A 115,343-nucleotide genomic window follows, 5' to 3' on the forward strand; every position below is an offset into this window, starting at 1 on the left:
TTCCGAGCCACACAAGCAGCAGAACCTCATCAGCTACACCCCACTGTCCTGGGCGTCCAGGGCATCAACCCCAGACACCTACAAACTTAGGGAACCTCGTGAACGTGCTCGGCCTGATGCTCATGAACAACGTCCTGCCCACCATCCTCAACCTGTCGATGCTCGGCATGATCGGTACTCACCGCTACTAGTCGCGACGCCGGGCTACCGAATATGACCAGCTACTGATGCGGTCCCCAGCAGCTCGCAGGTATTCTCACGCCGTTCACAAGCCGTGAACTGTTCGGTGAGAAAGGTTTTCGCTAGTGAAGCTCGCAGGAACGAGGCATATTGTGCGCCTCGTACTCGCCCTCGTGGCGGTGGCCGTGGCCGTATTGGCCGTATCCGGCTGTTCGATGCTGAAGGACGCCAGTAAGTCCGATACCGCCAAGGCCAAGGTCGGGGATTGCATCAACGTCATCGACGGCTCGTCGACGGACTCCAAGACCGCGCCCATCGACTGCGGTGACCAGAAGGCGGTCTACAAGGTCGCGGCGGTCTACGACAAGAAGACCGACTGCAAGGAAGAGCAGACCTCCTACGAGGAAACCCTCAATGGCGGCACCACGGCATTCCTGTGCCTGACACCGAACTTCAAGGAAGGCGCCTGCTACAACGAGAGCCAGAACACCGGCTACAAGTTCGTGGACTGCGCCGCCCCTGAAGCGTCCTTCAAAGTCACCAAGCGCATCGACGGGGTGGCCGACGAATTCCAGTGCGATGCGGGAACCGCCGTCGGATTCCGCGTCGTGCCGGACCCGAAGACCACCTTCTGCCTCGGCAGCCCGAAAAGCTAGACCGCGCTATTCGACCAACGCGACCGACGCGATCCGGTGCAGAGTGAAGTGCCGGACCGCGCCGGTCACGGGGTCGAGCGCATCCAATTGGCCGCCGCCCACCTTCAACGGCTCCACCACCCGCTGCGACGCCACACCCGAGGCATCCACGTAGCCGATGTGCACCGGACGCCGGGTCCGCGCGGCCAGTTGCAGCAGATTCAAGGTCGCGGCCGTACTGGTCCGGGAACCGTCCGAGCGGACGGCCTGCCCCGGACGGGCATGCGCCGCACGCTCACTCGCCCGCAGTTCCGCCACCAGCGACTGGAGTTGTTCCGTACTGGGCGGATTCGGCCGCCAGTTCGGCCGCTGCTGCTGCCGGGCCGTGATCCGCGCGCCCCGCGGCCGCAGATCCACGATCACACCCGAGGAATCCTCGCCCGCCGGACTGAAACCCGCCGCCCGCAGGTGCGCCAGCACCTCACCGAGCGGAGCCTGCGAGATCGCCACCGTCGGCGCCACCGCCCGCAACGCCAGTTCCCCGGCCACCGGCGCGGCCAGCACCTCGGCCAGCAGGGCCGGATCCTCGCTGCGCACGAAGGATTGCGCCATGCCCGCCCGCAACCGGCCGTGCCGGCGCGCCACATCATCGATCAGATAGGTCAGCGACTGCGGTACCGGCGTGCGCGAGTGCGTGGTGAACAGATGGTGCAGCTCCGCCGCCGTCGCACCCGCGTCCAGCGCACGCCGCACCGAGGTGTCGCTGATGCGGTACACCGTTGCGGCGCCCGCGGATTCGACATCCGCGACCAGTGACACCCGATCCTGCAGCTCCGGCGTCAGCGGGCCGGGCGCGATGACCGTCAGATCCGCCTGCACCAGTACGTGATCCACCGGATCCGGCAGCGCGCTGCTCATCTCCGATTCGGCGTCCTCCGGACTGCCGTGCAGCAGTGCGCGTCCCGCCGAGGTGACCGCGCCGCGCGCCACCAGGCCCAGCGCCTGCGCCTCGGCCAGCATGCGTTCCACCGCCTCCAGCCGATAGTGCCGGCGCCAGCGCGGCTGCCGCCACGCCAGCACCCGGCCCAGATCCGCGGCGGAAACCTCGGTGCCGGAAGGATATTCGGCGAGCGCGCGCAGGATGGTGTGGCGGTCACGGACCGCGTGCACATTCCGCAATTCGGCCGAGAGCGCCGCCAGCGGTTTGTCATTGGCGTCGCGCAGGCCGATCATCCACGGGAAGCGATCCAGCTCCAGCCACGCCTGCGCCAGCACCACCCAGCGGCGCGGCGGCACCACGGACAGCCAGGCGTCGGTGGACGTGGTGGGCGCCCAGTAGTCGTCGGTGCTGTCCGGATCCGGCGGCGGTTCCGGGGTGCCCTTGTCGAGTAATCGTGCGGCGGCGAGGATTTCGGCGAGCAGGCCGAGGCGGGCCTCGTCGATGCCGGTCTGCTTGACGACCCGGCGCAGCTCGCGCACGCCCAGGCCACCGGATCGCAGTGCGGGCGCGGGATTCTGGCCCAGCGCGTCCAGGATGGACGCACCGTGCCGCAGCAGTTCGCCGACCTCGCCCGCGGCGGCCGCGTTCACATCGGTGGGCGAATGCTTGATCGGTTCCGGGCGCGGGGGCGTCAATGTCTGTGGATCGGTGACGGGTTCGCCGCGCAGCACCTGACCGACCGAGACCGGCAGCTCCACCGTCTCCTCGTCGATCCAGTTGAGCAGCCGGCGCGCCAGCAGGCGCTGCACGGGCCGGTCCTCGGGCGTGCCCGGGGCGGCATCGCGGGTGCGGCCGCGCGGGCCGGTGCTCGCGAGCTTCTCCAGCAGGCCGCGCTCCTGCGGCGTCGAATCGGCCAGGGCCGAGACGATTTCGGGTTCGGCGAGCGCGTCCGGCAGTTCCGTGGTGCTGCCCAGCGGCCACGGCAGCGCCTCCTGCGCGGCCGTGGTGAGCCGCAGCGCGGTATTCGGCCCCCAGACGATGGCGCGGGCGCGCAGCTTCGCCAGGGACGCGTCGACGGTGGCGGCCGGCACCCGGTCCCGGAGCAGTTTGCGCAATCGGGTCACCGGCACCGGTTCGGCGCGGCGGCCGTCCGCGGCGCCTTGCACCACAAGGGTTTCCACCACCGCGAAATCGAGGGTGTCGAGTTCGTCCGTGGCGCGCAGCACGGAGGCGCGCTGCTCGATGCGGGCGGCCAGGATCGCCATGGAGGCGGGCAGCGGGACGGCCAGATCGGGCCGCAGCTCCAGCAGCGTCACCAGATCCGGGTCGCTGCGCGCGGCCAGCCATTCGGCCAGCGCGGGACCGGCCGGGCCGGTGGCGGCGTCGCCGGTTCCGGCGGAGGTGGCGGTATCGGTCACTTCACCCGATCCAGGCAGGAAACACAGAGAGCCGGGCCGAAGGCCCGGCGGGAACGGTATTCGAGACGCGGTTCAGCGGCCGCCGCGATGACATTCGTCCATTGTGCGGCGGCCGCTCGGAAACGAGCCGCGCCGTTGACCGCATTGTTGTCGGTTGGTGGCGTCTCAGCGGTTGATGACCGTGTGCGGGTGCACGTAGGGCAGCTGATCGACCGGCAGCGGGAACTCGGTGTCCTCACCGTACGGGGACAGGCCACCGGAGCGCGTCGAGGAGAGCTCGGTGACGGCGTGATCGCCGTTCTCCGTGGTCGGCCAGCCGTTGTCGACGTAGGGTTTCTTCGATTTGTTCACCACGCCGCCCATTCTGGCATGCGGCACCGGTGCTTGCCTTCTCCGGCACCCGGAAGTTTGCCCGGCGCAAAGCAAACGCCCCGCATCTCCATTGATGCGGGGCGTTCGAGTGAGGCGATTGCCGTCCTGCCTAGTGCGGCAGGAGGTTCTTGTTCGCTTCGAAGAAGTTGGTGATCGCGGGGTCCAGCTTGACGCCACTGGCCTTCTGCGCGTTGAGGAAATCGAGTGCGGGCTGCGGGATGTTGATGCCCTGCTGCTGCGCGACCTGCACGGCGCGGTCGACGGCCTGGAAGACATCCTTGGTGCTGTCGTTCGCGGGGTTGCCGGCATTCGGGCCCGCCGACTCCTGCGCCCCGGGGGCCCAGTGGGTGTCCGCGGTGGCGGGGAGGTCTCGCTGGGTCGGACCGCTGGAGAGGCCGAGATGCGAGGAGCAGGAGGGCCAAGCGCCCCAGCCCTGCGTCGCGAGCACCTTCTCGGCGACGGCGATCTGCTGTTCGCGGGTTGCCTGGTTGGCGGTGGGGGCGTATTCGCCGCCGCCGGCCGCGGTCCAGGTGCTGGGCGAGAACTGCAGTCCGCCCTGGAATCCGTTACCGGTGTTGATGCCCCAGTTGCCGCCGGCTTCGCACTGTGCGAGGCGATCCCAGTCGGAGTCGGGTGCCGCGCTGGCATTGCCTGCCATGGCCACTCCTGCGCCGCCCAGGGCGATACCCGTCAGGGCAACCTTGGCGACGGTGCGGCCGGTGTTACTCGGCTTGCGATGGCGTCCACTCATTTTCGGGTCGTTTCCTCTCGTACGCGCCTGCGAGGCCGACTACCGGGGTCGAACTGAGAGGTGTCGTCCGGCCCGGCGCACTGGATGTGCGCTGTTCCTCGCCTTCGCCCCTCGATCCAGTTGGGGGTCCGTACCCGCGGGGCGAAGTGTGGTGCGGCGGGCCGGTGGCGCCGGGCTGACCCGGCTGGTGACAGACATTACGACGACTCCCGCGAAAAATCACCATTTGGTAACCGCCGTGTCTGTCCGGGTCACGAACCGGCGCAAGGGGTTCCGCTTCTTGTCTTTGCAGGTGGTCACGGCGTGTCCCGGCCGATAGGGGTCTGTCACCGCTCCGTGACCATCCCGTTATGTGACTAAGATCACATGCATAGCCGGGTAACGGAGTGGGCAACGCGCGTGTTGAGGCACAGCACGATCACTCCGCGCAAGCCCCCACGGCGGTCAGCGTGCGCGGCGGCCCTGCCACAGCGCGAGGAAGACCGACAGCAGGAAGCCGAGCGGCGTCGCGGTCATCGAGACCACGTACAACCACAAACCCGGCTTCGAATCCGTCAAGAGCCCTATGCCGAAGATGGCCACGATCGCCAGCAATCCGATCGCGAACAGTCCCATGGCGAAGTACAGCAGCGGACTCCCGGAGCTGCGGGGAGCCTGCTTGGAAGAAGTGTCCGACACCTCTGAACCGTAAAACTGATGTGCTTCGCCTATTCACACCGGGGTAGACTCGATGTTCTATCGCGTCCTGCATAGCTGTGTGGGGCGCGTTCTTTTCGCAAAAGGAAAGGTTGCGGACGATTGGTCCGTCAACCACGACTGTGCCCGGCACGCCCGGGCATCGAATGACGAACGGGTGAGCGCAGTGCCGACCGGCAGGGTTAAGTGGTACGACGTCGAAAAGGGCTTCGGCTTCCTGTCTCAGGATGAGGGCGAGGACGTCTATGTTCGATCGTCGGCGCTGCCCGAAGGTATCGAGGCCCTCAAGCCGGGCCAGCGCGTCGAATTCGGCATGGCGGCCGGGCGCCGCGGCCCGCAGGCCCTGAGCCTCAAACTGCTCGAAACCCCTTCTCTGCGTAACGAACGCAGCGATCGGGGCGAGCGCGGCGGCCGCGGGCCCCGCACCGACGCGCCCGTCCAGCGCAAGGAGCCCGACGAGCTGCACGGCCTCATCGAGGACATGATCACGCTGCTCGAGACCAAGGTGCAGCCGGATCTGCGGCGCGGCAAATACCCGGATCGCAAGATGGCCCAGCGCATTGCCGAAGTCGTGCGCGGCGTCGCGCGGGAGCTCGACCACTAGATCGCGAAAACCGAAGCAACCGAAAGGGCCCCGGCGCGCAATCGCGCACCGGGGCCCTTTCACGTGTGAAAGCGGTTGGCGTCAGCCCAGACTCGGGGCCAGCTCCTGGAACGCCGGAGTGCGGATGGCCCAGATGGCGCTGGAGATGAAGCCCTCGTTGCCTTGCGCGTCCCGCGCCGGGATCGGCAGATGGATCTCCACCGTGGCGAGCTTCAGGCGCGGATCCTTCGGCGTGGGAATGGTGATGGCGCGGGCGCCGTCGGCATAGTCACGATGCGTCGCGATGCGCTGCGCGGGCTTGCCGTCCAGCGAGTAGAGCAGCAACATCTCCCACGGCGCGTCCACCACCTGGCTCGGCAGCGAGAGCTGCAGCGGAGAACCCGGCGGCACATCGAGATCCGAGACCGACTGGCTCTTGTCGCAGTCGTTCAGCTGCAGCTGCTTGCCCTCGATCGCCACCGTGCAATACAGGTACGGGTTCACCGTCACCGACTTACCGTGCGAGTACGCGGTCAGCTCCGGCTCCGGCTTCGTCGCGTTGTGCGCGAGGACCGCGATCCCGGCGAAGTACGCGACGGCCACCACGAGCAGTGCCACTAACAGTGCGATGATCGTGCGGGCTTTGGGTGTGCTCACCGGTCCTGGTTCCTGTCCGTCACTGGGTCGGTTCTCCCGCGCCGTGCGCGTGGATCTCCTGTTTCGCATGCTGAGGTCGGTTGCCGCCCAAACCGGGCAGCAGCGAATGACCACGGTAGCTGACCACGGTTTGGGTCAGACCGAGCGCCATGACCGCCGAGACCACAGCGAAACCTTTCCACCACTCCGTCGGTAGCAGTACGCCCATGGCGCCGCCCAGCACCCACGCCAGCTGCAGCACGGTCTCCGAACGGCCGAAGCCCGAGGCGACGGATTCCGGTGGCAGGTCGTCCTGAATGGAGGCATCCAGGGACACCTTGGCCAGCGCGCTGGTGCAGGACGCGACCAGGGCGGCCACCACCACGCCGATCATATTGCCGAGCACCGCCGCGAAAACCGCCGCGGCCACACAGGAAATGGTGCAGGTCAACACGATCAGCTGCGGGCGGCCGAGCTTCATGCGGGCGCCCGTGGCATTGCCCGCGAAGTTGCCGATGGCCGCGGCCGCGCCCGCCAGGCCCGCCATGGCGACCTGCTGGGTCGCGTGATGCGGGCTGCTCTTGATGACGAACGGGATGTAGAAGAACAGGAAACCGGTCAGGATGCGGACCGTGCCGTTGCCCCACAGGCCCGTCACCACCGAACGACCCAGCGGCTGACGGCGTTTGCTCGGCTTCACCTTCTCGGCCTGACTCGGCTCCAGCACCTCGGTGCGGGAATCCTCGCCGTGATAGCCGATCGTGGCCGGCACCTCGCCCTCGGTGTCCTCCACCCAGGACGGAATGTTCAGGCTCAGATACGCACCCGTCGCGGCCAATACGGCCGCGAACAATAGGGCGCCCGTGGAATGCGCCACGAACGCGATGGCCGCCGCGATCGCGCCCGCGCCGAGCGTCCCGCCCACCAAGCCGAACACCGTGAGCCGGGAATTGGTGCGCACCAGGTCGATTCCCGGTGGCAGCACACGCGGCGTGACCGCGGATTTCAGCACCGAGAACGACTTGCTGAGGATCAGCATGCACAACGCCAGCGGATACAACGCCCAATTGTCGATATTGAAGATCAGCAATCCGGCGATCAGCACGCGCAAGGCGAACGAACCCGCCAAGGCCAGCCGGCGACCACGCTGCAAACGATCCAGCATCGGCCCGATGACCGGGGCGATCACCCCGAACGGGGCGATCGTGATCAGCAGGTACAGCGCCACCTTGGTCTTGGATTCGGCTGTGGCGCTGGCGAAGAACAAGGTGTTGGCCAGGGCGACCGCCACCGCGGCATCGGTCGCGAAATTGGCCATGGTCGCGTAGACCAGGGCCGTCAATCCGGACTCCTCCGCGCCGTCGGCCTTGGCCGCCCGCTGGAAGGTGGCGAACCCGCGCTCGGTGAGCTCGATACTGCGCCGCGCCGCGACCCTGGTGACGGTCAGCTTGCGCGGGGGTTTGTGCAGGCCGGCGGTGGTCGCGTCGTCCCCGGGATCGTTCGGATGTGATTGCAGGCGCGTGTCTTCCGGATGGTGCGGTCCGGGCTGCGGACCACGGGTGGCATCGGGTCGTGCGGGGGGCGGATGCCCGGATTCGTGGCCACGCAAACGCGCGTCCCGGGACGGCGCCGGCGGTCCAGCGGGCGGCTGCGCTCCCGGACGCCGCCGAGACCCCGAGCCCGCCTGCGGTTCAGGCGGATACGGCGGCCGCTCCTCGAATCGGCCGGTCCGCGGCTCGGATTCGAATCGGCCGGTTCGCGGTTCGGCGCCGGAGCCGGGGGCCGCCGGGTCGGTCTCGTAGGGGCGGGTCGGGCGCTCGGTCGCGAATCGGCGCGTGGGCGGGGCGGATTCGCGCGGGGCCGGGGGCTGCGGCTGCTGCCCGGGCGGGTTCGGCTCGGGCGGTGCCGATTCCGCGCGGCGGCGGCGCGACCACCGGGACGTGCGCGACGCGCGGGTCTCCGCGCCACTCCCGGCGCGTGACTCGGCCGAGCGGTCCCCGGGATGCGACTCAATGGAGCGGTCACCGGTGTACGCCTGCGTGGGGCGGTCCCCGGGGTACGACTCGGCGGGGTGATCGGGGGCGCGGCGGGCCAGGAAGTCGGGGAGGTCCGGCTCGTCGCAGCGGCGGCCCGGCCGGCGCGCGGCCTGGTTGGCCGGGGGATACCGGTCGAATCCGGGATGCCGTTCGATCAGTGGAGAGTCCTCGTCGCCCCACCGACCGCGATCGGCATCAGGGTCACGGGGAGCAGTCACCCCCCAATTCTTGCAGTGCCGACCGGAACCGGCTCCACTACCGCACGTAAGCGGTGACACACAAGCCGGAAATCCCTGGGAATTCGCTTCGGGAATGGGTTCGGACGGCTCGTGTGTCCCGTTTCACGCCGGAACGAAACGGACTTCGTATGACGTGGGCCACTTCTTGCCGGTGAGGAGGAAGTGGTCGGTGCCCGGCAGGCTCGCGATCCCGTTCAGCACATCCGTGTCGGGGGTGCGGGCGGATTTCGGGAGCAGGCCGGAGGCGTCGATGACCGCTCGGACGTCCCCGGTCCGGGGATCGATCTTCAGGATGTCGTCCGTGGGCCAGGCATTCGCGTAGACGGAACCGTCCGGCGCGCAATCCAATCCATTGAGCTGCGTGTTCTTGTGTGAGGTGAGCGCGACCGTGCCCGTTACCGCGAAGGTTCCGGGATCACGGAAGGTGAGGGTGCTGCTGCCGTTGCTCATCACGACCCGGTTGTCACGCGTGCACAATCCCCAGCCCTCACCCTGATAGGTGGTGCGGCGGATCTCGGCGAGAGTCCGCGGATCGCGGGCGAAGGCGATGCCGTCCTTGTACGTGAGCTGCCACAACACGTTCCCGGCCCGGGTGATGCCCTCGCCGAACAGGGGCGCCGGTAGGTCGACGCGCGCGAGCTCGGTCCCGGTATCCAGGGCGGTCGCGCGGACGAACGACTGCCCGGAGAGACCGGTGCTCTCGTAGAGGGTGTTGCCGTCGATTTCGAGGCCCTCGGTGAAGGCGTTGGTGTCGTGCGGGCGTGTCGCGATCACCTCGGCGCGCAGGCGCGGGGTGCTGTCGGTGCCGCCGCAACCGGCGGCGGTCGAGGCCAGGGCCAGCGCGGCGGTCAGGATCAGCGGGACGGTCGCTACCGGTGCACGGTGTTTGCGCTCCATACGGCAAAATGTAGGGCGTGAGCGCGGTTGGAGTTTCGGAGTCCGGTGTGCGACCCATCCTGGCGGAGGCGGTCCAGCTGGCCCGTCGTGCGCTCCTGGACCTGGAGCCGGTGGGTGTCGGCGCACATCTGGGCGTGACCTCCGAGGACGAATCCTCGGCCACCCATCATTTCGAGGCGACGCTGCCCGGCTATCACGGCTGGCAGTGGGCGGTCGTGGTGGCGGCGCCACCGGAGGCGACCCGCGCCACGGTGAGCGAATCCGCCCTGCTGCCCGGCCCGGACGCGCTCGTCGCGCCCGACTTCATCCCGTGGGAGGAGCGCGTCCGCCCCGGCGACCTCGCCCCCGGCGACCTGCTCGCCCCGCGTGCCGACGACCCGCGCCTCGTGCCCGGCTATATCGCCACCGGCGACCCCGTGGTCGACGAGGTGGCCCTGGAGATCGGCCTCGGCCGCACCCAGGTCCTCAGCCGCGAAGGCCGCGAGGAAGCCGCCGAACGCTGGTTCTCCGAATACGGCCCCGACACCGACATGGCCCGCGCCGCACCCTCCACCTGCGGCCTCTGCGGCTTCTACGTCCCCCTCGCCGGCTCCCTCCGCGCCGCCTTCGGCGTCTGCGGCAACGCCATGGGCGCCGACGGCCACGTCGTCCACTTCGCCTACGGCTGCGGCGCCCACTCCGACGTCGAAATCCCCACCGGCGGCGGTTCCCCCGCCTACGAGGCCTACGACGACGCCGCCGTGGACCTCATCCCCGACTCCGAATTCCGCACCCCGCCCGCCGACGAGAGTTCGGCTGCCGCCGAGGCAGACTCGCCGCTCTCCGGCGTCGAGGACACTGCGCCCGCGGCCGTAGCGACCGAAATGACCTCGGCCGCCGTGGAAGCCGCCCCCGCCGCGGACACCGAAGCATCCGAGCCCGCGTCGGACGATTCGCCGACCAGTGCGGTGGACCAACCGATTGCCGGCACGGAATCCGTTGCAGCGGCTGCGGAGTCGGGTGACGCGGACGCGATTCAGGCCGATGACGCGGTCCTGCCGCAGGCTGAGCCGGAGGCGGAAGCCACCCTGGCGGAATCCGGTACGGCCGAAACCGCCGCGCCGCGGCAGGCCACCGACAACCATGTGGTCACGCTGTTCGATTTCGACCCCGACGCCGGATACGACGATGCGTGGGCCGTCACCGCGGTGCGCGTCGAACCCGATACCGGCCGACCGGGCGAATCCGGGGCCGCAGAGGCGAACTGAGCGGCGGGTCCGTGGGGCTCGCCGCACCACTGCGGCGCGCTGTCGCGTCGTGGTGCGGATCGATAGGGCTCATCGCTCAATAGGGGGCTATGACTGCGATGCCGCGCCTCTGAAGTAGGGCGCGGCATGCCGTCTTCGGGCGTGTCTGCAGCGGCGGATCGCGTTTCGCTCGGCCGAGTTCGCGAGTGCGGGCGCTGTCCCGGTGGGTTCGGCTCCTCGTGCGGTGGGGCCGATCTCGTTCCGGGTGGGTGAGTCGGGGGGTTGGGCGGTAGGTTCTGGCGGTGCCGAGGTGGTCGGTGCGTGGGTCGAGAGGGGAAGGCTACGTGGTGGGTGCTGAGGCGGGGGATCCGTTCGGGACGGCTGCGCTGCGCGAAGGGGTGATCGCCGCCTGGCGGGGATCGCCTACGCGGCTACGGGAGGATGCCACCACCGAGGCGGATCTGGTGCGGTCCGGGTATCGGGATCGGCTGCTGACGGAACTCGCGCAGAATGCCGCCGACGCCGCCGCCAAGGCCGCGGTGGCGGGGCGGGTCGCGGTCTGGTTGGACGGGCGGCGGCTGCATGTCGCGAATACGGGCGTGGGGCTGGATGTTTCGGGGGTGCACTCGCTGACCGCGCTGCGTGCCTCCGCCAAGACGACGGCGGAAGCCTCGGTGGGACGGTTCGGCGTGGGGTTCACCGCCGTACTGACCGTGGCCGAGGAGATCGAATTCCGTTCCGGCACCGGATCACTGCGCTTCTCCCGAGCCGAGACCTGGGCGCTGCTCGGCGCGCAGGGCATCGACATTCCGGCGGGCGAAGGCGAATTCGTGCCGCCCGCGCTGCGGCTGGCCTGGCCGATCGAGGAACACCCCGTGACCGGCTTCGACAGCGAAATCGTGCTGCTGCTGCGCGAGGACGTCGACATCGTCGCCCTGCTCGCCGCCATGCACGCCGAAGCCGTGGACCTGCTCCTGGAACTGCCCGCCCTGCAGTCCATCCGCATCGGCGACGACGAGATCACCAGCACCGTCACCGCTCTCGAATTCCCGGACACCCCCGAGCCCGGCAAGGACCCACACCCCGCCGGCGGTACATCCGCCGACCTGCTGGCATCCGACCTGTGGGCGGTGGAACCCGCCGAAACAGCGGACGAGGTAGATCCGTTCGTGGCGTGGAGCGACTCCCTGACGGGAGCCGGGCGTCTCACCTCGGCGGACACCGCATCGATCGCTGATCGGCGCAACGGCGTCCCGGCGGCGGATGCTGATCGGCGCGATGGCGTCGAGGCCACCGATTCCGATCGGCGCGGCAGCGCACAGGACATGGACGCCGATTCGCGTGCCGCCGTGCCGGTCTCCACTGCCGATCCGCTCGACGTCGTACGAGTCTCCGATGCCGACATGCCGCTGTCCGCTGCCGATCGGTTGGATGGTGGCCCGGAGTCGGATGCGGATCTTCGTGATGGCATGCCGGTTTCGGATGCTGATCGTCGTGCTGATGGGTCCGCGGCGGGCGGCGCCGGTCTGCAGGAGATCCGGATTTCCGGGCCGGCCGGTGAGGAGCGGGTGTGGTGGCAGTTCCGGACGGAACGGGCGCGCTGGCTGGTGCCGGTGCGGGATGGCCGGGCGGTTGCGGCGCATCCGGATGTGTTGCGGGCGCCTACGCGTTCCGATGAGGAATTGTCGCTGCCCGCATTGCTGATCGCCGATATTCCGATGCAGCCGGATCGCCGCCGGTTGCTGCCGGGCGTGCAGGTCGGCGAATTGGTGGCCGGTTATGCGGATTTCGCGCGGGCGCTGCCGGCGCGGGATCGCCTGGTGCTGGTGCCGCCGCCGGGCTTCGCGCGCAGTGAGGCGGATGCGCAGTTGCGTGAGGCCATGGTCGCCGAATTGCAGGCGGGTGAATGGCTGCCGGTGCTGGGCGGTCCGGATGCCGCGCCACGCCGGGCAAGCGTATTCACCGGTGTCACAGTCGAATTGGCGGGCCTGCTGGCGGATATCGTCGGGCCGCTGGTGATTCCGGAACTGTCGGAGCGCGGCCGCGCGGACGCGCTGGCGGTGCTGGACGTGCATCGGATCGGGCTGGCGCGCATCGCGGACCTGTCGAGCAGCCTGGAACGCGAACCGCAGTGGTGGTATTCGTTCTACGACGCCCTGGAGCCGTTCGTCAATGATCCGCTCGCGGTGGAGGAACTGGGCGCGCTGGCGGTCCCGCTGGCCGACGGCCGCCTGGTGACCGGTCCGCGCACGGTGGTGCTGGACGACCACCTGGAGTCGGCGATTCCGGTGCACTGGGCGCGGCTGGCGCATCCCGAGGCCGTGCACGAACTGCTGGGCCGGCTGGGCGGCCGCCCGGCCACGCCGGAGGATCTGCTGAACGATCCCGGCCTGCGCGCTCTCCTCGACGACGACCCGGGCGACCCGGACACGGTGGACGCCGTGCTCACCCTGGCCGCGAACGTCATCGCGTCTCCGGGCGTGCTGCCGTCCTGGCTGGGCCTGCTCGAGTTGCCCGATGCCGCAGGCGAATCGGCCCCCGCCGACGAACTGCTGCTGCCGGACGCCCCGCTGGCCCGCGTGCTGGCCGAGGACGCCCCGTTCACCACCGTGGACCCGGACCTGGTGGAACGCTTCGGCGCGGACGCCTTGCGCGCCATCGGCGTCGGCTGGGGTTTCACCGTGGTCGCGGAATCGGATCCGACCGGCCCCGATCACGATCTGGACGATGAGGAAACCTGGTGGGAGGGCCTGGCGGAGGATCCGCCGGAACTGCTCGCCGTCCGCGACCTGGATCTGGTCGACGACGGCGAATGGCCGGAAGCCTTGCGCCTGTTGCTGTCCGACCCGGTGATCCGCCCGCTGCTGTCCGACCGCAATGGCTATACGGCCTGGTGGCTGCGGCATCACGCGCATATCGACGGCATCTCGCTGGGCCTCATGCGGCATCCCGCCGACGAATTGTTCGCGGGCCTGCTGCCGCAACTCCCGGGCTTCTCGACCGAGGACCTCGCGGTCCTGCGCGCGATCCTCGCCGACCCGGAGGTGGTGAACGCGCACCTGGCGGAGGAGTTGCTGGACGCGCTCGCGGATCCCGCGAAAACCCCCATCCCGGAAGCGATTTCGCAGACCTACCAGCTGCTGTCCGAGGCGCTGGCCGACGGCCGCCTGGACGTGGAGGAACTGGTCCTGCCGGATCTGGTCCGCGCGCTGTCCGGCGCGGTGATCCCGGCCGCCGACGCCATCGTGCTGGATAAGCCCTGGTACGGCCCGGCACTGCCGGCGGACCGCCTGGTGGTCGGCGACATCGCGAGCGCAGGTTCGCTGGCGACACTGCTCGACCTGCCGCTGGCCTCGGAAGCCGTGACGGCGGAAGTGCTGGGTGCGGGCCACCACACCACCTGGATCGCGGACCCCCTCGGCGTCCTGCTGCGCCTGCAGTTCGACCTGTCCACGCGCACAGGCGAACTGGTCATCCACGACGAACTGCTGATCCGCCTGTCCGGCGCGGTCGAGGACACGGTCGCCGTCGCCTGGTGGCAGGAAGACGACGTGACGCACGTGCGCGCCCCCAAGCGCTGACCCGCGCAGGACTTGTGCCCGCGCCGGAATCTCCGGCGCGGGCTTTGTTTTCGACGGGTCGGGCGGTTGCGTTCGGGTCAGGCGGTTGCGTGCGAGGCGACCATGCTGGCGAGGACGTCCAATTGTTCACGCACGGAGCCACTGTCGTTGTCCACGAGCCAGCGCAGCACGATGCCGTCGATGGTTGCGAGGATGAAACGGCTCAGGGTGCCGACGGGAACGGTCCACTGGCAGCCGGTGGCTTCGCGCGCATGCTCGATGATGTCGGCGACGGTCGAGTCGTTGAACGTGTACTGTTCGCGCGCAATTGCGAGTTTCGCCGGAGTTTGTTCGCCTTCACGCAGTGCGTAGGTGGTGGTTTCGTAGGTGAGCAGCTGGCGTTCCGGAGTGGCTTCGATGTTGAGCCACATGAGTTCCAGCCCCGCACGCACCAAATTTTGAAGGGCTTCTTTTCCTGAACCGACGTCCTGCCATACTGCTTCGTTGGCATCCACGGAATCTCGCAATTCCATGGAGAGTGCCTTGACCAGCTCGGTCATCAGCTGATCTTTGTTTTCGAAACAGTAATGCACCACACCGAGCGAAACACCGGCTGCCTGTGCAACATCGCGCGTGGTAACTCCTGCCACGCCCTTTTTTTCGGCAAGGCCGATGGCTGCCTCGATAAGGTGGGCCCGTCGTTCTTCGACGCTCAATCGGGAGGACACTCCAGGGAGTTAAGCGCTCGCGGCGCGCGCAGTCAATTCGCACACTCCGAAAGTCCGCTTCCCGCCGCTTGTCTGGACGCGCGTCCTGGATGTGCCCCTCATTCCAGACCGAGTTGCGCGCCCTTGTCGCCGCGCCGGGCGCCGCGACGTTGAATCGCGAAAATGGTGTACCCCAAGGCGCCGACGGCCAGACCCATCAGACATACCGGGCGCGCGGTGGCCCAGCTGTCGTTCAGGAATACCGCGATGGTGGCGATCAGAAATCCGATGGTGCCGACCGCCAGCACCGGCCGCGGGTCGGTGAGGCGCGGCGGGATCTCGGGCACGGGGGGCGTCACCCCTTCAGCCTAGAAGGTCCGCGTGCCCGATGCGCCGCGCCGGTCCGTTCCTTCTGCGTACCGGTAGGTTCGCTGTGCGATGGCCGGAACCGAATGCTGCATGTCGAGACCGGTGGGTGTGGACCACCCGAACACCCGACTCCTGCGCGAACGGTCACGTATCGTGTGCCTCTGTGACAACGCCTTCCGACATACGCGCGCTTGCTGGTGAACTCTCACTGGCGGTGGTGCGCTTGACGCGACATCTGCGAGGTAGGCGCGCCGATGCCCAGATTTCGCTGACTCAGCTCTCCGCCCTCGCGACGCTCAACCGCGAGGGCGCCATGACGCCCGGGGCCCTGGCCGCCAAGGAGCGTGTGCAACCGCCGTCCATGACGCGGGTGATCGCCTCGCTGTCGGAACTCGAACTGGTGGAACGCAACCCGCACCCGACCGATGGGCGGCAGATCATCGTCTCGCTGTCGGAGGCAGGGCGGGCCTTGGTCCTCGACGAGAACCAAGCCCGCGAAGCCTGGATGACCGACCAACTCTCGAACCTCTCGCCCGATCAGCTCAAGGTGCTCGACGAGGCCGTCTCGATCATGAAACAGATCGTCGACGAGTCGGAGTAACCGATCAGTAGGCGAAACGCCGATCGCTGTCGACGATTTCGCGGCCCAGCGGGAACAGCGAGATCGGGATGAGCTTCAAGTTGGCCCAGGCGAACGGGATTCCGATGATCGTCACGGCCAGCGCGATGCTGGTGAACAGGTGTCCCAGCGCCAGCCACCAGCCGGCCACGATGATCCAGATGACATTGCCGATCATCGACGGGATACCCGCCCCCGGCTTCTCCACGGCTTCCCGGCCGAACGGCCACAGCACGTAGTTGGCGATGCGGAACGAGGCGATCCCCCACGGGATGGTCACGATGAGCACGCAGCAGATCAGGCCCGCGATGATGTAGCCGATGGCCATCCAGATCCCGACCAGCACCAGCCACAGGACGTTCAGAATCAACTGGATCGGTTTCATGCCATCCACCCTGCCAGCCGGGCCCGGGCCCGGCCACCGGGAAAACCAAGGCGCAGGGTGATGGAGCCGATTTTCCGGCGGCCGGAACCCTGATCCCCAGGTCAGAAGAACCATCCGAGCTGTGCCTCACGGTCGGTGGCGAAGGCCTGATCGAAGGCCCGCAGCACGGCCGGATCCTTGGCCTGGATCCGATTGGCGGCGGCGAACGTCCGGGCCCGGTGCCCGCCGAAGTAGAGCCCGCCGAGCACGTCGAGGCCGAGTTCCAGCTCCGGCGTGCGATCGGTGAGCGCGCATTCGGCGACCCCGTCACGGATGCGCAGCGCGAAGGCGCCGCCCGCGTTCCGGAACGGATCGTCGACCGAGATGACGGTGTCCAGGTCGCCCTGGTAGTTGCGCGCGGTGAGGGCCGCGGGCACGTCCATGATGCGGGTCCACAGCGTGTCGAAGCGTTCGGTCACCTTCACCAGCCGCGGGTCGGTCACCAGGTAGGGGAGTGGATCCCCGTCGGTGAGCGGTGCTTCCACGGTGGTGAGCAGGTCCAGGCTCAGCAGCACCCGCCACAGCGCGAGATGCGCCTCGGGAGTGACGGCCCGGAATTCCGCGACGATCGCGGTGGACTTGTGCTCCTCGTACTTGCGGCGATACAGCACGTACCCGTCCGGGTGGGTGAGCACGAACAGTGTGGACGCGCCCTCGCGGTAGCGTTCGGGATCGCCGAACCACATCTCCCAGTTGGCTTCCGGGCGTTCCTGCCCGCCGGGTACCAGCCGCCGCCAGCGGTCGTACACCTCGCGCAGATGATCCTTCGAGTCGGCGAGCGCGGCGATCCGGACGCCGCCGGGATCCGGTGTGCCGGGCCGGAATTCGGCGCGGCGCCGATCGATCTCCACCCAGTTCTCGGCAATGCTCGGCGCGTAGCCGAAGCGGCCGTAGATGGTGCCTTCGCTGGCGGTGAAGACGGTGAGCGGCAGGCCGTCGTCCTCGACGCGGCGGTGCAGTTCGGTGTAGAGGCTGCGCAGGATGCCGCGGCGGCGGTGGGTGGGTGCGACCGAGACGGCGGAGACGCCGCAGGCCTGCACGGTGTGCTCGCCGGGGACGGTGAGGGTCATGGTGCGGTCCACGGTGTGACCGACGATCTGATCCCCGTCGATGGCGACGAACGCCCGCTCGACGGGGAAGAGATCGGGGATGTGCTCGAGCTCGACCTGGTCGTAGCGCATCCCGAAGCAGGTTTCCAGGAGCTGGACGATTGCGGGGAAGTCGTCCTTGGTGGCCGAGCGCACGGTGATGCCATTCGTCGTTGCCATGTCCGAATCGTCCCATGAGCCCGATTACTTGCGCATCCGAATTTCCGCGGGCGGAACCTGCCGTCCCCTCCAGGGCAGGTGCCGCCCGCGGAATCCGATTGCCCCCCAATAGCCCTCGGATCGGGCGTCGTGAGATCGGTTCCCTCCCCAGGGAATCACCCCCGTCTCACAAGAAGAAGCATGCCGGTCCCCGCCAGCAAGATGCTTAACAAGACCTTGTAGTCGGGCCCGGACATGAAAACAGCCCGCCCGCACCGGGATCGGTGCGGGCGGGCTGTGGTCCGGAGGAGACTAGCGGCCGGTGATGCCGTTGTAGTCGCGCTCGCCGTAGCCGGTGTAGATCTGGCGCGGACGGCCGATCTTCAGGGGCTCGGTGTGCATTTCCCGCCAGTGCGCGATCCAGCCCGGCAGCCGGCCCATGGCGAAGAGCACGGTGAACATGCGGGTCGGGAAGCCCATGGCCCGGTAGATGACGCCGGTGTAGAAGTCGACGTTCGGGTACAGGCGACGCTCGATGAAGTACTCATCGGTGAGCGCGGCCTCTTCGAGGGCCTTCGCGATGGCGAAGAGCTGGTCGTCGCCGCCCAGCTTGCTCAGGATGGAGTCGGCGTGCTGCTTGGCGATCGTCGCGCGCGGGTCGTAGTTGCGGTAGACGCGGTGCCCGAAGCCCATGAGCTTCACGCCGTCTTCCTTGTTCTTGACCTTGCGGATGAACTCCTTGACGTCACCGCCGTTGGCCTTGATGTCGTCCAGCATCTCCAGCACGGCCTGGTTGGCGCCGCCGTGCAGCGGGCCCCACAGCGCGTTGATGCCACCGGACACCGAGGTGAACAGGTTGGCGTCGGAGGAACCGACCAGGCGCACGGTCGAGGTCGAGCAGTTCTGCTCGTGATCGGCGTGCAGGATCAGCAGCATGTCCAGCGCGGCGGCCACATCCGGGTCCACCTCGTAGGGCTCGGCCGGGAAGCCGAAGGTCATCCGCAGGAAGTTCTCCACCAGCGACAGCGAGTTGTCCGGGTAGAGGAACGGCTGGCCGACCGACTTCTTGTAGGCGTAGGCCGCGATGGTCGGCAGCTTCGCCAGCAGGCGGATGGTGGACAGCTCGACCTGCTCGGGGTCGCGCGGGTCCAGCGAGTCCTGGTAGTACGCCGAGAGCGCGTTCACCGCGGAGGACAGCACCGGCATCGGGTGCGCGTTGCGCGGGAAGCCGTCGAAGAACCGCTTCAGATCCTCGTGCAGCAGGGTGTGCCGGCGGATCCGGTCGGTGAAGTCGTCGAGCTGGGCCTGCGTCGGCAGCTCACCGTAGATGAGCAGGTAGGAGACCTCTATGAAGGTCGACTTCCCGGCCAGCTGCTCGATCGGGTAACCGCGGTAGCGCAGGATGCCCGCTTCACCGTCGATGTAGGTGATGGCCGACTTGGTCGACGCGGTGTTCATGAAGCCGGGGTCGTAGGTGACGTACCCGGTGCTGGCGAGCAGCTTTCCCAGGTCGATCCCGTCATTGCCCTCGACTGCCTTGGCCACGGTCATCGGGTATTCGCCGCCGGGGTAGGTGAGTACCGGCTTGGCGTCGTCGTCGACGTTGATGATGTTCTCAGCGGGCACGGAAGGATCCCTCTCAGGCTTGAAACCGTAGGCACCGGACGCGGTCGGCGCGCAGTGCGCTTACCTCAACGCTAGCCGCTGTCCGGTACGACCGACTAACGAGGGTCACTCTCACTACCTCACAGTCACCCGCGCAGCAGGTGAGGATCTGTGAGGTTATGTGGTATGTGCATCGATCGCACTCAGGCCGTCTGCAGCTGAGAGTGCGCACGTACCACCGCATACCGCGCAAAAGCCGGGAACACGACGGCAGCGACCACCATGCCGACCACCACCAGCGCGCCACCGCCCGCCGCTGCTGCAGCGGTACCCACGGCAGCGGCCGCGAAACCGTGCGCAACATCACCGATGCGCGGTCCACCCGCCACGACGACGATGAACACCCCCTGCAAGCGTCCGCGCATGTCATCGGTGGCGACCGACTGCAGCATGGTGGTGCGCAATGCCGCCGAGAACATGTCGACCGCGCCGCCGAAGGCCAAGCAGCCCAGGGCTATCCAGAGGGCGACCGCGGTGCTCAGCGCGTGTCCCGCCATGCCGACCGCCAATCCGAAGCCGACCATGCTCACACCCCACAGCACGATGCACAGCATCACGGCCAGACCCTGCCGGCTGATGCGGGTGAGCCAGCCGGAGAACACGCCACCCGCCACCGCGCCCACCGACATGGCCGCGAACAACAGGCCCAAAGCCGTTCCGCCGCCACCGGAATCACCGAAGGAATCGTGCGCGATCTCCGGGAACAGGGCACGCGACATACCGAACACCATGGCCACCACGTCGACGGCGAAGGAGGCCAGCAGGATTCGCTGCGTCGCCAGATAGACGAAACCGTCGGCGACCTCGCGCAATCCGGCCCGCCGGGTCTCGCCCAGCGGCGGGATGGGCGGCAGCTTCCAGACGGCCCACAGCGTGGCCAGCAGCGCGATGGAGTCCAGGAGATACAGCGTGGACAGGCCGGTCACCGGGATCAGCATGCCCGCCGACACCGGTCCGGCGATGGCGCCGAACTGCATCACGGTCATGGTCAGCGAATTCGCCGCGGGCAGTTGCTCGGCGGGCAGCAGGCGCGGGTAGATGGCGCTGCGCGCGGGCTGATTCATGGCGAAGAACGCCTGCTGCACCGAGAACAGCACCAGCACCAGCCAGGCATTGTTCAAGTGCGCCGCGGCCTGCGCCCAGAAGAGCAGGGAGGTGACGCCGGTGCCAGTGGAGGTGATCAGCAGCAGTTTGCGGCGGTCCATGGCGTCGGCGAGCGCGCCGCCCCACAGGCCGAAGACGATGAGCGGGATCAGTCCGAACAGTCCGGCCAGGCCCACGTAAGAGGAACTGTGGGTGATGTCGAACAGCTGCTTGGGTACGGAGACGACGGTGAGTTGTGCGCCGATGACCGTGACAACGCCGGTGGTCCAGAGTCTCCGGTAATCAGGATTCCGTAAGGGCGTTATATCGGCGAGCAACTTCACCGACAGAACATTAGCTCCGCAAAAGGTGAGCTGGCCAGCCGATTTGGGACGATCATCCCACCATTTGAACGTGATTCATCCCACGACCACAACCCTTGCGGTCATGGTTGCAGCCGTTCGACTTTCATCGCCGCGACATCGGTGTTTCCCGGCTCCAGCGTCACCCGGATGCGATTGTGCATGCGGCTGCGGCGGCCCTGCCAGAACTCCACGTAATCCGGCCGGATCATGAAACCGCCCCAGAACGGCGGCACCGGAATCTCGGCGACCTCTTCGAAACGGGCCGTGACCTCGGCAAGCTGATTGTCGAGGGCTTCCCGCGAGGCGATCGGGCGGGACTGCTTCGAGGCCCAGGCGCCCAATCGTGAACCGCGCGGCCGGGACTGCCAGTACAGGGCGGTGGTCTCCGGCGAGACCTGATGCACCGGACCGCGCACCGTCACCTGCCGGCCCAGCGCCGGCCAGACGAAGGTGGCCGAGGCGTACGGCGTTTCGGTCAGCTGCCGGCCCTTGAAGGATTCGTAATTCGTGTAAAAAGTCACACCCTCCGGAGAGAGGCCTTTGCACAGCACGGTTCGGGTGGTGGGTCGCGGGCCGTCCTCGGCCACTTCGATGGTCGCGAGCACCATCGCGTTCGGGTCGGTGACCCCCGCGCTGGTGGCGTGCTCGATCCAATTGCGCAGCAAGGCTTCCCAGCCGTCGGTCAGCCAGCTCTCGTCCAGATCGGTCTCGATGCCGGGGTGATTGTCACCCTGATCCACGCCGTACTCCACGCGCATGGCCGCGATGTCGAGGTCGGGAGTGGCGAATTTCTCCTGGTCGGGCATGGGCCAGACGTTACTCCGCAGTAATCGGGGAGTTAAGGTCTAGGAGATCGGCGTGGCTGCCCTCGGATCGGGTAGCCCGATGTGCAAGGAGAGTCACAACATGACTGCCGCTGCGGTTCCCAGCTCTGCCATCCCCGATGGCTTCGTCGCCGGCCTCGAGGGCGTTGTCGCCTTCACCACCGACATCGCCGAACCGGACAAGGACGGTGGTTCGCTGCGGTACCGCGGCGTCGACATCGAAGACCTGGTATCGAACCACATCACCTTCGGTGACGTGTGGGCCCTGCTGGTCGACGGCGAATTCGGCCGTGGCCTACCGCCCGCCGAACCCTTCCCGCTGCCGGTGCACACCGGCGACGTGCGCGTGGACGTGCAGGCAGGCCTGGCCATGCTGGCGCCCATCTGGGGTTACCAGCCGCTGCTCGACATCGACGACGACACCGCCCGCGAGAACCTCGCGCGCGCCTCGGTGATGGCGCTCTCCTATGTCGCCCAGTCGGCGCGCGGCATCTACCAGCCCGCCGTGCCGCAGAAGAAGATCGACGAGTGCACCACCATTACCGAGCGGTTCATGACCCGATGGAAGGGTGACCCGGACCCGCGGCACATCGAGGCCATCGACGCCTACTGGGTGTCCGCCGCCGAGCACGGCATGAACGCCTCCACCTTCACCGCCCGCGTCATCGCCTCCACCGGCGCGGACGTGGCGGCCTCGCTGTCCGGCGCGATCGGCGCCATGTCCGGCCCGCTGCACGGCGGCGCCCCGGCCCGGGTACTGCCCATGATCGAGGCGGTCGAGCGGTCCGGTGACGCCCGGGCGCTGGTCAAGGGCATCCTGGACCGCAAGGAAAAGCTGATGGGCTTCGGCCACCGCGTGTACCGCGCGGAGGATCCGCGTGCCCGCGTGCTGCGCGCCACCGCCAAGCGTCTCGACGCCCCGCGCTACGAGGTTGCCGCCGCGCTGGAGCAGGCCGCGCTGGCCGAACTGCGGGAGCGTCGCCCGGATCGCGCCATCGAAACCAATGTCGAGTTCTGGGCCGCGGTCATCCTCGACTTCGCCGAGGTGCCGGCGCACATGATGCCCGCCATGTTCACCTGTGGCCGCACCGCCGGCTGGTGTGCGCACATCCTCGAGCAGAAGAAGCTGGGCAAGCTGGTCCGCCCGGCCGCGATCTACACCGGCCCGGCCCCGCGCAAGGCCGATACGGTCGCCGGCTGGGACCTGATCACCAAGTAATACCGGCTCGGAGCGGTAGCGAGTCGAAGCAGTCCGGCCCGCAGCGTGATTCGCTGCGGGCCGTCCGGCGTCCTATGGGCGGACCGGAGATTGAGAAAACGGCCAGTTTGATCCTGGCCCGCGCGATCGATTTCGCATAACCTGCACCGGTGTTCGATGCAGGAGTATCCCGCCGTCGTCTGCTGGCCACCGGCGCGGCGCTCGCCGCCGGTTTCGTGACCGCCGGATGCGCTACGGCGAAGGGCAACTCGGCCGACAAGGTCCTGATCCCCCCGGTCGGCCCGGCCGCGCCGGCCAGTACCGCCGTCACCAGCGCCGCGCCGCAGGCCATCGCGGCGCCCGCGGTCGACCCGGCCGCGGTGGCCGCCAAGTTCGCCGGGCGGCAGCCGCAGGGCTGGGGCATGGACCTGGACGGCATCCGCACCGGATTCGACCCCAGCGGAAAGCAGTTCGCGATCACCTTCGACGCGTGCGGCGGCCCGAACAACAATGACATCGACGAGAATCTGATCGCCTTCCTGCAGGCCCAGCAGATTCCGGCCACCCTGTTCCTGAACAAGCGCTGGATCGACGCCAACAACAACCGGGCCGGGCAGCTCGCCGCGAATCCGCTGTTCGAGATCGGCAATCACGGGACCAAGCACTGCCCGCTGTCGGTCACCGGGAAGGCGGCCTACGACATCGACGGCACCGGCTCCGCGCAGGAGGCCGTGGACGAGGTCTGGGGCAATCATCAGCGCATCATCACGCTCACCGGCAAGGCCCCGCGCTTCTTCCGCACGGGCACCGCGCATTACGACGATGTGGCGGTCGCGATCGTGCAGGCCCTGGGGGAGACGCCGGTCGGATTCTCGGTGAACGCCGATTACGGCGCGACCGCTTCCGCCGCCACCGTGCAGCAGAACATGGCCGCCGCGCAATCCGGCGGCATCTCCCTGGCGCACATGCACCGCCCGAAATCGGGCACCGGTCCAGGCATGCTCAATGCGCTCCCGGCCCTGCGGTCCGCCGGCTTCGAATTCGTGCATCTGCCATAGGGATTCCCGGGGCCGGAGCGCGCGGATTCACAGTTCGCGGGAGGTCAGCCAGTCGACTGCCACGGATTCGCCGTGGTCGACGGTGAAGAACGCGACCTCCAGATGCCGGCCCAGATCCACCAGTTCGAGCGCGGACAAGGGAACCGGCTGCACCAGCCGGACCCGCCACGGTCGCGGCTCGTCCCAGGCATGCAATTCCAGATCCAGCCGCAGTACCGGATCGTCGCGCCCGCTGTAATCGGCCGCCACCGGGGTCGCGGCCAGCACGGTGGCCCGGGCCCGCCGGCCGTCGCTGAGGATCTTCCCGATATTGGTGCGGCTGGTCTCCTCCGGCGCGGGCAGATACAGCACCATGCGATCGTGATCGCCCGGATCCACCCGGCAGGCGATGATGTCGCCGGGCTGCATCCACTCGCGATCCACTGCGGAAACGCGCTGCCGGACGCGCGTTTCGTACGGATGTCGTCCTTCCAGCTGGATTCGGACCCAGAATTCGTCGCCGCGATCGAGTTGATCCGCGGCCCGCTCCTCGGCCTTGCGGTCCGCCGCGAGGCGCGCGTCGACGCGGCGCTCCGCCCGGGTTCGAATATCCGCTGTCGAGGGGACCGTCGAATCAGGCGGCGCGGGCGCTCTTTTCACCGGGGACCGCACACTGAGGATCGTCGCGGTGCCCTCCACGCCGTGGAGCAGCAGCTCACGGCGGGCGGCATCGTCCAGGGCGGGACCGCGCCGGGTGAGGCCGCGCGACCCGAACTGCGACGACAGCCGCGTGAACAGGCTCGGCCGCGGCCGGCCCGCGGGTTCGGGCAGCCGTTGCGGGCGGCCAGGATTCAGCTGGGTTTCCGATTCGGGGGTGGTGGTGCCGGGACGGTCGGGCGGCGCCATGTCCATGGCGGTAAACCGTAGTGGTTGTGTGGTATGTGCCACAGGAATACGCGCATGCCGGCTTGTCGACCTGGCGTTTTCGTTACGGGCTTTCAACAGTTTCAATCACATGTTCTGCAGGCGGAACCCACTCGCGTACGCGTGCGATACCACCTCTACCCTTGTCGCCATGACCTCTGCGTTCCCGACCATCCCCGCCGATCTGAAGCCCGCCGACGGACGGTTCGGCTGCGGACCCTCCAAGGTGCGTCCCGAACAGCTGCAGTCCCTCGTGGATACCGGCGCCTCCGTGTTCGGCACCTCCCACCGGCAGAAGCCGGTCAAGGATGTGGTGGCCAAGGTGCGCTCCGGTCTGCGCGAATTGTTCTCGCTGCCCGAGGGTTACGAGGTCGTGCTCGGCAACGGCGGCACCACCGCGTTCTGGGACGCGGCCGCCTTCGGCCTGATCCGCGAGAAGTCGCTACACCTGAGCAACGGTGAGTTCTCCTCCAAGTTCGCCGCGGTCGCCAAGGGCAACCCGTTCATCGGCGACCCGATCGTGGTGAAGTCGGAGCCGGGCGACGCCCCCGAGCCGACCTCCGATCCGTCGGTGGACCTCATCGGCTGGGCGCACAACGAGACCTCCACCGGTGTGGCCATTCCGGTTTCGCGTCCCGCGGGCTCGGACCACGCGCTGATCGCCATCGACGCCACCTCGGGCGCGGGCGGCCTGCCGGTCAACATCACCGACGCCGACGTGTACTACTTCGCGCCGCAGAAGTGCTTCGCCGCCGACGGTGGCCTGTGGATCGCGCTCATGAGCCCGAAGGCCCTGGAGCGCGTGGAGGAGATCAAGAACTCGGGTCGCTGGACTCCGGAGTTCCTGTCGCTGCCCGTCGCGGTCGACAACTCCACCAAGGACCAGACCTACAACACCCCGGCGCTGGCCACCCTGCTGCTGTTCCAGAACCAGATCGAATGGCTCAATGGCAACGGCGGTCTCGATTGGGCCGTGAAGCGCACCGCGGATTCCTCGTCGCGCCTGTACAACTGGGCCGAGACCAGCGAATACGCGACCCCGTATGTGAAGAACGCGGCGCTGCGCTCGCAGGTGGTCGGCACCATCGACTTCGCGGATTCGGTGGATGCGGCGCAGGTCGCGAAGGTGCTGCGCGCCAACGGAATCGTCGACACCGAGCCTTACCGTAAGCTGGGCCGTAACCAGCTGCGCATCGGCATGTTCCCGGCCATCGATCCGGAGGATGTGTCGCAGCTGACCCGCTGCATCGACTGGGTTGTGGGCCAGATCGGGTAATCCCGAAACGAGCAGGTTATTGCGGCGCGGTAGTCCAGCAATGGATTTCCGCGCCGCGTGTCTTGCCCCATGATCCTCAGAAGTGCACTACTGTTCCAGATCGTGGGCAGTATCGTACGGTGCTACCCCGATAGCGGTGTCGCGAGCGCGAGCCTGGCTGTGACGGACGCAGCGATAAGGAGGTAACGGTGCGTGAACTTCGAGTAATCGGATTGACGCCCGATTCCGCGCACATCGTGTGCATCGATACCGAGACCGGCCAGAAGTACCGGCTGCCCGCCGACGACAAATTGCGCGCCGCCGCCCGTGGAGACCTTGCCCGATTCGGCCAGATCGAGATCGAAATGGAAGCCACGATGCGTCCACGCGATATCCAGGCCCGTATCCGCGCCGGTGCCTCGGTCGAGCAGGTGACCGAAGAGTCCGGCATGCCGCTCTCCCGGGTCGAGCGTTTCGCCTACCCCGTGCTGCTGGAGCGCGCGCGGGCCGCCGAACTGGCGCAGAAGGCGCATCCGGTCCGCAATGACGGCCCGGCCATCGAGACCCTCATCGAAATCGTGTCCGCGGCGTTCGCGGAGCGCGGCCACACCATCGAGGTCGCCGAATGGGACGCCTGGAAGGACGAGAAGGGCTACTGGGTGGCCCAATTGCAGTGGCAGGCGGGCCGTTCCGTGATCGCCGCGCACTGGCGCTACCAGCCCGACGCGCACGGCGGCTCCGTGGTGCCGCTCGACGATCCGGCCTCCGATCTCATCGATCCCGACTTCGGCCGCGCCCTGCGGGGGCTGGCGACCATCCTGCCCGCGCAGAACGAACCGGCCGCCCCGGAACCGGTGGTGGCGACGAGCAGTCCCATTCACGCGCCCGCCGCGCGCGAGGAGCGCGTGGCGGACTACGAACCCGCGCCCACGCGCGTCCCGTCGCAGCAGACCGCGCGGGTGGCGAATCAGCAGGCCCCGGCCGCGTATTTCGAGCAGCGCGCCGCGGTAGGGGATGGCACCGTGCCCGCGGTGACGGCCGCGGCTCCGGCCCCGGTCGCGCCGAAGGAACCCGCTGCCGCGCCCGCCGCTCCGAAAGAGCCTGCGGCTCCGGCGCATTCGGCCCCGGCTCCGGCCGCGGCACAGTCGAGCCCGGCCGTGACCGCTTCGGCTGCGGCGCCTGCGGTTCCGGCGCCCGCGCCTGTGACTCCGCCGGCTGCTGCTCCTGCGGCAGCGCAGGCGCCCGCAACCCCCGCGTCCGAATCGGCGCCCGCCGAGGCCGAGGCTCCGGCGCAGCCGGCGCCCAAGCCGAACGCGCAGAAGGCCAATCGCGCCAAGCGCGGTGGCAAGGCGCCCATGCCGTCCTGGGAGGACGTGCTCCTAGGCGTGCGCAGCTCCGGTCACTGAGAGTTTGCTAGCGATTTGATCCCGGCGGTCCGGGGATTGTCGCGCCGCGCCGGGAACCCGCTTGCGCAACAGCGACATTTCGGCTGTCGTCGGGGGTAGATTCAGTTCTGGTGGCGGTGCATGCAGGGCCGACCTCCTGCCGACGCCGTGCCATGGCCGCCCCATGTTGCTCAAGAGTTGCCAGCTCGTATGCAATGACTTCGGGAGGTGACGTAGGTGCCGTCCACAGTGTCATCGATCTGGTACGTCGACGCCTCCGATCCGGTTTCCGTCCTGCGCGAACACCCGGGCCCCGATCCGGAGGCCGCGTGGGCCCTGGCGCGCCAGCTCAATCCGGATCGCGATGTGGTGCCCGCCGCGTCCGGCACCATGAAGGTCTGGGCGGGACCCGATCCCGAATCCGTCTACATCGGTTGCTATCCCGGGGTGACCGTCGTGTGCTCCACCCAGGCGGCGCTGCCGCGGCCCACCAAACTGCCGGAGCTGCTGGTTCGCCCGCTCGCTTCGGAGCACACGTTCCTCATCTCCTATGACCTGTCGCTGGGCTGGGGTGCGTTCGCGCATTGGGAGCGTGGTGAATTCCGGCGGTCGTTCAGCGCCACCCGGGTCAATATCCTGGAGGACGAAGGGTTGCCGCGGGTCTGGGAGCGGCCCTACTGGGCGGGCGACTATCCCATCGAGCTGCAGCCGGGTGAATTGCCCGATCCGCAACTGCTGCCGTTCGATCCGCCGGACTTCGCGGACGCCGCCAACGAGGTGTGGCTCGGCTTCCGCTATCGCGGCAGGACGCCCGCCGAGGCCCTGGTCTCGGAAGAGATTCAGGTGTGCGGATTCTCGCTGTTCCCCAAGGGTGAAGCCCCGGAACCCGAGGCCGCACCCGAACCGGAACTGGAACACAATGGCAAACGCGGCCTGTTCGGCTGGCTGCGCGGCCACGACCGCGTCTCCTGATCCAATACCGCGGAGCCGGAGCCGGATCGGGTCTTGCCGCCGCGGCGCTGGACCGGCATGCGGCCGGGTCGTCAGTTGAACAATGCCGGCAGGATGAGCGCCAGCCACGCCAGCAGTACGCCCGCCGCCAGGCCGGCGATCACCCAGCGGGTCACCGGCGCGAAGCGCCAGCGCCACGCCGTGGGCGCGGCGCCGCCCACCGCGATCAGGTTCACCGCGATCGACAGCAGCGGATGCACATGCGCCAGTGCGGAGCCGAAGGCGTAGACGCCGCAGGCGGCGAGCGCGGCCACGAGGACGGCGACGGTGATCCCGGTCGCCCACGGGGTGGGCTCGGAGTATCCGTAGCCGTAGGGTCCGTCCGGCGGATGACTCACTGTGCTCGCACTCTCTCGTAGAAGGCCATGGCGGCAGCGGTCGCCACATTAAGCGAATCGGTGCCCGGTGTCATCGGTATGCGCGCACGAATATCGCTGGCGGCCATGGTCTCCTCGGTGAGGCCGGGGCCTTCCGCGCCCAGCAGCAGGGCCACCTTGTCTCCGGTCATGGCCGTGGCGAGGGTGTCCGCCTTCGGGTTCGGGGTGAGGGCGATGGTCTGGAATCCGTTGTGGCGCAAGACATCCAGGCCGTCCGGCAGGGGTGGCAGTTGCGCGAACGGCACCCGCAATACATGGCCCATGGATACCCGCACCGAGCGCCGGTACAGCGGATCGGAGCAGCGGTCGCCGAACAGCACCGTGTCCGCGCCGAGGCCCGCCGCATTGCGGAAGATCGAGCCGATGTTCTCGTGATCGTTCACGCCCTCCAGCACGGCCACCGTGCGCGCGGTCTCGAGTACTTCTTCGGCCTCGAGCTCGCGCGGCCGGTGTGCCGCGGCCAGGACGCCGCGGTTCAGGTGGAAGCCGACGATCTCCGCCATGACCTCCGCGGTGGCGCGGTAGCAGGGCACGTCCACCCCGGCCAGCTCCTCGCCGAGCTGCTCGAACCGCCGCTCGACGCCGAGCAGCGCGAACGGGGTGAACCGGGAGGCCAGCATGCGCTGCACCACCACGACGCCTTCGGCGATGACCAGGCCCTTGCCGCCGGGCAGGTCGGGACGCCGGTCGGCATTGTTGAGGTCGCGGAAGTCGGCGACCCGCGGATCGGCGGGGTCGTCGATGTCGATCAAGTGGGCCACGGCTGTGAATTGTGCCGCTCGAGGGTTGCTCGGGCGTGCGGCGGGGTAATAGGGACCTTGGCCACCGGCGTGTCCGGTTCGGCGTGGGGCCGGTCCGGCACGGGCCGAGCCCCTGAGTTATGCCGTGGGTCACGCGGCATAAGGTGATACCAATCGTTCCCTAACGAAGAGGACTACCCATGACCAAGCCCGAAGTCGAGTTCCAGGATGGCCCGGCGCCCGCCGAGCTCGTGATCAAGGATCTCGTCGTCGGCGACGGCGCTGAGGCCAAGCCGGGCGACACCGTCGATGTCCACTACGTGGGCGTCGAGTTCGACAATGGCGCGGAGTTCGACTCGTCGTGGAGCCGTGGCGAGTCCATCACCTTCCCGCTGCGCGGCCTGATCCAGGGCTGGCAGGACGGCATCCCCGGCATGAAGGTCGGCGGCCGCCGCCAGCTCACCATCCCGCCCCAGCTGGCCTACGGCCCGGCCGGCGCCGGCCACCACCTCTCCGGCAAGACCCTGGTCTTCATCATCGACCTGCTGGACGTCGTGAACTGACCCATTGCGCCACCGGCGCAACAAGATTCGGGCCCGCCGCGCAAGTATGCGCGGCGGGCCCGATCGTTGCTGGGGGAGTTTACGTCCGCGCGCGAACCGCGTAGCGAGCCTCGAGCGGCGGGGGCGCCTGCCTGCTGCGGTCACGCACGCTGACGCCTGGCTCCCCGGCAGGCAAGACGCGGCCCGCGCGGCCGCGAGCTGGGGGTGCGGATCCGAATCGCTCAGCGCACATCAAGTCGGCTCCGAATAGGTGTGTGCCGGGCGCGAATTGCGCAGTGAGCGCTGGTCCTCGGGCTGTGAGTGCAGAGCGTGAATCGCGCGGCGAGCTTCGCGCTGGATGCCGGGCGCGGGTTGCGGGTGGGGCCGGGGGCCGCGCCCGCCGCTGGGGGCGGGGGCGCGTGGGGCCGGGTTAAGAGCCGACTACGGCGTTCATGATGGTGCCGGCGCTGGTGGCGGTGGCGCCGCCGACCATGGCGTTGGCGATCATCTTGGGGGAGGCGGAGCCGCCGCCCCACTTTTCCCAGGCGAAGCGGCCGCCGCCGTAGGTGATGGCGGCGATGCCGGACATCTGGGTGAACCAGGTGAAGTAGCGGAACATCTTCATCATCTTGTCCGCCATGGGCGGGGTTTCGGCGGTGGGGTTGCCCATCTGGGCCAGGACCGAGCCGTACATGTCGTGCGCGGCCAGCAACATGCTCACGATCGTTTCCTCTCCGGTACCGAGGCGCGGGGTGGTGGAGCCGTGACGCGGGTAGAGAATCTGGTGAAACGGGTCGATTAGAGCAATCCGGACGCAATCTTATCCGGACGAACCGCCGATTGTTGCCAACTATTTGCGAACGTTATTTGCGAACGATCTCCACCGGATCGGTCAGCACCGACGAAATCGCCGCCTGCTGTTGCACTCCGCGCTGCGGCAGCGCCTGCAATGCCTGATTTGCCTGCTTGCCCAAGTTGTTCGACACCGTCTGCAACTGCCCGACCCCGCCGGTCATCGCCTGCAGCGCGGCCGTCAGCTCGGTGCTCGCGGTATCGGCGATCTGCGGAATGCTCTGCGCCAGCTGCGCACCCTGATTCAATTGGACGCTTGCCTCGCTCAATTTGCCTGCGGCATCACGCAGCAACTGCCCGACCTGGGTATCCGAGGTGAGCTGCGTCCCGGTGAGGCTCGCGAAACCCGCCAACTGGGCGTTCGCCTGATTCGCGATGGTCTGCAAACCCTGCAGCTGCGTGATGATCGGCGCCAATTGCGGATCGTTCGCGAAGGGCAGCGCCTGCAGCAGCGGCAGCACCAGATTCAGCCCGCTGCTCAGCCCGCTCGCCGCATTGCCGACCTGCCCGATGGTGACCCCGGTCGAATCCAGCGCCGTGGCCAGCTGATTCGCCTGCGTGGTGGCCGCTCCGAGGGTGCCGTTCAGGGCATCGATGCCCGAGGTCAGCTGTCCCGCACCGGCTTTCGCCTGCTGCAGGAAGTCCAGCATCTGCCCGGCCCCGCCCTGGAACTGGCCGGCGCTGTCGGCCGCGGCCTGTACGCCCGCATTGAGCAGCTGCGAGGTGAACTGGACCTGCGAAACCTGGCCGCGCGCGGCATTCGTGGCGGCGAACAGGCTGTCCAGCCCGGCCGCGCTGATGCGCTTGGTGACGTCGTTGACCGCGTCGTTCACCGTGTCCTTGTCGGCGCGGCGCGCGGATTCCACCGTGACCTGCGCCTTCTGCGGTTTATCGGTGGCCAGCGAGGTGATGTCGGCAGACAGGTCGGCGGGCAGCGTGATGACGGCGGCGTAGTCGGCGGTGCTCGCCGACCCGACCACATGCCATGGGGACCCGCTGTCCTGCAGGGCTTTCGCGATCTTCGCGCCCTGCGGTCCGGTGTCGTGGTTGATGAGTGCGATGCCTGTGGGTGATTTCGCGAGGCGCAGATATCCGACGGCACCCGCGGCAACCACGGCTGCGGCGAGCAGGACGATCAGGGCCCAGCGGGTACGTTTTCCGAACACCGTTCAGACCGTACGGGTATGGATTGTCCGTACCTCTGATGATTGTCTGAGAGTTCGCTAAGGTCTGAATCCCGCTAGGGCCGGGGCCGATCGGGCAGCTCCAGCACCAGCCGCGCCCCGCCGAGCCGGCTGTCCTCGAAATAGGCCCGGCCACCGTGCAATTGTGCCTGCTGCGCGACCAGCGCCAGCCCCAACCCGGACCCGCCCTTGGCGGACTGACTACCGCGGAAGAACCGCTCGAACACCGCCACCCGTTCCGCCGCCGGAATACCCCGGCCATTGTCGTCGACGGCGATCACGATGAACCCGAACGGATTCCGATGCGCCGACACGACGGCCAGGGTGGCCCCGCCGTGCCGCGCGGAATTGGTGAGCGCATTGTCGACGGCCAGCCGCAGCCCGGTGGGCAGGCCGCGGGTGATCAGCTCCGCATCGGTGTCGATGCTCACCTTGAGGGCCGGGAAGTGCCGCATGGCGTCGTGGGCGGCGGCATCGCAGAGTTCGGCGACATCGGTGGCGACGTGGTCGCGCTGATTGCTGAGATCCCCGGCGGCGAGTCGTTCCAGCGCGCCGAGCGTGTTCTCCACGCGTTTCTGCCCGCGCTGCAGGTCGTTCAGGATTTCCCGGCGTTGCGCCTCGTCCAGGTCGAGGGTGCTGAGCACTTCCAGATCGGTACGCATGGCGGTGAGCGGGGTGCGCAGTTCGTGCGCCGAGACGGCGGCGAAGTCGCGGGCGGTCTCCAGTGCTGCGGCGGTTTCGGTCTGCGCCACGTCCACGCGTTCCAGCATGGTGTTGACCGCCTCCGACAGCTTGTCGGCCTCCTTCACGCCCGAACCGTCCACGGGCAGTGGGGCGCCCGGCTCGCCATTGGGCCCGTGCTGGTCCACGGCCTGCGTGAGCAGCACGATGGGCCGCACCGCCCGGCCGCCGAACAGCCAGCCCAGCCCGGCCGCGGCCGCGACGGCCGCCACCGCCGCGAACAGCACGAAGCGCCGCTGCTGCGCGGTGGCCCGATCGGTTTCGGTGGTCGGAATACCCAGCGAGACAATGCGTCCCGTCGGCTGGTTCTCGGTGGTGGTGAGTATCCGGAAGGTATTGCCGCCCACGGTGGCAGTGTGATTCCCGACCGGTTCCGCGGGTAGCTGCGTCGAGGTACTGACCACGGAACCGTCGGCATTGCGCACCGTCAATGCCATTTTGTTATTGGTGCCGAGGATGTTCAGCACCGTCACCGATAAAACGGGTTCGAGCAACACCACCCGCGAGGACACCGCCAGCTGCTGATCCGCCTGCGTGAGATTGTTGCGTTCGATAGCGGAGATGGTGACCCAACTGAGAACGGCCACAATGATTGTCGCGCCCAGTGCCGCGGCACCGGCGACCCTGGTGCGCAGCGAATAGGAGTGGCGGCGCCGCTTCATAGGTCTCGCGTCATTTCGGTGCGCGCAGCACGAATCCGACACCGCGAATGGTGTGCAAAAGCCGCGGGGTGTCGTCGATCTCGAGCTTGCGGCGCAGATATCCGACGAAGACGTCGACCACATTGGTATCGGCCGCGAAATCGTAGCCCCACACCAGTTCCAGCAGTCGTTCGCGGCTCAGCACCACGCCCGCACTGCGCGCCAGGGTGGACAGCAACTCGAATTCCCTTTTGGTGAGCTCGATTTCGCGACCGTGCAGCAATGCCCGGTATCCGGCCACATCGACCTCGAGCGGGCCGACCGAGAGCGCGCCCGGAATCGTGGAGGCGGGCACGTCGGTGCGGCGGCGCAGCAGCGCCTTGATGCGCGCCACCAGTTCGGCGAGCACGAACGGCTTCACCAGATAGTCGTCGGCCCCGGATTCGAGTCCGGCGATCCGGTCGTCGACCGAGCTGCGCGCGGACAGCACGCAGATGGGGACCTCGTTGCCCATGGCCCGCAGAGCCGTGACCACGCCCGCGCCGTCCAGCACGGGCATGTTCATATCGAGCACGATGGCGTCGGGGGATTGCTCGGTGACCGAGCGCAGCGCCTCCGCGCCGTCCCTGGCGATCACCACCTTGAAGCCGGACAGCCGGAGTCCGCGTTCGACGGATGCCAGGACATCCTCGTCGTCGTCGACGACAAGGACCGTAGGTAACTCACCGCGTTCGACCACGGACTCCATTCTGGCAGCCGCTAGCTCAGTAGTTGTGGCACGAGTCGGCGACCTGCTGAACGGTGGCGGCGAGGCCGCCGGCCCGCGGGTCGCTCTGGGCCTTGTTCGCGGCGTCCGGGTTGGCGTCGATGTAGGCCTGCACGTCGGCCTTGCGCTGCTCGGGCGATTCGTCGAACTTGGCCTTGATCTGGGCCTTGGTGTCGGGGTTCTGGTCCAGGTACGAGGCGATGGCCGGGGCCTTGTCGTGCAGCGCGGCGTCGACCTGGGCGAAGCTGCAGGTGGTGTCGAGCAGCGGCGACAGCAGATCCGCGGGGCTCGCCGACGCCGTGGCGGGCACCAGTGCGATGGCGAGCGAGGCGAGCGCGCCCGCGCCGAGTACCGCTGCCGTCCGCCGATTACGCATGAAACTCATTCATCAGGCCTTTCCAGATCGGTCTGGCACGCGGATGATCCGCGCCTGCCCGACGGTAAAGCATCCCGTTGGGGCGCTGATGAACGCCGTCTGAGAAATCTGTGAGGCTGGATTTTCTGCCTCCGCTTCGCTGCGGCGGTTCGCGGCCCTTGTGACCCCGGTTCTTCCCTCCTTCCGCTCCTCCGCTGCGCTCCCCCGCTCCACTCAGTCCAGAACCGGGGCGGGCCGCGAACTTCAGGGTCGCGGCATCAGCTGGTGACGGCTGAATCTCCTGTTGGCATAGGAGGATTCCCGTCGGGGTGCGGGAGGTCGATGCGGCGGATGGGCATGGTCTGGGCGGCGGAGGATTCGGCGGCGGCGATGCGTTCGCGGTCTTCCATCACTGTGACGGCATCGCGGATCTGCTTTTCCAAGGTGGGGAGCATGGCCGAGTCCTCGATGGTGGGCGGCACCTCGTACTCGTCGCCCGCCGCGATCTGACGCATGGTGCGCCGCAGGATCTTTCCGGAGCGGGTCTTGGGCAGGGCGGTCACGGCGACCACGTCGTAGAGGGTGGCGATGGATCCGACGCGCTGGCGCACCCGTTCGATGATCTCGGCGCGCAGCACGCCGGCGTCGATGTCGATACCGGTCTTGAGCACCACGTAACCGATGGGCCGCTGGCCCTTGAGCTCGTCGGGGATGCCGACGACCGCGGTCTCGGCCACGGCCGGATGTCCGGCGATGGCGGCCTCGATACCGCCGGCCGAGAGCCGGTGCCCGGCCATATTGATGACGTCGTCGCTGCGGCCGAGGACGAAGAGGTAGCCGTCCTCGTCGAAGAAGCCGGAGTCGCCGGTCAGGTAGTGGCCGGGATAGGCGGAGAGATAGGAGCGTTCGTAGCGGGCGTCGTCGCGCCAGAGGGTGGTCAGCGTGCCGGGCGGCAGCGGCAGCCCGATGACGATGTTTCCTTCTGTATTAGGGGCGACGGCATTGCCCTCGGAATCCAGTACGCGCAGCCGATATCCGGGCACCGGCACCGAGGCCGAGCCGGGCTTGATCGGAAGTGGTTGCAGCCCGAGCGGATTGGCGCAGATGGGCCAGCCGGTCTCGGTCTGCCACCAGTGGTCGACCACCGGGCAGTCGGGCCGGTCGGCGAGGAGGGTGTCGCGGGCCCATTCATAGGTGGTGGGGTCGAGGCGTTCACCGGCGCAGAAGAGGGCGCGCAGGGTGGACAGGTCACGCCGGTGGGCGAATTCGGCGTCGGGGTCGGCGCGGCGGATGGCGCGCAGCGCGGTCGGTGCGGTGAACATCACGTCGACCTTGTAGTCGTCGACGAGCCGCCAGAAGGTGCCGGGATCGGGGGTACCGATCGGTTTGCCTTCGTAGAGCACGGTTGTCGCGCCGACCAGCAGTGGCGCGTAGACGATATAGGAATGCCCGACGACCCAGCCGATATCGGAGGTCGTCAGCATGACCTGCCCGGCGTGCACGTCATAGATATTGCGCATGGACCAGGCGAGCGCGACCGCGTGGCCGCCGTTGTCGCGCACCACGCCCTTGGGCTTACCGGTGGTCCCGGAGGTGTAGAGGATGTAGAGCGGGTCGGTCGCGGCGAGGGAGACGGGCGCGGCGGGTTCGGCGTCGCGGACCGCGTCCTCCCAGTCGAGCCAGCGGGCGGCCACCGTCTCCGAGGAGGCGGGGAGGTGTTCGGTGGCGGCCTGTTCGGCGGAAAAACGAATGGTGGGGAAGCCTTCGCGCTGTTTCACGAGCACGGTGCGGGGTGCGGTGGTGGCGGCGAGGTCGAGGGCCTGCAGCACGATCGGCGGGTACTCGATGCGGCGGCCGGGTTCCAGCCCCCCTGACGCTGTGATGATGAGCACAGGCTCGGCGTCGTCGATGCGGGCGGCGAGTTCGGGGGCGGCAAACCCGCCGAAGACCACCGAGTGCACGGCCCCGATGCGGGCGCAGGCGAGCATGGCGACCACGGCTTCGGGAATCATCGGCATATATATGACGACACGATCGCCGGTCCGAACACCAAGGCGCAGCATGGATCCGGCAAATCGGGCAACTTCGTCCAGCAACTCGGCATATGTATAGACGCGCCTGGCGCCGGTCATAGCAGAGTCGTATATTAGGGCGGGCTGATCAGCGCGACCACCTTCGCGACCACCGGTTGATTCCCCAGCCGGGTCTTCCTGGGGTGTGATCTCGCGCACATGCCGATCCAGCGCGTTGTAGGAGGTGTTGAGGCGAGCATCGGGAAACCACCGAGCCGTCGGGCGGGCCGTGGTGTCGAGAATCTGCGTGGGAGGCACATCCCAGCTGATGAACTCGGCCGCGGTGCGCCAGAACTCCGAGGGATCGACCAGGCTGACCTGATAGGCCGGCCGATACTCCTGCTTCGCGTTCAACCCCGTGACTCCCTAGCTCCGCCTCGATGCCCGCCTCGATAGATCTGCCTGATTGTGGCAGACTTCACGCGACGTCCGGGCGGACGCCGCGACCTTTGATTTTGCCTGGAATCGGCAGGTCAGAGCCCGGTGGTTGCCAAGAAGTCACACAAGAAGTTATTGATCCGTTAGAATCGCATGTCACATATTTCGGCCGTCTTGGACGCAATTTCTCGGCCAGCCGCAGTTCTCGGCCAGCTCTGTCTGTCGAGCCCAGCGTGCGATCGCGGAGGCTCGCTGATGGCGCGTGGCTTGGGCCAGTTTGGAAAGTGAGTGGGAGATGCGTGACGCCGCTAGGTCCGGCAGCAATAGGCGCTGGGCGCTGAGCAACTGGGACCTGCGCTGGAAGGTTACGGCGGTGCTCGCCGTGCCGCTGCTGGTCGCGGTGGTGCTGGGTGCGTCCAGGATCTCGGCGGAATTCGCCGACTCCAGCCGGCTCTCGACGGCAGTCGATCACGTCGGGGTCATCCCGGCGATCACGGGTTTGAGTGCGACCGCGGGCCAGGTGGCCTCCGGTCAGATGGTCATGCTGGGCGCCAATCAGTCGATGACGTCCGATCCCGAACTCGCGCAGTTGGACACCTCGATCCAGTTCGCCGAGAAAGCCGCGTCCCGCCTGAGCGATGTACCGAGCGCGCGGGCCGCGCTCGACGAGATGATCGTGGGCGCCAAGGCGATCCGGGCCCAGGGCCTGGCCCCCTCCGCATCGATTCCGGACACGGTCGCGCAGGAAGAGAAGATCCGCGGCGACAGCGTCAAGACGGTGGAGAACATCGTCTCCAGCATCGCCGACAAGAGCGTGGACCAGTCCAAACTGCAGCTGGTCGACTCGCTGAACGCCCGCTGGATGCTGTTCAACGAGGTCGCCGGCATGGCCGAGGCGCTACGCAACAACCCCAAGGACGGGTTGAAGGACATCCAGATCGCGGTGAACACCGAGCGCCAGATGCTGGCCGTGCTCGCGCACCGCTTCAAGGATGGCGACCCGATCATCTCGGATCTGCAGAAGGCGGCCGACAACCGCGTGCAGTTGGTCAACGGCCCGCAGGCGCAGGCCGGGCAGCTGCCGGTGTCGGATCTGAAGGACTCGCTGGTCGCGAGCATCGACAACTATCAGAGCATTGCGACCAACTCCACCAAGGACATCGTGTCCCGCGTGGATGATCTGGCCGCGCAGGCGCGTTCGGGCGCCATCCGCTACTCCATCATCGTCATCGCCACCATTCTGGGCGCGCTGGCGCTGGCCGTGCTGATCGCGCGCGCGATGATCGTGCCGCTGCGCCGTCTGCGCCTGGCCGCCCTGCGCGTCGCCGAATACGACCTCGGCCAGGAGGTCGCCGCCCTGCGTGAGGGCGCCGACCCGGAAGACGTTCCGCTGGAACCCATGCCGGTGCACACCGACGAGGAGATCGGCCAGCTGGCCCGCGCCGTCGACGACATCCACGGCCAGGCGCTGCGCCTGGCCGCCGACCAGGCCGCCATGCGTACCCAGGTCAACGACATGTTCGAGACCCTGGCCCGCCGATCCAAATCGCTCGTCGATCACCAGCTCTCGCTCATCGAGGCGATGGAGTACGACGAGAAGGACCCGCGCCTGCTCGAAAACCTCTTCCGCCTGGACCATCTCGCCGCGCGTATGCGCCGTAACGGCGACAACCTGCTGATTCTGGCCGGCACCAAGCAGCGCCGCACCAAGTCGGCGCCGGTCGAGATCGCCGACGTGCTGCGGGCCGCCATCTCCGAGGTCGAGGACTACGAGCGGGTCAAACTGGGTGCGACGCCGCGTGGTTCGCTGGTCGAACCGGCCGCCTCCGATATGGCGCACCTGTTCGCCGAGCTGCTGGACAACGCGCTGCGCGCCTCGCCGCCGGAGACGGACGTCAAGTTCACCTTCGCGCAGGCGCACGATCAGGGCCTGCTCATCGAGGTCGCGGACCGCGGCATCGGTATGCCGCCGTCCGAAATGGCCGAGATCAACCGGCGTCTGGAAGCAGTCGCCGAGGTCGGTCCGGATACCGCCCGCCACATGGGCCTGTTCGTGGTCGGCCGGCTGGCCGAGCGGCACGGCCTGACCGTGCGGCTGCGCCCGACCTTCGACACCGCGCGCGATCCCGGTGTGACCGTGACCGTGCACGTGCCGAAGCCGTTGATCGTGGCGCAGGGTGGCACCATCTCGGTGCCGCCGCAGCCGAATCCGATGACGCCGAACCCGGATCCGGCCGCCGCCCCGCAGGGTGCGGGCAATCAGGCGGGTGCGCCGTCCTCCATGCAGATGCGTGCGGTCACCCGCACGGCGACCGGCAATGTGATGGTCACCGTGGATCCGGGTGTGAGCGGGCCGATTCCGGCGAACGCGGCGCCGTCCGTGTCCGCGCCGCCGGCTCCCGCGGCCCCGGCACCGGCCGCCGCCAGTGCGGCGACCGGTCTGCCGCAGCGCAATCCGGGTGCCGCGGCGCCGGGTATCTCCGGGCCGGGTGGCGGACTGCCGCAGCGGCAGCCGGGCGTGAACGGCCCGACCGTGAAGCACACCGTGGCCGCTCCGGTGGCCCCGGGCGGTGGAAGACCCGGCGGCCTACCTCAGCGCGAGCCGGGTGCGCACGGTCCGGCCGCGCCGCAGTCGCAGCCGGCAACGAACCTTCAGCCGCGGCAGCCGGGCGAGGCCCCGGCCGCACCGCGGGGTGGTCTCGCCGCGAACATGCTCAAGCGCCAGGGCGGCGGCACACTGCCGCAGCGACCGGGCGCACCGGGGGAGCCGGGCCAGGGTGGCGGATTGCCGCCGCGCGGTCCGGGGGGACCGGGTTCGATGCCCGGGCAGAACCAGTCGGGCGGATTGCCGCCGCGTGGCCCCAACCCCTCGGTCGGACTCCCGCAGCGCGGGGACTCGGCCGGTGGGCTGCCTCAGCGCAATCCGGGCGCCAATGGCGCGCCGGGGGCGAACGGTGCGCCGCGGGATCCGAATTCGGGCCTCCCGCAGCGTCCTGCCGCCGGTGGGCAAGCGCTGGGTGGTGGAGCGGCGCAGCGTGAGCCGGGCGCCAATGGCGCGCCGTCCCGCGACTCCCGCGACTCCTCCGCCACCAAGCGTGAGGGTGGCCCGGGTAACGGCCTGCCGCAGCGGGATTCCGCCGTGGGCGGCCTGCCGCAGCGTGACGGTGGCAATGGGCTGCCCCAGCGCGACGGTGGTTTGCCGCAGCGTGATTCCGGTCCGATCCGTCGTGACCCGTCCGCGGGTGGCTTGCCGCAGCGTGACGTGAGTGGCGGCTTGCCGCAGCGTGATGGTGGTCTGCCGCAGCGTGATGGTGGTCTGCCCCAGCGCGATGGCGGGTTGCCTCAGCGTGATAGCGGCTTGCCGCAGCGTGATTCGGGTCCGACTCGTCGTGATCCGGCCGCGGGTGGCTTGCCGCAGCGGGATGCCAGTGGTGGTCTGCCCCAGCGCGATGGTGGTCTGCCCCAGCGTGACGGTGGCTTGCCGCAGCGTGATGGCGGCAGCGGGCTTCCGCAGCGCGACGGCGGTGCGCCGCAGCGCGATAGCGGGTTGCCGCAGCGTGACGTGAGTGGTGGTCTGCCGCAGCGTGATGGTGGGTTGCCGCAGCGCGATGGCGGGTTGCCGCAGCGTGATTCCGGTCCGACTCGTCGTGATCCGGCTGCGGGTGGCTTGCCGCAGCGCGACGCGAGTGGTGGCTTGCCGCAGCGGGATGCCAGCGGTGGTCTGCCGCAGCGTGATCCGGGCGTCAATGGTCTGACCGATTCGGGCCGGCACGGGCTTCCGCCGCGTGATGGTCTGAGCAGCTTGCCGCAGCGTGATTCCGGCGCGTCCGGGTTGCCGCAGCGGGACCCCGCTGGTGGGGGTTTGCCGCGTCGCAGTCCGGGTGGCAATGGTGCGCCGCAGGCGGAGTCGCCGTTCGGTGGCAGCCTGCCGCAGCGTGATGGTCTGCCGCAGCGTGATCCGGCGGCCGGTGGGCTGCCCAAGCGTGATGGTGGTCTCCCGCAGCGTGATCCGGCCGCGGCCGGTCAAGGCGGCTTGCCGCAGCGGGACACTGGTTTGCCCCAGCAAGCGCGGGGAGGCGGAGCGGATCCGGCTTCCGGCGGTCTGCCGCAGCGGGATCCCGCTGCGGGTGGGCTGCCGCAGCGGCAGCCGGGTGCGGGCGCGCCGGGTCAAGCGCTGGGAGGTGGAGCGGCGCAGCGTGGAACCGGTGGTCTGCCGCAGCGTGATCCGGGTGCGGGTCTGCCGCAGCGTCCCGCGCCGATTCCGGGAGTGGGGTTGTCGCCGAACGGTTCCGATGGCGTGAAGGAGCCGGGCCGGCACAGTTTCCGCTCGAATCCGCAGAAGGCCGCCTCGTTCTTCCAGACGCGGCTGCAGCCGGCGGACGCCGGTGACCCCATCATGGGCGGCACGCCGATCTTCGCTGAGATGATGTCGGCATGGTTGTCCGATCCGAATGCCGACCGGTCCCAGGTGGCCTCCTCCTTCGAATCACCGGGTGATGAGGGTTGGCAGGCCGCGCGGCGCGCGGTGGAGTCCTCGGCCGAGAAGCGGACGGCCGCCGGTCTGCCGCAACGCGATCCGGGTAACCGACTTGTTCCCGGCGGTGTGAACGGAAACGCTGACAAGGCACCCCATCGGGACCCAGAATCCATCAGGTCAAGTCTGAGTCGTCACCAGCAGGGCGTCCGGGATGGCCGCGCGATGAAAGCTATGAACCTAACCGGAGATAAAGGAGACCGATGAACCCCGATCTAGGTGGAACGAAGCGTCAGCTGGATTGGCTGGTTTCGAACTTCGCCAATGAGGTTCCCGGCGTTGCGCATGCTGTGCTCGTTTCGGCGGACGGCCTGCTCATGGCCGCGAGCGCGCAGCTTCCAGTGGACCGTGCCGAACAGCTGTCCGCGGTGACCGCGGGGCTCGCGAGCCTCTCGGTGGGTGTGTCGAACCTTTTCGAAGGCGGCACCGTGTTGCAGTCGGTCGTCGAGATGGAGCACGGCTACCTGCTGCTCATGGCGGTCGGTGACGGCTCCTACCTCGCGGTGCTGACGAATACCTCGTGTGACATCGGACAGGTGGGATACGAGATGGCGTTGTTGGTCGAGCGGGTGGGCCAGACAGTCCAGGCCACACCTCGCGTCACGATGGGTTCCTGATGGCGGGATGGACATAGACAACGAACGAGTAGGGAGCGCCGAACCGAGCTTGGTTCGCCCCTATTCACTGACGGCCGGTCGGACACGGCCGAAGGTGGAGCTCGCCTTGGAGGCGCTCGTCGCATCGCATCCGGTCGCCTTGGAGCGGCAGTTCGAACTCACCAACATCGAGACGTCAATCGTGGAGTTGTGCAGAGAATCGCCGTCGGTTGCCGAAGTAGCCGCACGCCTGGGTATCCCGATCGGGGTCGCCAGGGTGCTGGTCGCCGACCTCATCGAAGCCGGCCATGTGCGGGTATCGGCGACATTGAAAGACGATTCCAGCGACGATGAACGTCGCGAGCTGATCGAAAGGGTTCTCAGTGGACTCCGGCGTATTTGATTCGACGACACACGTCGACACCCGCACCAGCAAGCCTACGTCGGCCAAGATCGTGGTGGCCGGTGGCTTCGGTGTGGGTAAGACGACCTTGGTCGGTGCCGTGTCGGAGATCGTTCCGCTGCGCACCGAGGCGTTGGTGACCAATGCCAGTGTGGGCGTGGACTCCCTGACGGGAGTCCCGTCGAAGGCCACCACTACGGTGGCCATGGATTTCGGCCGTATCAGCCTGGCCGACGACCTGGTGCTGTACCTGTTCGGTACGCCGGGTCAGTATCGCTTCTGGTTCATGTGGGACGACCTGATCCGTGGCGCCATCGGCGCGGTGGTGCTGGTCGACACCCGCCGGCTGGAGGACAGTTTCGCCGCCGTCGACTACTTCGAGGCGCGGCACCTACCCTTCCTGGTGGCCATCAACGAGTTCGACGATGCGCCACGGTATCCGGTCGAGGACATCCGGGCGGCACTCGCGGTGCCGGCCGATGTCCCGATCCTCTCCATCGACGCGCGCCGCCGGGAGCCTGTGAAGCAGGCCCTGGTCGCCGTCACCGAGTACGCGCTGCGCAAGGTCGTGCAGGGCTACTAGTTTCACCTGTGCGGGGCTACTGGTCATAGCTGTCGCACGCAGACTTCTGGTAGAGCTGTGCAGGGCTACCGGCAAGCTAAGCTCGCGCCGTGAAGATCTCGGCGCGAGAACTGTTCGGCGAATTGCTCGATCCCGGTTCGTTCGTGAGCTGGGATCGACCGCCGGTATCGGTACCTGTGTCCGCCAGGTACGAGGAGGAACTGCAGGCTGCCGCGGCAACGGCGGGCGTCGACGAGTCGGTGCTCACCGGGGAGGGGTTGCTGCGCGGACGGCGGGTCGCGGTGATCGCCTGCGAGTTCGGTTTTCTCGCGGGTTCGATCGGCATCGCCGCCGGGGAACGCATCGTGTCCGCGGTCGAGCGCGCCACCGCGCAGGGGCTGCCGCTGCTTGCCTCGCCGACCTCGGGTGGTACCCGGATGCAAGAGGGCACAATCGCTTTCGTGCAGATGGTGAAGGTGGCCGGCGCCCTCGCGACGCACAAGGCGGCGGGTCATCCGTATCTGGTGTACTTGCGTAATCCGACCATGGGCGGGGTGTTCGCGTCCTGGGGTTCGCTGGGGCACATGACATTTGCGGAGCCGGGGGCCTTGATCGGGTTCCTGGGGCCGCGGGTCTACAAGGCGCTGTACGGCCGCAGTTTTCCTGAGGGCGTGCAGACGGCCGAGAATCTGTACCGCAATGGCGTGATCGACGGTGTGGTGCCTGTCCCGGTCTTCCGCCGCATCGTGCACCGCGCGCTCACGGTCTTCCTGGACGGTCCGCTGCCGCTGCCCGAAAAGGAAAGCGACCCAAACCGATCCAGTAATGGGGTGGGCGACTTCCTGGCCGGTCACGAGGAGGGGCCTGCGCTGCTGGACGTCCTGGATGTGCACGCCTGGCAGTCGGTCCTCATCTCCCGGCGTGCGGATCGCCCGGGTACTCGTGAACTGCTGCGGCACGCCACCGAGCGAGTTCCCTTGTCCGGCACCGGACAAGGCGAACTGGATCGCACGATCGTGCACGCGCTGGCCCGTTTCCGGGGTCAGCCCTGCATCGTCTTCGGTCACGACCGCGCGGGTCAGTCGCCGGACAACACCATGGGCCCGGCCGCTCTCCGAGAAGCCCGCCGCAGCATGCACCTGGCCGCCGAACTCCGGGTTCCCCTGGTGCTGGTCATCGATACCGCGGGCGCTTCCCTGTCGCGGGAGGCGGAGGAGCGTGGCCTGGCGCCCGAAATCGCCCGCTGCATAGCCGATCTCGTGACTCTGGATACTCCGACGGTGTCGGTCCTGCTGGGTCAGGGCAGTGGCGGCGGCGCGCTCGCCCTGCTGCCGTGCGATCGGGTGCTGTCCGCGGCGAACGGCTGGCTCGCCCCGCTGCCGCCGGAGGGCGCGAGCGCCATCGTCTACCGCGATACCTTCCACGCCCCGCAACTGGCAGCCGCACAGCGCATTCGCGCCTCGGATCTGAAGGCCGACGGCATCGTCGATCGCATCGTGCACGAGTACCCGGATGCGGCGGATGAACCGGTTGATTTCGCGTTGCGCATGGTGGAGGCCATTGCCGAGGAGCTGGCCGGCCTCACCGCGACTCCGGTGGAGAAGCTGGTGGCCGATCGGCACCGCCGCTATCGCCGCTTGGGCCTGTCTGCTGAGAGTTAACTGACCCTCATCTGGTGCTACGGTCGGAATGGTGACTTACCGCAGTGAGACCAGCGATATCCCCGCGATCGTCCTCAATGACGGCCAGGTCATGCCGAAGCTCGGGTTCGGTGTGTACAAGGTCGTCGGTGACGAGGCCGTGGGCACCATTCACACCGCTCTGGAACTCGGCTACCGCAGCATCGACACCGCCTCGTTCTATGGGAACGAGGAAGAAGTCGGCCGGGCGATCGCGGAATCGGGTCTGCCGCGCGATGAGGTGTTCGTCACAACCAAGCTATGGAACGCCGATCAGGGTTATGACGCGGCCATGCGCGCGTTCGACACCAGCCTGAAGCGGCTGGGCCTCGATTACCTGGATCTGTTCCTCATCCACTGGCCGGTCCCGTCGGCGGATCTGTACGTCGATACTTTCCGTGCGCTGCAAGCGCTGAAGCGGCAGGGCCGTGTGGTCTCGATCGGAGTCTCGAACTTCAAGAAAGCGCACTTGGAGCGGGTCATGGCCGAGACCGGTGAGACGCCCGCCGTCAATCAGGTTGAGCTGCACCCCTACTACGCGCAGGCCGAGCTGCGCGCCTTCCATGCCCAGCACGGCATCGTCACCGAGGCGTGGAGTCCGCTGGGCCGTGGCACCGAGTTCAACGATTCCGTGATCATCGGTCTCGCCGCCAAATACGAGCGCACGCCGGCGCAGATCATCCTGCGCTGGCACATGCAGCTGGGCAATGTGGCGATTCCGAAATCCATGACCCCGTCCCGCATGGCGGAGAACCTGGCGGTCTTCGATTTCGAGCTGACCGGCCGCGAGATGACCCAGATCGCCGCCATCGACAAGGACGGCCGTCAGGGCGGCGACCCGGACACGTTCGCCATGGACGCGCCCGTTTAGTGCGTCGCGGTCCGAATCCCCAGGTATTCGGTCAATTCCACGGCGGCCGCTCGTCCCGCCCGATTTGCCCCGATTGTGCTGGCGGACGGTCCGTAGCCGATGAGATGGATCCGCGGATCCGCGGCCACCTGCGTCGCGAGCCGCCCGGTCATGGTGATTCCGCCACCCGGCCCGCGCAGTCGCAGCGGCGCGAGATGGTCCAGCGCACTGCGGAATCCGGTGGCCCACAGGATCACGTCGGCCCGCTGGAAACTCCCGTCGGCCCAGCGCACACCCTCCGGCTCGATCTCCGCGAACATCGGATGCCGTTGCAGCACACCGCGTTCCCGGGCCGCGCGGATCCGATCGTTCTCCGGCAGCCCGGTCACCGACACCACCGATCCCGGCGGTAGCCCGCGCCGCACCCGGTCCTCGACCATGGCGACCGCGCGCCGCCCGTCCTCGGCCGCGAATTCGCCGGTGCGGAAGACGGGTTCGCGCCGGGTCACCCAGGTGGTGGTGGCGACCTCCGAAATCTCGTCCAGCAGTTGGATGGCCGTGATCCCGCCGCCGACCACGACCACGTGCTGCCCCGTGAATTCCGTTGCGCTGTGGTAGTCGTGGGCGTGCAGTTGCCGTCCGGCGAAGGTCTCGGCGCCCCGGTAGTAGGGGATGAAGGGTTTGTCCCAGGTGCCGGTGGCGTTCACCAGTCCGCGGGTGCGGATCGGGTCGCCGGGTTTCACCTCGGCGTGCAGCAGTCCGTCGACTTCGGCATTGGGGCAGGTGGCGGTGGTGGCGCGGTCGCAGACGACGGTCACCGAGACGGGCCGGTGCACCCGCAGGTCGAAGGTCTTCTCGTAGAGCGCGAAATAGTGCGGTACGGCCGTCGCGGCCTGCGCGTTCGCGGATCCGTCGGGCAGGGTTTCGGCGAACGACATTCCCGGCAGATCATGCACCCGGTTCACTGTGCTCAATGTCAAAGACGGCCACCGGAACTGCCAGGCCCCGCCGGGCGCGGGAGCGTGGTCGACAATGAGAAAGTCCTGTTCGGGCCGTAATCCGAGCCGTTTCAGGTGGTAGCCGACGGAGAGTCCGGCCTGCCCCGCACCGATCACGAGGATGTCGACATCGGGTGTTGCTGTCACGGGCCCGACGTTACGCGCGCTTAGAGTGGGGTTGACCATGGGTAGGCAGCACAGTGGGGAAGGGCAAATGCTCGGTATCAGCCGCGATGGTGAGGTCGTCACCATCGAACTGCAGCGTCCGGAACGCCGGAACGCACTCAATGAAGCGCTGGTCGGGGAGCTGCGTGCGGCGATCGAGGACGCGGCCGCGACCGCGCGGGTGATCGTGCTGACCGGCCAGGGCCCGCTGTTCAGTGCGGGCGCGGATCTGGACGGGGTGTATTCGGACAGTTTCCTGTCCGGATTGCTCGGCATGCTGCGCGCCATCGAGACGGCGCCGGTACCGGTGATCTCGGCGATCAACGGCGGGGCGTTCGGTGCGGGTGTGCAACTAGCCTTGGCGTCGGACCTACGGGTCATGACGCCCGACTCGTTCATTGCCATTCCGGCCGCGAAACTCGGTATCTCCGTTGACCGTTGGACGGTGCGGCGACTGGCCGCGCTGCTCGGGCCGGGTCCGGCGCGCACGGTGCTGCTGGGCGCCGAGCGGGTCCAGGCCGCGGACGCCTACGCGTTCGGGTTCGCCAACAAGATCGGAACCCTGGCGGACGCGCAGACCTGGGCTAAGCAGATCGCCGAGCTGGCGCCGCTCTCGCTGCGGCATATGAAGCTCGTGTTCAACGATGACGACACCCGCGGCCTGGACACGCCGGAGCAGACGGCGGCCCTGGCCGCGGCCTGGTCCAGCGCGGACGCCCAGGAGGCGCGCGTGGCCCGGCTGGAGAAGCGCCCGGCGAAGTTCGCCGGCCGATGAACAGGAAGCGCATGGGGATGAATCCGCGGAGACTGGTGGGTATGGCTGCGGGTACTTTCGGTATTTCCTGGTTGGTCCGGGCGGCGTGGGGGATTCCCTCCGCCATGGGCGCGTCGGTGTCGGCGATCGCGCCGACCGCGCGGGGCGCCACCACCTATCGCAATCGGCAGTTCCACAACACCGAACCGAGCACGCAGATCTCGGGTTCGATGGTGGAGGTGCTGTATCAGCTGGCGACACAGCGCAATCACGGCCGCCCGCCGGGCGTGATCCCGCTGGAGCAGCCGGCCCTGCCGGAGCAGGCCGGCGATCTGGCGGTCACCTGGTACGGGCACGCCACCTGCCTGGTGGAGGTGGACGGCTACCGCGTGCTCACCGATCCGGTGTGGAGCGAACGGGTTTCGCCGTCCGCGCTGGTGGGCCCGGCCCGGTTGCATCCGGTGCCGTCGCCGCTCGAGGACCTGCCGCCGCTGGACGCCGTGCTCATCTCGCACGACCACTACGACCACCTGGACCGCGACACCGTGGACGGGCTGGTCAGTACCCAGCAGGCCGTGTTCATCGTGCCGATCGGTATCGGCGCGCATCTGCGGCACTGGCAGGTGCCCGAGGATCGCATCGTCGAATTGGATTGGGCCGCTTCGGTTTCGCTGTCCGAACTGGGCCGGGATCGTGGTGACGGCACCGATCTGGTGATCACCTGCTCGGAGGCGCGGCACTTCTCGGGCCGCGGCCTGGTGCGCAATACGACGCTGTGGGCGTCCTGGTCCATCACCGGCCCGACCCGGCGCGTCTACTTCGGCGGCGACACCGGTTACACCAAGGCCTTCGCGGAGGCGGGGGCCCGGCTGGGCCCGTTCGATCTCACCCTGCTGCCCATCGGCGCCTACGACAAGCACTGGCCCGACATCCACATGAACCCCGAGGAGGCCGTGCGGGCGCACTCGGATCTGTGTGTCGGCGACCCCGGGTACGGGGTGCTGGTGCCGATTCACTGGGCGACCTTCAATCTGGCCTTCCACGGCTGGTCCGAACCGGTCCAGAGGTTGGTGGCCGCGGCCCAGGAGGCGGGGACACGCATCGCCGTGCCGAAGCCGGGGCAGCGGATCGACCCGATTGGCCTCCCACCACGGGATTCGTGGTGGGAAGATGTTCGCCAGTGACCGAAGACCGAGAGTGAGAGGAGCAGGGCTGTGGGTTTTGTTGATTCCCTCAAGGGACTGGTCGGCAAGGGCAAGGAAGTGGCGGCCCAGAACGCCGATAAAATCGAGCAGGCGGTGGACAAGGCCGGTGCGGCCATCAAGGAGAAGACCGGCGGCAAGTACGACGCGCAGATCGACAAGGGTGCGGAAGCGGTGAAGCACGCCATCCCGACCGACGAGTCGGCTCCGGCGGCAGCTCCCGCCGAGGCGGCAGCGGCTCCGGCCGAGCCCGCGCCCGCGGAAGCGCCGGCCGAACCGGCCCCGGAACCCGCGCCGGAAGCGCCGTCGGGCGAGCAGCCTCCGGCCTAGTCCCGGGGGCGGTTGTACGGGTCGTTCGGGTGCGGCTGGGGTGCCGCAGGTGATCTGAACGGCCCGTTGACTTTTCGCGGGTGTGCCGGGTTACGGCGAGTACCGCAGTTTTGTCGGTGCGCGCCCGTAAACTGCTGTTATGTCCTCCCGCAGGGATTTCGGGGGTATCGAGGTTGCGCTGACCAACCTCGGCAAGGTGCTGTACCCGGCCACGGGTACCACCAAGGGAGAGGTCATCGACTACTTCACGGCCATAGCGCCGGCATTGCTGCCGCATATCGCGGGGCGGCCGGTGACGCGGAAGCGGTGGCCGAACGGGGTGGACGAGCAGTCGTTCTTCGAGAAGAACCTGCCGGAGCATGCCCCGAAGTGGATCGAGCGCTACACCGTTCAGCATTCCGACCGGCCGGTGGTGTACCCGGTCTTCGATTCGGTGGCCGGCCTGGCCTGGCTCGGCCAGCAGGCGGCGCTGGAACTGCATGTGCCGCAATGGCGCTTCGACGGCGCGGAAGTCGGTGACATCACCCGCCTGGTCTTCGACCTCGATCCCGGGCCCGGCGCGGGCCTGGCGCAATGCGCCGAGGTCGCGCTCATCCTGCGCGATGTGGTGCACGAGGTGGGCCTGACGGCGTATCCGGTCACCAGCGGCTCCAAGGGAATTCACGTCTACGTGCCCCTCGACCGCAAGCTCGGCCCGAACGGGGCCTCCGCGGTCGCCAAGCAGGTGGCCACCAATCTGCAGCAGCTGCGGCCGCAACTGGTCACGGCGACCATGGCCAAATCCGCCCGGGAGGGCAAGGTTTTCCTGGATTGGAGCCAGAACAATCCGGCCAAGACCACCATCGCCCCGTATTCCTTGCGCGGCCGCACCGAACCGTGGGTGGCCGCACCGCGCAGCTGGGACGAGATCGAGGACCGGAAACGCCTGCGGCACCTGCACTTCGACGAGGTGCTGAAACGCTTCCAGGCCCAGGGCGACCTGCTCGCCGAGCTCGACGAGGACCTGCCGGCGCGGGCGCCGGACCGCCTCGACACCTACCGTTCCATGCGTGACCCGGACCGCACGCCGGAACCCGTGCCCGCCACCGCGCCCGCACCGAGCGCCGGGAATCGCTATGTGGTCCAGGAACATCGGGCCCGGCGGCTGCACTACGACCTGCGCCTGGAGCGGGACGGCGTCCTGGTGTCCTGGGCCGTGCCCAAGGGCCCGCCGACCGATACCCACGAGAACCGGCTGGCCGTGCACACCGAGGATCACCCCCTGGAGTATCTCGAATTCCACGGCTCGATTCCCAAGGGGGAGTACGGGGCCGGGCAGATGACGATCTGGGATACCGGTACCTACGAGACCGAGAAATGGCGCGACGACGAGGTCATCGTGCGCCTGCACGGAGAACGGCTGGACGGGCGGTACGCGCTCATCCAGACCAACGGCAATCAGTGGCTCATGCACCTGATGAAGGATCAGCGCGCTGATTTCCGGGAAGGCAGTGGATCTCCGGAAGGTAATGGCGCGCAGCCGAAGCCGGTGACACGGTCGGAGACCGCCATGCCGCACGGGATCACGCCCATGCTGGCGACCCCCGGCGACGTCTCGACCCTGGACGCGGAGCACTGGGCCTTCGAGACCAAATGGGACGGCTTCCGCCTGATCGCCGAGATCGAGGACGGCGCGGTGACCCTGCGCAGCCGCGCGGGCCTGGTGGTGACCGGCAAATACCCCGGTGTGGCCGTGCTCGGCCAGGAGCTCTCCGGCCACCGCGCGGTGCTGGACGGTGAGGCGGTGGTCTTCGACGATCACGGTGCGGCGAATATCGGCCTGCTCCGCGAGGATTCGGGCCGCGCCGTCTTCCTGGCCTTCGATCTGCTGTATCTCGACGGCACCTCGCTGGTGCGCAAACGCTACGAGGATCGCCGCCGGGTGCTGGAAGCGCTGGCGGCGCAGGCGCCCTCGCTCATCGTCCCGCCGCAGTTGAAAGGCTCGGGCGCGGAGGCCTTGCGGTACAGCCAGGAGTACGGGATGGAAGGCGTGGTGGCGAAGCGCCGTGACTCCATCTACCTACCGGGCAAGCGCGGCCAGTCCTGGGTCAAGACCCGCAATTGGCGCACCCTCTCGGTGGTGGTCGGCGGCTATCGCCGTTCGACGGCAAGGCAATTCGCGTCCCTGCTGGTCGGTGTGCCGCACGATGGCGACCTGTTCTACCTGGGCCGGGTCGGCACCGGATTCACCGAGCAGGAGCTCAACGAGTTGTCGGGCAGGCTGCATCGGCTGGAACGCAAGACCAGCCCGTTCGGCAATCGGCTCACCGCGGACGAGACCAAGGACGCGGTCTGGGTGAGCCCGAAGCTCACCGGCACGGTGCGTTTCATGAACTGGACCGAGACCGGACGCCTGTGGCATCCGGCCTGGATTCCGTCGTCGGATTAGCCGGTCTTCTCCAGCAGCGGCACCAGGGTGTCGGTGTCGGTGACCATGGCATTGCCCTGGAAGGCGAATTCGTCCCAGGCGCGGGCCAATCCGGCCTGGTCGCGGCCGCCGACGCCGTCCCGCACCACGACCGGGATGAAGCCCAGATCGGTGGAATGCGCGACCGTGGGCGCGATGCCGATCTCCAGGGCGACGCCCACGATGGCGTAGGCGCCGATCCCCAGGTCGCGCAGGGTCGAGGCGAGCGGGGTGCCCTCGAAGGCCGACATGGTGGTCTTGTCGAGCACGATCTCGTCGGCGCGGGGTTGCAGTTCCGGTACCAGCTGGGCGCCGTGACTGTCGCGCTGCAGGATGGGCGTGACCGCGTCGACCGTGTCGACGCCCTGCCAGTTCATGGCCATGCGCAGGGCGAAGGCGCCCATGAACCGCTTGGGCAGGAACATGTGCCGCAGGAAGACGATCGGATAGCCGCCGCGGCGGGCGGCCTCGACCACCCGGACCACGCGGTCGATGATCTGCTGCCCGTCGTCCAGCTGGGACAGCACGCCGACCTGCATGTCGTACACGACGAGCGCCAGGCGCTCGGGCGCGCACACGTCCTCGAGCGTCTCCGGAATGTCCAGCCCGTTACCGTGTCGCATCGCTCTCCGTTATCGGTAGCTCCCACAAGGCGTTTCGATCTTCCACCCTACCCGGCTCCGATTCGGCGGCCCGCTGAACGGTGTGGAATCCGGGCAGGTGGTCGTGGACGAGCGGGATGAGCAGGTGGATGAGCGGCCCGATGCCGAGCGCGTACAGCACGGTACCGACGCCCACGCTGCCGCCCAGCAGGAAGCCGATGGTCAGCACGGTCACTTCGATGCTCGTGCGGATGAGCCAGACCGGGCGGCCGGTGCGCCGGACCAGTCCAGTCATCAGGCCATCGCGCGGGCCCGGCCCGAAGCCCGCGCCGATGTAGAGCACCGAGGCGATCGCATTGAGGACCACCGCGCCGAGCATGGCGCCGATGCGCAGCGGCAGGCCCTCGAGCTGCGGCAGCCAGTTCAGGCCCGCGTCCACCGATACCGCGATGACGAAGACATTGCTGATGGTGCCCAGGCCGGGCCACTGCCGCAGCGGAATCCAGGCCAGCAATACCGCGGCGCCGGTGAGGGCGGTGATGGTGCCGAAGCTCAGCGGGACGTGGTTCGCCACGCCTTGGTGGAACACATCCCACGGGTCCAGGCCCATGGCCGCGCGAATCATCACGGCCATGGAGAACCCGTACAACCACAATCCGGCATAGAGGGCGAGGAGTCGGCGAACCAGCATCGCTCCATCATCGAGGCCAACTGGACCCCGGAAACAGAGCCGGTCAGGGATTGCTGGCCTGGATTCAGGCGGCGCTGCCGCGGGCCGGACCGGCGATGCGGACCGGATTCGCGAGCCCGAAGCGGATCAGGCTCTCCGCGGTGTCGAAGAGCGTCTCCTCGACGGGCCGCTGCGTCCAGCCGAGTTCCCGCCCGGCTTTGGCGGCGGAGACATGCTCCGCGCGGCCGAGGTATTGCGTGGCGGTGCGGGCGGTGGCATCGAAGCGCGCGGCCAGGCGCACCAGCCAGTCCGGCAGCACGCGGGTGGGCACCCGGTACCGGATGGCGAGGATGCGGGCGATCTCCGGGAACGAGATCTGTTCTCCCGCAGCGATGTACCGGTTGCCGGCGGCCTCGGGCGTCTCCATGGCGAGCCGATGCGCGAGTGCGACGTCCCGCACGTCCACGGTGGCGAAGTCGCGGCGGTCAGCCTGCGCCGGGTCGCCCGCGAGGCCGGCGTCAGCCCCGGCGCCCCCTATCACCACTTCGCCGACCGCGCCGCCCTGCTCTCCGCCCTGCGCGCCCGCGGTTTCGAGCTCATGCGCGACGAGATCCAGGCGGCCCGCGCCGCGGCCGCCGGCCCGGCCGACGCGCTGGCCTGCATGGGTGCGGCCTATGTGCGGTTCGCCGTGGGCAATCCGTCGTACTTCCGGCTCATGTTCCGCCCCGAACTGGTCGAGTCCGGTAAACACGTCGCCGCGGACGGCGACGAACCCGACGCCGGCGACGACGCTTTCGCCGCACTGGAGGAGACGGTCCAGGAGGCGGTGCGCGCCGGCGTCCTCCCGTCCGGTGACGCGGATGCCCTCGCGCTCATGTACTGGAGTCTCGGCCACGGCCTGGCCTCGCTCATCCTCGACGGCAAGCTCGGTAAGCGCGTCGCTCAAATGGGCCTGGCCACAGACGAACTCACCGACCGCGTCACCCGTATGTTCGCGGCCGCCCTCATTCGGCCGTGAATTCGCCTATCCCCGCGCGCCAGGCCGCATCCAGATCGGCGGTGTCCGGAAATCGGCCGTCGATCTCGAGACTCACCATGCCGTGCGCGAACGCCCACAGCGCCCGCGCCCGATCCGCGTCGTAGCCGACCGCCGCCGCCAGCGGCCGGGCGGTGCGCTCCTCCAGACCGGCGGGCAGCAGATCCCGTTGCAGCGGGCGGTAGTTCATCAGCCGATACAGGTGCGGGTGGGCCAGCGCCCAGTCGCGATAGGCCCGCGCGATACCGGGGAGGCCGTGCGGCGCGGCCGCTTCCAGGGCCACCGCGATCTCGGTGAATCCATCGATGACGACGAGGTTTTCGAGCGCCGTCTTGTCCGGCACATGCTTGTAGAGCGACGGCGCCTTGATCCCCAGCGCCTCCGCGACAGTGCGCATGGTCAGCGCGGCCGGTCCCTGCCGGTCCAGCAATGCCCGAGCGGCAGTGGCGATCTGCCGCTGCCGCTCGGTGAGTGTTTCCGTGGACTCAGTCACGGAGGAAGCCCTCCTTCGTGCGCAGGCCGGCCGGGAGGCGGTGCGAGGTGGTGGCCGAGGGGGTGGCGGTGAACGTGGTCATCGGTGTCTCCGAGGCTTCGAGCTGCGGCTAACGTTGTTAGCTCAACTGTATGGCTAATGCCGTTAGCCTGTCAACACTCAGGTTGCCGCGACGCGCGGGCGAACGTTGACCTTGCGCGACGGCCGAGTTAATTTGAGAGCTCCGATGCGCTGGAGATCGAGTCGGCGCGGCAGCGAATCCGTTTCATACCTGGAGCGTCGGTCGATACGACGCTGGAGGCGGGTATGCGGCGGGTGGGTGCCTGGACTCGATCTTGTTGGCGCGCAGCAATGATCGGGGCGGTGCTGCTGCTCGCGGCCCTCGTGGTGGCGCCGGGCGCCCGGGCCGATATGCCGTACCCGGACGACGACCCGTTCTACGCCGCCCCCGCGGGACTGGACGGCGACCCCGCCGGCGCGGTACTGGACTCCCGCCCGATCTCGGTGCTGGGCTTGCCATTACCGGTCCTGGGCTGGCAACTGCAGTACCGCACCACTGATTCCGCGGGCGCGGCCATCGCCGATATGGCCACCGTCATGGTCCCGGCGACCCCGTGGCTCGCGCCGGGCGGGCGGCCGCTGCTCTCGTATCAGATCGCCGAGGACAGTCTCGGCACCCGCTGCGCACCGTCTTTCGCGCTGCGTGGTGGCCGCGATTTCTCCATCGTGAACACCGTGCTGGACGTGCCCTTCCTGGCCGAGGCCATGCGCCGCGGCTGGGCGGTGGTGGTCTCCGACTACGAGGGCCCGCAATCCCGGTTCTTCGACGGCGTGAACTCCGGCCGCGCGGTGCTCGACGGCGTGCGCGCCGCCAAATCCTTTGTGCCACTGGCTATCACCGCGGACAGTCCGCTCGGAGCCTTCGGCTATTCCGGTGGGGCCTTCGCCACCCTGTGGGCCATGCAGCTGCGCGCGAGCTACGCGCCCGATCTCATGTTCGCCGGGGTCACCTCGGGTGGTGTGCCCGCGAACATTCCGGCCATCGCGCGCGGGGTGGACGGCGGCTATCAGGCCGGGCTGGCGGTGCTCATCCTGATCGCCCTGGCGCGTGACGATCCCGGCTCCGGCCTGGCGGCGACGCTCAACGATCAGGGCCGCGCGCTGATGACGCAGGAGGCCACCGCGTGCGGCGGCGATCTGGTGGTGCATCACCTGTTCCGGCACGTGGACCAGTATTCGGATACCCCGGATCTGCTGGGGCAGCCCGCATTCGAGCGCGCCGCCGGGCGGCAGGAGCTGGGCGGCCGGGCCCCCGATGTGCCGCTGTACCTGTACCACAGCAATGCCGACGATGTGGTCCCCGTGGCGGGCTTCAGCGCCCTGGTGGACCGCTACTGCGCCCTGGGCGCGAATCTGACCGCCATCCATTCGACGGTGGCGGGCCATAATCCCGCCGCCATCGTGGAGTCCTGGGGCGCAATGAATTTCCTGGCCGACCGGTTCGCCGGGCGGCCCGTGGTTCCCGGGTGCACCGTGCGCTGAGACAGCACGGTGCACCCGGGGTTCAGGACCCGGAGACCGGGATCACTTGCCGCCGTTGGCCCACTGGGTGGTGCCCGGTGCGGCGTTCAGCGTGTTGATGAGGTTGATACCGGCGATCAGCAGGGCGGGGCCGCCCGCCACGATGGTGCCGATGATGGCGCCGACACCGGCGGCGACCGGTACCGTCGCGAAACCGAAGGCGCCGCCCGCGAAGCCGAGCAGGCCGATGCCGAAGCCGATGGCCAGGCCGACGAAACTGCCGACGGCGGTGGCGATTCCGAACTGGGTGCCGAAGGCGTCCAGCGCGTGCTCGTTCTCCATGGGCGAGGCCACATCGCGCAGGGCGACCGGGCGGGCCGCGGCCGCGTCCTTGACGGCGGTCAGGCTCAGCGTCCGGCCGTCGTTGGAGATGTTCGCGGGGAGCGGGTATTCCAGGCCACCCTCCTGGAAGGACGCCGGCAGGCTCACGACCGTGTTACCGGCCGTGTCCTTGATGTTCACCGTGGTACCGGCCAGCTCGAACGAGCCGTTGGTCAGAGTCGTCACCACGCTGTTGCCGACCAGATTGGTCTGGTAACCGATGTTCGGTGCGTTGGTATCAGCGTGCGCCACACCGGCTCCGGCAATGGCGACGGCCGTGACGACGGGTGCGGCGACAGCGGTGAATTTGCGCAGCATCATGAGGTGTTCCAATCTTCATCAGGTTCTCGGGGCAACGCCCGGCCCGCGCGTAAATTCCCTCCCTGTGCACCTCGGGCCGAGCCGATGATGCGATAACGCGTTACAGCTAGTTACGGTAGCGCGATCCACCGACACCGCGAATAATTTTCGGCTCGAGTCTCGATCAAAACAGCAGGTCGATTCCGGCGCCCGCCACGCATACCAGCGCTACCAGCAGCAATGCGATCACATCCCGCCGCCCCGGCGCGCTCGGCCGGGCCGTCAATTCACCGGTTCCGCCACGCGTGGTGATCGCCTCGCCGAGTTCACCCGCGCGCCGGCTGGATACCGCCATACTCGCCGTGAGGATGTCGACGAGGGGGTTCTCGGATGCGCGATGCAGCAGCGAATCCTTCGGCCGCAGTTTGCGTGCCGCCCGCAGCACCCGCATCTCCTCCAGCAGCAGCGGCAGGCCGCGCAGCATGAGCGCCACCACCACGGCCCACTCGTCCACCGGAACCGAATGCCGCACCCCGCGCCGCGTCCAGCCGATCTTCTTCAGCGGCGCACCCAATTTGGCCAGCGCGGGCGCCACCTCGCCGAGCGGCGTCGTCCAGGCGATCAGGAAAGAGGCGCCCAGCAGCACGAACCCGAACAGCACCACCTGCACGTACCGCAGCACGGCGGCACCGCCCACCGGCACATTGATGGCCCCGCCGATGGCGATGCCGACCCACAGCCACCACGGGAAGCGCGGCAGCGTGCCCAGCGGCAACCTGGCCACGATCCACACCGCCACCAGGAAGGCGACGCTGAATCCCAGGAGCCACCAGGACGGCTGGAACATGAGCAGCACGCTGATCGCGAAGGCGCTGATCATCTTGGTGCCGGCCCACAGCCGGTGCACGGGGCTCTCGACGGGAACCTCGCGCAGCACGATGCCGCTCATCGGGCGCCTCCGGTGACATCGTGGCCCTGCGTCGCGAAAGCCGGTGCCGTGGAATCTTTTTCGACTATGTGGCCGTCTCGTAGATGGACGGTCCGATCGCAGACGGCGGCCATATCGGCGACATCGTGCGAGATGACGATCAGGGTGAGCCCGGAATCCCGCAGCCGCGCCAGCAGTTCCACCACGCCCGCGCGGCCCTCCGGATCCAGCCCGGCGAGCGGCTCGTCCAGCACCACCACCTGCGGCCGGCTGGCCACGATGGCCGCCAGCACCACGCGTTTGGCTTGCCCGCCACTGAGTTCCTCGACGGAGTGCGAGGCCAGGGCCCGGTCCAGGCCCACGGCGTCCAGCGCCCGCGCGACCGCGGCGGAGCCCCGCCCGCCCCAGTCCTCGATCTCGGTGCCTACGTCCTGGCGCTGCAACTGCAGCCGCGAATGCTGGAAGGCCAGCTGCACCTTGCCGATTCGCTTGTAGACCGGATGCGCGCCGTTCGATTCGACCAGTTCGCAGCTGCCTTCGCTGGGCACCGTGAGGCCGGCCATGATCCAGGCCAGCGTGGACTTGCCGGAACCGTTGCCGCCCACGATGAGCAGCGCCTCGCCGCGGCGCACGCTCAGGTCGATGCCGTGCAGCGCGGGCGCCTCCCACGGCGTGCCGCGATTGTAGGTGTGCCGGACGCCGCGCAATTCGAGCACGGGTTCGCCCATGGGCCGGCGCCGGGTATCGCGCACCGGGCGCGGCCAGGCGGGCAGATGGTCGACGGATCGGCCGTCGCGCAGGTGCACCACCCGGTCGGCGGCGGCCGCGTCGGCCTCGTGGTGGGTCACCAGGATCACGGCCATGGGGTGCCGGCGCGGCAGATCCGCCAGCAGCGCAACGAGATCCCGGCGGCCCGCCGGATCGATCATGGAGGTGGCCTCGTCGGCGATGAGCAGGGTGGGCCGCCGGGCCAGCGCCGCCGCGACCGCGAGCCGCTGCTGCTGCCCGCCGGACAGGGTGGCGGTCTCGCGCCGGCCCATGCCCGCCAGCCCGACCTCGCCCAGCAGTCCCTCGATATCCACCTCGGCGGCGATCTCGGTGGGCAGGCCCCACACCACGTCGTCGGCCACCAGCACGCCCAGGGTCTGACTTTCGGGGCGCTGCAACACCATCGCGGTGCCGCCGAGCACGCCCAGCCCCGCGGAGCCGGGCCGGGTGACCGTGCCCGTGCTCGGCGATCGGCCCGCGAGAATCCTGGTGAGCGTGGACTTCCCGGATCCGTTGTGCCCGACCACGGCCACGAATTCGCCGACCCGCACAGTCATGTCGATGCCGTGTAGCGCGTCGGTGCGGGCGCCCGGATAACGGAAGGTGACCCCGCGCAAGGTGACCGGCAGCGGCGCCACCGCGCGGTCGTCGGCGGGCCCGTCGAGCAGATCGTCGCGGCCGGGCAGCCAGGCCAGCCGGTCCAGCACCGAGCCCAGCACGAACCAGGAGAACACGCCGCTGACCATCATGGCGGCGACGATGCCGCCGCCCATGAACGCCCACCACCAATGCAGTACGTCCCCGGTCAGATTCGCGACGGCCCGGCCCAGCGGTTCCAGCTGCCGCTGGCGCGCCGCCAGATTTTCCACGCCCTGCGCGGAGTTGCGGATACTGTCGAACAGCAGTTGGCGTGACCCGGAGAAGAGCAGCAGCAGCCCGACGGAGAACGAAGCCATCGTCAGCCCGGCCAGCGTGGACAGCCCCAGCACCGCGAGCAGACCGCCGTGCCGGCGCTTGACCGTGCCGATGATGCCGCCGACCACCGCCACCCCGATCAGGTTGGTGGCGGGCACCAGCCCGGCGGCCACGAAGGTGACCAGCGTCGCGGCGATGGTGGTGCCGAGCAGCACCCGGAACCGATGCCGATGCGACAGCAGGCCCATGGGCACCGCCGCCACCAGTTGCAGCGCCGCGGCGAACGGCACCAGCGACCCGACCGTCACCAGCCCGACCGTCGCACCGCCGAGCACCGCCGCGGTCGCGAATTCGATGGGACGCAGTGGGCCGTGCGGAAGGCCGGGCGCCGGAGCACCGGCGGCGAGCACGCCGAGCCGGGTGGGCGCGGCCCCGTGGGCCTGGGACGAATCGGTCACGCATTCCAGTCTGCCGTGTCCGAGGGGGTCCCCAGGGTGACCTCTCAACATCTCCACAGGATCTTGCCTTCGGCATCTCATACTCGCGAGCGGAAGCAGGCCGGACTTTGGGACACGAACACACGCACGCCGTCGCGCCGGAGAGCGCGTCGGGCAAGTATCTGAGCAGGCTGACCCTGGCGCTGGGCATCGCCCTGGTGTTCATGGTGGTCGAGTTCGCGGTGGCGGCGATCACCGATTCACTGGCCCTGCTGTCGGATGCGGCGCACATGCTCACCGATGTGGTCGGAATCGCCATGGCGCTGTCCGCGATTCTGCTGGCCAAGCGCAGCAAACCCACCTATACGCGCACCTTCGGCTACTACCGGGCCGAGGTGCTGGCGGCGCTCGCGAACGCGGTACTGCTGTTCGCCGTCGCGATCTACGTGCTCTACGAGGCCATCCGCCGCATCGGTGAACCGCCGGAGGTGCCCGGGGTGCCGGTGCTGGTGGTGGGTGCGCTCGGGCTGGCCGCGAATATCGTGTCGTTCCTGCTGCTGCGGACGGGCGCACAGGAGAGCCTCAATGTGCGCGGCGCGTATCTGGAGGTGTTCGCCGATCTCATCGGCTCGATCGGCGTGTTGCTGTCCGCGGCCATCACGCTCACCACCGGCTGGCGGTACGCGGACATGATCATCGGTGTGGCCATCGGGTTCTGGGTGCTGCCGCGCACCTGGCTGCTGGCCCGGCGGTCCCTGCGAATCCTGTTCCAGCACAGCCCGGAAGGGCTCGATGTGGAGCGGGTGGCGAAGGCGCTGCAGGCGGTGCCGGGCGTGGCCGATGTGCACGATCTGCATGTGTGGACGCTGACCTCGGGCATGGAGGTGGCCTCGGCGCACATCGCGGTGAATCCCGGGCGCGTCGGCGACGAGGTGTTGCGCGCGACCCAGCGGGTGCTGGCCGAGGACTTCCGGATCGAGCATGCGACCTTGCAAGTGGAGGATGTCGAATCGGCTCGGCACTGTGCCGAACTATCGTGGTAGAGCGCCGAACTATCCTGGTAGCCAGGCGATTACGGGGAGGTCAACCGGTAGTCCGCGGTCTGCACATGCCGGGTGCGACGGCGGTAGCTGCGGGTAGTCCCGGGCCAATTGTTGGTGATGCGGCCCGAGGCGGTCCGATACCAACTCGTGCAGAAGTTCCACGGCGTACGCGCGAGTCGTGATTGGAGCGCGGTATTGAATTCGCGCTCCACTTCCGGCTTCACCTCCAGGCACTGCCCGGGATGCTCGGCCAGCAGTTGCACCGCGCGGCGGATGTAGCGGGCCTGCGATTCGATCATGTAAATGATCGACCCCACACCGAGATTCGTGTTCGGGCCGTACACCAGGAACAGGTTCGGGAACTCCGGCACCGTGATGCCGAGGTACGCGTGCGCGCCGTCGTCCCACACATCGGAGAGGTTCGCGCCGCCGCGCCCGCGAATCTTCATGGGCCACAGGAACTCCGTGCCCTTGAACCCGGTGCCGTAGATGATCACGTCCGCCTCGTGCAGGACGCCGTCGGCGGTGCGCACGCCCTCGGGCACGATCTCGCTGATGGGCGTGGTCTCCACGGTCACGTTCGGCTGGGTGAGCGCCGGATAGTAATCGCTGGAGAACAGCCCGCGCTTGCACCCGATCGGATAGTCGGGCGTCAGTTTCGCGCGCAGTTCCGGATCGGTGACCTGCTCCTCGAGATGCTTCTCCGCGATCCGCGAGACCATGCGCACGATGCCGGGGAACTCCACCAGGCCCAGTGCCACGAACTCCGCGATCGACCACCACGAGAGCCGTTCCGCCAGCGGCATTCCCGGGATCTCGATGAGAATGCGCTGATGCACCGGCTTGTAGTCGGTATCGAATTTGGGCAGCACCCAGGCGGCCGTGCGCTGGAACAGGGTCAGCCGCGCGACCTCCGGCTGGATCTCCGGCACGTATTGGATGGCGCTGGCCCCGGTGCCGATGCAGGCCACCCGCTTCCCGGCCAATGGCACGCCGTGGTCCCAGCGCGCGGAGTGGAAGGACGGCCCGGCGAAGGTCTCCACCCCGGGGATCGCGGGCATGGCGGGCCGCGACAGCTGCCCCACCGCGGAGATCAGGATGTCGGCGGTGCGGGTTCCGTCGTCCGCGGTGCGCACCACCCAGCGCCCGCCGTCCGGTCCGGGGCCGGCGACGAATTCGGCCTCGGTGACCTCGGCCCCGAACACGATGCGGTCGTAGAGGCCGTTGCGCTCGGTCACCTCGCGCATGTACTCGCGGATGTCCGGGCCCGTCGAATACCGCTGCCGCCACTTGGGTTTGGGCTCGTGCGAGAACGAGTACAGCGGGGACGGCACATCGCAGGCGGCGCCCGGATAGGTGTTCTCCCGCCACACTCCGCCCAGGTCGGCGGCCTTTTCCAGAATGGTGAACTCGCGGAAACCATTGCGCTGCAGCTCGATCGCCATGCCGAGTCCGCCGAAGCCCGCGCCGATGATGATGATCGACGGCATGTGGTGCTCCTCTACGTCGAAGACTCATCTCAGCCTAGAAGTGAGCGCCCGATTTGGTGGGCGACCTGATCGAGAATTTCGGCCATAATCCGTGTATGAGCACGGTGCAGGAGGCGGGGATCCGGGACTGGGATTTCCCGCGCGGGGTCGCGAGTGTCGCGCTCATGGTCGGATTCGCCCGCGAACACGGCGTACCGGCGGCCCGCATACTGCAGGGCAGCGGGCTGAGCGAGCAGGCCCTCGCCGATCCGGACGCGCAGATCGACGCCCACACCGAACTGGCCGTCATCCGCAATCTGGTGCGGGAACTGGGCCATCGGCCGGAACTGGGACTCGAGGTGGGGCGGCGCTACCGCATCACCACCTTCGGCATCTTCGGGTTCGCCTGCGTCAGCAGCCCAACGCTCGGGGAGGCCATCACCTTCGCGCTGCGCTACCTGGAACTCAGCTTCACCTTCTGCATCCCGGTGGCGCGCTGGCAGCCGGGCGAGTTCGTGGCCCGCATCCACGACGAGCGCATCCCCGCCGATGTGCGGCGCTTCCTGGTGGAACGCGATGTCACCGCCATGTACCAGATGCTCTGCGATCTGGTCGGGCACCGGGTGGACCTGGTGCGCGCCGAATTCGATTTCCGCACCCCGGAGCGCCTCGACCTCTACACCGAGATCTACGGGCTGCGACCGGATTTCGAGCAGCCGCACAATCTGTTCGTGCTCGACCCGGAGGTGCTGGACAAACCGCTGCCGCAGGCCAACGAGCACACCTGGGCCATGTGCCTGGCGCAGTGCCGGGAACTGGTGTCACGCCGCCGCGCCCGCACCGGCATCGCCGCCGAGGTGCGGGAACGCCTGGTGCCCCGCGGCGGCGTGGACGGTTTCGCCGCCCCGCCCGGAATCGACGCGGTGGCAAAGGATCTCAATATGAGCACCCGCACGCTGCGCCGGCACCTGGACGCCGCCGGCACCAGCTACCGGCAACTGCTCGACGAGGTGCGGCGGGCGCTGGCGGAGGAAATGCTCACGGCCACACCGCTGTCGGTCAGCGATGTCGCGATCCGGCTCGGGTACGCGGAGGCGTCCACGTTCATCCACGCCTTCAAACGCTGGACCGGCACCACCCCGTCGGCCTACCGCCGCGGCGCGGTCACCGCCGTCATCCGCTGAGCTATTCGCGGGGTTCGCCGAGCCAGCCGCCCATGGCGATGGGCCGGAACGCGGACAGCAGCCGGCCGTCGGTGATCGAATGGAACACCAGCGACGGATCCGGCGCGAAGTCGATCGGCACGTGACCCGGTGCGGCCGTTTCCCATTCGCAGCCGATGGTGGAGGACACGCTCGGCGCGACGATCAGCGGCTTGCCCGCGAACTGCGTCATCAGCCCGGAGTGCACATGCCCGGTGAGCACCGCGGCGATCCGATCGTCGCCCGCCACGATCTGCGCCAGCCGTTCCGGATTGGTGAGCCGGATGGGGTCGACCACGGTCGACTGCACCGGTAGCGGCGGATGGTGCATGGCCACCAGCACCACATCGTCATCCGGGGTGGCGGCCAGCAGGTCGGTGAGGAACGCGTAGGTCTCGTCGTCCAGCAGGCCTTCCGGCTTGCCGGGAATGCTGGAGTCCAGCAGGGCCAGGGTGACGCCGTCCAGGCGCAGTGACTGATTGATGGGTCCGTAGCCGGCCTCTTGGCCGAACAGCACGGCGCGCATATTGGCGCGGTCGTCGTGGTTGCCGGGCAGGATCACCACGGGCAGGTCGGCGATCAGGGCGGCGCGCGCCTGCTGGTACTCCTCGATATCGCCCTCATCGGCGATATCGCCGGTGACGAGGATGGCGTCCGGTCGCTGCGGAAGGTCGGCCAGAAAGGCCATCACCCGCTCGGTGCGTTCGCTGTTGCGCGCGCTCATGTTGAAGTGAGTGTCACTGAGCTGGGCCACCAGAACCATCGGCGTTCGCTTTCTGTGAAGGGCCGCATCATTGCGCCCGAACGTGCCCGCAGCAGCGAAGGCACTCTTCACAGGCTAAATGACCTGCCCTGATGCGACCTCAGTGAGACTCGCCACCGAATATAGCTGTGTTCTATCAGCCCTGCGCTTCGCTCCGGGCGTGTTCGCGGCCAAGGCGCAGGTTTATGGAGCCGGATGCTCGGTCTTCCCTCCTCCGCTCCGTCAGTCCAGACCGAGCCGGGCCGCGAACTCGACGGGATTGTCCACCACCGATATCCCGCCGACCTGCCAGAAGTCCGGGTCAGGGTCCGCCTCGAGCTCGAGCACGCCCGAATCCCGCCACGACGCGTCCAGGCGCAGCCGCCACGAATGCAGGTGGGTGCGCTGGTGTGTGCCGGTCCGGTCGAAGAGCGGATCGCCGACGATGGGGTGGCCGATCCAGGCCAGGTGCACGCGAATCTGGTGGCGGCGGCCGGTGATCGGGCGCAGGGCGAGGACGGTGTGCGAATCGGTGCGGGCGAGGGTCGCGAATTCGGTGACGGACGGATAGTTCTTGCCCGCCAACAGATCTTGTTCGGCCACTCGCCAGGTGTCGCCGTCGCGGCGGATGCTCTCGCGCGGGGCGGCAATGCGCACGCGGTTCTTGCGGCCGACGCTCAACGGGAGATCGATGACGCCACGGTCGGGCAGCCCGGTGGATTCGGTGACGGCCAGGTACGCCTTGCCGACCGTGCGCTTGTTGAACTGCCGGGTGAGTTCACCGTGCGCGGGCAGCTGCTTGGCGAGCAGCACCAGACCCGAGGTCACCTTGTCGATGCGATGCACCGGGTAGAGCGTTTCCCCTTGGGCCGCGGCCATTTCCACGATGTCGGTGTCGTGGCGTTCACCCGTCACCGAGATGCCGGCCGGCTTGTTCAGCGCCAGCACGGCATCGTCTTCGGTGATCAAGCACTGTTTCCGCAGCTCCGGCCAATCCATCTCCACCGGGTCAAGCGTAGAGGGACCAACTCTCGTAGCTCGCGGCTCCACCTCCCTGCGCCGGGGCAAGCCCCTGAAACCCCGCACGCCGGACGCCTCTCTCAGAGGACGGCTTTCTCCAGCTCTGCCAGACCGTTCTCCAAGTGGTCGATCATGCGGTCGAGATCCGGGACTGTGCGGCGGCAGCCGACCAGGCCGAAATCGAGGTTGTCCCCGTTGGTGGTGAGGGTGATGTTCATGGCCTGGGATTCGAAGGGAATCGAGAGCGGGTAGTTGGCGTCCAGCCGCGCACCCTGCATGTACACCGGCTTGCGCGGCCCGGGCACATTCGAGATCACCAGATTGAACGGCATGCGCGGCAAGGCTTCGAAGCCCGGCAGCAGTGATACGCCCAGCGGGGTCATCAGCAGCGCCGACAACGCCATGGCCTCCAGCTTCGGCAGCTGGGTGAAGACCTGCTTGGCCTCCCGCATGGAGGTGCTGATGGCGGCCAGCCGGGCGGCCGGATCATCCAGGTGGGTGGCCAGATTCGCGAGGCAGGCCGCGACCATGTTGCCCTCGGAGGTATCGGCCTCGGCGACCGTGCGCACGTTCACCGGCACCATGGCGATGAGCGGCTCGTCCGGCAGCGCATCGTGTTCGATCAGGTAGGACCGCAGTGCCGCGCCACTCATGGCGAGCACCACGTCATTGACGGTCGCGCCGGTGGCCTGCCGGATATTGCCGATGCGTTCCAGCGGCCAGGACCGCACCGCGATCCGGCGGGCGCCGCCGATGGACACGTTGAACATGGTGCGCGGCGCGGTCATCGGCATGGTCAGCCGACCGTCGAGCACCCCGCGCAGCGGCGCGGCGATGGATCCGGTGCTGCGGATCATCCGCGGCAGCGTCCGGCGCAGTTGCTGCAGCGGGTTCTCGGGTTCGCCCGGATCCTTGACGACCGGCGCGGCGCCCCACGGCACCCGGACGCGCGAGTCGAAGGGATCGTCGGTGAGGGTGCGCTGCAGCAGCCGCATGGCCGACACCCCGTCGATGAGAGCGTGATGCATCTTCACGTAGACGGCGAAGCGCCCGTCGTCGAGGCCCTCGATGACCCGGGCCTCCCACAGTGGCCGGTGCCGGTCCAGCAGGATGCCGTGCAGCCGCTCGGTCAGATCCAGCAGATCGGGCAGTCCGCCCGGCGCGGGCAGCGCGGAACGCCGCAGGTGGTAGTGCAGATCGACCTTGTCGGCATGGGACCACGCGATGCTGGAGAAGCCGCCCAGCAGCCGGCGGGGCTGGCGCCGGAACCGGGTGCGCACCTCGGTGGCGTCGGCCATGGTCTCGTAGAGGTCGTGCACGAAGTCCGGCCCGGCGTCGGCGGGCGGTTCGAACAGCTGCAGACCGCCCACGTGCATGGGATGTTCACGGGATTCGAGGGCCAGAAAAAGAGCGTCGAGCGGATTGAGAAGATCCATTGGGAGCCGCCTGGTACCGATGGGCATGCGAGCCCGGAGAGACACGGTGCGGCGACGCTGCCCCCCGCCTGCCTTAACTGATGAATCAGGTTAGCACCGCACTTGATTCGTCATAACTTGAGCGATCGTCCAAATCTAGGCGGCGGTGCTGCCCGAGGGTTGCCGGCGCTCGACATCGGTCCGCGAGGCGAAGGTCATGCTGACGCTGGTGCGCCGCCCGTGCACGAACGGATGCACGCGGTGCAGCGTGGTGTCGGTGCGCATCAGATAGAGATCACCCGCGTTCAGCTCCCAGGACTGAATAGGGTTGCGGGTCAAGGTCCGATAGATGTCGGCGTGGTCCCAGTCCCGGCGGGTGTGCGCCACCGTCTGCACGAAGCCGCCGTCCGCCAGCGGCGGGCACTCCACCACCAGCACGAGCGTGAAAGCGTAATCGTCCCAATGCCATTGACTCGGCGTGCCGTCGTGGTGCAGCCGGTTGACCGTGTACCGCCCGGTCCCCGGGCTGGGCAGCACGGGTTCGGCGGCCACCAGGGAGAGCCTGTCCCGCAAGGGTTCACAGTCGTAGAGCTGCGGGATGCAGCCCGCGTGCGCGTCGACCTCCTGCTGCGACAGGTCCACCGGCTGCTGCCGGGCGGTGTGCTCGGCGTCGGGCAGCAGCTCGCCCCACTGCCGATGGTGATCGAGCAGGGTCAGCGCCTCCGCCGCCAGGGCCCGTTTCACGCGGTAGGGGAGCAGGAAGCCGAGCCGGGCTATCCCGGTCTCCGCCAATCGATTCCGAGCATGGTGCAGGGCGTCGCCGTCCACTCTCGGGAGGTGTCGCCGGGCCAGTTCGAGCATGTTGTTGTCGTGCACCGTTACGTCCTTCCCCGGACCGTCTCGCGCGCGGTCCGGCTGCCGGAAGACCGGGCCGCACCCCCGGGCGGCCCTGTTTCTGATTGTAATCCGTTGCCGGGCAACGACTATTGATTCAGGTCGCCGGTTGATCACGATCGGATGGCGGTCCGTGATCTTCCGGCGGCGCCGAGCACGGCCGGATGGACTCGCCGAGCGGACGCGGGGCTCGGGGGAGCCGCAGGTCAGCGTGGGTAGCCTGATATTCGCTATGGGCGATTACGGGCATGAACTGAGGTTCGGGATCTTCGTTCCGCCCGAGGCGGCGCGCGGCCCGGCGCTGCTGCGGCTCATCCGCCAGGCCGACGAGGCCCGCCTGGAAGTGCTGGCGGTGCAAGATCATCCGTATCAGCCGGCCTTCCTCGACACCTGGACCCTGCTGTCCTACGCGGGCGCCATGACCCGCAATCTCACCCTCATGCCCGCCGTCGCCAATCTGCCGCTGCGCCCGCCCGCCGTGCTGGCGCGCAGCGTGGCCAGCCTGGATCTGCTCACCGGCGGCCGGGTGGAACTAGGGCTGGGCGCGGGCGCCTTCTGGGATGCCATCGAGGCCATGGGCGGGCCGCGGCGCACACCGGGGCAGGCGCTGACCGCCCTGCGGGAGGCCATCACGGTCATCCGGGCGCTGTGGAGTACGGACGAACGCCCGCGCGCCGAGGGGCAGTTCTACTCCCTGCGCGGCACGAAAGCCGGTCCGGCCCCGGCACATCCGGTCGGCGTCTGGCTCGGCGTGTACGGCCCGCGCGCCCTGCGTCTGACGGGTGAACTGGCCGACGGCTGGCTCGGCAGCTTCGCCTACGCGCCGCCGGATCGGCTGGCCGCGCTCATGTCGGCGATCGATACCGGGGCCCGGGATGCGGGCCGGGTGCCCGCACTCATCCGGCGCGCCTACGTGATCGACCCGACCATGACGCCCGCGCAGCTCACGGATGTGGCGCTGGCCCATGGCATCAGCGAATTCCTGCTGCCGGTGGATCCGGAGGGCGAATGGGCGACCCAGCAGTTCGCGGCCGAGACCGTGCCCGCGGTGCGGGCGGCGGTCGCGGCGGCACGGGTGAACTAGCCGGCGGCACGGCCGGACCGGCCGCCCGGCTACCCGAAGAGGCGGCTGTTCACGATCTTCCGGATGGGCGACAGGAAGCCTTCGTGGGTGATCCGGTCCGTGCGCACGGTATGCATGCTGACATCGCCGCGTGCCGGGTCCTCACAGATGACCCGCAGATCCCGGCTATTCGAATGGGCTGTCCCCAGCGTGAGGGTGACGGTGCCGTCGGAATGGACGGTGCCCCACGGACCGCTCACGTCCTTACCGGCGATCTGACAGCGATTGTTCGCCTTCTCGCCGGTGATCCGGGCGGTGAGATCGGAGTGGCCCTGGATGGTGGCCTTGGGCTCGCTGTTGGCGGTCGCGACGCCCGCGGCCAGCAGGGTGCCGAGAGCGCCGACCACAACGGCGGTGGTGATGCGGGTGCGCAGCGATCGACTCATGGTTCCGATAGTGAATCGTGGCTTGTGAGGATTTCGTGATGTAGCAGGGTGAATTGGGGATGAATTACGCGTCAAAACTATTTCCGGCCGGTCGGTTTGATACGTTTCCGGCGTCATGGACAGCGCCCTGGACCGTGCCTTCGATCGACGTGCCATGCTCGGACTGGCCATCGCCGCCGGGTTGTCTCTCCCCGCGTGCGGCCGGTCCGCCCCTCCCGGAACTTCCACGCCGACGACCTTAGCGGACCGCGACGCAATCGCAATCGCCACCGACGCATACATTTTCGGCCTGCCACTGCTGTTGGTGCACGCCACCAGGGATGCCGCCGGACCGGTCAATATTTTTCAACACGCGGATTACTTGCCGAGCGCCGACGACCGCCTGGTGGTCCGCCTCAATCTCGACACGCTCTATTCGATGGCGTGGCTGGACCTGGCCGCCGAACCCATGATCCTGCAAGTGCCGTCCGTCCCGGGCGGCCGCTACTGGCTCATGCAACTGCTGGACGCCTGGACCAATACCGTCCACGACCCCAGCGCGCCCCGGCCGGGCACCGCGAATCCGCAAGGGCCCTATACCTATCTGATCACCGGCCCCGGCTGGACCGGCGAGGTGCCGGCCGGCGTCACGCGATTGCCCATGCCCACCCACACCGCCTGGCTGACGGGCCGGATCCAGATCAACGGCCGGGCGGATCTGCCTGCCGTGCACGCCGTCCAGCAGGAACTGCGCCTCGCGCCGCTGCCCGCCTGGCTCGCCGATCCGCACGCGCCCACTCCCGGCCTGCCGCTCCCGGCGCGGTCGCTGGGCGCGGGCCCCGGGAAGGACGTCGCGGCCATGGACGGCCGCACCTTCTACGACCGCCTGTGCGCCCTCATGGCCGTCGACGCGCCCGCCCCGGCGGATGCGCCCGCGCTGAAACGCTTCGCCGCCATAGGAATCGAACCGGGTGGCGCCGTGGCCCACTACCCGGGCGCGACCCTGGCCACCGCGGCCGCGGCGGGCCGCCGGCGCATCGCCGATTATGTGAACCCGGACGCGCGGACCGTGAACGGCTGGCGCATCGCCACCGACCTCGGCAGCTACGGCACCGACTACCTCTTCCGCGCCGGCACCGCCGCCACCGCCCTCGGCGTGAATCTGCCGCGGGACGCGCTGTATCCGACCACCCAGGCGGTGGCCGACGACAATGGCGCGCCGCGCCGCTTCCGGTTGCGTTTCGCGCCCGGGCAACTGCCGCCGGTGGACGCCTTCTGGTCCGTCACCGCATACGATGCCGATAGTTATCTGGTGGCCAATCCGGCACACATTTACGCCGTCGGACACGAGATTCCGGTAGTGCCCGGACCCGATGGCTCGGTCGAAATCGCGGTGCAGAATGCCGACCCCGGACCGGCCGTGCCGCGCGGCAATTGGCTGCCGATTCCGGGCTCCGGCAAATTCTCCCTGACCATGCGCCTGTACGCTCCCAGATCAGATGCCATCGAGGGTCTCTGGCAACCACCCGAGCTGAAACCGGTGTCCTGACTACCGGTCGGAGTGTTCTCTGCCAGAATCGAATTGCTGTGAGTACGCTGATCGCCGTTCATTGCGGGTTCCGGAGCAGGTAATCCAGCTACGGACCAGACCTCGAGGAGGATGTGGTGACTGCCGTAGCTCCTAAACCGGAATCGGGTCTGGAGGCCGTTCGGCCTTATCCGGCCCGGCTCGGTCCCAAGGGCTCATTCGTCTACAAACTGGTGACGACGACCGACCCGAAAGTGCTCGGGATCATGTACATCACCACCGCGACTTCGTTCTTTCTCATCGGCGGTCTGCTCGCCCTGTTGATGCGTGCCGAACTGGCGCGCCCGGGCATGCAGTTCCTGTCCACCGAACAGTTCAATCAGCTGTTCACCATGCACGGCACGATCATGCTGTTGTTCTACGCGACCGCGATCGTCTTCGGCTTCGCCAATATCGTGCTGCCCTTGCAGATCGGCGCGCCCGATGTCGCGTTCCCGCGCCTGAACGCCTTCAGCTACTGGCTGTACCTGTTCGGCGCCAGCATGGCCACCGCCGGATTCCTCACCCCCGGTGGCGCCGCCGACTTCGGCTGGACCGCCTATACGCCGCTGTCCGATATGCAGCATTCGCCCGGTGTGGGTGGCGACCTGTGGATCCTGGGTCTGGCCGTCTCCGGCCTGGGCACCATCCTGGGTGGCGTCAATATGCTCACCACCGTGGTCTGCTTGCGCTGCCCCGGTATGACCATGTTCCGGATGCCGATCTTCACCTGGAACATCGCCATCACCAGCATCCTGGTGCTGCTGGCCTTCCCGATCCTCACCGCGGCCCTGTTCGGGCTCGCGTACGACCGGCATCTGGGTGGGCACATCTACGACGCGTCCAATGGCGGCGCCATTCTCTATCAGCATCTGTTCTGGTATTTCGGGCATCCCGAGGTGTACATCATCGCCTTGCCCTTCTTCGGGATAGTCTCCGAGATCTACCCGGTCTTCAGCCGCAAGCCGATCTTCGGTTACAGCACACTGGTTTACGCGACCATGGCCATCGCGGCGCTGTCCATCGCGGTGTGGGCGCACCACATGTACGCGACGGGATCGGTGCTGCTGCCGTACTTCTCGTTCATGACCTTCCTGATCGCGGTTCCGACCGGGGTGAAGTTCTTCAACTGGATCGGCACCATGTGGAAGGGGCAGCTCACTTTCGAGACGCCCATGCTGTGGTCGATCGGCTTCCTGGTGACCTTCCTCTTCGGTGGGCTCTCGGGCGTCATCCTGGCGTCGCCGCCCATCGACTTCCATGTCTCGGACTCGTATTTCGTGGTGGCGCACTTCCATTACGTGCTGTTCGGCACCATCGTGTTCGCGACCTTCGCGGGCATCTACTTCTGGTTCCCGAAGATGACCGGCCGCATGCTGGACGAGCGGCTCGGGAAGTGGCATTTCTGGACCACCTTCCTCGGTTTCCACACCACGTTCCTGGTGCAGCACTGGCTGGGTAACGAGGGCATGCCGCGCCGCTACGCCGACTACCTGCCGAGCGACGGATTCACCACGCTGAACACCATTTCCACCATCGGCGCCTTCATTCTGGGCGCGTCGATGCTGCCGTTCGTGTGGAACGTCTTCAAGTCCTACCGGTACGGCGAGGTCGTCACGGTCGACGATCCATGGGGTTACGGCAACTCCCTCGAATGGGCCACCTCCTGCCCGCCGCCGCGGCACAACTTCTACGAGTTGCCGCGGGTGCGTTCGGAGCGGCCGGCGTTCGAGCTGCACTACCCGCACATGATCGAGCGCATGCGCGCCGAGGCGCATGTGGGCTGGGGCTCCAAGTCCCATCAGGTGGCCGAGGAGGCCAAGGTCTCCGGCTGAGTCACCGCAACCGCTGTTCAGCGCGGCGGCCGTCCATTCGGGCGGCCGTCGCGCTTTTTTTGGGTTTGACATAGAAAGTTTGGTGGATCTAAAGTTGGGTCCGTACCAAGATTGGATCGTTCGAAAGGCACCACCCGTGCGCAAGATCAGCTTTACCGGCCGGCCGGAACTCACCACCACCGCCGAGCAGCCCGTGCCCGGTCCGGGGCAGCTGCTCATTCGAATCGAACTCACCGGGGTGGGGCTCGGGCTGGTGCGGATGATCAACGCGGGCAATGGAGTAGACGGCGGCGAGATCGCCGGCACCGTGGTCGCGGCCGGGCCGGATCTCGCGGAGTGGACCGGAAAACGTGTGTGCGGCCTGGTCTTCGAGGGCGCGTTTGCCGAATATGCCCTGGCCGTACCGCAATTGCTCACCGAGATCCCGGCGGGCGTCGATGCCGCGGACGCGCTGGCGCTGGCGCGCGGCGGGCTCATCGCGCAGGGTCTGGTGCGGACCGCGCGGGTCGCGGCGGGGGAGTCGGTGCTGATCACCGGCGCCGCCAGCGGGGTCGGACACCTGGCCGTGCAGGCGGCCAAGGCGCGCGGGGCGTCTCGGGTGGTCGCGGTCGTCGGTAATTCGGGCAAAGCCGAATTCCTGCGCGACTGCGGCGCCGACACCGTCGTGACCTACGACGAGCCGTGGGGTGACCCCGTGGACGTCGTACTCGACGGCGTGGGTGGCGACCTGGTGCAGCGAGGCGTGGATGCCCTTGCCGCCCAAGGCCGTCTGCTCGCCTTCAGCGCCGGCGGCGGCGCCGTCGACGCCAACAGTCTGCTGGCCGGGCTCAAGACCGTCACCGGGTTCTCCATGGGCATGCTCAGCCGGACCTGCGGTGATCTCCTCGAGGCGTGGCGCGCCGAGCTGTGGGAACTGCTGGCTGCCGGTCGGATTCGCCCGCGAACCACGGTGCTGCCCTTGGAGGAGATCGAGGCCGCGATCGAAATTGTGGCGTCGCGGCGCAATCTCGGGCGGGTCGCGGTCCGAATCGCTTGATGATGTCCAGCCCCGAAAAGTTAGGGCAAGTAACTTGCGATCTTCGGGGAACGACATTCCTAGGGTCATAGCCCGGGTCGGGAAACAACGAAGGGGTAACGAATGAAGATGCGTGCGGTTCTCGGAATGGCCACGGCGGCCATCGCGGTTTCGCTGGTCGGCAGCGCCACGGCGGGTGCGGACCCGGTGAATCCGAATGACTATCTGATCGGCAACACGGTGTACTTCAATGCCGGCCCCGCGCAGTGCTCGATCGGCCCGGACGGCACCACCGGTTGCGATATCGCGCCGGGCATCGCCAAGTGGCTGAATATGATTCCGGTGACCGATCTGGCCATCGACGTGCCGTTCCTGCCGGCGCACCCGACTTTCGGCGTCTTCGGCGCCTACGGCCGCGCCGACGCGCAGTGGCTGGGTCAAGGCCCGGACGGCTACGGCTCGACCATCAGCTACGCCGGCGCCACCTGCTCGGGCGGCGGCCGCGGTGCCATCAGCTGCAACTCGAAGGGGCACAGCTTCAGCTTCGGCTGGTCGGGTACGCAGACCAGCTAGCACTGCTCGCCGGAGTCGTCCGGGACCGAGGTGGCGGGCTGATCATTTGTCCATTTAGCGCGCCACTCCGGGCCGGTATCGAATAGCAGTGAGCTTGCCATGGAGGTGCGGTACCCTCCGCAGGCAAAGCGTGGAACCGCCACGTTTGCGATAACTTCGCAGGTCTCTACTCCGGGAGGGACAATGCTGGCCGATTCACCGGATGTTTGCGACACCGTACCGCAGTTCACCAGCCCGCGCGCCGGCGTGCTCTACACGCATCTGGCCGAGACGGCGGGCGCGGCTCCCGAGCTGATGACACTGCTCCGGCAGTGGAACGACACCAGCCAGGCCGTCGCCCTGACCCTGCCGCAGCTGCTCATTCGCGCGGCCGCCTACAACCCCGAAGCCGCCGCCGTGGTGTCCGGGGCGGGCACCATGACCTATCGAGAACTGGCCGCGCGCGTGAATCGCCTGGCGCGCAAGCTGATCGAGCGTGGCATCGGACCCGAGGACGTGGTGGCCGTGGCGCTACCGCGCTCGCCCGAATGGGTGGTGGCCGTGTGCGCGGTGGCGCATGCGGGCGCGGCCTTCCTGTCCGTGGATCCGGACGCCCCGGCCGGACGACTGTTGTGCGTGCTCGCGGATTCCGATGCGGCCGTGGGGATCACGACCGAGGAGTGGCGGCCCGCACTGCCCAAACTGCCGGGCGCGCAATGGCAGCTGCTGGAGACCGGCGACGCCGAGACCGCGGACGCGCCGCCGATCACGGATGCCGACCGGGTGCGGCCGCTGCGGCTGCAACATCCGGCGTATGTGGTGTACCCGGCCGTGTCCAGCGGAAAAGTACTGGGCGCCAAGGTGACTCACGCCGGACTGGCCAATTTGGTGGTGACCCAGGCACAGCGCTGCGACTCCGACCTCGATGCCCGGGTGCTCGCCATCGCCGCGCCCGGTTCCGACGCCGCGGTATGGGAGCTGCTGCTCGCCCTCGGCTCCGGCGCCACCCTGGTGCAAGCGCCTGTCCGCTGCGCCGGCGCCGATCTGTACGAACTGCTGGCCGACTCCGGTATCACGCACGCCGCGCTCACCCCGCATCTGCTGGCCACCCTGCCCGGCGCCGAACCGCTGCCCGAACTGCGACTGCTCGCCACCTCGGGCGCGGCCTGCCCGCCCCGCATGACCGGAATCTGGTCCGCGGGACGGTCGTTCGTGAGCGGCTACGGCTGGGCCGAGACCACCGTTTGCGCGACCGTCAGCCGCCCGCTGGACCCGGTGGGTCCCGGTGACGCGGTCTCCATCGGCGGCCCGGCGGTGGGCACGCGCTGCTATGTCCTCGACGAATGGCTCAACCCCGTCCCGCCCGGCGTCATCGGCGATCTCTATGTGGCCGGTCCCGGCATCGCCCGCGGCTACCACCGCGGTTCCGGCGCCACCGCCCACCGCTTCATCCCCGATCCCTTCATGCACGGCGACCGCATGTTCCGCACCGGCGAACTCGCCTCCTGGCGCGGCGACGGCGAACTCGACCACCACGGCCGCGCCTGACCCGGCCGCTAGGGCAGTTGCACGGCGGTGAAGACCAGAGCCGTGCTGTCCTGGCGGAAGTAGTAGTCGGGCGGCGGGTTCTGGAAGCCCTGGATATTGGAGTCGGGGAGCCAGGATTGGTCGGCGAGACGCAGAGGCAACGGCCCGGCGGGGGCGACGAGGGTGACCTCGATGCCCCCGGCCGGCGGCGCGTAGAAGCGGAAACCCTTGGCGGGGACGGGCGTGATGTCCCGCCCGGCCACCCGCAGCGATTGGACCGGGTCGTTCCAGTGCAGGTCGATGCGAGGCGCGCCACGGGGTGACTGCAGCCGTAGCCGAACAGTGCGATGACCGGAATCGGTGCTGTCGGAAAGGATTTGGGCGGTGGGTGGCGTGAGCGCCTGATCCGCCGCCTGGCCGCTGGACACGGCCGGCAGCCACAGATCCGTGTACGGCGCGCCCGGACCGGTGCCGATCACGTAGGTCCGGGTCCAGTCGTTGGGGGCGAAGGCGGAGATCCAGCGGGCGTCATGATGATCGGCGTCCAGCGCGTAGACGAGCTGGGTCACCCGCGGTCGGCTGTCCCCGTAGCGATCGACGGTCAGCCCGGTCGCGGCGAGCGCGGCCACCACCACGACCACGACGGCCGGCACGGTCCAGCCGCGCCGGTCGGGCCAGCTGCGCGAGAGTGTCAGCAGCAGTAGGCCACCCAGCAAGGCCACCTCGGGCGCGACCAGGAAGGGCGCGCCCTCCAGCCCCGCCTGCGCCCCGATCCACACGGTGACGCCCAGGAACACGGCGGCCGGCAGCAGGGCGACGGTGAGCAGCGGCAGCCGCCACCGCTCGGGCAGCACGAAGGTGAGCGCCACCCCGACCGTGGCGGCGCACGCGGGGATGACCAGCACGTAGGCCGGCGCCGGTGCGAGTGCCGCGGCCACCGCGGCGATCACCGCCGTCGCCGTCAACAGCCCGACGGGCGCGGCCGCGGGCCCGAACACGCGGCGCGCGAACGCATACCAGGCCAGCAGCGCCGCGGCCGCCGCCAGGACCATCGCGACCTGGTAGTACTGCGGCACGTACGGGTCGACCCCCGCCTCCCCGTAGGCGGGCCGCACGGTCTTCAGCAGTTCCCACACCCCGTAGGTGGCCACCGCGGCGAGCGGCACCGTCACCAGAGCGGTTGCGGCGGCGAGCAATACCCGGATGACACCGGTATCGCCATTGCGCTTCACCTGCCGGATCACCCACGCCAGCGCGAGCACCATGAGCACGGCGAGCGCGATGATCACCCAGACGGGCAGCAGCGCCAGCGTGCCGAACGGCAGCGTGAAAAAGGTCCGATCGCTGTCGTTTCCGAGGTTTCCGAGATCTTTCTGCCCGAAATCCTTCGCCTGCGCGAGGGTGTTCTCGCCCAGCTGCTGCAGGGTGGGCAGGCCGACGTGCGCCGGATCGTCCATGCGGTTGTGGTAGTACGCGCTCTTACCCGCGTACGCCCAGTCCAGTACGCGCAGCCCGCCGGGCTGGAAGGCGCTGAAATCGGTGGTGCTGGTGGTGGCGTCCCCGGCGAGGGCGGTGCTCACCGCATCGGTATTCGGATGCGGCACCACGCCGCTGAGCGCCCCGATGAGTGGCGCGTCGGGCCGGGTGAGCCGCCACAGCAGGGGCGGGCCGCCCGCGCCGCGCGCATCGTGATTGATCACCACACTGTGGTCGCGATCGTAATTCCCGGCCGCCACAAAGGCTTCCGCGCCGAGCAGCCCGGGTTCCTCACCGTCGGTGAGCAGCACCACCAGGTCGTTGCGCAGCGCGGTCCCGCTCGCCTGCAGTGCCCGGACGGTCTCCAGAATGGCCGCCACGCCGGAACCGTCGTCATTGGCGCCCGGTCCGGAGGGCACGGAATCGTAGTGTGCGACAAGGTAAACGGTGCCGGTCGAATGCTCGCCCGGGAGGCGGGCGACGATGTTCTGCACCCGGCCCAGGCCGACGCTGTCGTGATTGAAGGAGACCGGCCATTTGCCGATCCCCGTCCGGATCTCGGTCTGCAGTCCGGAATTCCGCAGCGCGCCGGCGAGATAGTCGCGCACCCGGTCGTGGTCGCTGCTGCCGATCGGATGGGTGCGCTGTGCGATCTCATCGATGACCTGGAGTGCGCGTCCGGCGCTGAAGGTGTCCGCGGGTGCGGAGGCGGGCCGATAGCCGTGCGGTTGTTGCTCCCACGCCGTGGCCAGGGCCACGGCGAGCAGGAGTGCGAAGGCCAGACACCCTTGAAGTCCTCGCGCTGCCCGCATACGTCGATAGTAGGCAGCGGATCGGCGCGGGGCCGGTAGGTCGATCAGGCCTGCTGGGTGGGCAGGATGACGGCTTGCCGCAGGTTGACGCGGGCCGGGCGGCTGGTGGTGAAGGCGATGAGGTCGGCGATGTCGTCGGCGGTGAGCGCCTCCAGGGCGCCGAACATGCCGTCGAGCTGGCCGCTCAGTTCCGCATTGTCGATGTGCGTGCCGAGTTCGGTATCGGTGAGGCCGGGCTCGATATTGGTGACGCGCACCCGGCGCGGGCCCAGTTCGGTGCGCAGGGTGGCGGAGAGCTGGGTGATGGCGGCCTGGGTCGCCCCGTACACGGCGTAGGTGGGGAAGGGCACGTGCGCGCCGATGGAGGAGATGTTCACCAGGTCGGCGGTGCGGCCCGCGTCGGCGGCGGCCAGCAGGTCGCCGGTGAAGGCGCGGATCAGCCGCAGCCGCCCGGCGACATTGGTGTTCAGCATGCGCAGCCATTCGTCCTCGCGGCCCGCGGTGATGGGGTTGGGCAGCATGACGCCGGCCGAGTTCACCAGCAGGTCGACGGTCCCGAAGGCGGCGTGCACCTGCGCGGCGGCGGCCTGCACGCTCTCGGAGTCGGTGACGTCCACCGGAACCGGCAGGGCGACACCGCCTTCGGCCTCGATCTTGGCGGCCAGGGTCTGCAGCCGGTCCAGGCGGCGGGCCAGCAGGGCGACGCGGGCGCCGTTGCGGGCCAGCAGCAGGGCGGTGGCCTCGCCCATACCGCTCGCGGCTCCGGCGATGACGGCGGTGCGGCCGGTCAGGTTCTCGTAGCTCATGATCTTCGCTCCTCGGTGGTTCTCGCTGTTGCTGGAACCAATCCTGTGCCGGAGTGCGCGGGGCAACGAGGGTTCGGCGTTTCCTGGGTCTGCCAGTACCAGGATGGATTCGTAGGCTGGACGCCATGAGCGAACTCGGCGACTTCCTGCGTACCCGGCGCGCCCGCATCCAGCCCGCCGAGGCCGGCCTGGCCGAGTACGGCCGGCGGCGGGTGCCCGGCCTGCGCCGCGAAGAAGTGGCGCAGCTGGCCGGGGTCAGCGTCGACTACTACATCCGGCTGGAACAGGGCCGCGGTAAGCACGCCTCGGACGCGGTGCTGGACGCGGTGGCGCGGGCGCTGCGGTTGAACGATTCCGAGCGGACGCATCTCTACGCGCTGGCCAGGCCCGCCGGGAGCGGCGGCACGCCCGCGCGTCCGGCGGGGAACGCCGGCGTGTACATCGGTGCGCTGCGGGACGGCGCGCGGCTGGTGCTGGACGCGATCACGGCGCCCGCCTTCGTGCTGGGGCGGCGGATGGATGTGATCGCGTGGAATGCGATGGGGGACAAGGTCTCCGGGTTTTCCACTGTGTCACCGGCCGAATGCAATCAGGCGCGCTATCTGTTCCTGAATCCGGCCGCGCCCGAGTTCTATCCGGAGTGGGACACGGTGGCGGAGGAGACGGTGTCCTTTCTGCGCCGAGATGCGGGCCTGCATCCCGGCGATCCGAAACTGGCGGCCCTGGTGGCGGAGCTATCGGATCACAATCCGGTGTTCCGGCGGCTCTGGGCCAGTCATCCGGTGCGCGAGAAGACGCACGGCCGCAAGATCATCCAGCATCCGCGCGCCGGGCGGCTGCAGCTCGGATATGAGACGCTGGCGCTGCCGGGGGACCCGGATCTGCTGCTGGTGGTGTACACCGCCCCGGCCGATTCGGCCACCGCCGGCGCACTGGCCGAGCTGGCGGCCGAGGTCGGTGTCGGCGTCGTACCGGCCTGATATCGAGTAGGCGTAATCCCAGGTAGGGGCCGATTTTCGTGGTAAACCGACTGGTATGACGGTGCACGTTGCTCCCGACGACCCGCCCACGGCGGCAGGACGTTCGGTCGAATTCTGGGGCTACAGCATGTGGGGGCTGGCCGGGCTCGCCATTGCCGGGCCCGAACTGGCGTCGGTATTCCGGCTGGCCGGCTGGCCGACCATCTCGAACACCATCGGGCACCTGGAGACTCAGCACGCCTGGGTCCGCCTGGTGGTCGTCGCCGTGATCTCGGTACTCGCGTATTACGCTGTCCCGCAACTCGCGATCGACCCGAAGCCGATCCCGGCGAGTGTCGGCGGCCGCACCCTGACCGTCAACGGCCGTATCGCCAAGCCGGATTCACCTATCACCCTGCTGGGCGCGGGCTATCTGCTGACCGCGGTGGCGACGTTCGCCTTCGGTATCGCCTTCGCCGCCACCGATCGCGGTATGCATCCGGGATCGTATGTGGGCGCGTATGTGCTCTACGGTCTGATCGCCCTGATGTGGGTGATCGTGCCGAGTGTGCTGGCATTGTTCTTCAGCCGGGATGTCCCCTTCCCCACGCTGTTCCGGACCATCGGGTATCTCGAACGCCGGGCGCATCCGGCCGCCGCGCTGATCCTGGCGGGCCTGGTGGTACTGCTCATCCACCTGTCCTTCTACCCCTGGCCGAAGATCAACAGCTGAATCGGCGGAAATACCGAAATGGTTGTGCCGATGCGGGTTTCGCCTACTTGCGACCCCGTAGCAACAGGAAGGCCATCCATGCGGCGCCCGTGAGACCGAGGACGACCACCACACCTATGGTTGTCAGGATTGCGTCCATACCAACGATATTACGGGTTGCGGGGCCGATGCGGGCGGCGTCGGACGGTCAGGCCGTCGGCGACCGTGAGCACCAATGTCGTGGTGTCGTCGGTGTGCGCCCACCAGCGATGGCGCACTCCCGCCGCGCAGTAGTAGCTGTCCCCGGCGGTGAGGATCAGTTCCTCGTCACCTGCGACGACGGTGACGGCGCCGTGCACCACGTGGATCAATTCGTCGTTGTCGTGCACGAATTCGCGGGCGCCGTGGGTGCGGCCGCCGGTGAACTCGAGTGCTCGCAGGTTGCGGTCGCCGTGCACGAGTGAGCGCACCGACCCGTCCTCCGGGTCGGCCTGCGGCAGGCGGGTGTCCTCGGTGGCGCGCACGACGGGGGAGCGGGGCGCGGTGTCGGCGGCCGCGAGCAGTGCGGTGGCGGTGGTGCCCAGGGCGTCCGCAATGCGTTGCAGCGAGCGGAGACTCGTATTGCTGCGGCCGTTCTCGAACTGGCTCAGGAAGGATTGGGACAGGGTCGCCTGCTCGGCGAGCTGGGCGAGGGTGAGGCCGGCCTCCAGGCGATGGGCGTGCACCACATGGCCCAGGCGCTGCCAGCGGCCGTTCTCCGCGATGTCCTGCTCGATGCTCACCCTCCGCCTTTCGTTCGGCACGTCCGGTCGAGCTGCGCCGGTGCCCCATTGTCTGCCCGGCGGGCGTGTATCCCAGTGTTTACCTCGAGGTGATCGGAAACCTTCTGTTCGGTCCTAGCCTACTGAATATTCAGTGGAGCTGAATATTCGATGGAGGACCAGTGGAGCAGAACACTCTCAAGCGGCGCGGCACCGGACTGATCGGCGTCGATCAGGAGCACGCGTTCCCCGGATACACCCTGTACGCACCGCTCGCGGGGAACGGGATCGTCGACCTGGTCGGCCTCGACGGCGAGCTCGCGCACCGCTGGCACCTGCCGTACCGGCCCGGCCGGCACGCCCGCCTGCTGCCCGGCGGCACCCTCGCCTACAACGGCAACACCCTCGCCGCGGGCGCGTTGTTCCCCATGTGGCGCAAATACAGCGGCGGCTCCATGGGCAAATACGCCCCCGACGGCACCCTGTTGCACGAATACCGCGACGACCTGCAACACCACGACGCACACCATTACGACGACGGGCGCATCCTCTACACCGCCGTCGAACCCCTGGAAGGGCCTGCGGCGGAACGCATCCTGGGTGGCGTACCGGGCACCGAGGCGGACGGCGTGGTCTGGGCCGATGTCATCCGGGAGGTCGCCGCCGACGGCACCCCGCTCTGGGAATGGCGCGCCGCCGAACACCTCGATCCGGAAGACGCGGTGCTGCAGCCGCATTACTGGCGCGAACACTGGCCGCTCATCAACAGCGTGCACCCGCTCGGCGAGCACACCGTGATCGCCAGCCTGCGCAGCGTCTCCGCGGTCATCCTGATCGACCGCGCCACCGGCAAATACACGCTGCTCGCCGATCGCGCGACTCTCGCTCAGCAGCACCACGCCACCCCGGTCGGCGACGGCAAGATCCTCATCTTCGACAACGGCACCTTCCGCACCGCCGAATCGGTCACCTTCAGCCGGGTCATCGAAATCGATCCGGCCACCGGTGAAATCACCTGGAAGTACCAGGACTCCCCGCGCGAGGCGTTCTTCACGCCCTTCATGGGCGGCGCGCAGCGCCTGGCCAATGGCAACACGCTCATCACCGAGGCCGCCTTCGGCCGCATCTTCGAAGTCACTCCGGCACAACAGATCTGCTGGGAGTACGTGGTCCCGTCCTTCACCGAATACCCGGACCAGGCACCGCCGAAGCCTTCCCCGGCATCTCGAACGCCATCTTCCGCGCCTACCGCTACGCCGCCTCCGACATCCCCTGGCTGGCGGATCGATGAGCTCGCCGGGCGGATCGAAGAGCCCGACCGTGGCAGCGACCGGCGGGCCGGCGGACGAGACGGCCGTGCATCCCGTCGACGAGATACCGCCGCTGGGAAGGGCTTTCGCGGCGGCCATCCAGCATCTGGCGGTCATGCTGGCCACGCCGATCACCTCGGTGCTGCTGATCACGCACAGCCTGCACCTGAGCGATTCGACCGCCCGCGCGCTGCTCAGCGCCACGCTGTTGTGCTGCGGCATCGGCACTCTGCTGCAGTCCGGCGGCCGCTTCGGGCTGGGCGCGGGACTGCCCTTCGTCATGCTGCCGGGCGGCGCGGCGGTGGTGTTGTTCATTCAGATCGCTCAGGAGTCGAGTCCGGCCACGGCGAGCGGCGCGGTCATTCTCACGGCGGCGGCCGGAATCCTGCTGGTGCCCTTGGCCAAACGGCTCGTCACCCGGCTGCCCGCGGTCGTGCTGGCGAGCATGGTGGTGGTCATCGGCGTGAATCTGGTGAAGGTGGCCGGTGGCCTGATCGTCGCGCCGGGTGAACGGGCGACCATGTCGGCCGTGGGGCTGGCGGCCGTCACCATTCTGGCGACCGTGCTGGCCCATCGATTCCTGCCGGCCGGGTGGCGGCGGCTGTCCGTGCTGCTCGGCATGGTGGCGGGGAGTGCGGTGGCGGCGGCCACCGGGCAGTTCCATCTGAAGCCCGGTTCCGGTCTGGCGCAGACGCCGGCGCTGTTCCCTTTCGGCACACCGCATTTCGATGTGCTGGCGGCGATTCCGTTGCTGGTCTTCAGTATCGGGTCGATGGCGGAGGCCACGGGGCAGACCGTGCTGAATGCCAAGGTGGTCGGCAAGGAGATCGATACCGCGGTGACGGTCGGGCGCACCATTCGCGGTGATGCGGTCACCTCGCTGCTGTCGGGTGTCATGGGTGGTCCGACCATGCTCACCAGCGGCGAGAACATCGGCCTGGTGCGGCTCACGGGGGTTCGCAGCCGGTATGTCACCGGGCTGGCGGGCCTGTTGCTGGCGGTGGCCGCGTTCGTCGCGCCCATCGGGCGGCTGGTGAACTCGCTGCCGGGCCCGGTGGTCGGCGGGACGGCGGCCATTGCCTTCGCCATGATCATCGTGGCCGGGATCGGCATGTTCGAGGGTGTCGATCCGCAGGCGGACGGGACGGTCGTCACCGCGACGGCCGCGCTCGCCGCGGGCCTGCTGCCGATTCTCACGCCCACGCTCTACCAGGGGTTTCCGGCCGATGCGCGATTGCTGCTGGGCAGCGGCGTGACCATGGCGGCCCTGGTCGGGGTGGTGGTGCACCTGCTGTTCGCGCGGCGCGGAGCCTGACCGGCGGGCGCTGCGGGCCGGACCCGATGGGCGTATGCAGGAGGTATGGGAAGCCACCCGCAGCGGACGCCCTTCTACGGGATGCTCATGCTGATCACGTTCATGATCGCCGGGCTGTATGTCCGGGATCTGCCGTGGTTGTGGGTGCGGGTGGTCAGTTATGTCGCGCTGGTGGCCTTCGCCATGGTGGGATTCGTGATGACCTTCCGGGATCTGTCCTGAACGGGAATCGCCCGGTGGCTCGATGCGGTTGGAGCAGAGATGGATTCGGAGTTCAGCGCGTTCGTCACCGCCATGCGCGCCGTCGCACCCATTCCGGACGCGGAATTCGTGCGGGCGCAGGCCATCTTCCGGCCGGTGCGGCTGGCCCGCGGTGACCATTTCGCGCATGCCGGCCGGCCCGCGGACAAGGTCGGGTTCCTGGTGGAGGGCCTGCTGCGCGCCTACTACCTGACCGAGGACGGCGTCGATCGCACCAAATCCTTCCGGGAGCCGGGGCAACTCGTCTGCCCGTACGGGGCCAGCCTGCGCAAGCAGGTGTCGGACCTGTTCATTCAGGCGCTCGCGCCCAGCGTCATGCTGGTCACCGATCGTGCCCGCTTCGACGAACTGACCATGGGCGATCCCGGCTGGGGCACCGTCATGCGCCGCCTCACCGAACGGCATTTCCTCGAGGAGGAGAGCGCGCACCGCCGCTTCCTGATCGGCAATGCCGAGGCCCGCTACGACGAATTCCTGCACGACCAGGGGCATCTCGCGGACCGGCTGAGCGGCCGGCACACCGCCTCGTATCTCGGCATCACACCGGAGGCGCTGAGCCGCATCCGGACGCAGCGGCGCCGGGCCGGCGTACATCATTGAGCCCGCGGGGCATTGATCCGGATCAATGCTCGCGGCTCCGCGGATTCGTAGTTTTATCCGCATGAACACCACCAAAGCAATCACCATCGAATCCTTCGGCGGACCGGAAGTCCTTCGGCTGCAAGAACTTCCGCTGCGCACCCCCGAACCGGGCGAAGTACTGCTGCGGGTCGAGGCAGCCGGCGTGAACCCGGCCGAGCTGGGTATGCGCGACGGCCGCTACCCGTGGTCCGAGGAGCCCCGCTTCCCCTTGGTTCCGGGCTACGACATCGCGGGCGTCGTGGAAGCGGTCGGCCGCGAGGTCACCGGCCTGGCCCCCGGCGATACGGTCACCGCCACCACCGCCCACGCCCACACCCAAATCGGTTCCTACGCCGAACGTGTCGTCGTCCCCGCCGACCAGGTGGTCCCTGCCCCGGGCCTGACCCCCGAGCAGCGCGCCTCCCTCCCACTGGCGGGAACCGTTGCGCTGCAGGCCCTGCGCCGCCTCGGCCTGGAGCGCGGCCAGATCCTGCTCGTCAATGGCGTGGGCGGCGCGGTCGGCTCGTTCATCGCACAGCTGGCCGTCCTCGAGGGCGTCACCGTCTTCGGCACCGCCTCCACCGACGAACACGATTACGTCCGCTCCCTCGGCGCGATCCCCCTGGACCGGCACGGAAACCTCGCCGACCAGCTCCGGACCGAAGGCTTCGAAGCGGTCGCCGCGGCCTTCGACACGGTGGGCGGCCCCTCCGCCCGCACCGCCTTCACCCTGGTCCGCGACAACGGCCGCTACGCGACCATCGTCCCGCCCTTCTGGATCCCCGGCGGCCAGTTCGACCCCGAACGCGGCATCCTCCCCGAGATCGTCGTCTACTCCCACGTCCGCGCCGACCTCGCCGCCCTGGTGTCCCTCGTCACAGCCGGCAAGCTCCGCGCCCGCATCGCCGACACCCTGCCCCTCGCCGAAGCCCCGGAAGCCCACCGCCGCCTGATCAAGGGCGGCCTCCGCGGCAAACTCCTCCTCCGCCCCTGATCAGGGGCTTGCGAAGCGGCGGATTGTTTCGCGCGCCGGCGTCCGGGAACCGCTTCTTCAGGGGTTTCGAGGGCTTGTGAAGAAGGGGGATTGTTCGCGCGCCGGCGCCCCGGAACCGCCCCTTCCGGGGTTTCAGGGGCTTGCCCCGGCGCCGAGAGGGGGAGCCGCGAGTTCCGAGAGTTGGCAACACTGCTTGCACACATAGCGATGTATGCATATGGTGTGTGATCGGAACGGGACAAAGGAGGGCATATGGGCGCCGGGCACGATCATTCAGGGCATTCGCATGGTGCGACGGCCGACAGCGACAAGCGCTGGCTGGCCGGCGCGCTGGCGGTCATCGTCGCCTTCCTGCTGGGCGAGGTGGTCGTCGGTATCGTCGCCCAATCGCTGGCTCTGATCTCCGATGCCGCTCATATGCTCACCGACGCCGCATCGATCGTGCTGGCGCTGTGGGCGATCCGCTTGGCTGCCCGTCCCGCCGAAGGCCGCATGACCTACGGCTGGAAGCGCGCCGAAATCCTCTCCGCGCAGGCCAACGGCCTCACCCTGCTGGGCCTTTCGGCCTGGCTGGCCTACGAGGCCGTCCGCCGCCTCATCGACCCGCCGGAAGTCACCGGTGGCCTGGTCCTGGGCACCGCCCTGGTCGGCATCGTGGTGAACGTGCTGGCCAGCTGGATGATCAGCCGCGCCAACCGCACCAGCCTGAATGTCGAAGGCGCCTACCAGCACATCCTCAACGACCTCTTCGCCTTCATCGCCACCGCGATCGCCGGCCTGATCATCCTGCTCACCGGTTTCGCCCGCGCGGACGGCATCGCCACCCTGATCGTGGTCGTGCTCATGGTGAAGGCCGGCCTCGGCCTGGTGCGCGCCTCGGGCCGCATCTTCCTGGAAGCCGCACCGGCACACCTGGATCCGGCCGAGATCGGCCGCGAGATGGCCGCCGCGCCCCATGTGGTGGAGATCCACGACCTGCACATCTGGGAGATCACCTCGGGCGACCCGTCACTGTCCGCCCACGTGGTGGTGGAGCCGGGCGGCGACTGCCACAAGGTGCGCGCCGACGTGGCCCGCCTGCTCGCCGAGCGCTACCACATCGACCACGTGGTGCTGCAGGTCGATCACGAGGAGCACGAGCACGGCGAGCACGCCGGATCCGCTGCCCACGACGATCACGAGCACGACGACCACGACCATGACGACCACGGTCACGCATCGCATTGCGCGGATTCGCACGGCCCGGTGCACCGCAAGGTGATGCAGGCGCACTGACCTGCGCCGGACTTATCGACATCCGCAGGCCCACTGCGCCTTTCGCGGGCTCACGATCCTTTCGTGGGCCTACGATGGCGTGGTGACCATCGATCCGCTGATCGTGAATCGGCAGAACTGGGATGCGCGCGCACCCATTCACGCTGTCAGTCATTTCTATCGCGACCACGAGGCCGCGTTCTGGTTCGCGCCGTTCGAATGGGATGTGCTGGGCGACGTGCGTGATCGCGACGTCCTGCACCTGCAATGCCATCTGGGCACGGAGACTGTGGAATTCGCGCGCCGCGGCGCGCGGGCGGTGGGCCTGGACTTCTCCCCGGAAACGGTGCGGCATGCCAAGGAATTGGCCGGTGACACAGTCGAATACGTCTGCTCGGACGTCTACGAGGCGCGGGATGCCCTGCCCGGCCGCGTCTTCGACATCGTCTACACCGGTAAGGGCGCGCTCTGCTACCTCCCGGACCTGACGAGCTGGGCGCGGGTGATCGCGAACCTGCTACGTCCCGGCGGCCTCTTCTACCTCGTCGAATTCCACCCGTTGCTGCACGCTCTCGGCCCCACGCCGCCGCCCGGCATCGACCCGAGTCACCTGGTGCTGTACGACGATTACCTGGCGGGCCGCGGCGCCCAGCGCCGCGACAGTGAGCACACCTATACCGACGGCCCCCTGCTCACCGACGCCACCACCGTCTACGAATGGCGGCACGGGCTGGGCGAGGTCGTCACCGCCCTGCTGGCCGCGGGGCTCCGGATCACCGGCCTGACCGAAACCGACATGCTCCCGTGGCCTCGCTGGCCGCAGATGGTGCCCACCGAGAACGGCTGGTGGCGGCTGCCTCCCGCCGACCCGATCATCCCGGTGCTCTACGGCCTGGCCGCGGTCAAACCCACCTAGCGGGCCTCACACGAGATACTTGCCGTACCAATCGTTCACGCGCTGCCAAGCCTCCGCGGCGTCCGCGGCCTGGTAGCGCGGCCCGGTGTCGTTGAAGAACGCGTGGTCCGCATTCGGCGCGACGAACGACTCGTGCGTGAGTCCCGCCTTGTCGAGTGCGGCATCCGCGGCCGGTTTCGACGCGTCCACGCGCTTGTCCAGCGCGCCGTACACGGACAGCACCGCGGCCTTGGAGTTCGTGATCACGCCCCCATCCGGGAACGGTCCATAGAACGGGGTGGCCGCCGCCAATTCCGGTGTCCCACTGGTCAACAGCAGCCAGGTCAGCCCGCCCCCGAAGCAGAACCCGGTGGCCCCCAGCTTCTTTCCCGGTACCCGCCGCTGCAACTCGGCGATCCCGGCCTGCAGATCCGCGACGAACCGCTCCTGCGGAACCTTCGCCAGCGCCGCGGTGGCCGCGGCGTCATCGGTGAACGTCCCGGTCCCGCCCTCCTCCGAGAGCAGATCCACCGCCAGCGCCGAATACCCGACTCCCGCGAACCGACCGGCCACGGACTTGATGTGCGTGGTCAACCCCTTGTTCTCGTGAATGACCAGCACCCCGCCCCGCGCCTGCGCCGCCTCCGCCCAAGCGGCCTTCAACGTCCGCCCCTCCGGCCCGGCGAACGTGATATCGCCGGCCGGCACCGCGGTACTCATCCCGGGCGGCGTCCCGGTAGGCGTCGCGCCCCCGGACGTCGCCGCAGCGGATGTCGTTGCGGAAGAACCCGATTGGCTCGAACTGGAACAAGCAGCCAACAGCGCGACAGCGGCCGGCGCCGCCAACCCCATCATCCCGAGCCGCCGCAACGCCTCCCGGCGTTCCAGCAGCCCCTCCGCATGATCGGTGGCGATTTCCTCCGCGATATAACGCTGCAGCGGCATCATGCGACCCACCCTAAGCCGCCCGCCCCCGCCCACCCCCGAACTCACACCGCTTTCACAGCGACGAGCTGCCAAGGGTTCCGGTAGCCCTCCGGGATCATGCCGTCGAACATGGCGCGGGCCTCGGCGGGCAGCCGCAGCAGTTCGACATAGGAGCCGAGCGCCCCGCCGGACAGGTAGGCGAACTCCATCCCGATCTCGGGGACAGCGCAATGCTGCACGATCTCGACGCCCCCGGCCTGCGCCTGCGCCAGCGCGGCATCGAAATCCTCTGGCACCCAAGCGATGTGGTTCAGGCCGGGTCCCGACTTCGCGAGCTGCTCGGTGTACAGGTTCTCGCCCGAGACCGGTGCGATCAGCTCGATCTGCTGCCCGCCGGCGTAGCCCAGCGAGGTGTCGATGGTGTAGTCGGCGGGCGCGCCCCGGTAGGTGGCTTGTTCCGGACCGAAGGTCATGCGGGGCATCCGCACCCACTTCTCGACGCCGTAACGGCCGCTGAATTCCGCCTCGGCGGCGTCGATGCCCTCGACTACCCAGGCCACCTGGAAGATCGGCCCGGAAACAATGTTGATCAGGTTGTTCGTCATGAGTAGAGCTTCGGCGGAACCGCTCACCGGGCGCTCACCATCGGCTCACCGCTCAGTCGAAGAAGCGCCGGAGCTGCGCGGCGACGAGTTCGGGATTCTCGTCGGTGAAGGAGACGGTATGCCCGGCGCCTGCCAGTTTGACTCGCTCCGCGTCGGGGAGGACGGTGGTCAATCGGTCCAGGGCCGTGCCGAGGTAATCGATGCTCCGGTCGCCGCCGAGTAGCAAAGTCCTGCAATGGAGTTCACCCAGACGGTCCCACACGTCCGCCCCTTCACGCACGAGCGTGAGGTCGTAACGGGCGGTCGGAATGACGGTCCGCATGGCGGGCCGAGTGCTGTCGCCCTTGTCGAACCGCACGGCCAAGGTCATGAGCGGCAACAGCAAAAGCCGCGGCAGCGAAGTGAATCCGCCTTTGTCCCCGGTCCCCTTCATCACACTGACGAGCGCCGCACCCAGCCGCCCCGCCGCGACCTCACGTTCGTACCGTGCCCCCCACTCCTGCAACGTGCTGTTCTCGGTACGGCAAGGGGCGGCTCATACAGCGCGAGTTTCCGGATCTCCGGCAATTCCAGCGCCGCATTCAATGAGATCAGCGCCCCCGAACTCAACCCGAACACATTGTGAGCGCCCGTCTCCCGCAACAGCACCGCGAGATCCGCGATCTCCGTGCCGATCCCGTACCCCGGCCCGGTCGGACCGCTCAACCCACGGCCACGCCGATCAGGCGAGTACACGGTGAAATCGGCAGCCAGCGCCGCCGCCAACCCCTCGAACAATTGCGACGTCATCATCGCCCCGTGTACCAGAACCACCGCCGGTCCCCGCCCGGTCCTGCGATATCCGATCCGCGTCCCGTCATCCGCCCGGACCTCGCCGAGTTCCGCTGCTGTGGCCGTCAGGCTCTTTCCGCTCATGCCATTCAGCCTGATCCGCACCGATTGCAGGGCACTTGCACCGCGCTGTCGGGGATCGGCGCAATCGGTCCGGTGCTACGGTTGGATGGCACGAAGTGCGGCGTCGGAACGCTTCGTGTGCCGTGATCGGCCCATTGGCGCACTTCGAAGTCGGCTTCCGCCGACATGAAGGAGTGTGAGCCATGACCACTCTCGTTATCGGAGCGCGCGGCAGCGTCGGGCGCCACGTCGTCGATCAACTGCTCGCCGCGGGAGAATCGGTGCGCGCGTCGGTTCGCGATATCGCGACTGCCGATCTGCCACCACAGGTTTCGGTGGTCGCCGCCGACCTGACCCGCCCCGAAACCCTCGCCCCCGCACTGCACGGCGTGCGCGACGTTTTCCTCTACGCACCCCCGGACGGCGCGGAGGCCTTCGTATCCGCCGCCCGCGCAGCCCGGATCGAGCATGTGGTGCTGATGTCTTCGGGCAGCGTCCTGCTGCCCGACGCCGCCGGTAATCCGATCGCCGAGGAACACCGCGCAATCGAACGCACGCTGGCCGCATCGGGCTTGTCCTGCACGCCGATTCGTCCCCTCGTCCTCGCCAATAACGCACTGAACTGGGCAGCATCGATCCGTGCGGAGGGGCTGGTCCGGCTGGTGCATCCGGAAGCGGTCACCGCCCCCATCCACGAACGCGATATCGCCGCCGTCGCGGTCGCCGCCCTGACCGGGAAAGCCGAGTCCGATCCCAGCGCCCTGCTGACCGGCCCCGAACCCGTGACCCACCGCCGCCAGGTCGAGTTGATCGCCGCCGCAATCGGACGCGACATTCGGGTCGAGGAATTGACCGAGGCGCAGGCCCGCCGCCGCTTCGGCGAATTCGAAGACCTGACAACCGTCGATGCGATCCTCTCGTTCATCCGCTCGGCCGCGCACGGGGGCTCACCGACGACGGATACCGCGCGCCGTGTACTCGGTTATCCCCCTGTGTCTTTCGCGGAGTGGGCCGACGAGCACGTATCCGACTTCCGCTGACAGCGCCGGTCTCCGCCCGGCAGCCGTCAATGGGGTAGTTCGTATGTGCCTGCCGGGGCGGGGATCTGGTGGTAGTCGGTGACCTTGAAGGTGGGGATGCGCGAGGGGTCGCGGGTGGCGCTGCCGGGGTCGACGGTGCCGCGGACCTCGAGCCAGGTGTTGTCGGCGATACGGTCGTGGATGCCGTCGAGGTGGATGTAGAGGTAGCGGGCGTCGGCTACGCAGCAGGTGATGAGGACACGGGCCAGTTCGAGGGTGGAATCCCCGGGGGCGATGACGAAACCGGAGACTCGCACCTCCCGGCCGTCGAGGGAATGGGCGGAGTCCAGGACTGCGCGCTCGACCAGGTCGTACATGGTGAGGGTCGGGGCGGGGTCCTCCGGGAGGGGCGGGAAAGGGTGCTGCTGTGGCTGATCGGCGGCCACCGGCATGGGGGCCGAGGTGGTGACGGCGGCGGCGCCGAGGGCGGGCGGGCCGATGAGCAGGAGAGCGGCGGCGGGCGCGAGGAGCAGCCATTGCGCTCGGCCGGTGCCGTGTTCATGGTCGTCCGAGGGGCGGGCGCGCCGGATATCGCGCACGATCGCGATGATTCCGAGCAGCAGGAAGCCCGCGCCGCTGATCAGCAGGAACGGGAACAGTCCGGGCTTCACGTAGCGGAGGTAGCTGCCGTCCAGGGCCGTCCACAGCACGGCGCCGCCGATCAAGAGCAGCAACAGATTCTGGGTTTCCCGGTTCATCGGGCACCGCCCAGGCAGAGATATCCGGCGATCGTGCCGCAGACCACCGCGACCGCGAAGGTCAACGGCGAGAACCGAATCGCGAACCGCCGCCCGAAACTGCCCGCCTGCATGGCGAACAGCTTCACATCGACCGCGGGCCCGACCACCAGGAACACCAGCCGCGGCAGCAAGGGCAGCGCGGACATGCTCGACGCGACGAACGCATCCGCCTCCGAGCACAGCGCGAGCACGATGGCCAGCAAGGCCATCACCAGAATTGCGATCACCATCTCCCCGCCCAGCCGCTGATACCAGGTGGGCGGCACCAGGACGTGCAGAGCCGCCGCGGCCGCCGCGCCGAGCACGAGAAAGGCGCTGGCCTGCAACAGATCATGCCGCGCCGCCTCGGTGAACACTTCCCAGCGGGTGCTGCCCTCGGTGCAGTGGTCGTGCCCGCGACTCCGCGGCAGCATCCAGCCCGGACGTCCGATCCTGGACCAGAGCAGACCCATCACGAGAGCGGTGGCCAGCGAGCCGACGAACCGCCCCCACACCATCCCCGGCTCGCCCGGAAACGCGACCGCCGTCGCGACCAGCACCACCGGATTCGTCGCCGGCGCGGACAGCAGAAAAGCGAGGGCCACCGAACTCGGCGCACCCTGATCGATCAGCCGCCGCGCCACCGGCACCACACCGCATTCGCAGCCCGGCAGCGCCATCCCCGCCAGCCCGGCGACTCCGATGGCCGCGGTCTCGTTGCGCGGCAAGGCCTTACGCAACAGGGCAGGCGAGACGAAGGCCGCGATCCCGCCACTCACCAGTACACCGAGCACCAGGAACGGCACCGCCTGCACGAAGACACCCACGAACACGGTCGTCGCGGTCTGCAGCCGCGCGAACGAGCCCACCACCGTGGCCAGCCACGCCTGCGCGATGATGCCCACGGCCACCAGCCCGGCGAGCACGTACGTCGGAGAGACCTTGGCGCGCTCCGCGGGCGGCGCCTGCTGATCGACCATCGCTACATCCTCGCAGGCGGGTGCCTCGAGATCCTGGCAGTCGAGTCCGCTTGGCGGGCCTTGCGTATTCGAGTCCGCGTATCGTGGCTATCAATCGCCTCTGAGTCCCGTAGCGCGGCTCTCGATCGGGTTCGAGGTCATCATGGTTTTCGCAGCACTCCCTTCGGCATGCGCCGCAACAATTTCCGGAGCCTTCGCGGGCGAACGAGACGGTTCGGCGCCGCAATCCGCCCATCGGTGGCGGATTCGGTACCTATCGCGCCTGGAAGAGGCGGAAATTCGGGCGCGCCCGGTGCGTGGCTGGAGTGCGCGGCCGGCGTCCTTCAGGGTGGATCCCATGGACCGACACCTCGCCGATTTCCTCGGGAAGACCCCCGACGCCGCAATGATCACGCTCCGCGCGGACGGTTCGGCCCACATGGCTCGAATCGAGGTCGCCGTGGTGAACGGGCGGCTCTGGGCCTCCGGCTCCGCGGCCCTGGTTCGCACGCACAACCTCCGGCGTGACCCGCGCTGCTCGCTGTTCGTCTTCGGCGCCCACCCGGACTGGGTCGGCGTGGAAGCCGTCGTGACCATTCTCGAGGGCCCCGAAACCCCGCGTCAGCTGGTCGATTTCATGCGCGCCCGGCACGGGGAGGCCGCCGGCCCCGGCATGGTCTTCGGCCACGACGACGAATTGGGCCACGACCGCCCCTTCACCGAAGCCGAATTCATGGACCACGTCCGTGCCGAACGACGCCTCATCTACCAGTTCGAAATCAACCGCGTATACGGCAACTACCCGCAGTGAACGAAACGCCGCCGCAGGTCAACGGGCGTCGGTTGTGCTGCGGCTGAGTGCGATATGCGGGAACTCGACCGAGATCGGCGGCTGTCCCGCCTGCAGCTCCCACGCCTGCCCGGTGCCCTTGCCGTGCGCGATGTCCACGGCCGCGGCGGCGATCTCCTCCGGCTCGGCGACGGCGTAACCCTCCCCGTGCAGGTGGTCGATCAGAGCATCGGGCACCATGCCGGTCCGGGCGAAACCGGGACAGATGGCATTGAAGGTGATTCCGGCCTCCGCCCACTTCGGCGCGAGCGACCGCACCAGCCCGATGACCGCGTGCTTACTGGCCCCGTAAATGGGATCGAACGGCGTGGGCGCCACACCCGCGAGGCTCGAGGTCGCCACGATCGCACCGCCACCACGCGCCCGCAACGCGGGCAAGGCAGCGTGAATGCCGAACATGACTCCATCCACATTGACCGCCATGGTCCGCCGATAACGCTCGACGTCGAAATCCTCACCGACGCCGCCCGCACCCCCGGTCCCGGCATTCAGATGAACCACATCCAGCCCCCCGAACGCGGACACCGCGACCTCGACCGCCGCCCGATTATCGTCCAGCCGCGCAACATCGGCGGCGACGAAATGCCCGCCGGTCTCCGCGGCGACCGCCAACCCCGCGTCCTCATCGATATCCACGAGCACCACCTGCGCCCCGCCGCGCGCATAACACCGCGCCAGCGCCGCACCGATACCGCTCGCGGCCCCGGTCACCAGCACCACTTCGCTCATCGTCTTTCCTCCGCTGCTCCTCGAAATCGCTTGCACCATCGAACATATGAGTTCCGGGGTGTCACCGACATGCGTTTGGCTCCCCGCTCGGGTGGGGCTGTCCCCACCCGAGCGATTCCTTTCCGTGGTGGCGGAGGTCTACCTTGTTATGAGCCTTCCCACGACCATGCGCGCGCTGCGGCAAATCTCGCTGAACGGCCCGCAGGACCTGCAACTGATCACCGACGCACCGGTGCCGACCCCTGGTGCAGGGGAGAGCCTGATCCGAGTGCGCGCTGCGGGCATCAACTTCCGCGATATCTCGCAGGCCCGCGGCACCAGCCCGGGCGGTCCGCCGCCGCCGTATATCGCGGGGTTCGAGGCCGCCGGTGAGATTGTTGCGGTGGGCGAGGCGGTGACCGGTCTCGAAGCTGGTGCTCTGGTTATTGGCGTCGGATACGGCGCTTTCGCCGAGTACATGGTGCTGCCCGCGGTCGCGGCAGTACCGGTCCCAGCGGGCTGGACGACTGAGGAGGTATTGGGTCTGGTCGTGAACTGGCCAACCGCCCTGGCTGCACTCAGACCGCTGGGTTGTCTTGCTGCCGGGCAGACCGTGCTGATCCATGCGGCCGCGGGCGGAACCGGTCAGGCCGCGGTGAAAATGGCGAAACACTATGGCGCAAAGGTCATTGCCACCGCTTCGCCCGGCAAGCACGAGACGGTGCGAGCGCTCGGCGCCGATCATGTCCTGGACTCCCTTGGCGTCGACCTCGCCGCCGAGGTACTGCGGCTGACCGAGGGCGTCGGCGTCGATGTAGTCCTGGAGTCGGCCGGCGGCGGCACTTTCGGTGCGAGCCTGGCCGTGGCCAAACGAGTCACCGGCCGGGTCATAGTCTACGGCCTGGCAGGCGGTGGAGCCACGCTGTCCAACTGGGATCTGGTGTACCAGCACCAAATTCACGTAATCGGCCTCAATATCGGCGCCCTGATCCAAGCCGCCCCGCAGATCTTCGGCGAGGTGATGCGAGAACTCTTCACCCTCATAGCCACCGGCGTACTTACCCCCGTCCGCCCCACCACCTACGACCTGTCCGATGCCCCGAAGGCCCTCGCGGAACTGGAATCCCGAGCCACCGTCGGCAAACTGGCCCTACTGCCCTGACCGCCCCCCCGCGCCCTAAGCTCACCCGCATGACGTCGCCTGCGGGGTCGCCACCGAGCCAGGACCGTTTCGCCGCCGAAACCGAACGTTTCCGCCGCGAACTGCTGGCCCACTGCTACCGCATGGTCGGCTCCGCCCACGACGCCGAAGACCTGGTCCAGGAAACCTACCTCCGAGCCTGGCGCTCCTACCCCACCTTCGAAGGCCGCTCCTCGATCCGCTCCTGGCTCTACAAGATCGCCACCAACGTCTGCCTGACAGCGGTGGAGCCGCGCCGCATCCGCGTCCTGCCCTCGGGCCTGGGCGGCCCCTACGGCGGCCCCGATCGCATCCCGGATCTCATTGCACCAGAGCATGTCTCGTGGTTGGAACCCCTCCCGGACGAGTGGATCACCCCACCCGCCGACGATCCGGCAGCAGTGGTGATCGCGCGCGAATCGCTACGCCTGGCCCTCATCGCGACCCTGCAACACCTCCCCGCCCGCCAACGCGCCATCCTCCTCCTACGCGAGGTCCTGGCCTTCACCGCACCCGAAACCGCCGAAATCCTCGACACCACCACCGCAGCAGTCAAAAGCGGCCTGCAACGCGCCCGCGCCCGCCTGGACGACCTGGCCCCCCAGCCCGCCGCCCTACTGGAACCGACCGACCCCCACGCCCGAGCCCTCCTCGACGGCTACATAGCGGCCTTCGAAAAATCTGATGCCACCCTCCTGGAACAGATCCTCCGCACCGACGCCACCCTGGAAGCAACCCCCTTCCGCGACTGGCAAGCCGGCCGCACCCGCTGCATCCACCTACTAGCCACCTATGTACTAGGCACACCAGGCGATTGGCGCATGCTCGCCACCACCGCCAACGCCCAACCCGCCGCCGTCATCTACCACCGCGAACCCCCCGGCCCCCACCACGCATATGGCGTAGTAGTTCTCGACACCACCCCCACCGGCGTCTCCCGCGTAACCGCCCTCCACGACCCAACCCTGGTCCCACTCTTCGGTTTCCCGGACATCCTCAGCGCGTGCGTATCCGAGGTCAGCGGGGCGCCGGTACGTCGACGACCAGTTCGGCGGGGCTGGGGTTCGTGCTGACCTGAATACTCACCCGGCCCGAGCCGGGGAAAGTGAAGAAGGTGGCATTCCAGCCGTAGTGGCTGTCGTATCGGGTGGATTGGGTATCGGTCGCGGTGACGCCGGTATCGAGATTGGTGGCGGTGACCGTCGCGGAAATCGAACAGTTGGTGCCCGCGGCGGGAGAGCCCGACATCGAAGCCAGCGGATTGTCGGCGGCGTCGGCCTTGAAATTCACCTGGACCTGCACCGAACTGTCGAAGAAGGTCGCATGATCGCCGCCCTGCTGGCCCTGTTGGGGCGAAGCCGACGCGCTGACCGTGCCCGAGCAGCCGTCTCCACCATCGACGTGAGCGGGATCGAAGGACGATGTATCCGCGGACGCCGGGCCGGCCGTCGCCGCGAACGCGATAACCGGAAGAACTGATACTGCCGCAACCCTGAGTATGCCTCGCATCATGAACTCTGTCGTAGCACGAACCGGCCGTGAAGATCGACTTTTGCAGCGCCTGGCCGTCCGGCGCGGCAGTTTAATGCAAATAGACTTGCATTGTGGACTCGGTTAGCCTTCGACCATGACGCAGCCGCAGCCTGGTCGCGCCCGGCCTGGGGGGCGTACCGAACGCACTCGCCGGACGGTTTTCGATGCTGTGCGGTCGCTGTTCGGGGAGGGGCGTGATGTGCTGACTGTTCGGGAGGTTGCCGAGCGGTCGGGCGTGCATGAGGTCACCATCTATCGGCGGTGGGGCACGATCGAATCGCTGGTGCTGGATGTTGCGGTCACCGAGCTCATCGAGGAGTCGCCGTTTCCTGACTCGGGCGACCTTCGGCGCGACCTGCTGGAGTGGGCGAATTCTGTTGCCGCACAGGTGAAGACGCATGAGGGGTTTGCCTTCTATCGGGCGCTGGCCATGGCTGGGTCCGCCCTCTATGGCAGCGCGGAGGAAGAGCCGGCGGCTGATGGCCGCGCCTATCTGCGCCGGCGCACCGATCAGATCCAGCAGGCGATCGATCATCATCGGGTCACGCATGGTGGGAACCCGCCGAGCGTGGAGCGGATCTTCGATGTCGTGCTCGCGCCCATCTATCTGCGCGCGATCATCGGGTACGCCACTCCCGACTCCCAGCTCGAAACGCTTGTCGACCGGGCCTTCGCCGGCGATCTCTGAGCAGACCACAGCTATGCAAGATCTCTTGCGTTAGTGATGGCTGTCCCACACTGGTGTTAATGCAGGCTTTTTTACATTAGTTGGTTGAGGGGTGTGTTGTGAGCGAGAACTACCCACCGAAAAGCGAAGTGCGAGAAGGCATGCGCGTCGACTGGGATGTGCGGATCACCATGGACGACGGCATCACACTCGCCGCTGATGTCTTCCGCCCGGACGACGACGATCCCCATCCGGTACTGCTCGCCGCCGGCCCTTACGGCAAGGGGCTGCCCTTCGCCGAGGGCTACCCGCATCAGATGGAGAGCCTGCTCCGCGAGCACCCGGAACTCTCCGAACATTCCACGAACGCCTACCAGGTTTGGGAGTACCCGGACCCGGAACGCTGGGTCCCGGCCGGCTACGTCTGCGTTCGCATCGACACCCGCGGTACGGGCGGCAGCGAGGGTGCCATCGATTTCTTCTCGCCGCGCGAGACGCGGGACCTCTACGACTGCATCGAGTGGGCCGCCGCGCAGTCGTGGAGCACCGGCAAGATCGGCATGCTCGGCATCTCCTATCTTGCCATCAACCAGTGGCAGGTCGCCGAGCTCGCGCCACCACACCTGGCCGCGATCTGCCCGTGGGAGGGTGCGTCGGACTACTACCGCGAGTTCACCCACCAGGGCGGCATCACCTCGGAGTTCATGCCCAGCTGGATGCCGTACCAACAACGGCCAGACAACCCTGACCGGAACCCCCGGCCAACGTCCGTACCTACTCCTGCCCGTCATCCCGCGCACATAGCCCGACTCCCGCTGCTCTAAAGGCCCTCTGAGCTGGGTAAACGAGGATTTCAAGAAGTGCCCTCGGCAGGATTCGAACCTGCGACACCCGCTTTAGGAGAGCGGTGCTCTATCCCCTGAGCTACGAGGGCTGGGCGGCGGCTGCGGGGCATGCTGCCTGGCGGGACGTCGGGGAGTCTACCCGGTAGGAGGGCGGGGAGCCGCATTCCCGGTGGGTGGGGGCGGTGGTGGGGCGGTGCGAGGGGCATTCAGTGGGGGTGATTGGCGGTGTAGAGGGCGCGTTCGTGGGGGGTGGCGTGGAGGATGCCGGGGGCGTCCAGGTTTTCGGGGAAGCCGTGCTGTGTCAGGCGGAAGGCGCGGTTGGGGGCCATGTAGGCGGCGCAGTAGAAGAGGGCGAGGATCAGGGAGAGGAGGGTCATGGCGGCGCGGATCCAGAAGGGGCCGGGGAAGAAGAGGAGGAAGGCCGCGAAGATGGGCAGGAAGGGGGCCATGCCGCGGATGAGATGCCTTGTGTAGGCGTGCTTTCCGGTGAGGTCGTGGAGGACCCAGGCGTGCAGGTCTTCGGGCATGGGGCGGCCTACGGTGTAGCCCAGCCATTCGGGGAAGGTGGGGCGGCGGCGCTGGCGGGTCATGGTTTGCTCCTTTCGGCCGTTCAAGTTCGAGCGTGCCCTTGCCGCGGCCGGCCGGGTAGACCGCGGCGACCTATGCCGTCATAGATCCGGGTTATGGGCTAACTCTTGGTGCCGACCGCGATGATGTAGTCGGCCCAGGGGCCCCAGACCAGCAGGCCGGGGCGGCTGAAGGTGGCGCGCAGCACCGGGTTGACGCGGTGCATGTCGGGGTCGCGGAGGCGCTTGCCGAGGAAGCGGGCCAGGGGGAAGTAGACGTCGCGGCGGATCGAGTAGACGTTCACCTGGTCGAAGCCGGCCGCTTGCAGGGCCTTCCGATAGCGGCCGAGGTCGAGGACGTCACGCTCGACATGGTCACCGGGCTGCTGACGTGACTCGGCGCGATCCTGCACGCGCAGCATGGGTTCGGTGATCGCATTGCGGCGCACTGTGATATCGGCGGTCACCAGTTTGCCGCCGGGCTGCAGGACCCGATGCGCCTCGGCGAAGAACTTTGCGCGCGAAGGAAAGTGGAAGGCCGATTCGAGGGCCGTCACCTTGGTGCAGGAGGCGTCGGCGCGCGGCAGATCGATGGCGGAACCGTATTCGAAGCGAATACGGTCGGACAGTCCGAGCTCCGCGGCCCGCCGGGTCGCGATATCGATCTGCTCGGTGGCGATGTTCATGCCGATGATCTCCTTGGGCCCGTATTCGCGGGCCCACAGGAAATCCTGGTCGCCGTAACCGAATCCGACGTCGAGCTGGATATCGCCGGGTCCGAGTTCGGCCTCCCGGGCGACCAGCCGGGCCAGGTCGCGGCTGGCCTCGTCGAGGCTGTCGGGTGCGTCGTGCCAGTAGCCGAGGTTGATGAAGAGGGAATCCTCGCCGAACAGGTTCTGCGGGCCGACGATGTCGTAGACCCGGCCGACGCGCTGGCCCGTCGGCAGGAAGGGGACCTTGGCCCACTCCAGGCATTCGCGGGCCCAGCGCGAGGTGCGCTCGGGCAGGGTTTCGACCGGGATGCCGGCGGTGGTCAGCGTCATTGAGACCTCCGAAGGGATCGGATAATCCCCGACGCCGTCGCCTGTGTCTCAGACAATCTAGCGCCGAGATGAACACAGTCTCAGACAGTTGCCGCGCCCAGTCAAGGAGCGGTGCCCGCACCCGGTCAGCGCCGGGCCGCCCGCCGCTCGTCGAAATCCTTCGGCGTGAACCGGCTCGTCTTCCAGCGGAACAGCACCGTCGCACCGGGCCAGTTATTGGTGATCCGGCCGGACGCATTCCGATACCAGCTGGAACAGAAGTTCCAGGGCGTGTCCCGCAACCGCCGCTGCAGCCAATCGTCCCAGCCCTGCTCGACCTCCGGCCGCGCCGACAGGAACTGCCCCGGCTTACCGGTCAGATACCGCACCACCTGCCGGATGTACCGGGACTGCGACTCCAGCATGTAGATGATCGACCCGGACCCCACATTGGTATTCGGCCCGTACATCATGAACAGATTCGGGAATCCGGGCACCGACATGCCCAGGTAAGCGCGCGCACCCTCCGGCGACCATTCGTCGGCCAGCTTGCGTCCGTCGATGCCGTAGATGTTCATGGGCGCAAGGAATTCCGTCCCCTTGAAACCCGTGCCATAGACGATCACGTCCACCGCATGCTCGACGCCATCCGCGGTGCGAATCCCCTTGGGCGTCACCGACTCTATGGCCGTCGTCTCCACACTCACATTCGACTGCCCGAGCGCCGGAAAGTACTCGTTGGAGAAAAGCCCGCGCTTGCACCCGGCCGCATAGTCGGGAGTCAGCTTGGCGCGCAACGCCTCATCCGGCACCTGCTCACGCCGATGCCGGTCGGCGATCGCGATCACCGGCGCCTTCATGGCCGGAATATCGGTGAGCGCCAAGGCGAGTACCTCGAAGAAGCTCCAGATGGCGAACCGCTCCGCCAGCTGCGTCACCGGCACGTACTTGAACAGTGCGTGATGCAGCGCGCTGTACTCGGTATCGAATTTGGGCAGCACCCACGCCGCCGACCGCTGGAACAGTGTGAGGTGCTCGACCTTCGGCTGAATCGCCGGAATGTATTGGATCGCACTGGCTCCCGTGCCGATACAGGCCACCCGCTTCCCGGTGAGATCCACCGAGTGATCCCATTCCGCCGAATGGAAGGCCGCACCCGTGAAGGTGTCGATCCCCGGCAGATTGGGCAGCGCCGGCCGCGACAGCTGCCCCACCGCCGGGATGAGGACATCCGCGATATGGGTGACCCCGTCGGCGGTGTGCACCCGCCAGATCCCGGACTGCTCATCGAATTCCGCGTCGGTGACCTCCACCCCGAATTCGATCCGGGACGTCAGATCGTACTTCTCGGCGACCGTGCCCATGTACTCGTGGATGTCGGCCTGATGCGAGAACCGCCGCGGCCAATCGGATTTCGGTTCGAACGACCACGAGTACAGCGGTGACGGCACATCGCAGGCCGCGCCCGGGTAGGTGTTCTCCCGCCAGACGCCGCCCAGATCTTCGGCCTTCTCCAGGATGGTGAAGTTGCCGATCCGGTTGCGCATCAGTTCCAGCGCCATGCCGAGCCCGGCGAATCCGGCGCCGATGATGAGGATGGACGGTTCTCGCTGCATAGCTGAACGGTAGAGCTATCACCGCTGGTGGCGAAGACATGCCCGGTCAGTGAATCGGTATTTTCGGCCACGGTGCTGACCTGCGCCGATGTCCTCGACTGGACAGCTCACCATCGGCCTGCATATATTCACGGAAGATATTGCTCCAATTTGCTTGTCCTGGTTGGTGATTGGCTGTTTCTGTGGCGCCGCAGGGGGCGTCATCAGCGCGTCGTCGCAGATCAGGACCTCCGGGTCGGCCGGTCGTCGTGTTGGGCGGTGGCGGGCCGGCCGACAAAGCTGCGGGCGGCGAATGTGGGGTTCGCCGCCCGCAGCTCTTTGTGTCCGATTTCGGCTATCCTGCGGGCTAGTGACTCAGTTCACTCTTCAGTTGGCACTTGGCGAGGAGCGGTTGGGAAATGTTGAGCACCATGCAGGACGAGCAGCTGTCATTGGCGACGCTGCTGCGCTACGCGTCGACCTTCCAGGGCGACAGCCACGTCTCCACCTGGACCGGTGACGGGGTTCGCACGCAGACCTACCGCGAGGTCGGAGAGGATGCCGCCCGGCTCGCCAATGCGCTGTACGGCCTGGGTATCCGGGTGGGTGACCGGGTCGGCACGTTCATGTGGAACAACAACGAGCACATGGTCGCCTACATCGCGGTGCCCGCGATGGGCGCGGTGCTGCACGCGCTGAACATTCGCCTGTTCCCGGAGCAGCTGGTGTTCGTGGCCAATCACGCCGAGGACCAGGTGGTCATCGTGGACGGCTCGCTGCTGCCCATGTTCGCCCAGTACCTGCCCGGCATGAAGACCGTCCGGCACGTCATCGTGGCCAACGGCGACGCGAGCGCATTGACCGCGCCCGCGGGCGTCACCGTGCACTCCTACGCGGAACTGCTGGCCGCGCAGTCGGACACCTACGACTTCCCGGTCATCGACGAGCGGTCCGCGGCCGGCATGTGCTACACCTCCGGCACCACCGGCGACCCCAAGGGCGTCGTCTACTCGCACCGCTCCAACTGGCTGCACGCCATGCAGGTGATCTCGCCCAACGGCATGGGCTTCACGGCCCGCGACAATGTGCTGGCCATCGTGCCGCTGTTCCACGCCAACGCCTGGGGCATCCCGTACGCCACCCTCATGTCCGGCGCGAATGTGCTCATGCCCGACCGCTTCCTGCAGCCGCAACCGCTGCTGCAGATGATGGCCGACCAGAAGCCGACCTTCGCCGCGGCCGTGCCGACCATCTGGGGCGGCGTGCTCGCCGGCCTGCAGGCCAACCCGCAGGACATCACGCATCTGCGCACCTGCGTGGTGGGCGGCTCGGCGGTACCGCCGGCCATGATGCGCGCCTTCCAGGATCAGTACGGCGTCAAACTGCTGCACGCGTGGGGCATGACCGAGACCTCCCCGCTCGGCTCGGTGGCGCACCCGCCGGTCGGCGCGGAAGGTGAAGCCGAGTGGGCTTACCGCTACACGCAGGGCCGCTTCCCGGCCGGCGTGCAGGCGCGACTGGTCGGCGAGGACGGCACCATCCAGCCGAACGACGGCGTCGCCTGGGGCGAGCTGGAGGTCAAGGGCCCCTGGATCACCGGCGCCTACTACTCGCCGAGCGGTTCGGCGGTCGACGCCGACAAGTTCCACGACGGCTGGCTGCGCACCGGCGATGTCGGCAAGATCAGCCCCAATGGCTATCTGACCCTGGTGGATCGGTCCAAGGACGTCATCAAGTCCGGCGGCGAGTGGATCTCCTCGGTGGATCTGGAGAACGCCATCGTCGGCCACCCGGCGGTCGCCGAGGCCGCGGTCATCGGCATCCCGGACCCGAAGTGGGACGAGCGGCCGCTGGTCGCGATCGTGCTGGCCGAGGGCGCGGACGCCAAACCCGAAGAGCTGCGCGACTTCCTGGCCGACAAGTTCGCCAAATGGCAGCTGCCCGAATACTGGACCTTCATCGAGGAAGTCCCGAAGACCAGCGTCGGCAAGTTCGACAAGAAGCGGCTGCGCGCCCAGCATGCCGACGGCTCGCTGACGGTCATCACCCTCTCCTGAACGCGACCGCCACCCTCCCGCCCGCGAAGGGAGGGTGGCGGAAACGGTCAACCGCCGCACCCGCCGCTTCGCTTACCGTTGACCCCGAGGGGCCCGCACCACGCTGTCGAGGGCCCCGCGGTCATCGGGGACTAGAAGGGGTGCACGTATGACGCTCGGACTGATCCGATCGGTGGGGGAGCGCGCCTACACCGAACTCGAATCGGCTCGCCTGGTCGCGGGGGCCGGGCTGGCGCGGCTGGAATCACCGACCAATCTGCTGGCCGCCGCCACCGCCATGCTGCGCTACGGCACCCTGGCTGCGGGACTACGGCTTTCGTCCGCCCGCTACCCGGACCGCACCGCCCTCATCGACGAACTCGGCGAGCTGACCTTCGCCGAACTGGAGGACCGCTCCAACCGGCTGGCCAATGCCTGGCGCGAGCGCGGCCTGAAACCCCGTGAGGGCGTGGCCATTCTGGCCCGCAATCACCGCGGCCTGCTGGACGCCACCTTCGCCGCCGCCAAGTGCGGGGCCCGGATCATCCTGCTGAACACCGATTTCGCGGGCCCGCAGATCCGCGACGTGGCCACCCGCGAGGGCACCGACCTGCTCGTCTACGACGACGAGTACGCGCACATGCTCGACGAGGTGACCCCGCGCCGCGGCAGCTACCGGGCCTGGACCGAGGAACCGCGCGACGACAGCCTGGAAGCGCTCATCGCCGCGGGTTCGCCGGAACCGCCGCCGGCGCCCGGCGCGGAACCCAAGATCATCCTGCTGACCAGTGGCACCACCGGCACTCCCAAGGGCGCGCCCCGCGGGGAGCCGAAATCGTTTGCGGCCCTGGGCGGTCTGCTGTCGAAGGTCCCGTTCCGGACGAACGACGTGGTCGAATGCTGTGCGCCCATGTTCCATACGCTCGGCTTCGCCATGGCCGTACTGGCGCTCGGCTTCGGCTCCACCCTGGTGGTCCGCCGCCGCTTCGATCCGCAGACGGCCATCGACAGCGCCGCCGAACATCACGCCACCACCATGATCGTCGTGCCGGTCATGCTCAACCGCATGATGGACCTGGGCGGGCAGGCGTTCACCGGTAAGGATCTGTCGGCGCTGCGCATCATCTTCGTGGCGGGATCCCAACTGGGAGCACAACTCTGCCGCGAGGTGACCGCCGCCTTCGGGCCCGTCGTCTACAACCTGTACGGGTCGACCGAGGTCGCCTACGCCACCATCGCCACCCCCGAGGACCTGGCCGTGGAACCCGGCTGCGTCGGCCGGCCGGTGCTGGGCGCGCGCGTGGAGATCATCGACGAGCAGGGACAGCCGGTCCCGGCCGGCGTCACCGGGCGCATCTTCGTCGGCAATATCATCCAGTTCGAGGGATACACCGGCGGCGGGCACAAGGAGATCGTCCGCGGGCTCATGTCCTCCGGGGATGTCGGTCATTTCGACAGTGCCGGACGGCTTTTCATCGACGGCCGCGATGACGACATGATCGTGTCGGGCGGCGAGAACGTCTTCCCGGTCGAGGTGGAGGAGCTGCTCTACACCCACCCCGCCGTGCGCGAGGCGGCCGTGATCGGCGTCGACGACGAGCAATACGGCGCCCGGCTCAAGGCTTTCGTGGTCGTGCACGACGGCGCGACCTTCACCGAAGTCGAGGTCAAGGAGTACGTGAAGTCGAACCTCGCGCGGTACAAGGTCCCCCGCGAGGTCGTCTTCCTGACCGAACTGCCGCGCAACCCCACGGGCAAGGTGCTCAAGCGCCGGCTGCTGGAGGCCTGAGCAGGGCGCGCGGAACCGTCACTCGGCCAGCGTGGCCAGCAGGGCCGCGAATTCCGCTCGGGACAGGTAGCCGTCGCCGTCGACATCCGCGGCGGCGAGCAGGGATTCGGCCGATTCGTCGGTGAGACCCGGGCAGGTGCGGAGCAGGGATTCCAGCTCGTCGAGTTCGATGAGGTTGTTGCGGTCGATATCGAAGGTGTCGAACGCGGCGTCCGGATCGGTGATCTCCGGATCGTGGTCGGCGCGGGCGGCTTCGAACTCCTCGCGGGAGACGAGCCAGTCGCCGTCGGTGTCGGCGGCGGCGACCAGGCGCTGGACCGCGTCGGCGTCGATTTCGAGGCCGAGAGCGGTGATCCCGGCCAGGATATCGTCGGCGGAGATGAGGCCGTCGCCGTCCTGGTCCCACAGGTCGAAGGTATCGGCGGACTGCTCGCTGGGCACTGGTGCTCCTCGGTGCTGAATGCTTCGTGCTGGAAATGCTTTGCTGCGAGCTGAATTCGATCGCACCGGGGAGCGCCGGTCAAGCGATGTATGTCAAGTCACCGTGAGATCAGGCGCGGACCTGACGGCGGTAGGTCAGCTTGTCGAATTCGCGGCCGTACTCGTCGACCGCGACGACATCCATTTCGCTGGCGAAGAATCCGGGCCGGACGTCCACCCGGATGAACGAATAATTGCGGAATCGGACCCGGGACCAGGGCGCGGCCTCGTCCTGTTTCTCGCCGTCAGGGGTCCATACATAGCTGTTGGGGACGGTGGTGTCGGCAACCGTATTGCCGCGGTAGGTCTCCGGTGAACCCGGCTGGAAACCGTAGCGGGGACGCCCGCCGCCGCCCACCGTGTAATAGACGGTGCCGTCGGTTTCCGGGTAGACGACGGAATTGTCCTCCGCGGCCCGGGTCGCGGCGCCCGCGCGAATCGGATCGGTGCGCTCGAAAACGTGATTGTGGCCCTGCAGCACCAGATCCACCTGATAGCGGTCGAACAGCGCGCACCAGGCATCGCGCACACCCCCGTCGCTGGCATGCGAATCGGTGGTCGAGTAGGCGCAGTGATGGAAGAAGCAGACGATGAAATCGATATTGCCGTCGGCGCGATGCGCGGCCAGCGTGCGCTCCACCCAATTGTTCTGGGCGCCACCGGAATAGCCGGTGTTCGCCTTGATCTCGTAGGAAATGTCATTGGCGTCCAGCGACAGCACCGCCACATTGCCGTAGGTGAAGGTGTACGCCGACGGGCAGCCCGCGGGGCCGTTGCCCGGCAGATCCAGGCGGGCCAGGTGGCCGCCGTAGCCGTGGGTGTCGTAGGCGGCTTCCATATCGTGATTGCCGGTGGCGAACATCCACGGGGTGACCGAGGCGCTCGGCTCGATCGCACCCAGATAGACGTCCCACACATAGGGATTGAACTTGTCGAAGCCGCTCGCGGAATCCCCGCCGGAGGGGACGAACTGCGGGCTCTTACCCGCGCCCGACGGATCGGCGTAGGCGATATCGCCCGCCAGCACATGGAAATCCGGCCGGCTGTCGGCGATCCGGCGCAGCACATTGGTGGCGTGCGGGGTGGCCGGGTCGTTGTCGGGTTTGTAGTAGCGGTCGTCGTAGTCGCCCGGCGCGAGACCCGGCGGCTGGGTGGGAGTCTCGTCGGTGCCCTGATCGCCCATCATGGTGAAACGGAAGGGCAGCACCGCACTCCGCGCCGTGGGCAGGGCGGTGGACGCGGCGCGGGTATCGCCGGTGAAGCCGTCGGAGGTGCGCCAGCGGTAGAAGTGCGGGAGACGGGCGGGCAGGCCGTCGACGGGCGCGTGCACATAGAACTGCTCGGCCGCGAGGACACCGCCGTCGCTCGACGGGATCTGGGTCACCAGGTTGCGTACTTCGGCCTCGAGGGTGCCGCCCAGGGCGGGGGTGGGGCCGTGATCGAGGAAGACCTTGGCGCCCTGCGGATTGCGTGAGAGTTGCGCGCCGAAGCGCAATTGGCTCGCGGCGTCGGGGCCGAAACTCACGTGCCTGCCCGCCACGGCGAGCTGTGCGTCGTCGGCATAGGCGCGCTTGGCAAACGGTGAGCCGCCGAGGGTCGCGACCGCCGCGGCGGCCGTCGAGCCGCGCAGGAAGTTGCGCCGGGAGACCGGGTGGCGGCGCAGGTAGGCGCGGTGCCACTGGTGTTGTTCGGCCATCGTCATGCGTGCGGCCAGGGCTTCGGGGATACCGGTGTCGGGAACATCTCCGGTGGGATTCAACGGATTCGACGGCATGCAGTCGGATGCTGCTCGAAGCGAACCGGACAATCAACCCCCAGGCCATCGCGGCGTGGCGAATTATTGGTTAATTCCGGCGGTTAGGGGTCGTCGCCGCTCCGCCGCGGGTGTCGCGTCACGGTCGTATGCTGAGCACCTTGTCACAGATAGACCTGGGGGAGGGCACGTGCCGGCGCATGGCCGACTCGGCCGATTCGGACAGCAGGATCAGCTCGGTCACTACCGTCTCGTCGAACTACTGGGCCGCGGTGGCATGGGCCAGGTCTGGCTGGCCGAGGACACCAATCTGGAGCGCGAGGTCGCACTCAAACTGCTGCCCTCGGAACTGGCCGCCGACACCGATTACCGGCGGCGCTTCGAACGCGAAGCGCGGCTGGCGGCTCGGCTGCGCGGACCGCACATCGTGCCCATCCACTCGTTCGGCGAACTGGATGGCCGGCTGTTCATCGATATGGAACTGGTGGACGGCTCCGACCTCGGCAAGGTGCTGGCCGCCGAGGGCGCGCTGACGCCCTCGCGCGCAGTCGATCTGATCGCGCAGGTCGCCGAGGCCCTGGACGTGGCGCACGGCGCCGGCCTCATCCACCGCGACGTGAAACCCTCCAACGTCCTCACCCTGCCCAGTGGGTTCGCCTACCTCATCGACTTCGGCATCGCCCGCGGCATCGGCCAGACCACCCTCACCACCACCGGCGCGGCCGTCGGCACCTGGGCTTACATGGCCCCCGAACGCTTCTCCGGCAGCGAGGATCTCCGCTCCGACGTCTACTCCCTGGCCTGCATGCTCTTCGAATGCCTGGTCGGCCGAAAGCCTTTCGCCCGATCCGAGCCCGCCAGCCAGATGGCCGCCCACCTCACCCTCGACCCACCCCGCCCCAGCGCCTGCAACCCCTCGGTCCCCACCGCCCTCGACGGCATCGTCCTCCGCGGCATGGCCAAGGACCCCGCCGCCCGCTTCCCCGCCGCCGGCGCCCTCGCCACCGCCGCCCGCGCCGCCCTCGGCCTGCAACACTCGACCCCCAGCCGCCCCATAGTCCCGGCCCCACCCACCACGAAATGGGATGCGAGCAGCCCCTTCTCACTCTCCGGCCCCTACCTGTCCCAAACCCAGGACTCCCCGCTCACACCCCCACCGAGCCCGGTCGACCACCGCCCCGGCAATCCCTACCCCCGCCACCAGGCCCCGACCGTCGGCGGACCCGGGGATGCGCCCGGCTTCGAAGCCCCCTGGCAGGCATCGCCTGCGGCGCAGTCGTATTCACCGCCTGTCCGTGATCAAGGTGCATCGGCGTACGGCGGCCCGTATCGGCCCGACGCGGCGCAGGCCAGCGGAGTGCCGCCGTATGCCGCGGCGCCGCCGGGCTTCGGGCATACGGCGCAGCCGTTGGGGGACAGGACTTTTGCGCCGCTCTACGGTTCGCAGGCGGGTGCGGCCTTCCCTGGGCCGGGTGGTTCCTATGCCGCGGCGCAGCCGGGTTTCGGGTACGGGGTGCCGACATCCGAGCGCCGGGCGGGGGTCGGCCGGGTGCTGTGGTGGATCGTGCTGGGGGTGCTGCTGTTGCTCTTCGGGGTGCTGACAATCGCTGTGATCGGCATCAGCTGCAACAGTGGGTGGGATGGCTGGGGTGATGGGATCGCCGCGTTCGGGATCTTCGTGGTGCCGTTCCTGATCTTCTGCTGGCTGGCTTTTCGCGAGGTCAGGAGGTTCCGGCGGTTTCGGAAGTAGGGCGGGTGCGGACGTAGCTCGGCGCGACCGGGTTTCGGTCGCGCCGAGCTGGTGCGTCAGCAGTTGCGGAGCTCGGGGCTCTGGTTGAGGAGCTGGGCGCGGGTGGAGATGAAGGTGCTGTAGGTGTCGCCGCCTACCGAGGAGAGCGGGAAGGCCGCTACCCGGTGGCAGTTCTGGAAGGCGAGCTTGATGCCGAAGTGGCGTTCCAGGCCGCCGCGGATGGCGTCGGAGGCCATGGCGCGGAGGAGCTGGCCACGGGCCGTTTCATCCGGTGGAGCGATGGTGTTGTCGGCGAACTCTTCGGTGCCGGAATGCAAGTCCGCGGCGACCCGGCTGACGACCTCGTAGGCGTAGGGCAGCGAGTTACGGACACAATCGACGAATTCGGCGTCGCTGACTTCACCGCGCTCAGCACGCTCGAGTAGTGCGGTGGGTACGTCGAGTGACATATCGCTCTCCTCATGGGATGGCGGAAGGTGTCAGCCGATTCTAATCGACAAAGGTTGTCAACAACCCTGGATTGGTCGCGAAAGTGCCTTTTCCAGAGCGGTTTTCGCCTCCGCCGACAGCTGTCGTACCAGCTCGCCGGCCGGTAGCTCCGGTGCGAGCGAATGCGCCTGACCGGCCCAGAGATTCACCGCGTCGGCGTTGCCCTCGCTCCGCGCCGCGGCCCGCAAAGGCCCCGTGGCGTAATGGATCTCGGGGTAGGCGACGGGGGCGTCCGGATGGTCTGTCATGAACTTGTTGCGGACTCCGCGCGCCCGCCGGCCGGTGAAGGCGCGGGTGAGCTGGGTCGGCGCCGCGGAGGCGACCGCGTCCCGCAGCAGCGGCGCGGTGCCCGCCTCGGGGGAGCGCAGGAAGGCGGTGCCGATCTGGGCCGCCGCCGCGCCCGCGGCGAGCACGGACGCCAGGCCCGCGCCGGTGCTGATGCCGCCCGCCGCGATGACCGGGCGGTCCACGGCGGCGGTCAGCAGCTGGACCAGCGTGAGCAGGCCGAGCGCGTCGACGGCGTCGTCCTCGGCCCGGTCGGTGAAGACGCCGCGGTGCCCGCCCGCCTCCGCGCCCTGCGCGATGAGCGCGTCCGCTCCGGCGTCGGCGGCCTGCCGGGCCTCGGCCACGGAGGTCACAGTCACCCACACCTCGGAACCCGCCGCGTGCAGCCGCGCGACCTCGTCGGCGCTCGGGCAGCCGAAGGTCACCGATACGACCGCGACCGGTTCGGCGATCAGCAGGTCGAGCTTGGCGTCCCAGTCGTCGGTGTCGTGGCGGGGCTCGCCGACCGGGAAGTCCCGGCCGAGCTCCGCGACGTACGCGGCGAACCGGTCGGCCGGGGTGGGGGCGGAAGGATAGAACAGGTTGACGCCGAAGGATGCCGTAGTAATAGCCCTTGTCCGTTTAATACGGTCTGCGAGATCGGCCGCGGTGAGATAACCGGCGGCGAGGAAGCCCAGCCCGCCCGCCTCGGAGACGGCCGCGGCCAGCTCCGGAGTCGACGGTCCGCCGGCCATGGGCGCGAGAACGATCGGGGTGTTCAGCTCGTCGAGAACCATGACTGCCAGTGTGCTCCTCGGGGTCACGGGCCGTGATCATCAGTTCGATCTGCCGAGCTGCCGTTTTCGCACAAAAGGTTGCGGAATGGTCACAACCGAGTACAGTTTCCGTCACAGCGAAACCGAATCGTTACCGGAACTTCGAACGCTAGGACGAGTAGTGCCGCACCACAGAGAGACCGCGAACTCCGTCTCAGTATTGGACTTGCTCAACGATTTCGGTGCCGAATGGGACGGTCTGACCAACCGTCGCAAGCACCGGACCGAGCACACCACCCGGGATCGGGTGAAGATCGGCGTCGGAGCCGCCGTCGCAGGAGCCGCCCTCATCGGCACCGCGACCCAGCTGGTTCCCGCCCTGGCGCACGCCGCCCCGCTACTCCCCAACCACGACGACTCCCCGGTCGCGCAGAAGGCCGCGGTCGAGGACGACACCGCACCGGCGAACCTGAAGCAGGCCGCCGATGTCGCCGCCCCGGCCCCGCAGCAGGCGAAGCCGGTCGCCGACCAGGTGAACGCCCCGAACCCCACCCCCTTCGGTCTGCAGAACCTGCCGCCCGAGGTGGCCGGCCCGCTCGCGCAGGCCGAGGCGACCATCAAGGGCTTGCAGCAGCAGGTCGCTCCGGCGCCGGCCGTGAAGCCGGTCGACGGCCCCCTCACTTCCGGTTTCGGAATGCGCTGGGGCGCAATGCATTACGGGATCGACTTCGGTGATCCCATCGGTACCCCCATTCACTCCGTGATGGGTGGCACCGTCATCTCGGCCGGCCCGGCTCAGGGTTTCGGTCTCTGGGTGCGCGTCAAGCAGGACGACGGCACCACCGCTGTCTACGGTCACGTCAACAACATGTACGTGACCGTCGGGCAGCGGGTGAACACCGGCGATGTGATCGCATCGGTCGGAAACCGCGGTGATTCCACAGGTCCACATTTGCATCTGGAGATCTGGGATCCCGCCGACACGAAGATGGATCCGCTGCCATGGTTGGCCAGCAAGGGCGTCCTCATGCAGCAGCAGTGGGGTCCGGCCCAGTAGACAGGTCACCCGCTCCTTCGACCGGGCGTTTCCCGGACCGGCGTGTACCGGTGGGTGCGGTGACTTCTCTGGACGATCTCTTCGACGCGGGCTCGCTGCACGGCCGCACTTACGCACTGCTCGTACAACATCCACGATCCACCGCACTCGAGGTCGCGGAGCGTCTCGGCGTTCCGCCGCGCGTGACGGAGGCGGCGCTGGAAGCGCTGTGTCATCTCGAGGCCGCGGTCCGGCTCACCGACAGCAATGGCCTGTCGCGCTGGGACGCGCATGCGCCGGAGGCCTTGTCGGAGGCCGAGACTCGCCGCCGCAACTCGGAGATGCTGCGCATGCAGTCCGCGGCCGCCCGGCTGGGGGAGACCTTCCGCTCGGTGCGCCGCACCACCGACGCGGACGGCGCGGTGGTGGCCGTGTACGAACGCCGCCAGCTGCTGGCCGATTTCGAGGATCTGCAGCACACCGCGCACTCCTGCGTGAAAGTGGTGGAGCGCGGCCCGTTCCTCTCCGATGTGGAGACCGAGGAGCGGATGTTCGAGCTCAAGACCTCGCGCATCAGCGCCGGCATCGACTACAAGACCCTGTACCAGGAGACCATCTACCAGGATCCGGAACGACTGCGACATGTGCTGGCCACCAATGCCGTCGGCGCCTCGGCCCGCACCCTGCCGGATCCGCCCATGAAGCTCATCGTCGCCGACGATCGGCGGGCGGTGCTGGTGCTGCACACCGATGAACGCCGTGGCGATCCCATGGGCGTCCGGGTGGGCCCGTCACCGACCCTCGACCTGCTGGTGAAGACCTTCGACGCGCTGTGGACCATGGCCACCCCGATCTCGGTGAATCCCTCGGAGGCCCTGGACGAACGCGACAAGGCCATTCTCACGCTGATGAGCATGGGTGCGACCGACGACACCATTGCCCGCCGGCTGGGATTGTCCCGGCGCACCGTGGTGCGCCGGACCGCGAGCCTGCTGGAGCGACTGGGTGCCAGCACCCGCTTCCAGGCGGGTGTGCAGGCAACCCGTCGCGGCTGGCTGTGACATCGGCCGGTAATCGCATCCGGCAGGCAGGCTGCGACCGTCTGTGACACAGTTCCTTGTGAACGGTTACAGCTCACTGTGAATGCTTGTGGCACAGCTCACATGGTTGCAACAACCGGGCGTGGTAACCGATAGTCACTGAGCTCGAGCCGTCGTCGCGGGCTCGGCGAGCACAGTAAGATTGCCCGAGTCCGCCCCCGGCTTCGACTGACTGGCGTCGAACGCGGGTCGGCCGAAGATCTTCGGCGCGCGGACCAGTTGGACCCGAGAGGTGAATGCACTCGAATGGATACTGCCCGCCGTACAGCTCGCGGAAATCGTCGGCGTCGGTCCGGCAGCCCTCTTTTCGGGCAGCTTCTCACCGCCGCGGTCGAGACCGCGGCCGATTCCATTGCCATCCGGTTCAATCCGACCGGCATTCCCGCTGATCAGCGCGAAAATACCTATGGCGAACTGGATGCCCGCTCGGCGCAGCTGGCCCGCGAACTGATCGCGCGCGGCGTCGGCCCGGGCGATATGGTCGCCATCGGCATCACCCGGTCCATCGAATCGGTGCTGGCTGTCTGGGCCGTTGCCAAGACCGGCGCCGCTTACGTGCCCGTGGACCCGGCCTATCCGCCGGACCGTATCGAGCACCTGCTGACCGATTCCGGCGCCGTACTGGGCCTGACCGTCCGGCAGTACCGCGAAGCGCTGGGCGATGTCGCCGAATGGCTCGAACTGGACGATCCGGTGCAGGCCGAGCGCATCGCCGCCCAGCCCGCGCACACCATCTCCTACGCCGATCGCGTGCGCCCGCTCACCGAGCAGCACCCGGCCTACGTCATCTACACGTCCGGTTCCACCGGTAAGCCCAAGGGCGTGGTGGTCACCCATACCGGCCTGGCCGGGCTGGTGGCCGCCGAACGCGAGCACTACGACGTCACCGCGGATTCCCGCGTGCTGCACGTCTGCTCGCCCAGCTTCGACGTCTCGGTGCTGGAACTGCTGCTGACCTTCACCGCGGGAGCCACCCTGGTGGTCGCGCCGGCCGGTGTCTTCGGCGGTGTCGAACTGGCCGAACTGCTCGGCCGCGAAGAGGTCACCCACGTACTGATCACGCCGGGCGCGCTGGAGTCGGTCGATCCGGCCGGACTGGACGCGCTGACCACCGTGGTGGTGGCCGGTGACAAGTTCGGCCCGGAACTGGTGTCCCGCTGGACCACCGGAACCCGGTCCTTCTTCAACGGTTACGGCCCCACCGAGGCCACCATTCTCGCCACCAGCACCGCGGCGCTGGTGCCGGGCGAGCCGGTCGTCATCGGTTCGGCGATCCCGGGTGTGGGCGCGTTCGTGCTGGACGGGCGGCTGCAGCCGGTGCCGGACGGCGTGGTGGGCGAGCTGTACCTGTCGGGTCCCGCACTGGCACAGGGCTATAACCTGCGGCCGGGTCTCACCGCCGAGCGTTTCGTGGCAAGCCCGTTCGGTGAGGTCAGTGGCACTCCTGGTGCGCGCCTGTACCGCACCGGTGACCTGGTGCGCCGCACCGCCACCGCGAGCGGTGAATCGGACACAGCCGGTGTCATCGAGTACCTGGGCCGCTCCGACTTCCAGGTGAAGATCCGCGGCCTCCGCATCGAACTGGGCGAGATCGACAACGCCCTCACCTCGCACGCCGACGTGGATTACGCGGCGACCCTCGGCAAGACGCTGCCCTCGGGCGCGACCGCGCTGGTCTCCTACGTATTGCCGCGTCCCGGAGCCACTCTCGACACGGCCGAGCTGACCGCATTCATCGGCGGGTCGCTGCCCGCGTACATGGTCCCGGCCGCCCTCGTGGTGCTGGACGAGATCCCGCTGACCCCGGTGGGCAAGCTGGATCGGGATGCGTTGCCGGAGCCGGTATTCGCCGCGCGCGCCTTCCGTGCGCCGTCGACCCCGGCCGAGGAGGCCATCGCGCAGGTCTTCACCACGCTGCTGATTCCGGACAATCCGGAAGCGCGCGTGGGTGCGGACGACGACTTCTTCGAACTCGGCGGCAACTCGCTGCTGGCCGCGCAGGCCGCGGCCCGCATCGGCACCGCGCTCGGCGTGCGGGTGCCGGTGCACGTGCTGTTCGACGCCTCCACCGTGTCCGGTCTGGCACAGCGGCTCGAGGGCACGCCCGTCCCGGCGGCCGGTCCGGCGCTGGGTTCGCTGCCGCGGCCCGAGCGGGTGCCGCTGTCGTTCGCGCAGCAGCGCATGTGGTTCCTGAACCGCTTCGATCCCACCAGCGCCGTGGACAATATCCCGGCCGCGGTGCGATTGACCGGCGCCATCGACGTGGACGCCCTGCG

At 68.3% G+C, this 115,343-nt stretch carries 104 protein-coding genes, 1 tRNA gene and 3 pseudogenes (1 of these 108 running past the window's edge); 52 read left to right on the forward strand and 56 right to left on the reverse strand.

Annotated elements, in window-relative coordinates:
* Nucleotides 1-332 precede the first annotated feature (332 nt).
* Nucleotides 333-836 carry a hypothetical protein gene (locus ACH438_RS16890; RefSeq protein ID WP_397006064.1) on the forward strand — a complete coding sequence of 168 codons (504 nt, stop codon included), beginning with the start codon at nt 333-335 and terminating at the stop codon, nt 834-836.
* A gap of 6 nt (nt 837-842) precedes the next feature.
* On the opposite strand, the gene ACH438_RS16895 is transcribed toward ACH438_RS16890, so the two are convergent.
* The 4 genes from ACH438_RS16895 to ACH438_RS16910 all read right to left on the reverse strand — a co-directional run bounded on the left by ACH438_RS16895 (nt 843) and on the right by ACH438_RS16910 (nt 4,974).
* A complete protein-coding gene (locus ACH438_RS16895; protein WP_397006066.1) occupies nt 843-3,173 on the reverse strand; it encodes a helicase-associated domain-containing protein in 2,331 nt (776 codons plus the stop codon).
* 165 nt (nt 3,174-3,338) lie between these two features.
* Complete coding sequence (locus tag ACH438_RS16900) at nt 3,339-3,527, reverse strand: hypothetical protein (protein WP_397006068.1); 189 nt, start codon at nt 3,525-3,527, stop codon at nt 3,339-3,341.
* Nucleotides 3,528-3,654: 127 nt separating this feature from the next.
* On the reverse strand, nt 3,655-4,296 hold the full coding sequence (locus ACH438_RS16905; protein ID WP_397006070.1) for a resuscitation-promoting factor Rpf1 domain-containing protein: 642 nt from the start codon (nt 4,294-4,296) through the stop codon (nt 3,655-3,657).
* A gap of 444 nt (nt 4,297-4,740) precedes the next feature.
* A complete protein-coding gene (locus ACH438_RS16910) occupies nt 4,741-4,974 on the reverse strand; it encodes a hypothetical protein (protein ID WP_397006072.1) in 234 nt (77 codons plus the stop codon).
* Between the two features lie 184 nt (nt 4,975-5,158).
* Between ACH438_RS16910 and ACH438_RS16915 the strand changes: the two genes are divergently transcribed.
* Nucleotides 5,159-5,596, forward strand: a complete 438-nt coding sequence (locus ACH438_RS16915) for a cold-shock protein (protein ID WP_397007115.1) — start codon at nt 5,159-5,161, stop codon at nt 5,594-5,596.
* Nucleotides 5,597-5,677: 81 nt separating this feature from the next.
* Here ACH438_RS16915 and ACH438_RS16920 read toward each other — a convergent pair whose 3' ends face one another.
* From ACH438_RS16920 to ACH438_RS16930, 3 genes and pseudogenes are all read right to left on the reverse strand, one after another.
* A complete protein-coding gene (locus tag ACH438_RS16920; RefSeq protein ID WP_397006074.1) occupies nt 5,678-6,232 on the reverse strand; it encodes a DUF2771 domain-containing protein in 555 nt (184 codons plus the stop codon).
* 19 nt (nt 6,233-6,251) lie between these two features.
* Nucleotides 6,252-7,922 (reverse strand): annotated as a pseudogene (locus tag ACH438_RS16925) (MFS transporter); the annotation flags it as partial.
* 666 nt (nt 7,923-8,588) lie between these two features.
* Nucleotides 8,589-9,383 (reverse strand): glutaminyl-peptide cyclotransferase, encoded by a 795-nt coding sequence (locus ACH438_RS16930; protein ID WP_397006077.1) that lies wholly within the window; start codon nt 9,381-9,383, stop codon nt 8,589-8,591.
* A gap of 17 nt (nt 9,384-9,400) precedes the next feature.
* Here ACH438_RS16930 and ACH438_RS16935 point away from each other — a divergent pair.
* A pseudogene (locus tag ACH438_RS16935) lies at nt 9,401-10,408 on the forward strand (DUF3027 domain-containing protein); the annotation flags it as partial.
* A 545-nt stretch (nt 10,409-10,953) separates the two neighbouring features.
* Nucleotides 10,954-14,190 carry a sacsin N-terminal ATP-binding-like domain-containing protein gene (locus tag ACH438_RS16940; RefSeq protein WP_397006079.1) on the forward strand — a complete coding sequence of 1,079 codons (3,237 nt, stop codon included), beginning with the start codon at nt 10,954-10,956 and terminating at the stop codon, nt 14,188-14,190.
* Nucleotides 14,191-14,267: 77 nt separating this feature from the next.
* Here ACH438_RS16940 and ACH438_RS16945 read toward each other — a convergent pair whose 3' ends face one another.
* Together ACH438_RS16945 and ACH438_RS16950 are read right to left on the reverse strand one after the other, a co-directional pair.
* Nucleotides 14,268-14,885, reverse strand: coding sequence for a TetR/AcrR family transcriptional regulator (locus tag ACH438_RS16945; RefSeq protein WP_397006081.1), 618 nt, complete (start codon nt 14,883-14,885; stop codon nt 14,268-14,270).
* A 110-nt stretch (nt 14,886-14,995) separates the two neighbouring features.
* Nucleotides 14,996-15,235, reverse strand: coding sequence for a DUF2530 domain-containing protein (locus ACH438_RS16950; RefSeq protein WP_397006083.1), 240 nt, complete (start codon nt 15,233-15,235; stop codon nt 14,996-14,998).
* Between the two features lie 173 nt (nt 15,236-15,408).
* On the opposite strand from ACH438_RS16950, the gene ACH438_RS16955 reads away from it, so the two are divergent.
* Nucleotides 15,409-15,846 (forward strand): MarR family winged helix-turn-helix transcriptional regulator, encoded by a 438-nt coding sequence (locus ACH438_RS16955; protein WP_397006085.1) that lies wholly within the window; start codon nt 15,409-15,411, stop codon nt 15,844-15,846.
* A gap of 4 nt (nt 15,847-15,850) precedes the next feature.
* Here ACH438_RS16955 and ACH438_RS16960 read toward each other — a convergent pair whose 3' ends face one another.
* From ACH438_RS16960 to pdxH, 5 genes are all read right to left on the reverse strand, one after another.
* Complete coding sequence (locus tag ACH438_RS16960) at nt 15,851-16,240, reverse strand: YccF domain-containing protein (protein ID WP_397007117.1); 390 nt, start codon at nt 16,238-16,240, stop codon at nt 15,851-15,853.
* A 110-nt stretch (nt 16,241-16,350) separates the two neighbouring features.
* The gene (locus tag ACH438_RS16965) at nt 16,351-17,556 is read right to left on the reverse strand and encodes a GNAT family N-acetyltransferase (protein WP_397006087.1); all 1,206 of its coding nucleotides are present in this window, start codon (nt 17,554-17,556) and stop codon (nt 16,351-16,353) included.
* Nucleotides 17,557-17,847: 291 nt separating this feature from the next.
* Nucleotides 17,848-19,161: a citrate synthase gene (locus ACH438_RS16970; protein ID WP_397006090.1), complete on the reverse strand. Its 1,314-nt coding sequence runs from the start codon at nt 19,159-19,161 to the stop codon at nt 17,848-17,850.
* 182 nt (nt 19,162-19,343) lie between these two features.
* On the reverse strand, nt 19,344-20,627 hold the full coding sequence (locus ACH438_RS16975; RefSeq protein ID WP_397006092.1) for an MFS transporter: 1,284 nt from the start codon (nt 20,625-20,627) through the stop codon (nt 19,344-19,346).
* Nucleotides 20,628-20,728: 101 nt separating this feature from the next.
* Nucleotides 20,729-21,454 carry a pyridoxamine 5'-phosphate oxidase gene (gene pdxH / locus ACH438_RS16980; RefSeq protein ID WP_397006094.1) on the reverse strand — a complete coding sequence of 242 codons (726 nt, stop codon included), beginning with the start codon at nt 21,452-21,454 and terminating at the stop codon, nt 20,729-20,731.
* A gap of 100 nt (nt 21,455-21,554) precedes the next feature.
* Here pdxH and ACH438_RS16985 point away from each other — a divergent pair, with 100 nt between their 5' ends.
* Entirely contained in the window at nt 21,555-22,691 is a 1,137-nt protein-coding gene (locus ACH438_RS16985; RefSeq protein ID WP_397006096.1) for a citrate synthase 2, read from the forward strand.
* 149 nt (nt 22,692-22,840) lie between these two features.
* On the forward strand, nt 22,841-23,728 hold the full coding sequence (locus ACH438_RS16990; RefSeq protein WP_397006098.1) for a polysaccharide deacetylase family protein: 888 nt from the start codon (nt 22,841-22,843) through the stop codon (nt 23,726-23,728).
* Nucleotides 23,729-23,755: 27 nt separating this feature from the next.
* On the opposite strand, the gene ACH438_RS16995 is transcribed toward ACH438_RS16990, so the two are convergent.
* Nucleotides 23,756-24,619 (reverse strand): hypothetical protein, encoded by an 864-nt coding sequence (locus ACH438_RS16995; RefSeq protein ID WP_397006100.1) that lies wholly within the window; start codon nt 24,617-24,619, stop codon nt 23,756-23,758.
* Nucleotides 24,620-24,782: 163 nt separating this feature from the next.
* Here ACH438_RS16995 and serC point away from each other — a divergent pair, with 163 nt between their 5' ends.
* From serC to ACH438_RS17010, 3 genes are all read left to right on the forward strand, one after another.
* Nucleotides 24,783-25,907, forward strand: coding sequence for a phosphoserine transaminase (gene serC / locus ACH438_RS17000; protein ID WP_397006102.1), 1,125 nt, complete (start codon nt 24,783-24,785; stop codon nt 25,905-25,907).
* 188 nt (nt 25,908-26,095) lie between these two features.
* Nucleotides 26,096-27,292: a septation protein SepH gene (sepH, locus tag ACH438_RS17005; protein WP_397006104.1), complete on the forward strand. Its 1,197-nt coding sequence runs from the start codon at nt 26,096-26,098 to the stop codon at nt 27,290-27,292.
* A gap of 216 nt (nt 27,293-27,508) precedes the next feature.
* Entirely contained in the window at nt 27,509-28,243 is a 735-nt protein-coding gene (locus ACH438_RS17010; protein ID WP_397006106.1) for a DUF6928 family protein, read from the forward strand.
* Nucleotides 28,244-28,314: 71 nt separating this feature from the next.
* Here ACH438_RS17010 and ACH438_RS17015 read toward each other — a convergent pair whose 3' ends face one another.
* Nucleotides 28,315-28,620: a DUF2537 domain-containing protein gene (locus tag ACH438_RS17015; protein ID WP_397006108.1), complete on the reverse strand. Its 306-nt coding sequence runs from the start codon at nt 28,618-28,620 to the stop codon at nt 28,315-28,317.
* The gene (locus ACH438_RS17020; protein ID WP_397006110.1) at nt 28,617-29,420 is read right to left on the reverse strand and encodes a TrmH family RNA methyltransferase; all 804 of its coding nucleotides are present in this window, start codon (nt 29,418-29,420) and stop codon (nt 28,617-28,619) included. The genes ACH438_RS17015 and ACH438_RS17020 overlap by 4 nt, the downstream gene beginning before the upstream one ends.
* A 179-nt stretch (nt 29,421-29,599) precedes the next feature.
* Here ACH438_RS17020 and ACH438_RS17025 point away from each other — a divergent pair, with 179 nt between their 5' ends.
* Nucleotides 29,600-29,962 carry an FKBP-type peptidyl-prolyl cis-trans isomerase gene (locus tag ACH438_RS17025; RefSeq protein ID WP_397006112.1) on the forward strand — a complete coding sequence of 121 codons (363 nt, stop codon included), beginning with the start codon at nt 29,600-29,602 and terminating at the stop codon, nt 29,960-29,962.
* Between the two features lie 409 nt (nt 29,963-30,371).
* On the opposite strand, the gene ACH438_RS17030 is transcribed toward ACH438_RS17025, so the two are convergent.
* The 6 genes from ACH438_RS17030 to ACH438_RS17055 form a co-directional block, all read right to left on the reverse strand.
* Nucleotides 30,372-30,656 (reverse strand): hypothetical protein, encoded by a 285-nt coding sequence (locus tag ACH438_RS17030; RefSeq protein WP_397007119.1) that lies wholly within the window; start codon nt 30,654-30,656, stop codon nt 30,372-30,374.
* A 148-nt stretch (nt 30,657-30,804) separates the two neighbouring features.
* The gene (locus tag ACH438_RS17035; protein WP_397006114.1) at nt 30,805-31,959 is read right to left on the reverse strand and encodes a YhgE/Pip domain-containing protein; all 1,155 of its coding nucleotides are present in this window, start codon (nt 31,957-31,959) and stop codon (nt 30,805-30,807) included.
* 74 nt (nt 31,960-32,033) lie between these two features.
* Nucleotides 32,034-33,380, reverse strand: coding sequence for a sensor histidine kinase (locus ACH438_RS17040; protein ID WP_397006116.1), 1,347 nt, complete (start codon nt 33,378-33,380; stop codon nt 32,034-32,036).
* Nucleotides 33,381-33,390: 10 nt separating this feature from the next.
* On the reverse strand, nt 33,391-34,098 hold the full coding sequence (locus ACH438_RS17045; protein WP_397006118.1) for a response regulator transcription factor: 708 nt from the start codon (nt 34,096-34,098) through the stop codon (nt 33,391-33,393).
* Nucleotides 34,099-34,123: 25 nt separating this feature from the next.
* Entirely contained in the window at nt 34,124-34,510 is a 387-nt protein-coding gene (locus ACH438_RS17050; protein ID WP_397006120.1) for a hemophore-related protein, read from the reverse strand.
* Between the two features lie 248 nt (nt 34,511-34,758).
* Nucleotides 34,759-36,906 (reverse strand): AMP-binding protein, encoded by a 2,148-nt coding sequence (locus ACH438_RS17055; RefSeq protein ID WP_397006122.1) that lies wholly within the window; start codon nt 36,904-36,906, stop codon nt 34,759-34,761.
* Nucleotides 36,907-37,225: 319 nt separating this feature from the next.
* Between ACH438_RS17055 and ACH438_RS17060 the strand changes: the two genes are divergently transcribed.
* From ACH438_RS17060 to ACH438_RS17085, 6 genes are all read left to right on the forward strand, one after another.
* On the forward strand, nt 37,226-41,671 hold the full coding sequence (locus ACH438_RS17060; protein ID WP_397006124.1) for an ATP-binding protein: 4,446 nt from the start codon (nt 37,226-37,228) through the stop codon (nt 41,669-41,671).
* Complete coding sequence (locus tag ACH438_RS17065; protein ID WP_029930951.1) at nt 41,668-42,081, forward strand: roadblock/LC7 domain-containing protein; 414 nt, start codon at nt 41,668-41,670, stop codon at nt 42,079-42,081. The genes ACH438_RS17060 and ACH438_RS17065 overlap by 4 nt, the downstream gene beginning before the upstream one ends.
* Nucleotides 42,082-42,088: 7 nt before the next feature.
* On the forward strand, nt 42,089-42,463 hold the full coding sequence (locus tag ACH438_RS17070; protein ID WP_067531005.1) for a DUF742 domain-containing protein: 375 nt from the start codon (nt 42,089-42,091) through the stop codon (nt 42,461-42,463).
* Complete coding sequence (locus tag ACH438_RS17075) at nt 42,444-43,046, forward strand: GTP-binding protein (RefSeq protein WP_397006127.1); 603 nt, start codon at nt 42,444-42,446, stop codon at nt 43,044-43,046. The genes ACH438_RS17070 and ACH438_RS17075 overlap by 20 nt, the downstream gene beginning before the upstream one ends.
* Before the next feature lie 89 nt (nt 43,047-43,135).
* A complete protein-coding gene (locus ACH438_RS17080; protein ID WP_397006129.1) occupies nt 43,136-44,686 on the forward strand; it encodes a carboxyl transferase domain-containing protein in 1,551 nt (516 codons plus the stop codon).
* A 31-nt stretch (nt 44,687-44,717) separates the two neighbouring features.
* On the forward strand, nt 44,718-45,575 hold the full coding sequence (locus tag ACH438_RS17085; protein ID WP_397006131.1) for an aldo/keto reductase: 858 nt from the start codon (nt 44,718-44,720) through the stop codon (nt 45,573-45,575).
* Here ACH438_RS17085 and ACH438_RS17090 read toward each other — a convergent pair.
* On the reverse strand, nt 45,572-46,738 hold the full coding sequence (locus tag ACH438_RS17090; RefSeq protein WP_397006133.1) for an NAD(P)-binding domain-containing protein: 1,167 nt from the start codon (nt 46,736-46,738) through the stop codon (nt 45,572-45,574). The genes ACH438_RS17085 and ACH438_RS17090 overlap by 4 nt on opposite strands.
* A gap of 28 nt (nt 46,739-46,766) precedes the next feature.
* Between ACH438_RS17090 and ACH438_RS17095 the strand changes: the two genes are divergently transcribed.
* The 4 genes from ACH438_RS17095 (at nt 46,767) to ACH438_RS17110 (ending at nt 51,431) form a co-directional block, all read left to right on the forward strand.
* Nucleotides 46,767-47,492 carry an enoyl-CoA hydratase gene (locus ACH438_RS17095; protein ID WP_397006135.1) on the forward strand — a complete coding sequence of 242 codons (726 nt, stop codon included), beginning with the start codon at nt 46,767-46,769 and terminating at the stop codon, nt 47,490-47,492.
* 17 nt (nt 47,493-47,509) lie between these two features.
* Entirely contained in the window at nt 47,510-48,655 is a 1,146-nt protein-coding gene (locus ACH438_RS17100; protein ID WP_397006137.1) for an MBL fold metallo-hydrolase, read from the forward strand.
* Nucleotides 48,656-48,685: 30 nt separating this feature from the next.
* Nucleotides 48,686-49,003 (forward strand): antitoxin, encoded by a 318-nt coding sequence (locus tag ACH438_RS17105; protein WP_397006139.1) that lies wholly within the window; start codon nt 48,686-48,688, stop codon nt 49,001-49,003.
* A gap of 139 nt (nt 49,004-49,142) precedes the next feature.
* On the forward strand, nt 49,143-51,431 hold the full coding sequence (locus tag ACH438_RS17110) for an ATP-dependent DNA ligase (RefSeq protein ID WP_397006141.1): 2,289 nt from the start codon (nt 49,143-49,145) through the stop codon (nt 51,429-51,431).
* Here the strand turns inward: ACH438_RS17110 and ACH438_RS17115 are convergent.
* From ACH438_RS17115 to ACH438_RS17125, 3 genes are all read right to left on the reverse strand, one after another.
* Entirely contained in the window at nt 51,428-52,072 is a 645-nt protein-coding gene (locus ACH438_RS17115) for an isochorismatase family cysteine hydrolase (protein WP_397006143.1), read from the reverse strand. The genes ACH438_RS17110 and ACH438_RS17115 overlap by 4 nt on opposite strands.
* Nucleotides 52,059-52,742 (reverse strand): YitT family protein, encoded by a 684-nt coding sequence (locus ACH438_RS17120; protein WP_397006145.1) that lies wholly within the window; start codon nt 52,740-52,742, stop codon nt 52,059-52,061. Before ACH438_RS17120 ends, ACH438_RS17115 begins: the two co-directional genes overlap by 14 nt.
* Nucleotides 52,743-52,806: 64 nt before the next feature.
* The gene (locus tag ACH438_RS17125) at nt 52,807-53,187 is read right to left on the reverse strand and encodes a hypothetical protein (RefSeq protein ID WP_397006147.1); all 381 of its coding nucleotides are present in this window, start codon (nt 53,185-53,187) and stop codon (nt 52,807-52,809) included.
* Here ACH438_RS17125 and ACH438_RS17130 point away from each other — a divergent pair.
* A complete protein-coding gene (locus ACH438_RS17130) occupies nt 53,158-53,739 on the forward strand; it encodes a TetR/AcrR family transcriptional regulator (protein ID WP_397006149.1) in 582 nt (193 codons plus the stop codon). The genes ACH438_RS17125 and ACH438_RS17130 overlap by 30 nt on opposite strands.
* Here the strand turns inward: ACH438_RS17130 and ACH438_RS17135 are convergent.
* Nucleotides 53,726-54,250 (reverse strand): TetR/AcrR family transcriptional regulator, encoded by a 525-nt coding sequence (locus tag ACH438_RS17135; protein ID WP_397006151.1) that lies wholly within the window; start codon nt 54,248-54,250, stop codon nt 53,726-53,728. The two genes, ACH438_RS17130 and ACH438_RS17135, sit on opposite strands and share 14 nt — an antisense overlap.
* A gap of 351 nt (nt 54,251-54,601) precedes the next feature.
* Between ACH438_RS17135 and ACH438_RS17140 the strand changes: the two genes are divergently transcribed.
* Nucleotides 54,602-55,792, forward strand: a complete 1,191-nt coding sequence (locus ACH438_RS17140) for a lipase family protein (RefSeq protein WP_397006153.1) — start codon at nt 54,602-54,604, stop codon at nt 55,790-55,792.
* Nucleotides 55,793-55,834: 42 nt separating this feature from the next.
* Here the strand turns inward: ACH438_RS17140 and ACH438_RS17145 are convergent, their stop codons facing one another.
* The 3 genes from ACH438_RS17145 to ACH438_RS17155 all read right to left on the reverse strand — a co-directional run bounded on the left by ACH438_RS17145 (nt 55,835) and on the right by ACH438_RS17155 (nt 59,473).
* Nucleotides 55,835-56,473, reverse strand: a complete 639-nt coding sequence (locus ACH438_RS17145) for an ammonium transporter (RefSeq protein WP_397006155.1) — start codon at nt 56,471-56,473, stop codon at nt 55,835-55,837.
* Between the two features lie 163 nt (nt 56,474-56,636).
* Complete coding sequence (locus tag ACH438_RS17150) at nt 56,637-57,401, reverse strand: energy-coupling factor transporter transmembrane component T family protein (RefSeq protein WP_397006157.1); 765 nt, start codon at nt 57,399-57,401, stop codon at nt 56,637-56,639.
* Nucleotides 57,398-59,473, reverse strand: a complete 2,076-nt coding sequence (locus tag ACH438_RS17155; protein WP_397007121.1) for an ABC transporter ATP-binding protein — start codon at nt 59,471-59,473, stop codon at nt 57,398-57,400. Before ACH438_RS17155 ends, ACH438_RS17150 begins: the two co-directional genes overlap by 4 nt.
* A 155-nt stretch (nt 59,474-59,628) precedes the next feature.
* Here ACH438_RS17155 and ACH438_RS17160 point away from each other — a divergent pair, with 155 nt between their 5' ends.
* Nucleotides 59,629-60,543 carry a cation diffusion facilitator family transporter gene (locus ACH438_RS17160; protein ID WP_397006159.1) on the forward strand — a complete coding sequence of 305 codons (915 nt, stop codon included), beginning with the start codon at nt 59,629-59,631 and terminating at the stop codon, nt 60,541-60,543.
* Between the two features lie 29 nt (nt 60,544-60,572).
* On the opposite strand, the gene ACH438_RS17165 is transcribed toward ACH438_RS17160, so the two are convergent.
* The gene (locus ACH438_RS17165) at nt 60,573-62,033 is read right to left on the reverse strand and encodes a flavin-containing monooxygenase (protein WP_397006161.1); all 1,461 of its coding nucleotides are present in this window, start codon (nt 62,031-62,033) and stop codon (nt 60,573-60,575) included.
* A gap of 95 nt (nt 62,034-62,128) precedes the next feature.
* Between ACH438_RS17165 and ACH438_RS17170 the strand changes: the two genes are divergently transcribed.
* Nucleotides 62,129-63,196 (forward strand): AraC family transcriptional regulator, encoded by a 1,068-nt coding sequence (locus tag ACH438_RS17170; protein WP_397006163.1) that lies wholly within the window; start codon nt 62,129-62,131, stop codon nt 63,194-63,196.
* Nucleotide 63,197: 1 nt separating this feature from the next.
* Here the strand turns inward: ACH438_RS17170 and ACH438_RS17175 are convergent, their stop codons facing one another.
* The 4 genes from ACH438_RS17175 to ACH438_RS17190 all read right to left on the reverse strand — a co-directional run bounded on the left by ACH438_RS17175 (nt 63,198) and on the right by ACH438_RS17190 (nt 67,267).
* Nucleotides 63,198-63,977: a metallophosphoesterase gene (locus ACH438_RS17175; RefSeq protein WP_397006165.1), complete on the reverse strand. Its 780-nt coding sequence runs from the start codon at nt 63,975-63,977 to the stop codon at nt 63,198-63,200.
* 222 nt (nt 63,978-64,199) lie between these two features.
* A complete protein-coding gene (locus ACH438_RS17180) occupies nt 64,200-64,955 on the reverse strand; it encodes an RluA family pseudouridine synthase (RefSeq protein WP_397007123.1) in 756 nt (251 codons plus the stop codon).
* 101 nt (nt 64,956-65,056) lie between these two features.
* The gene (locus tag ACH438_RS17185) at nt 65,057-66,412 is read right to left on the reverse strand and encodes a wax ester/triacylglycerol synthase family O-acyltransferase (protein WP_397006167.1); all 1,356 of its coding nucleotides are present in this window, start codon (nt 66,410-66,412) and stop codon (nt 65,057-65,059) included.
* A gap of 135 nt (nt 66,413-66,547) precedes the next feature.
* Nucleotides 66,548-67,267, reverse strand: coding sequence for a hypothetical protein (locus ACH438_RS17190; protein WP_397006169.1), 720 nt, complete (start codon nt 67,265-67,267; stop codon nt 66,548-66,550).
* A 229-nt stretch (nt 67,268-67,496) separates the two neighbouring features.
* Here ACH438_RS17190 and ACH438_RS17195 point away from each other — a divergent pair, with 229 nt between their 5' ends.
* Entirely contained in the window at nt 67,497-68,369 is an 873-nt protein-coding gene (locus tag ACH438_RS17195; RefSeq protein WP_397006171.1) for an LLM class flavin-dependent oxidoreductase, read from the forward strand.
* 29 nt (nt 68,370-68,398) lie between these two features.
* Here ACH438_RS17195 and ACH438_RS17200 read toward each other — a convergent pair whose 3' ends face one another.
* Entirely contained in the window at nt 68,399-68,794 is a 396-nt protein-coding gene (locus ACH438_RS17200; RefSeq protein WP_397006173.1) for a hypothetical protein, read from the reverse strand.
* A 115-nt stretch (nt 68,795-68,909) separates the two neighbouring features.
* On the opposite strand from ACH438_RS17200, the gene ACH438_RS17205 reads away from it, so the two are divergent.
* From ACH438_RS17205 to ACH438_RS17225, 5 genes are all read left to right on the forward strand, one after another.
* On the forward strand, nt 68,910-70,322 hold the full coding sequence (locus tag ACH438_RS17205) for a DUF1254 domain-containing protein (protein WP_397006175.1): 1,413 nt from the start codon (nt 68,910-68,912) through the stop codon (nt 70,320-70,322).
* A gap of 116 nt (nt 70,323-70,438) precedes the next feature.
* Nucleotides 70,439-72,175, forward strand: a complete 1,737-nt coding sequence (gene ctaD, locus ACH438_RS17210; protein ID WP_397006177.1) for a cytochrome c oxidase subunit I — start codon at nt 70,439-70,441, stop codon at nt 72,173-72,175.
* A 136-nt stretch (nt 72,176-72,311) separates the two neighbouring features.
* The gene (locus ACH438_RS17215; RefSeq protein ID WP_397006179.1) at nt 72,312-73,211 is read left to right on the forward strand and encodes a zinc-binding alcohol dehydrogenase family protein; all 900 of its coding nucleotides are present in this window, start codon (nt 72,312-72,314) and stop codon (nt 73,209-73,211) included.
* A 102-nt stretch (nt 73,212-73,313) separates the two neighbouring features.
* Nucleotides 73,314-73,763: a hypothetical protein gene (locus tag ACH438_RS17220; protein ID WP_397006181.1), complete on the forward strand. Its 450-nt coding sequence runs from the start codon at nt 73,314-73,316 to the stop codon at nt 73,761-73,763.
* A gap of 183 nt (nt 73,764-73,946) precedes the next feature.
* Nucleotides 73,947-75,290 carry an AMP-binding protein gene (locus ACH438_RS17225; RefSeq protein ID WP_397006183.1) on the forward strand — a complete coding sequence of 448 codons (1,344 nt, stop codon included), beginning with the start codon at nt 73,947-73,949 and terminating at the stop codon, nt 75,288-75,290.
* Between the two features lie 8 nt (nt 75,291-75,298).
* On the opposite strand, the gene ACH438_RS17230 is transcribed toward ACH438_RS17225, so the two are convergent.
* Together ACH438_RS17230 and ACH438_RS17235 are read right to left on the reverse strand one after the other, a co-directional pair.
* Complete coding sequence (locus ACH438_RS17230) at nt 75,299-77,557, reverse strand: M20/M25/M40 family metallo-hydrolase (RefSeq protein WP_397006186.1); 2,259 nt, start codon at nt 77,555-77,557, stop codon at nt 75,299-75,301.
* Between the two features lie 44 nt (nt 77,558-77,601).
* A complete protein-coding gene (locus ACH438_RS17235; protein WP_397006188.1) occupies nt 77,602-78,363 on the reverse strand; it encodes an SDR family oxidoreductase in 762 nt (253 codons plus the stop codon).
* A gap of 125 nt (nt 78,364-78,488) precedes the next feature.
* Between ACH438_RS17235 and ACH438_RS17240 the strand changes: the two genes are divergently transcribed.
* Together ACH438_RS17240 and ACH438_RS17245 are read left to right on the forward strand one after the other, a co-directional pair.
* A complete protein-coding gene (locus tag ACH438_RS17240; RefSeq protein ID WP_397006190.1) occupies nt 78,489-79,343 on the forward strand; it encodes a helix-turn-helix transcriptional regulator in 855 nt (284 codons plus the stop codon).
* A 55-nt stretch (nt 79,344-79,398) separates the two neighbouring features.
* Entirely contained in the window at nt 79,399-80,055 is a 657-nt protein-coding gene (locus ACH438_RS17245; protein WP_397006192.1) for a hypothetical protein, read from the forward strand.
* Between the two features lie 149 nt (nt 80,056-80,204).
* Here the strand turns inward: ACH438_RS17245 and ACH438_RS17250 are convergent, their stop codons facing one another.
* On the reverse strand, nt 80,205-80,816 hold the full coding sequence (locus tag ACH438_RS17250) for a helix-turn-helix domain-containing protein (protein WP_397006194.1): 612 nt from the start codon (nt 80,814-80,816) through the stop codon (nt 80,205-80,207).
* Between the two features lie 434 nt (nt 80,817-81,250).
* Between ACH438_RS17250 and ACH438_RS17255 the strand changes: the two are divergent.
* The 7 genes and pseudogenes from ACH438_RS17255 to ACH438_RS17285 form a co-directional block, all read left to right on the forward strand.
* Nucleotides 81,251-81,913: pseudogene (locus tag ACH438_RS17255) on the forward strand (aryl-sulfate sulfotransferase); the annotation flags it as partial.
* A gap of 202 nt (nt 81,914-82,115) precedes the next feature.
* The gene (locus ACH438_RS17260) at nt 82,116-83,420 is read left to right on the forward strand and encodes a uracil-xanthine permease family protein (RefSeq protein ID WP_397006196.1); all 1,305 of its coding nucleotides are present in this window, start codon (nt 82,116-82,118) and stop codon (nt 83,418-83,420) included.
* Nucleotides 83,421-83,465: 45 nt separating this feature from the next.
* Nucleotides 83,466-83,642: a hypothetical protein gene (locus tag ACH438_RS17265; protein WP_397006198.1), complete on the forward strand. Its 177-nt coding sequence runs from the start codon at nt 83,466-83,468 to the stop codon at nt 83,640-83,642.
* Nucleotides 83,643-83,681: 39 nt separating this feature from the next.
* Nucleotides 83,682-84,281, forward strand: a complete 600-nt coding sequence (locus tag ACH438_RS17270) for a Crp/Fnr family transcriptional regulator (RefSeq protein ID WP_397006200.1) — start codon at nt 83,682-83,684, stop codon at nt 84,279-84,281.
* A 61-nt stretch (nt 84,282-84,342) separates the two neighbouring features.
* A complete protein-coding gene (locus ACH438_RS17275; protein WP_397006202.1) occupies nt 84,343-85,296 on the forward strand; it encodes an NADP-dependent oxidoreductase in 954 nt (317 codons plus the stop codon).
* Nucleotides 85,297-85,548: 252 nt separating this feature from the next.
* Complete coding sequence (locus ACH438_RS17280; RefSeq protein WP_397006204.1) at nt 85,549-86,571, forward strand: cation diffusion facilitator family transporter; 1,023 nt, start codon at nt 85,549-85,551, stop codon at nt 86,569-86,571.
* Between the two features lie 82 nt (nt 86,572-86,653).
* Nucleotides 86,654-87,466: a class I SAM-dependent methyltransferase gene (locus ACH438_RS17285; RefSeq protein WP_397006206.1), complete on the forward strand. Its 813-nt coding sequence runs from the start codon at nt 86,654-86,656 to the stop codon at nt 87,464-87,466.
* Nucleotides 87,467-87,472: 6 nt separating this feature from the next.
* On the opposite strand, the gene ACH438_RS17290 is transcribed toward ACH438_RS17285, so the two are convergent.
* The 4 genes from ACH438_RS17290 to ACH438_RS17305 are packed head-to-tail and all read right to left on the reverse strand — an operon-like array spanning nt 87,473 to nt 89,892.
* Complete coding sequence (locus ACH438_RS17290; protein ID WP_397006208.1) at nt 87,473-88,393, reverse strand: dienelactone hydrolase family protein; 921 nt, start codon at nt 88,391-88,393, stop codon at nt 87,473-87,475.
* A gap of 41 nt (nt 88,394-88,434) precedes the next feature.
* On the reverse strand, nt 88,435-88,977 hold the full coding sequence (locus tag ACH438_RS17295) for a VOC family protein (protein ID WP_397006210.1): 543 nt from the start codon (nt 88,975-88,977) through the stop codon (nt 88,435-88,437).
* A gap of 52 nt (nt 88,978-89,029) precedes the next feature.
* On the reverse strand, nt 89,030-89,410 hold the full coding sequence (locus tag ACH438_RS17300; RefSeq protein ID WP_397006212.1) for an alpha/beta fold hydrolase: 381 nt from the start codon (nt 89,408-89,410) through the stop codon (nt 89,030-89,032).
* Entirely contained in the window at nt 89,410-89,892 is a 483-nt protein-coding gene (locus ACH438_RS17305; protein ID WP_397006214.1) for an alpha/beta fold hydrolase, read from the reverse strand. Before ACH438_RS17305 ends, ACH438_RS17300 begins: the two co-directional genes overlap by 1 nt.
* 182 nt (nt 89,893-90,074) lie before the next feature.
* Here ACH438_RS17305 and ACH438_RS17310 point away from each other — a divergent pair, with 182 nt between their 5' ends.
* A complete protein-coding gene (locus tag ACH438_RS17310) occupies nt 90,075-90,911 on the forward strand; it encodes an SDR family oxidoreductase (RefSeq protein WP_397006216.1) in 837 nt (278 codons plus the stop codon).
* A 26-nt stretch (nt 90,912-90,937) separates the two neighbouring features.
* On the opposite strand, the gene ACH438_RS17315 is transcribed toward ACH438_RS17310, so the two are convergent.
* Both ACH438_RS17315 and ACH438_RS17320 read right to left on the reverse strand, forming a co-directional pair.
* On the reverse strand, nt 90,938-91,648 hold the full coding sequence (locus ACH438_RS17315) for a TIGR03943 family putative permease subunit (protein WP_397006218.1): 711 nt from the start codon (nt 91,646-91,648) through the stop codon (nt 90,938-90,940).
* Complete coding sequence (locus tag ACH438_RS17320) at nt 91,645-92,649, reverse strand: permease (protein ID WP_397006220.1); 1,005 nt, start codon at nt 92,647-92,649, stop codon at nt 91,645-91,647. The genes ACH438_RS17315 and ACH438_RS17320 overlap by 4 nt, the downstream gene beginning before the upstream one ends.
* Before the next feature lie 337 nt (nt 92,650-92,986).
* Here ACH438_RS17320 and ACH438_RS17325 point away from each other — a divergent pair, with 337 nt between their 5' ends.
* The gene (locus tag ACH438_RS17325) at nt 92,987-93,439 is read left to right on the forward strand and encodes a pyridoxamine 5'-phosphate oxidase family protein (RefSeq protein WP_397006222.1); all 453 of its coding nucleotides are present in this window, start codon (nt 92,987-92,989) and stop codon (nt 93,437-93,439) included.
* An 18-nt stretch (nt 93,440-93,457) separates the two neighbouring features.
* Here ACH438_RS17325 and ACH438_RS17330 read toward each other — a convergent pair whose 3' ends face one another.
* The gene (locus ACH438_RS17330) at nt 93,458-94,207 is read right to left on the reverse strand and encodes an SDR family NAD(P)-dependent oxidoreductase (RefSeq protein ID WP_397006224.1); all 750 of its coding nucleotides are present in this window, start codon (nt 94,205-94,207) and stop codon (nt 93,458-93,460) included.
* Nucleotides 94,208-94,355: 148 nt separating this feature from the next.
* Between ACH438_RS17330 and ACH438_RS17335 the strand changes: the two genes are divergently transcribed.
* Nucleotides 94,356-95,348, forward strand: coding sequence for a zinc-binding dehydrogenase (locus tag ACH438_RS17335; RefSeq protein WP_397006226.1), 993 nt, complete (start codon nt 94,356-94,358; stop codon nt 95,346-95,348).
* Between the two features lie 29 nt (nt 95,349-95,377).
* A complete protein-coding gene (locus ACH438_RS17340) occupies nt 95,378-96,439 on the forward strand; it encodes a sigma-70 family RNA polymerase sigma factor (protein ID WP_397006228.1) in 1,062 nt (353 codons plus the stop codon).
* On the opposite strand, the gene ACH438_RS17345 is transcribed toward ACH438_RS17340, so the two are convergent.
* Complete coding sequence (locus tag ACH438_RS17345) at nt 96,384-96,878, reverse strand: hypothetical protein (RefSeq protein ID WP_397006230.1); 495 nt, start codon at nt 96,876-96,878, stop codon at nt 96,384-96,386. The genes ACH438_RS17340 and ACH438_RS17345 overlap by 56 nt on opposite strands.
* 190 nt (nt 96,879-97,068) lie before the next feature.
* Between ACH438_RS17345 and ACH438_RS17350 the strand changes: the two genes are divergently transcribed.
* Complete coding sequence (locus tag ACH438_RS17350) at nt 97,069-97,587, forward strand: TetR/AcrR family transcriptional regulator C-terminal ligand-binding domain-containing protein (RefSeq protein ID WP_397006232.1); 519 nt, start codon at nt 97,069-97,071, stop codon at nt 97,585-97,587.
* A gap of 98 nt (nt 97,588-97,685) precedes the next feature.
* Complete coding sequence (locus ACH438_RS17355; RefSeq protein WP_397006234.1) at nt 97,686-98,390, forward strand: CocE/NonD family hydrolase; 705 nt, start codon at nt 97,686-97,688, stop codon at nt 98,388-98,390.
* Nucleotides 98,391-98,427: 37 nt separating this feature from the next.
* Here ACH438_RS17355 and ACH438_RS17360 read toward each other — a convergent pair.
* From ACH438_RS17360 to ACH438_RS17375, 4 genes are all read right to left on the reverse strand, one after another.
* Nucleotides 98,428-98,500, reverse strand: a tRNA-Arg gene (locus ACH438_RS17360).
* 117 nt (nt 98,501-98,617) lie between these two features.
* Nucleotides 98,618-99,001: a DUF5313 family protein gene (locus ACH438_RS17365; RefSeq protein ID WP_397006236.1), complete on the reverse strand. Its 384-nt coding sequence runs from the start codon at nt 98,999-99,001 to the stop codon at nt 98,618-98,620.
* A gap of 98 nt (nt 99,002-99,099) precedes the next feature.
* Nucleotides 99,100-100,020 carry an SAM-dependent methyltransferase gene (locus ACH438_RS17370; RefSeq protein WP_397006238.1) on the reverse strand — a complete coding sequence of 307 codons (921 nt, stop codon included), beginning with the start codon at nt 100,018-100,020 and terminating at the stop codon, nt 99,100-99,102.
* A 125-nt stretch (nt 100,021-100,145) separates the two neighbouring features.
* Nucleotides 100,146-101,615 (reverse strand): flavin-containing monooxygenase, encoded by a 1,470-nt coding sequence (locus ACH438_RS17375; RefSeq protein WP_397006240.1) that lies wholly within the window; start codon nt 101,613-101,615, stop codon nt 100,146-100,148.
* A 398-nt stretch (nt 101,616-102,013) separates the two neighbouring features.
* On the opposite strand from ACH438_RS17375, the gene ACH438_RS17380 reads away from it, so the two are divergent.
* Both ACH438_RS17380 and ACH438_RS17385 read left to right on the forward strand, forming a co-directional pair.
* On the forward strand, nt 102,014-103,651 hold the full coding sequence (locus tag ACH438_RS17380; protein WP_397006242.1) for a long-chain fatty acid--CoA ligase: 1,638 nt from the start codon (nt 102,014-102,016) through the stop codon (nt 103,649-103,651).
* Nucleotides 103,652-103,799: 148 nt separating this feature from the next.
* Nucleotides 103,800-105,419: an acyl-CoA synthetase gene (locus ACH438_RS17385; RefSeq protein WP_397006244.1), complete on the forward strand. Its 1,620-nt coding sequence runs from the start codon at nt 103,800-103,802 to the stop codon at nt 105,417-105,419.
* Nucleotides 105,420-105,437: 18 nt separating this feature from the next.
* Here ACH438_RS17385 and ACH438_RS17390 read toward each other — a convergent pair whose 3' ends face one another.
* Together ACH438_RS17390 and ACH438_RS17395 are read right to left on the reverse strand one after the other, a co-directional pair.
* The gene (locus ACH438_RS17390; protein WP_397006246.1) at nt 105,438-105,860 is read right to left on the reverse strand and encodes an EF-hand domain-containing protein; all 423 of its coding nucleotides are present in this window, start codon (nt 105,858-105,860) and stop codon (nt 105,438-105,440) included.
* Between the two features lie 109 nt (nt 105,861-105,969).
* Nucleotides 105,970-107,673, reverse strand: a complete 1,704-nt coding sequence (locus ACH438_RS17395) for a metallophosphoesterase (protein WP_397006248.1) — start codon at nt 107,671-107,673, stop codon at nt 105,970-105,972.
* Nucleotides 107,674-107,842: 169 nt separating this feature from the next.
* Here ACH438_RS17395 and ACH438_RS17400 point away from each other — a divergent pair, with 169 nt between their 5' ends.
* Nucleotides 107,843-109,402 (forward strand): protein kinase, encoded by a 1,560-nt coding sequence (locus tag ACH438_RS17400; RefSeq protein ID WP_397006250.1) that lies wholly within the window; start codon nt 107,843-107,845, stop codon nt 109,400-109,402.
* A gap of 56 nt (nt 109,403-109,458) precedes the next feature.
* On the opposite strand, the gene ACH438_RS17405 is transcribed toward ACH438_RS17400, so the two are convergent.
* Both ACH438_RS17405 and ACH438_RS17410 read right to left on the reverse strand, forming a co-directional pair.
* A complete protein-coding gene (locus ACH438_RS17405) occupies nt 109,459-109,851 on the reverse strand; it encodes an SCO5389 family protein (protein ID WP_397006252.1) in 393 nt (130 codons plus the stop codon).
* A 57-nt stretch (nt 109,852-109,908) separates the two neighbouring features.
* The gene (locus tag ACH438_RS17410; protein ID WP_397006254.1) at nt 109,909-110,952 is read right to left on the reverse strand and encodes an NAD(P)H-dependent flavin oxidoreductase; all 1,044 of its coding nucleotides are present in this window, start codon (nt 110,950-110,952) and stop codon (nt 109,909-109,911) included.
* Between the two features lie 199 nt (nt 110,953-111,151).
* On the opposite strand from ACH438_RS17410, the gene ACH438_RS17415 reads away from it, so the two are divergent.
* From ACH438_RS17415 to ACH438_RS17425, 3 genes are all read left to right on the forward strand, one after another.
* Complete coding sequence (locus ACH438_RS17415; protein WP_397006256.1) at nt 111,152-111,988, forward strand: M23 family metallopeptidase; 837 nt, start codon at nt 111,152-111,154, stop codon at nt 111,986-111,988.
* 59 nt (nt 111,989-112,047) lie between these two features.
* Nucleotides 112,048-113,028 (forward strand): LuxR C-terminal-related transcriptional regulator, encoded by a 981-nt coding sequence (locus ACH438_RS17420; RefSeq protein ID WP_397006258.1) that lies wholly within the window; start codon nt 112,048-112,050, stop codon nt 113,026-113,028.
* A 285-nt stretch (nt 113,029-113,313) separates the two neighbouring features.
* Nucleotides 113,314-115,343 carry the beginning of an amino acid adenylation domain-containing protein gene (locus ACH438_RS17425; RefSeq protein WP_397006260.1) on the forward strand. The gene runs 5,446 nt beyond the window's last position, so the window shows 2,030 of its 7,476 coding nt (coding positions 1-2,030); its start codon is at nt 113,314-113,316; its stop codon lies off the right edge, out of view.

This window comes from Nocardia sp. NPDC020380 (assembly GCF_044386975.1).
GTDB lineage: Bacteria > Actinomycetota > Actinomycetes > Mycobacteriales > Mycobacteriaceae > Nocardia.

Coding starts and splice junctions, on each gene's coding strand:
- ACH438_RS17330 (WP_397006224.1), bottom strand. CDS start 94,207: ATGAGCGAAGTGGTGCTGGTGACCGGGGCCGCGAGCGGTATCGGTGCG.
- ACH438_RS17150 (WP_397006157.1), bottom strand. CDS start 57,401: ATGAGCGGCATCGTGCTGCGCGAGGTTCCCGTCGAGAGCCCCGTGCAC.
- ACH438_RS17110 (WP_397006141.1), top strand. CDS start 49,143: ATGTCCTCCCGCAGGGATTTCGGGGGTATCGAGGTTGCGCTGACCAAC.
- ACH438_RS17120 (WP_397006145.1), bottom strand. CDS start 52,742: ATGCTGGTTCGCCGACTCCTCGCCCTCTATGCCGGATTGTGGTTGTAC.
- ACH438_RS17245 (WP_397006192.1), top strand. CDS start 79,399: ATGACGGTGCACGTTGCTCCCGACGACCCGCCCACGGCGGCAGGACGT.
- ACH438_RS17060 (WP_397006124.1), top strand. CDS start 37,226: ATGCGTGACGCCGCTAGGTCCGGCAGCAATAGGCGCTGGGCGCTGAGC.
- ACH438_RS17025 (WP_397006112.1), top strand. CDS start 29,600: ATGACCAAGCCCGAAGTCGAGTTCCAGGATGGCCCGGCGCCCGCCGAG.
- ACH438_RS17240 (WP_397006190.1), top strand. CDS start 78,489: ATGAGCGAACTCGGCGACTTCCTGCGTACCCGGCGCGCCCGCATCCAG.
- ACH438_RS16930 (WP_397006077.1), bottom strand. CDS start 9,383: ATGGAGCGCAAACACCGTGCACCGGTAGCGACCGTCCCGCTGATCCTG.
- ACH438_RS17180 (WP_397007123.1), bottom strand. CDS start 64,955: ATGGATTGGCCGGAGCTGCGGAAACAGTGCTTGATCACCGAAGACGAT.
- ACH438_RS17095 (WP_397006135.1), top strand. CDS start 46,767: ATGCTCGGTATCAGCCGCGATGGTGAGGTCGTCACCATCGAACTGCAG.
- ACH438_RS17090 (WP_397006133.1), bottom strand. CDS start 46,738: ATGGTCAACCCCACTCTAAGCGCGCGTAACGTCGGGCCCGTGACAGCA.
- ACH438_RS17200 (WP_397006173.1), bottom strand. CDS start 68,794: ATGAGTCGATCGCTGCGCACCCGCATCACCACCGCCGTTGTGGTCGGC.
- ACH438_RS17365 (WP_397006236.1), bottom strand. CDS start 99,001: ATGACCCGCCAGCGCCGCCGCCCCACCTTCCCCGAATGGCTGGGCTAC.
- ACH438_RS17315 (WP_397006218.1), bottom strand. CDS start 91,648: ATGAACCGGGAAACCCAGAATCTGTTGCTGCTCTTGATCGGCGGCGCC.
- ACH438_RS17295 (WP_397006210.1), bottom strand. CDS start 88,977: ATGACGAACAACCTGATCAACATTGTTTCCGGGCCGATCTTCCAGGTG.
- ACH438_RS17230 (WP_397006186.1), bottom strand. CDS start 77,557: ATGCGGGCAGCGCGAGGACTTCAAGGGTGTCTGGCCTTCGCACTCCTG.
- ACH438_RS17130 (WP_397006149.1), top strand. CDS start 53,158: ATGCGCGAGTGCGACGTCCCGCACGTCCACGGTGGCGAAGTCGCGGCG.
- ACH438_RS17410 (WP_397006254.1), bottom strand. CDS start 110,952: ATGGTTCTCGACGAGCTGAACACCCCGATCGTTCTCGCGCCCATGGCC.
- ACH438_RS17050 (WP_397006120.1), bottom strand. CDS start 34,510: ATGAGTTTCATGCGTAATCGGCGGACGGCAGCGGTACTCGGCGCGGGC.
- ACH438_RS17310 (WP_397006216.1), top strand. CDS start 90,075: ATGACCACTCTCGTTATCGGAGCGCGCGGCAGCGTCGGGCGCCACGTC.
- ACH438_RS17265 (WP_397006198.1), top strand. CDS start 83,466: ATGGGAAGCCACCCGCAGCGGACGCCCTTCTACGGGATGCTCATGCTG.
- ACH438_RS17145 (WP_397006155.1), bottom strand. CDS start 56,473: ATGATGCTGCGCAAATTCACCGCTGTCGCCGCACCCGTCGTCACGGCC.
- ACH438_RS17165 (WP_397006161.1), bottom strand. CDS start 62,033: ATGCCGTCGATCATCATCATCGGCGCGGGCTTCGGCGGACTCGGCATG.
- ACH438_RS17235 (WP_397006188.1), bottom strand. CDS start 78,363: ATGAGCTACGAGAACCTGACCGGCCGCACCGCCGTCATCGCCGGAGCC.
- ACH438_RS17335 (WP_397006226.1), top strand. CDS start 94,356: ATGAGCCTTCCCACGACCATGCGCGCGCTGCGGCAAATCTCGCTGAAC.
- ACH438_RS17225 (WP_397006183.1), top strand. CDS start 73,947: ATGCTGGCCGATTCACCGGATGTTTGCGACACCGTACCGCAGTTCACC.
- ACH438_RS16995 (WP_397006100.1), bottom strand. CDS start 24,619: ATGGACATGGCGCCGCCCGACCGTCCCGGCACCACCACCCCCGAATCG.
- ACH438_RS16905 (WP_397006070.1), bottom strand. CDS start 4,296: ATGAGTGGACGCCATCGCAAGCCGAGTAACACCGGCCGCACCGTCGCC.
- ACH438_RS17325 (WP_397006222.1), top strand. CDS start 92,987: ATGGACCGACACCTCGCCGATTTCCTCGGGAAGACCCCCGACGCCGCA.
- ACH438_RS17375 (WP_397006240.1), bottom strand. CDS start 101,615: ATGCAGCGAGAACCGTCCATCCTCATCATCGGCGCCGGATTCGCCGGG.
- ACH438_RS17300 (WP_397006212.1), bottom strand. CDS start 89,410: ATGAAGGGGACCGGGGACAAAGGCGGATTCACTTCGCTGCCGCGGCTT.
- ACH438_RS17185 (WP_397006167.1), bottom strand. CDS start 66,412: ATGGATCTTCTCAATCCGCTCGACGCTCTTTTTCTGGCCCTCGAATCC.
- ACH438_RS17170 (WP_397006163.1), top strand. CDS start 62,129: ATGAGCACGGTGCAGGAGGCGGGGATCCGGGACTGGGATTTCCCGCGC.
- ACH438_RS17140 (WP_397006153.1), top strand. CDS start 54,602: ATGATCGGGGCGGTGCTGCTGCTCGCGGCCCTCGTGGTGGCGCCGGGC.
- ACH438_RS16985 (WP_397006096.1), top strand. CDS start 21,555: ATGACTGCCGCTGCGGTTCCCAGCTCTGCCATCCCCGATGGCTTCGTC.
- ACH438_RS17275 (WP_397006202.1), top strand. CDS start 84,343: ATGAACACCACCAAAGCAATCACCATCGAATCCTTCGGCGGACCGGAA.
- ACH438_RS17030 (WP_397007119.1), bottom strand. CDS start 30,656: ATGTTGCTGGCCGCGCACGACATGTACGGCTCGGTCCTGGCCCAGATG.
- ACH438_RS17040 (WP_397006116.1), bottom strand. CDS start 33,380: ATGAAGCGGCGCCGCCACTCCTATTCGCTGCGCACCAGGGTCGCCGGT.
- ACH438_RS17220 (WP_397006181.1), top strand. CDS start 73,314: ATGAAGATGCGTGCGGTTCTCGGAATGGCCACGGCGGCCATCGCGGTT.
- ACH438_RS16965 (WP_397006087.1), bottom strand. CDS start 17,556: ATGGCAACGACGAATGGCATCACCGTGCGCTCGGCCACCAAGGACGAC.
- ACH438_RS17100 (WP_397006137.1), top strand. CDS start 47,510: ATGAATCCGCGGAGACTGGTGGGTATGGCTGCGGGTACTTTCGGTATT.
- pdxH (WP_397006094.1), bottom strand. CDS start 21,454: ATGCCCGACCAGGAGAAATTCGCCACTCCCGACCTCGACATCGCGGCC.
- ACH438_RS17345 (WP_397006230.1), bottom strand. CDS start 96,878: ATGATGCGAGGCATACTCAGGGTTGCGGCAGTATCAGTTCTTCCGGTT.
- ACH438_RS17270 (WP_397006200.1), top strand. CDS start 83,682: ATGGATTCGGAGTTCAGCGCGTTCGTCACCGCCATGCGCGCCGTCGCA.
- ACH438_RS17305 (WP_397006214.1), bottom strand. CDS start 89,892: ATGAGCGGAAAGAGCCTGACGGCCACAGCAGCGGAACTCGGCGAGGTC.
- ACH438_RS17405 (WP_397006252.1), bottom strand. CDS start 109,851: ATGTCACTCGACGTACCCACCGCACTACTCGAGCGTGCTGAGCGCGGT.
- ACH438_RS17320 (WP_397006220.1), bottom strand. CDS start 92,649: ATGGTCGATCAGCAGGCGCCGCCCGCGGAGCGCGCCAAGGTCTCTCCG.
- ACH438_RS17380 (WP_397006242.1), top strand. CDS start 102,014: ATGTTGAGCACCATGCAGGACGAGCAGCTGTCATTGGCGACGCTGCTG.
- ACH438_RS17290 (WP_397006208.1), bottom strand. CDS start 88,393: ATGATGCCGCTGCAGCGTTATATCGCGGAGGAAATCGCCACCGATCAT.
- ACH438_RS17065 (WP_029930951.1), top strand. CDS start 41,668: ATGAACCCCGATCTAGGTGGAACGAAGCGTCAGCTGGATTGGCTGGTT.
- ACH438_RS17340 (WP_397006228.1), top strand. CDS start 95,378: ATGACGTCGCCTGCGGGGTCGCCACCGAGCCAGGACCGTTTCGCCGCC.
- serC (WP_397006102.1), top strand. CDS start 24,783: ATGACCTCTGCGTTCCCGACCATCCCCGCCGATCTGAAGCCCGCCGAC.
- ACH438_RS17115 (WP_397006143.1), bottom strand. CDS start 52,072: ATGCGACACGGTAACGGGCTGGACATTCCGGAGACGCTCGAGGACGTG.
- ACH438_RS17070 (WP_067531005.1), top strand. CDS start 42,089: ATGGACATAGACAACGAACGAGTAGGGAGCGCCGAACCGAGCTTGGTT.
- ACH438_RS17385 (WP_397006244.1), top strand. CDS start 103,800: ATGACGCTCGGACTGATCCGATCGGTGGGGGAGCGCGCCTACACCGAA.
- ACH438_RS17395 (WP_397006248.1), bottom strand. CDS start 107,673: ATGCCGTCGAATCCGTTGAATCCCACCGGAGATGTTCCCGACACCGGT.
- ACH438_RS17280 (WP_397006204.1), top strand. CDS start 85,549: ATGGGCGCCGGGCACGATCATTCAGGGCATTCGCATGGTGCGACGGCC.
- ACH438_RS17370 (WP_397006238.1), bottom strand. CDS start 100,020: ATGACGCTGACCACCGCCGGCATCCCGGTCGAAACCCTGCCCGAGCGC.
- ACH438_RS17205 (WP_397006175.1), top strand. CDS start 68,910: ATGGACAGCGCCCTGGACCGTGCCTTCGATCGACGTGCCATGCTCGGA.
- ACH438_RS17175 (WP_397006165.1), bottom strand. CDS start 63,977: ATGGTTCTGGTGGCCCAGCTCAGTGACACTCACTTCAACATGAGCGCG.